This window comes from Acinetobacter sp. YH12126 (assembly GCF_013418745.1).
Taxonomy (GTDB): Bacteria; Pseudomonadota; Gammaproteobacteria; order Pseudomonadales; family Moraxellaceae; genus Acinetobacter; species Acinetobacter amyesii.
In genome coordinates this window covers 115,343-230,685 of record NZ_VPBM01000004.1, presented here as the reverse complement: position 1 = coordinate 230,685, position 115,343 = coordinate 115,343, and the positions used below count along the sequence as shown (strand labels likewise).

The 115,343-nt window shown below is 40.9% G+C and carries 100 protein-coding genes, 8 tRNA genes and 2 pseudogenes (2 of these 110 running past the window's edge); 75 read left to right on the top strand and 35 right to left on the bottom strand.

The window, feature by feature from the left end; all coding sequences use genetic code 11:
• The 11 genes and pseudogenes from FTU62_RS03555 to FTU62_RS17335 form a co-directional block, all read left to right on the top strand.
• Positions 1 to 451 carry the end of a hypothetical protein gene (locus FTU62_RS03555; protein WP_180101842.1) on the top strand. 485 nt of this gene lie to the left of the window's left edge, so 451 of the gene's 936 nt are visible here — the last part of the coding sequence; the start codon falls outside the window, past its left edge; its stop codon occupies positions 449 to 451.
• 133 nt (positions 452 to 584) lie between these two features.
• Positions 585 to 971: a ribonuclease E inhibitor RraB gene (locus FTU62_RS03550; protein WP_111884820.1), complete on the top strand. Its 387-nt coding sequence runs from the start codon at positions 585 to 587 to the stop codon at positions 969 to 971.
• Between the two features lie 330 nt (positions 972 to 1,301).
• Entirely contained in the window at positions 1,302 to 1,748 is a 447-nt protein-coding gene (locus FTU62_RS03545; RefSeq protein WP_078191122.1) for an SRPBCC family protein, read from the top strand.
• Between the two features lie 45 nt (positions 1,749 to 1,793).
• The gene (locus FTU62_RS03540) at positions 1,794 to 2,162 is read left to right on the top strand and encodes a DUF488 domain-containing protein (RefSeq protein WP_111884822.1); all 369 of its coding nucleotides are present in this window, start codon (positions 1,794 to 1,796) and stop codon (positions 2,160 to 2,162) included.
• 157 nt (positions 2,163 to 2,319) lie between these two features.
• Complete coding sequence (locus tag FTU62_RS03535) at positions 2,320 to 2,661, top strand: zinc ribbon domain-containing protein YjdM (protein WP_180034545.1); 342 nt, start codon at positions 2,320 to 2,322, stop codon at positions 2,659 to 2,661.
• A gap of 162 nt (positions 2,662 to 2,823) precedes the next feature.
• Positions 2,824 to 3,186, top strand: coding sequence for a 5-carboxymethyl-2-hydroxymuconate Delta-isomerase (locus tag FTU62_RS03530; protein ID WP_180101841.1), 363 nt, complete (start codon positions 2,824 to 2,826; stop codon positions 3,184 to 3,186).
• A 271-nt stretch (positions 3,187 to 3,457) separates the two neighbouring features.
• Positions 3,458 to 3,742, top strand: a pseudogene (locus tag FTU62_RS03525) (YegP family protein).
• Positions 3,743 to 3,980: 238 nt separating this feature from the next.
• A complete protein-coding gene (locus FTU62_RS03520) occupies positions 3,981 to 4,664 on the top strand; it encodes a DUF2939 domain-containing protein (RefSeq protein ID WP_180101840.1) in 684 nt (227 codons plus the stop codon).
• 25 nt (positions 4,665 to 4,689) lie between these two features.
• Complete coding sequence (locus FTU62_RS03515) at positions 4,690 to 5,136, top strand: nuclear transport factor 2 family protein (protein WP_218948040.1); 447 nt, start codon at positions 4,690 to 4,692, stop codon at positions 5,134 to 5,136.
• 137 nt (positions 5,137 to 5,273) lie between these two features.
• A complete protein-coding gene (locus FTU62_RS03510) occupies positions 5,274 to 7,709 on the top strand; it encodes an AI-2E family transporter (protein ID WP_257223043.1) in 2,436 nt (811 codons plus the stop codon).
• A 90-nt stretch (positions 7,710 to 7,799) separates the two neighbouring features.
• Positions 7,800 to 8,852 (top strand): annotated as a pseudogene (locus FTU62_RS17335) (DUF1176 domain-containing protein).
• A 79-nt stretch (positions 8,853 to 8,931) separates the two neighbouring features.
• Here the strand turns inward: FTU62_RS17335 and FTU62_RS03495 are convergent.
• Complete coding sequence (locus FTU62_RS03495; RefSeq protein ID WP_078192312.1) at positions 8,932 to 9,699, bottom strand: hydroxymethylpyrimidine/phosphomethylpyrimidine kinase; 768 nt, start codon at positions 9,697 to 9,699, stop codon at positions 8,932 to 8,934.
• A 98-nt stretch (positions 9,700 to 9,797) separates the two neighbouring features.
• On the opposite strand from FTU62_RS03495, the gene FTU62_RS03490 reads away from it, so the two are divergent.
• Positions 9,798 to 10,469: an HAD-IA family hydrolase gene (locus FTU62_RS03490; protein ID WP_180101860.1), complete on the top strand. Its 672-nt coding sequence runs from the start codon at positions 9,798 to 9,800 to the stop codon at positions 10,467 to 10,469.
• 28 nt (positions 10,470 to 10,497) lie between these two features.
• Here FTU62_RS03490 and FTU62_RS03485 read toward each other — a convergent pair whose 3' ends face one another.
• Positions 10,498 to 10,650, bottom strand: a complete 153-nt coding sequence (locus FTU62_RS03485) for a hypothetical protein (protein ID WP_180101838.1) — start codon at positions 10,648 to 10,650, stop codon at positions 10,498 to 10,500.
• A gap of 595 nt (positions 10,651 to 11,245) precedes the next feature.
• On the opposite strand from FTU62_RS03485, the gene FTU62_RS03480 reads away from it, so the two are divergent.
• Both FTU62_RS03480 and FTU62_RS17330 read left to right on the top strand, forming a co-directional pair.
• The gene (locus FTU62_RS03480; protein WP_180004737.1) at positions 11,246 to 12,415 is read left to right on the top strand and encodes a low temperature requirement protein A; all 1,170 of its coding nucleotides are present in this window, start codon (positions 11,246 to 11,248) and stop codon (positions 12,413 to 12,415) included.
• A gap of 93 nt (positions 12,416 to 12,508) precedes the next feature.
• Entirely contained in the window at positions 12,509 to 12,922 is a 414-nt protein-coding gene (locus FTU62_RS17330) for a TM2 domain-containing protein (protein ID WP_228144741.1), read from the top strand.
• A 40-nt stretch (positions 12,923 to 12,962) separates the two neighbouring features.
• Here FTU62_RS17330 and FTU62_RS03470 read toward each other — a convergent pair whose 3' ends face one another.
• The 4 genes from FTU62_RS03470 to FTU62_RS03455 form a co-directional block, all read right to left on the bottom strand.
• The gene (locus FTU62_RS03470; RefSeq protein WP_180101837.1) at positions 12,963 to 13,562 is read right to left on the bottom strand and encodes a DUF805 domain-containing protein; all 600 of its coding nucleotides are present in this window, start codon (positions 13,560 to 13,562) and stop codon (positions 12,963 to 12,965) included.
• Positions 13,563 to 13,626: 64 nt separating this feature from the next.
• The gene (locus FTU62_RS03465; RefSeq protein WP_078192309.1) at positions 13,627 to 14,235 is read right to left on the bottom strand and encodes a DUF805 domain-containing protein; all 609 of its coding nucleotides are present in this window, start codon (positions 14,233 to 14,235) and stop codon (positions 13,627 to 13,629) included.
• Positions 14,236 to 14,404: 169 nt separating this feature from the next.
• Complete coding sequence (locus tag FTU62_RS03460; RefSeq protein WP_078191110.1) at positions 14,405 to 15,688, bottom strand: ribonucleotide-diphosphate reductase subunit beta; 1,284 nt, start codon at positions 15,686 to 15,688, stop codon at positions 14,405 to 14,407.
• A 439-nt stretch (positions 15,689 to 16,127) separates the two neighbouring features.
• Positions 16,128 to 18,959, bottom strand: a complete 2,832-nt coding sequence (locus FTU62_RS03455) for a ribonucleoside-diphosphate reductase subunit alpha (protein ID WP_180101836.1) — start codon at positions 18,957 to 18,959, stop codon at positions 16,128 to 16,130.
• Positions 18,960 to 19,547: 588 nt separating this feature from the next.
• On the opposite strand from FTU62_RS03455, the gene bfmR reads away from it, so the two are divergent.
• On the top strand, positions 19,548 to 20,264 hold the full coding sequence (gene bfmR, locus FTU62_RS03450; RefSeq protein ID WP_067764711.1) for a response regulator transcription factor BfmR: 717 nt from the start codon (positions 19,548 to 19,550) through the stop codon (positions 20,262 to 20,264).
• A 44-nt stretch (positions 20,265 to 20,308) separates the two neighbouring features.
• On the top strand, positions 20,309 to 21,970 hold the full coding sequence (bfmS, locus tag FTU62_RS03445) for a sensor histidine kinase BfmS (RefSeq protein WP_078192297.1): 1,662 nt from the start codon (positions 20,309 to 20,311) through the stop codon (positions 21,968 to 21,970).
• A gap of 92 nt (positions 21,971 to 22,062) precedes the next feature.
• Here the strand turns inward: bfmS and FTU62_RS03440 are convergent, their stop codons facing one another.
• The gene (locus FTU62_RS03440; RefSeq protein ID WP_078192296.1) at positions 22,063 to 22,419 is read right to left on the bottom strand and encodes a hypothetical protein; all 357 of its coding nucleotides are present in this window, start codon (positions 22,417 to 22,419) and stop codon (positions 22,063 to 22,065) included.
• Between the two features lie 557 nt (positions 22,420 to 22,976).
• Between FTU62_RS03440 and ndhC the strand changes: the two genes are divergently transcribed.
• The 16 genes from ndhC to FTU62_RS03360 all read left to right on the top strand — a co-directional run bounded on the left by ndhC (position 22,977) and on the right by FTU62_RS03360 (position 40,084).
• Positions 22,977 to 23,525, top strand: a complete 549-nt coding sequence (gene ndhC, locus FTU62_RS03435; RefSeq protein ID WP_078192295.1) for an NADH-quinone oxidoreductase subunit A — start codon at positions 22,977 to 22,979, stop codon at positions 23,523 to 23,525.
• 6 nt (positions 23,526 to 23,531) lie between these two features.
• Positions 23,532 to 24,209 carry an NADH-quinone oxidoreductase subunit B family protein gene (locus FTU62_RS03430; RefSeq protein ID WP_078191105.1) on the top strand — a complete coding sequence of 226 codons (678 nt, stop codon included), beginning with the start codon at positions 23,532 to 23,534 and terminating at the stop codon, positions 24,207 to 24,209.
• An 87-nt stretch (positions 24,210 to 24,296) separates the two neighbouring features.
• A complete protein-coding gene (nuoC, locus tag FTU62_RS03425) occupies positions 24,297 to 26,084 on the top strand; it encodes an NADH-quinone oxidoreductase subunit C/D (protein WP_078191104.1) in 1,788 nt (595 codons plus the stop codon).
• A gap of 14 nt (positions 26,085 to 26,098) precedes the next feature.
• A complete protein-coding gene (gene nuoE / locus FTU62_RS03420; RefSeq protein ID WP_078191103.1) occupies positions 26,099 to 26,608 on the top strand; it encodes an NADH-quinone oxidoreductase subunit NuoE in 510 nt (169 codons plus the stop codon).
• Positions 26,605 to 27,936 carry an NADH-quinone oxidoreductase subunit NuoF gene (gene nuoF / locus FTU62_RS03415; protein ID WP_111884890.1) on the top strand — a complete coding sequence of 444 codons (1,332 nt, stop codon included), beginning with the start codon at positions 26,605 to 26,607 and terminating at the stop codon, positions 27,934 to 27,936. The genes nuoE and nuoF overlap by 4 nt, the downstream gene beginning before the upstream one ends.
• Before the next feature lie 11 nt (positions 27,937 to 27,947).
• A complete protein-coding gene (nuoG, locus tag FTU62_RS03410; protein ID WP_111884891.1) occupies positions 27,948 to 30,626 on the top strand; it encodes an NADH-quinone oxidoreductase subunit NuoG in 2,679 nt (892 codons plus the stop codon).
• Between the two features lie 3 nt (positions 30,627 to 30,629).
• The gene (gene nuoH / locus FTU62_RS03405; RefSeq protein ID WP_078191100.1) at positions 30,630 to 31,646 is read left to right on the top strand and encodes an NADH-quinone oxidoreductase subunit NuoH; all 1,017 of its coding nucleotides are present in this window, start codon (positions 30,630 to 30,632) and stop codon (positions 31,644 to 31,646) included.
• A gap of 18 nt (positions 31,647 to 31,664) precedes the next feature.
• Positions 31,665 to 32,207 carry an NADH-quinone oxidoreductase subunit NuoI gene (gene nuoI / locus FTU62_RS03400; RefSeq protein ID WP_078191099.1) on the top strand — a complete coding sequence of 181 codons (543 nt, stop codon included), beginning with the start codon at positions 31,665 to 31,667 and terminating at the stop codon, positions 32,205 to 32,207.
• A complete protein-coding gene (gene nuoJ, locus FTU62_RS03395; protein ID WP_171262661.1) occupies positions 32,207 to 32,725 on the top strand; it encodes an NADH-quinone oxidoreductase subunit J in 519 nt (172 codons plus the stop codon). Before nuoI ends, nuoJ begins: the two co-directional genes overlap by 1 nt.
• A complete protein-coding gene (gene nuoK, locus FTU62_RS03390) occupies positions 32,725 to 33,033 on the top strand; it encodes an NADH-quinone oxidoreductase subunit NuoK (protein ID WP_067665227.1) in 309 nt (102 codons plus the stop codon). Before nuoJ ends, nuoK begins: the two co-directional genes overlap by 1 nt.
• Positions 33,030 to 34,919 (top strand): NADH-quinone oxidoreductase subunit L, encoded by a 1,890-nt coding sequence (gene nuoL / locus FTU62_RS03385; protein WP_180101835.1) that lies wholly within the window; start codon positions 33,030 to 33,032, stop codon positions 34,917 to 34,919. Before nuoK ends, nuoL begins: the two co-directional genes overlap by 4 nt.
• A gap of 1 nt (position 34,920) precedes the next feature.
• Positions 34,921 to 36,534: an NADH-quinone oxidoreductase subunit M gene (gene nuoM, locus FTU62_RS03380; protein WP_078192291.1), complete on the top strand. Its 1,614-nt coding sequence runs from the start codon at positions 34,921 to 34,923 to the stop codon at positions 36,532 to 36,534.
• A gap of 3 nt (positions 36,535 to 36,537) precedes the next feature.
• Complete coding sequence (gene nuoN / locus FTU62_RS03375; RefSeq protein WP_078191095.1) at positions 36,538 to 38,082, top strand: NADH-quinone oxidoreductase subunit NuoN; 1,545 nt, start codon at positions 36,538 to 36,540, stop codon at positions 38,080 to 38,082.
• A 126-nt stretch (positions 38,083 to 38,208) separates the two neighbouring features.
• Positions 38,209 to 38,844 carry a uracil phosphoribosyltransferase gene (upp, locus tag FTU62_RS03370; protein ID WP_078192289.1) on the top strand — a complete coding sequence of 212 codons (636 nt, stop codon included), beginning with the start codon at positions 38,209 to 38,211 and terminating at the stop codon, positions 38,842 to 38,844.
• 85 nt (positions 38,845 to 38,929) lie between these two features.
• Positions 38,930 to 39,223 (top strand): cold shock domain-containing protein, encoded by a 294-nt coding sequence (locus tag FTU62_RS03365; RefSeq protein WP_078192288.1) that lies wholly within the window; start codon positions 38,930 to 38,932, stop codon positions 39,221 to 39,223.
• 108 nt (positions 39,224 to 39,331) lie between these two features.
• Complete coding sequence (locus FTU62_RS03360) at positions 39,332 to 40,084, top strand: cold shock domain-containing protein (protein ID WP_078192287.1); 753 nt, start codon at positions 39,332 to 39,334, stop codon at positions 40,082 to 40,084.
• 30 nt (positions 40,085 to 40,114) lie between these two features.
• Here FTU62_RS03360 and gigC read toward each other — a convergent pair whose 3' ends face one another.
• Positions 40,115 to 40,999 carry a LysR family transcriptional regulator GigC gene (gigC, locus tag FTU62_RS03355; RefSeq protein WP_078191091.1) on the bottom strand — a complete coding sequence of 295 codons (885 nt, stop codon included), beginning with the start codon at positions 40,997 to 40,999 and terminating at the stop codon, positions 40,115 to 40,117.
• 85 nt (positions 41,000 to 41,084) lie between these two features.
• Between gigC and FTU62_RS03350 the strand changes: the two genes are divergently transcribed.
• Positions 41,085 to 41,846 carry a ferredoxin--NADP reductase gene (locus FTU62_RS03350; protein ID WP_180101834.1) on the top strand — a complete coding sequence of 254 codons (762 nt, stop codon included), beginning with the start codon at positions 41,085 to 41,087 and terminating at the stop codon, positions 41,844 to 41,846.
• A gap of 431 nt (positions 41,847 to 42,277) precedes the next feature.
• Here FTU62_RS03350 and FTU62_RS03345 read toward each other — a convergent pair whose 3' ends face one another.
• The 5 genes from FTU62_RS03345 to FTU62_RS03325 all read right to left on the bottom strand — a co-directional run bounded on the left by FTU62_RS03345 (position 42,278) and on the right by FTU62_RS03325 (position 46,222).
• Positions 42,278 to 43,021, bottom strand: a complete 744-nt coding sequence (locus tag FTU62_RS03345; RefSeq protein ID WP_078191089.1) for an amino acid ABC transporter ATP-binding protein — start codon at positions 43,019 to 43,021, stop codon at positions 42,278 to 42,280.
• The gene (locus FTU62_RS03340) at positions 43,018 to 43,701 is read right to left on the bottom strand and encodes an ABC transporter permease subunit (protein ID WP_078191088.1); all 684 of its coding nucleotides are present in this window, start codon (positions 43,699 to 43,701) and stop codon (positions 43,018 to 43,020) included. The genes FTU62_RS03345 and FTU62_RS03340 overlap by 4 nt, the downstream gene beginning before the upstream one ends.
• On the bottom strand, positions 43,701 to 44,444 hold the full coding sequence (locus tag FTU62_RS03335) for an amino acid ABC transporter permease (RefSeq protein ID WP_180101833.1): 744 nt from the start codon (positions 44,442 to 44,444) through the stop codon (positions 43,701 to 43,703). Before FTU62_RS03335 ends, FTU62_RS03340 begins: the two co-directional genes overlap by 1 nt.
• A 70-nt stretch (positions 44,445 to 44,514) precedes the next feature.
• Positions 44,515 to 45,462 carry a transporter substrate-binding domain-containing protein gene (locus FTU62_RS03330; RefSeq protein WP_180101832.1) on the bottom strand — a complete coding sequence of 316 codons (948 nt, stop codon included), beginning with the start codon at positions 45,460 to 45,462 and terminating at the stop codon, positions 44,515 to 44,517.
• A 337-nt stretch (positions 45,463 to 45,799) separates the two neighbouring features.
• Positions 45,800 to 46,222: a hypothetical protein gene (locus FTU62_RS03325; RefSeq protein WP_078192409.1), complete on the bottom strand. Its 423-nt coding sequence runs from the start codon at positions 46,220 to 46,222 to the stop codon at positions 45,800 to 45,802.
• A 360-nt stretch (positions 46,223 to 46,582) separates the two neighbouring features.
• Here FTU62_RS03325 and FTU62_RS03320 point away from each other — a divergent pair, with 360 nt between their 5' ends.
• From FTU62_RS03320 to FTU62_RS03305, 4 genes are all read left to right on the top strand, one after another.
• A complete protein-coding gene (locus FTU62_RS03320; protein WP_111884899.1) occupies positions 46,583 to 46,861 on the top strand; it encodes a hypothetical protein in 279 nt (92 codons plus the stop codon).
• Between the two features lie 281 nt (positions 46,862 to 47,142).
• Complete coding sequence (locus tag FTU62_RS03315; RefSeq protein WP_180101859.1) at positions 47,143 to 48,921, top strand: mechanosensitive ion channel; 1,779 nt, start codon at positions 47,143 to 47,145, stop codon at positions 48,919 to 48,921.
• Positions 48,922 to 48,991: 70 nt separating this feature from the next.
• The gene (locus FTU62_RS03310) at positions 48,992 to 49,174 is read left to right on the top strand and encodes a hypothetical protein (protein ID WP_180101831.1); all 183 of its coding nucleotides are present in this window, start codon (positions 48,992 to 48,994) and stop codon (positions 49,172 to 49,174) included.
• Positions 49,175 to 49,298: 124 nt separating this feature from the next.
• Positions 49,299 to 49,460: a hypothetical protein gene (locus FTU62_RS03305; protein ID WP_162689753.1), complete on the top strand. Its 162-nt coding sequence runs from the start codon at positions 49,299 to 49,301 to the stop codon at positions 49,458 to 49,460.
• Between the two features lie 92 nt (positions 49,461 to 49,552).
• On the opposite strand, the gene FTU62_RS03300 is transcribed toward FTU62_RS03305, so the two are convergent.
• The 5 genes from FTU62_RS03300 to FTU62_RS03280 form a co-directional block, all read right to left on the bottom strand.
• Positions 49,553 to 50,752, bottom strand: coding sequence for an NAD(P)/FAD-dependent oxidoreductase (locus FTU62_RS03300; RefSeq protein WP_180101830.1), 1,200 nt, complete (start codon positions 50,750 to 50,752; stop codon positions 49,553 to 49,555).
• A 33-nt stretch (positions 50,753 to 50,785) separates the two neighbouring features.
• A complete protein-coding gene (locus tag FTU62_RS03295) occupies positions 50,786 to 51,676 on the bottom strand; it encodes a 1-aminocyclopropane-1-carboxylate deaminase/D-cysteine desulfhydrase (protein WP_180101829.1) in 891 nt (296 codons plus the stop codon).
• Positions 51,677 to 51,806: 130 nt separating this feature from the next.
• The gene (locus tag FTU62_RS03290) at positions 51,807 to 52,925 is read right to left on the bottom strand and encodes an HlyD family secretion protein (RefSeq protein WP_180101828.1); all 1,119 of its coding nucleotides are present in this window, start codon (positions 52,923 to 52,925) and stop codon (positions 51,807 to 51,809) included.
• A gap of 61 nt (positions 52,926 to 52,986) precedes the next feature.
• Positions 52,987 to 54,636 (bottom strand): MFS transporter, encoded by a 1,650-nt coding sequence (locus tag FTU62_RS03285; protein ID WP_180101827.1) that lies wholly within the window; start codon positions 54,634 to 54,636, stop codon positions 52,987 to 52,989.
• Positions 54,637 to 54,642: 6 nt separating this feature from the next.
• On the bottom strand, positions 54,643 to 55,191 hold the full coding sequence (locus tag FTU62_RS03280) for a TetR/AcrR family transcriptional regulator (RefSeq protein ID WP_180101826.1): 549 nt from the start codon (positions 55,189 to 55,191) through the stop codon (positions 54,643 to 54,645).
• A 304-nt stretch (positions 55,192 to 55,495) separates the two neighbouring features.
• On the opposite strand from FTU62_RS03280, the gene FTU62_RS03275 reads away from it, so the two are divergent.
• Positions 55,496 to 55,699 carry an NF038215 family lipoprotein gene (locus tag FTU62_RS03275; RefSeq protein ID WP_180101825.1) on the top strand — a complete coding sequence of 68 codons (204 nt, stop codon included), beginning with the start codon at positions 55,496 to 55,498 and terminating at the stop codon, positions 55,697 to 55,699.
• A 236-nt stretch (positions 55,700 to 55,935) separates the two neighbouring features.
• Here the strand turns inward: FTU62_RS03275 and FTU62_RS03270 are convergent, their stop codons facing one another.
• Positions 55,936 to 56,394, bottom strand: a complete 459-nt coding sequence (locus tag FTU62_RS03270; protein ID WP_180078197.1) for a DIP1984 family protein — start codon at positions 56,392 to 56,394, stop codon at positions 55,936 to 55,938.
• Positions 56,395 to 56,565: 171 nt separating this feature from the next.
• Here FTU62_RS03270 and FTU62_RS03265 point away from each other — a divergent pair, with 171 nt between their 5' ends.
• The gene (locus FTU62_RS03265; protein WP_078192408.1) at positions 56,566 to 57,189 is read left to right on the top strand and encodes a LysE family translocator; all 624 of its coding nucleotides are present in this window, start codon (positions 56,566 to 56,568) and stop codon (positions 57,187 to 57,189) included.
• A 693-nt stretch (positions 57,190 to 57,882) separates the two neighbouring features.
• A complete protein-coding gene (locus FTU62_RS03260) occupies positions 57,883 to 58,647 on the top strand; it encodes a hypothetical protein (protein WP_180101824.1) in 765 nt (254 codons plus the stop codon).
• Positions 58,648 to 58,703: 56 nt separating this feature from the next.
• Here FTU62_RS03260 and metG read toward each other — a convergent pair whose 3' ends face one another.
• Positions 58,704 to 60,761: a methionine--tRNA ligase gene (gene metG, locus FTU62_RS03255; RefSeq protein WP_180101823.1), complete on the bottom strand. Its 2,058-nt coding sequence runs from the start codon at positions 60,759 to 60,761 to the stop codon at positions 58,704 to 58,706.
• Positions 60,762 to 60,933: 172 nt separating this feature from the next.
• Here metG and FTU62_RS03250 point away from each other — a divergent pair, with 172 nt between their 5' ends.
• Entirely contained in the window at positions 60,934 to 61,731 is a 798-nt protein-coding gene (locus FTU62_RS03250; protein ID WP_180101822.1) for a hypothetical protein, read from the top strand.
• Between the two features lie 278 nt (positions 61,732 to 62,009).
• On the top strand, positions 62,010 to 62,408 hold the full coding sequence (locus FTU62_RS03245; protein ID WP_180101821.1) for a hypothetical protein: 399 nt from the start codon (positions 62,010 to 62,012) through the stop codon (positions 62,406 to 62,408).
• Between the two features lie 49 nt (positions 62,409 to 62,457).
• Here the strand turns inward: FTU62_RS03245 and FTU62_RS03240 are convergent, their stop codons facing one another.
• On the bottom strand, positions 62,458 to 62,796 hold the full coding sequence (locus FTU62_RS03240) for a hypothetical protein (RefSeq protein ID WP_180101820.1): 339 nt from the start codon (positions 62,794 to 62,796) through the stop codon (positions 62,458 to 62,460).
• A 347-nt stretch (positions 62,797 to 63,143) separates the two neighbouring features.
• On the opposite strand from FTU62_RS03240, the gene apbC reads away from it, so the two are divergent.
• Complete coding sequence (gene apbC, locus FTU62_RS03235) at positions 63,144 to 64,412, top strand: iron-sulfur cluster carrier protein ApbC (protein ID WP_180101819.1); 1,269 nt, start codon at positions 63,144 to 63,146, stop codon at positions 64,410 to 64,412.
• A 501-nt stretch (positions 64,413 to 64,913) separates the two neighbouring features.
• On the opposite strand, the gene FTU62_RS03230 is transcribed toward apbC, so the two are convergent.
• Genes FTU62_RS03230 through FTU62_RS03220 form a run of 3 tightly spaced genes read right to left on the bottom strand, consistent with a single transcriptional unit; the run spans position 64,914 to position 68,402 of the window.
• On the bottom strand, positions 64,914 to 66,926 hold the full coding sequence (locus FTU62_RS03230) for a TRAP transporter permease (protein ID WP_180101818.1): 2,013 nt from the start codon (positions 66,924 to 66,926) through the stop codon (positions 64,914 to 64,916).
• A complete protein-coding gene (locus FTU62_RS03225) occupies positions 66,923 to 67,417 on the bottom strand; it encodes a DUF1850 domain-containing protein (RefSeq protein WP_233945036.1) in 495 nt (164 codons plus the stop codon). The genes FTU62_RS03230 and FTU62_RS03225 overlap by 4 nt, the downstream gene beginning before the upstream one ends.
• Positions 67,395 to 68,402, bottom strand: a complete 1,008-nt coding sequence (locus tag FTU62_RS03220) for a TAXI family TRAP transporter solute-binding subunit (protein WP_168379308.1) — start codon at positions 68,400 to 68,402, stop codon at positions 67,395 to 67,397. Before FTU62_RS03220 ends, FTU62_RS03225 begins: the two co-directional genes overlap by 23 nt.
• A gap of 437 nt (positions 68,403 to 68,839) precedes the next feature.
• Between FTU62_RS03220 and FTU62_RS03215 the strand changes: the two genes are divergently transcribed.
• From FTU62_RS03215 to FTU62_RS03190, 6 genes are all read left to right on the top strand, one after another.
• Positions 68,840 to 69,433, top strand: coding sequence for a LysE family translocator (locus tag FTU62_RS03215; protein ID WP_078192265.1), 594 nt, complete (start codon positions 68,840 to 68,842; stop codon positions 69,431 to 69,433).
• Positions 69,434 to 69,545: 112 nt separating this feature from the next.
• Positions 69,546 to 70,115, top strand: coding sequence for a dCTP deaminase (dcd, locus tag FTU62_RS03210; RefSeq protein ID WP_005008040.1), 570 nt, complete (start codon positions 69,546 to 69,548; stop codon positions 70,113 to 70,115).
• Between the two features lie 244 nt (positions 70,116 to 70,359).
• Entirely contained in the window at positions 70,360 to 72,420 is a 2,061-nt protein-coding gene (locus FTU62_RS03205) for a hypothetical protein (protein WP_180101817.1), read from the top strand.
• Positions 72,421 to 72,430: 10 nt separating this feature from the next.
• Positions 72,431 to 73,120 (top strand): hypothetical protein, encoded by a 690-nt coding sequence (locus tag FTU62_RS03200; protein ID WP_067764582.1) that lies wholly within the window; start codon positions 72,431 to 72,433, stop codon positions 73,118 to 73,120.
• 30 nt (positions 73,121 to 73,150) lie between these two features.
• On the top strand, positions 73,151 to 75,331 hold the full coding sequence (locus tag FTU62_RS03195; RefSeq protein ID WP_180101816.1) for a DUF6160 family protein: 2,181 nt from the start codon (positions 73,151 to 73,153) through the stop codon (positions 75,329 to 75,331).
• Between the two features lie 50 nt (positions 75,332 to 75,381).
• Positions 75,382 to 76,689 carry a hypothetical protein gene (locus FTU62_RS03190; RefSeq protein ID WP_180009837.1) on the top strand — a complete coding sequence of 436 codons (1,308 nt, stop codon included), beginning with the start codon at positions 75,382 to 75,384 and terminating at the stop codon, positions 76,687 to 76,689.
• Positions 76,690 to 76,753: 64 nt separating this feature from the next.
• Here the strand turns inward: FTU62_RS03190 and FTU62_RS03185 are convergent, their stop codons facing one another.
• From FTU62_RS03185 to FTU62_RS03170, 4 genes are all read right to left on the bottom strand, one after another.
• The gene (locus FTU62_RS03185) at positions 76,754 to 78,469 is read right to left on the bottom strand and encodes a proline--tRNA ligase (protein WP_180009836.1); all 1,716 of its coding nucleotides are present in this window, start codon (positions 78,467 to 78,469) and stop codon (positions 76,754 to 76,756) included.
• 96 nt (positions 78,470 to 78,565) lie between these two features.
• On the bottom strand, positions 78,566 to 81,670 hold the full coding sequence (locus tag FTU62_RS03180; protein WP_180101815.1) for an efflux RND transporter permease subunit: 3,105 nt from the start codon (positions 81,668 to 81,670) through the stop codon (positions 78,566 to 78,568).
• A 23-nt stretch (positions 81,671 to 81,693) separates the two neighbouring features.
• Positions 81,694 to 82,797: an efflux RND transporter periplasmic adaptor subunit gene (locus tag FTU62_RS03175; protein ID WP_180101814.1), complete on the bottom strand. Its 1,104-nt coding sequence runs from the start codon at positions 82,795 to 82,797 to the stop codon at positions 81,694 to 81,696.
• A 46-nt stretch (positions 82,798 to 82,843) separates the two neighbouring features.
• Positions 82,844 to 83,437 (bottom strand): hypothetical protein, encoded by a 594-nt coding sequence (locus tag FTU62_RS03170; protein ID WP_233945418.1) that lies wholly within the window; start codon positions 83,435 to 83,437, stop codon positions 82,844 to 82,846.
• Between the two features lie 343 nt (positions 83,438 to 83,780).
• Here FTU62_RS03170 and pilG point away from each other — a divergent pair, with 343 nt between their 5' ends.
• The 6 genes from pilG (at position 83,781) to FTU62_RS03140 (ending at position 92,373) form a co-directional block, all read left to right on the top strand.
• A complete protein-coding gene (gene pilG / locus FTU62_RS03165) occupies positions 83,781 to 84,164 on the top strand; it encodes a twitching motility response regulator PilG (protein WP_078191060.1) in 384 nt (127 codons plus the stop codon).
• A 29-nt stretch (positions 84,165 to 84,193) separates the two neighbouring features.
• The gene (locus FTU62_RS03160) at positions 84,194 to 84,562 is read left to right on the top strand and encodes a response regulator (protein WP_180083624.1); all 369 of its coding nucleotides are present in this window, start codon (positions 84,194 to 84,196) and stop codon (positions 84,560 to 84,562) included.
• A 6-nt stretch (positions 84,563 to 84,568) separates the two neighbouring features.
• Entirely contained in the window at positions 84,569 to 85,105 is a 537-nt protein-coding gene (locus tag FTU62_RS03155) for a chemotaxis protein CheW (RefSeq protein WP_180101812.1), read from the top strand.
• A gap of 44 nt (positions 85,106 to 85,149) precedes the next feature.
• On the top strand, positions 85,150 to 87,225 hold the full coding sequence (locus tag FTU62_RS03150; protein ID WP_078192256.1) for a methyl-accepting chemotaxis protein: 2,076 nt from the start codon (positions 85,150 to 85,152) through the stop codon (positions 87,223 to 87,225).
• A gap of 162 nt (positions 87,226 to 87,387) precedes the next feature.
• The gene (locus FTU62_RS03145) at positions 87,388 to 91,902 is read left to right on the top strand and encodes an Hpt domain-containing protein (RefSeq protein ID WP_180101811.1); all 4,515 of its coding nucleotides are present in this window, start codon (positions 87,388 to 87,390) and stop codon (positions 91,900 to 91,902) included.
• Positions 91,903 to 91,905: 3 nt separating this feature from the next.
• Positions 91,906 to 92,373 (top strand): hypothetical protein, encoded by a 468-nt coding sequence (locus tag FTU62_RS03140; protein ID WP_078191055.1) that lies wholly within the window; start codon positions 91,906 to 91,908, stop codon positions 92,371 to 92,373.
• A 67-nt stretch (positions 92,374 to 92,440) separates the two neighbouring features.
• Here the strand turns inward: FTU62_RS03140 and dapE are convergent, their stop codons facing one another.
• From dapE to FTU62_RS03125, 3 genes are all read right to left on the bottom strand, one after another.
• The gene (gene dapE / locus FTU62_RS03135) at positions 92,441 to 93,574 is read right to left on the bottom strand and encodes a succinyl-diaminopimelate desuccinylase (RefSeq protein ID WP_180101810.1); all 1,134 of its coding nucleotides are present in this window, start codon (positions 93,572 to 93,574) and stop codon (positions 92,441 to 92,443) included.
• A gap of 122 nt (positions 93,575 to 93,696) precedes the next feature.
• Positions 93,697 to 93,846 (bottom strand): entericidin A/B family lipoprotein, encoded by a 150-nt coding sequence (locus FTU62_RS03130; RefSeq protein ID WP_078191053.1) that lies wholly within the window; start codon positions 93,844 to 93,846, stop codon positions 93,697 to 93,699.
• Between the two features lie 154 nt (positions 93,847 to 94,000).
• Entirely contained in the window at positions 94,001 to 94,864 is an 864-nt protein-coding gene (locus tag FTU62_RS03125) for a DUF1853 family protein (protein ID WP_180101809.1), read from the bottom strand.
• An 88-nt stretch (positions 94,865 to 94,952) separates the two neighbouring features.
• On the opposite strand from FTU62_RS03125, the gene FTU62_RS03120 reads away from it, so the two are divergent.
• The 11 genes from FTU62_RS03120 to FTU62_RS03070 all read left to right on the top strand — a co-directional run bounded on the left by FTU62_RS03120 (position 94,953) and on the right by FTU62_RS03070 (position 97,778).
• Complete coding sequence (locus tag FTU62_RS03120; RefSeq protein WP_180101808.1) at positions 94,953 to 95,387, top strand: YbaN family protein; 435 nt, start codon at positions 94,953 to 94,955, stop codon at positions 95,385 to 95,387.
• Positions 95,380 to 95,874, top strand: coding sequence for a cell wall-recycling L,D-carboxypeptidase ElsL (gene elsL, locus FTU62_RS03115; RefSeq protein WP_180101807.1), 495 nt, complete (start codon positions 95,380 to 95,382; stop codon positions 95,872 to 95,874). Before FTU62_RS03120 ends, elsL begins: the two co-directional genes overlap by 8 nt.
• A 450-nt stretch (positions 95,875 to 96,324) precedes the next feature.
• A tRNA-Val gene (locus FTU62_RS03110) sits at positions 96,325 to 96,400 on the top strand.
• Between the two features lie 29 nt (positions 96,401 to 96,429).
• Positions 96,430 to 96,506 (top strand) — tRNA-Asp (locus tag FTU62_RS03105).
• A 47-nt stretch (positions 96,507 to 96,553) separates the two neighbouring features.
• A tRNA-Asp gene (locus FTU62_RS03100) sits at positions 96,554 to 96,630 on the top strand.
• Positions 96,631 to 96,651: 21 nt separating this feature from the next.
• A tRNA-Val gene (locus FTU62_RS03095) sits at positions 96,652 to 96,727 on the top strand.
• Positions 96,728 to 96,740: 13 nt separating this feature from the next.
• A tRNA-Asp gene (locus FTU62_RS03090) sits at positions 96,741 to 96,817 on the top strand.
• Positions 96,818 to 96,848: 31 nt separating this feature from the next.
• Positions 96,849 to 96,924 (top strand) — tRNA-Val (locus FTU62_RS03085).
• A 44-nt stretch (positions 96,925 to 96,968) separates the two neighbouring features.
• A tRNA-Asp gene (locus FTU62_RS03080) sits at positions 96,969 to 97,045 on the top strand.
• Positions 97,046 to 97,143: 98 nt separating this feature from the next.
• A tRNA-Val gene (locus FTU62_RS03075) sits at positions 97,144 to 97,219 on the top strand.
• A 97-nt stretch (positions 97,220 to 97,316) separates the two neighbouring features.
• Positions 97,317 to 97,778 carry a DUF2750 domain-containing protein gene (locus FTU62_RS03070; RefSeq protein ID WP_180023173.1) on the top strand — a complete coding sequence of 154 codons (462 nt, stop codon included), beginning with the start codon at positions 97,317 to 97,319 and terminating at the stop codon, positions 97,776 to 97,778.
• Positions 97,779 to 97,831: 53 nt separating this feature from the next.
• Here the strand turns inward: FTU62_RS03070 and FTU62_RS03065 are convergent, their stop codons facing one another.
• The 4 genes from FTU62_RS03065 to yccS form a co-directional block, all read right to left on the bottom strand.
• On the bottom strand, positions 97,832 to 98,602 hold the full coding sequence (locus FTU62_RS03065) for a YdcF family protein (RefSeq protein WP_180101806.1): 771 nt from the start codon (positions 98,600 to 98,602) through the stop codon (positions 97,832 to 97,834).
• A gap of 105 nt (positions 98,603 to 98,707) precedes the next feature.
• On the bottom strand, positions 98,708 to 101,410 hold the full coding sequence (locus tag FTU62_RS03060) for a sulfite reductase flavoprotein subunit alpha (protein ID WP_180101805.1): 2,703 nt from the start codon (positions 101,408 to 101,410) through the stop codon (positions 98,708 to 98,710).
• A gap of 189 nt (positions 101,411 to 101,599) precedes the next feature.
• Positions 101,600 to 102,160, bottom strand: a complete 561-nt coding sequence (locus tag FTU62_RS03055; protein WP_078191438.1) for a YcxB family protein — start codon at positions 102,158 to 102,160, stop codon at positions 101,600 to 101,602.
• Positions 102,161 to 102,245: 85 nt separating this feature from the next.
• Positions 102,246 to 104,414: a YccS family putative transporter gene (gene yccS / locus FTU62_RS03050; protein WP_180034501.1), complete on the bottom strand. Its 2,169-nt coding sequence runs from the start codon at positions 104,412 to 104,414 to the stop codon at positions 102,246 to 102,248.
• A 135-nt stretch (positions 104,415 to 104,549) separates the two neighbouring features.
• On the opposite strand from yccS, the gene FTU62_RS03045 reads away from it, so the two are divergent.
• From FTU62_RS03045 to FTU62_RS03005, 9 genes are all read left to right on the top strand, one after another.
• A complete protein-coding gene (locus FTU62_RS03045) occupies positions 104,550 to 105,752 on the top strand; it encodes a multidrug effflux MFS transporter (protein ID WP_180101804.1) in 1,203 nt (400 codons plus the stop codon).
• 643 nt (positions 105,753 to 106,395) lie between these two features.
• A complete protein-coding gene (locus FTU62_RS03040) occupies positions 106,396 to 107,661 on the top strand; it encodes a DcaP family trimeric outer membrane transporter (protein WP_180101803.1) in 1,266 nt (421 codons plus the stop codon).
• A gap of 627 nt (positions 107,662 to 108,288) precedes the next feature.
• Entirely contained in the window at positions 108,289 to 109,530 is a 1,242-nt protein-coding gene (gene gltS / locus FTU62_RS03035; RefSeq protein WP_180101802.1) for a sodium/glutamate symporter, read from the top strand.
• 63 nt (positions 109,531 to 109,593) lie between these two features.
• Entirely contained in the window at positions 109,594 to 111,069 is a 1,476-nt protein-coding gene (locus FTU62_RS03030; RefSeq protein WP_180101801.1) for a sodium:alanine symporter family protein, read from the top strand.
• 242 nt (positions 111,070 to 111,311) lie between these two features.
• Complete coding sequence (locus FTU62_RS03025) at positions 111,312 to 112,304, top strand: patatin-like phospholipase family protein (RefSeq protein ID WP_078192242.1); 993 nt, start codon at positions 111,312 to 111,314, stop codon at positions 112,302 to 112,304.
• A 386-nt stretch (positions 112,305 to 112,690) separates the two neighbouring features.
• Positions 112,691 to 112,867 carry a hypothetical protein gene (locus FTU62_RS03020; RefSeq protein WP_171263721.1) on the top strand — a complete coding sequence of 59 codons (177 nt, stop codon included), beginning with the start codon at positions 112,691 to 112,693 and terminating at the stop codon, positions 112,865 to 112,867.
• Between the two features lie 282 nt (positions 112,868 to 113,149).
• Positions 113,150 to 113,671, top strand: a complete 522-nt coding sequence (locus FTU62_RS03015; RefSeq protein ID WP_078192241.1) for an acyl-CoA thioesterase — start codon at positions 113,150 to 113,152, stop codon at positions 113,669 to 113,671.
• Positions 113,672 to 113,865: 194 nt separating this feature from the next.
• The gene (locus FTU62_RS03010) at positions 113,866 to 114,462 is read left to right on the top strand and encodes a TetR/AcrR family transcriptional regulator (protein ID WP_180101800.1); all 597 of its coding nucleotides are present in this window, start codon (positions 113,866 to 113,868) and stop codon (positions 114,460 to 114,462) included.
• Positions 114,459 to 115,343, top strand: the 5' portion of a protein-coding gene (locus tag FTU62_RS03005) for an MFS transporter (RefSeq protein WP_180101799.1). 321 nt of this gene lie beyond the right edge of the window; the window shows 885 of its 1,206 coding nt (coding positions 1-885); the start codon lies at positions 114,459 to 114,461; the stop codon falls past the right edge of the window. Before FTU62_RS03010 ends, FTU62_RS03005 begins: the two co-directional genes overlap by 4 nt.

Sequence of the window (115,343 nt, the reverse complement as noted above, 5' to 3'; positions counted from 1 at the left end):
TGCTTTGGACAACAAAATACGGGGCTATCAGTCAGCATTCTTTTTACCTTTACAGAGTATTTTAGATCAGCTGATGGATGGCATGAATGAATCTGCGGCAAAGCAAAATTTGACTGCGGTACGTTGCAAAATGATTGATGCAATGGAGCAGCAATCGACTGCAAAATGTAATTATGTTGATGAAGAACGTCGTTTGGCTGCGATGCAATTATTTACATTGGTGTTTAATAGTCGTGCTGATTTGTATTTAGCCCAATTAAATACCAAAAACTTAGGTGAGTTATTGCAGGCTTTGGCGGATGATTTCACCTTGCTCAATGCGCATGGTGTACATTTTAGTCAGGCACGGGTACTCGACAGTTATCTACAATTACGCTTAGAAGAATTGAAAATGGCAGCTTTGGTTTTACATCTTAAAGAAACTCAGGCCCACATGGATGTTGTGGTTTAATTTGAATTGTTATCAGAAAGATCACTTCGGCGGTCTATTTCTGATTAAAGAGATTTAGCTAATGCAAATTGCAACAATTATCCGTTAATCTAAGTCAACAGAATAAAATTCATAAACGATAAGGGAAAGTACAATGACTCGTGATTTTAAACAATTTCCAGATGATGATAATGGCAATGTGCTGTGGCAGATGCAGCAAGATGGTGATGATTTATCTGTGCCGCACGAAATCGAATATTCAATTGCCTTTTCGAACGAAGCGCAGGCTGAACAGTGTGCATTGTATTTATTGAAAGAAGAGCAAAAAATTTCGTTGTTCCAAGATGAAGAATCAGATCGCGTGGAATGGATTATCACGGTCTATGTTTATATGGAGCCTGATTATGAAGATATCGTTGATTTAGAGCAGTGGTTTATTAAAATTGCGGAACAACATTCGGGCGAATATGACGGCTGGGGTTGTATGGCTTATATCTATGAAGATGATGATCTGGATGAAGATGAAGCACAATTGAGCTAAGTCTCACTATTGCATCTTTAGCAACAAGAACCCAGTGATTCAACTGGGTTTTTTATTATTTAAATTTTAAAAAAATTTTGTAAATTTTTTATTTTTCAATATTTTAAGTCCAAATCAATATAAGTGTAGCTCACAAAACATAACACGGCATTGCGTTAAAGTGATGGGATGAATCTGTAGGATTCGCTATAGTATTGAACAGCAATGACCTTTCTCGCACGTCTCAAAGCTGTCTCATTTAGAACGTTTCAATGTGATAAAAATGGACGATAAAGCGAGGGTGAATGCATGTGGATGATTCAGTGAAAACAATGACAAAAGGACATCATCATGAGCAATACTGTTCGTTTACATCGTGTTTTTAGTGCGCCTGTAGAGCGCGTTTATCGTGCCTTTGTGGAGCCAGATGCTTTGGTTAAATGGATGGCACCGCATGGATTTACTGCCCATGTGGAACATTCGGATGTGCGTGTAGGTGGCTCGTACCGCATGTCGTTTCAAAATTTTTCAACGGGAACCACACACGCTTTCCATGGTGATTATCATGAAGTCGTGCCGAATCATTTACTGCGCTATACAGACCAATTTGATATGCCAGAGTTGGCCGGTGAAATCGAAGTCACTGTTGAGTTTAAAGCGGTCTCAGTCGGAACCGAAGTGACGATTGTACAGGCAGGGTTGCCGAGCGTTATTCCACCTGATGCCTGTTATTTGGGTTGGCAGGAGTCTTTACAGTTGCTGGCTTTTTTAGTGAATCCAGCGATCCCCGATGAATAATCTGACGAATGATTGAAAAACTGCAAATAGGCGAAGGAGGGCTTAATGACTGTACACATTAAACGTATTTATGATGAGATAAGCCCAGACGACGGTAAACGCATATTGGTCGATCGCTTGTGGCCGCGTGGTATCAGTAAAGTGAGCGCAGAGCTAGATTTGTGGCCGAAGGCATTGACGCCATCTACAGATTTACGTCGTTGGTATCATCAAGATGAGGCAATGGCTTCTCGATGGGACGAGTTTAAACAGCGCTATTTGCAAGAAATACAGCCACATCAAGCCGAGTTGGAACAACTGCGGGCATGGGAAAAAGAGGAGCCACTAACCTTACTCACAGCGGCTAAACATACGGATAAAAATCATGCGCATATCTTAAAAGCGTTAATATTAAATACCTCATTAGAGATCTAAAATTTAAACCTTCAAGTGCTGTAGCGTTGTGAAATTTACGACCTTCACAAGGTGATTAAACCATACGAAATTTATGGTTTTTAAGTTTATGAAATACATAAAAATGTTATATTAAGTTTTTATGGATTTTTGCGTCCATCTTTTTTTGAGGTCTTTTATGTCTTTACCCAATTGTCCCCAATGTAATTCTGAATATACCTATAATGATGGTGATTTACTGATTTGTCCCGAATGTTCACATGAATGGCGTGAAGGCGAAAGCGCTGCAGATGAACAGGTAGTGATTAAAGATGCCAATGGCAATGTATTGACCGATGGTGACACGGTTACTGTGGTGAAAGACCTTAAAATTAAAGGCTCATCCTCAGTGGTGAAAGTGGGCACCAAAGTTAAAAATATCCGTCTTTTAGCCGATGCAACAGATGGTCATGACATTGATTGTAAAATTGATGGTATTGGGGCTATGAAACTCAAATCTGAATACGTGAAAAAAGTTTAAGTTTCGTTATTGTTCGCTTTAAAGCAATCTTCAATCATCCTAAGCCAAGGCCACACTTGGCTTGGGATGTCTACTTAAACATGAAATAGATAACTAATCCGCTATAGATTTTATTTTTCAGCCTGCATAATAGACGCATTACGGGTTTGAAATGTCTTTACTATGCCGCATATTCATTTGGAATATTCCAATAACCTTGAGCTTGAGGCTCGTCCTTTACTTAAAGCGCTAAACACTGCCTTATTTGAATCGGGTCATGTTAGTGCTATCAATGATATTAAAAGCCGCGCTGTCGCTCAGGAAGAGTTTGTTGTGGGTTTGGATGAACACGCTCAACATGCGTATATGCATGCCAAAGTTTCATTATTGACGGGTAGAACGGTTGAAGTTCAAAAGCAAATTTCATTGTTACTATTGGACGTGTTGAAACAACATGTCACAGCTTCAGCAGTAGAGGTGCAACTTTGTGTAGAAATTTTAGAAATGAATAAAGCGACGTATTCAAAGCAGATCCTCAGTCCTTAAGGCCTTTATTCAATACGTTGAGTAAAGCGCATCTATTCACAAATACATCATGATGAAAGAATGATGAAATCCGACTTCGGTCGGTTTTTTTTGATTGGAATTATTTATTAAAAATCTTTTTTCTAATGATTAAATTACAACCTTTTACCCTGATCAAAAAAGACATTGAAAAATGTGACTGGGTTCATTTATATTCTGTAGATCAGGTTCAATTTCCAATAATAAATCCTGATCGAATAAAACTTAAAAAATGAAAATGACGGGGTAACATATGTCGGGATGGTACGAGATCACTCAGTCTAATGATCAGCAGTTTCGTTTTCTATTAAAAGCATGGAACGGTGAAATCATTTTAACGAGTGAATTATATAAAGTGTAAGCATCATCACAAAATGGGATTGAGTCTGTACAAAACAACAGTGCAGATGATAGTCGCTTTGAACGATTGAATGTTAATAATGGTAAACCATATTTCAATCTGAAAGCGGCAAACCATCATATTATTGGGATCAGCCAATTTTATGCCAGTGAGCAATCGCGCGATAAAGGCATTTAGTCAGTTAAAACCCATGGTGCGAATACCCAAATTAGAGAATTAACAGCTTAAATTTGAAACAACCTGATTAAGACAGCCAAAGCGAGATGAACAAACCTGAAGGCTCGTCAAAATCACAAGATCAAAAGCTATATGGTTCTCAGATAAGCGCTGTTAGGTTGGATGCTATTCAATCTAGATCAGGCTTATTTAACGGTACAAGGAAGTACCACAACTTCACTGGCTAGAGTGGTGAACGATGAATAAGCAGAATCATATTTTGTATTATGGGCTCATTGCGATCTTGATCATCGTCTTGGGTTGGATGATTGCGTCTCCGTATTGTGTAATGTACCAAATACGTCAAGCCTATGAGGACAATCAACCTGAAAAAATTGCTCAATATATCGATTTTGCGGCAGTCAAATCGAGTCTAAAACCACAAGTTGAAGACCTCATTCAACAGAAAACTGGGCTACAGCATTTACCCGAATTCGCTCAGTCGTGGGGTGGGCAGCTCAGCACAGTCATCAGTGCAACGCTGGTCGACAGTCTGGTCAATCCAAACAGTATCATGCTGCTTTTACAAGGCAAAGCATTAAAAGAGTCGATCCAATTACCAGAAATAACCCAACTAACCAATCCGAGCATGATTAGCTCAGGGATTGAACTATTCACTCATGCTGAAAATAAGGTCGCAGAACACCCTCATACATCAACATCATCCAAAAAGGATGCAACTCCAACTACAGTCGCTTTAAAACAAAGCCAGTCCCTTGAACCCAAAGCAAGCTATAGTGCTTGGAATCGATTTGATCTGTATGTACCGCTCCAAGGCCTTAGCGAAGCAACATATACCGTATTTAGTATGCAACGCCGAGGTTGGAGCTGGAAGATCGTTGAAATTCAACTTCCAAACGCCTCACAGAATAATGCTTCATAAAAAATAAAAGAAATAGGTGCCAGAGATGCAAGATAAAATCAAAATAGTCGGTGACCAACAGGCCGCTGACGAAATTCTGCAATTTTTAGCCAATTGGGATGAGGTCATCTGCCAATTGAAAATTGAAAACATTGCTGAATCCTGCGCAGCAGATGTGAACTTTTTTGATGCCAGTTGTGAAATGCGGGGCTTAATGGCATATCAAAAAATGTGGGAATTTTATAGAGAGTATTTTCGTGAAGGTTTAAAGGTGTTTAGGCGGGAACTGGTCATCCATGCAGAACCTGATATTGCCTTTCTGCACTGTTATTCCAAAATTGATGATAAGAGTGGGATACCAACGCCAGGGATCTCGTGGTGTCGTAACACCATTGGGATGAAAAAAACGCAGTCTCTATGGAAGATCGTTCATCAACATATTTCTGTTCCAGTGGATATTGTGACTCATCAAAGTAAAGTAATTATCTTTTAATTCATCTCAAAACACAGTATGAAAACAGAGCCATGTCGCTCTGTTTTTTTCTTTGCAAATCATTACATGAAATGCGTATGCAGTTCTAAAACTTCAGCCTAAATTAAAAAATAATGACCATCGTTCAGGATAAGAAAATGGATCATAAAAATAATAAATTAGCGCAAGATTTTGAATCATCACCATCAGGTCAAAAGCAAGGCTTACAAGACCTGAACGCCTCGAAGCAAATGCCTCCCGCAGATTTACATAAAGTGATTCGAATCACGGCAGGATTCATCATCTGCAGTTTGCTGATTGCAGCCTTATATCTTGGTAAAGATATTTTTATTCCATTGGCACTCGCAATCTTATTGGCTTTTTTAGTTGACCCTTTGGTGATGAAACTCCGAGGTTGGGGACTACCACAGATGCCATCGATATTTATTGTGGTCGGTTTGGCTTTGGCGATTTTGTCCGGCGCGGCCTCTTATTTGGGTTATCAACTGGGGCAATTAAGCCAAGAGTTACCGCAATATCACGGTACGATTCAAAAGAAAATGGATTCTATTCGTCAATTTGCACGCGGTCCAAGTGTTTGGGATGGCGCAAAAACCACCATAGATACTGTTGAAAACTCGATAGATGATGTGGTACCTGAAGAGAAAAATCCTAAAGTTCAGCAAGTTGAAGTAGTGGGGCAACAACAAACCACGGCTGAAGCGGTCATGGCTTGGAGCGAGCGGGTGCTCAATCCTTTGGCAACCGCGGGTATTGTATTTTTGTTTGTGATTCTGATTTTGGTCAATCGGAAAGATTTGCATGACCGTTTCCTTAAGCTGCTGGGCGGCAATTTAAATATCGGAACAGACGCACTAGATGAAGCCGCCAATCGTATCGGTAAATATTTACGTATGCAGCTGATGGTCAATGTGACCTACGGTATTCCGATGGCCTTGGGACTTTGGTTTATTGGGGTGCCGGCAGCAATTATGTGGGGAATGGTGGCGATTGTGATGCGCTTTGTTCCCTATGTCGGCCCAATGATTTCTGCGATTTTCCCCATTGCATTGGCTTTTGCGGTAGATCCCACATGGAATATGGTGCTATGGACAGTGGGTTTAATTTTGCTCTTGGAGTTGGTCAGTAATAATATTATTGAGCCTTGGTTATATGGGGAAAGTACCGGACTTTCAACCTTAGCCATTATTATTGCTGCCATGTTTTGGACGGCTGTGTGGGGGCCGATTGGTTTGATTTTATCGACGCCTTTAACCGCGTGTTTATTGGTGCTTTCGAGCTATGTACCATCCTTAGGTTTTATTAAAACCCTGATCGGTAGTACGCCTGCATTGGCACCGCATGAGCGCTTCTATCAGAGATTAGTCGCTGATGATGTGCAAGATGCCATGGATGTTGCACAGACTTTTATTGCTGAAAAGTTACCGAAGGATGCGACGGATGAAATCAAGGCACGGCGGGTTAATGCGTTTTATGCCAAAGTCGCGATTCCAGCCATACGGATTTTTTCGAGAGGCCACAACACCGAGGCCAGTGCTGAACATCGACTACGTTTACATCAGGGATTAAAACTGTTTAATCATAGTTTTCAACGGGCATATCCAGTGGCACAGCAGGATCAGAAAGCAGCGGTGTTATGTATCGGGGCACGTTGGGAAATTGATGTTCAAGTATCTGCTATGTTGGCGCATAGCCTAAGCTTAAGCGGTATTCCGGCTCAGGCTTTTAGCGACGTATTGATACAAAATCAGCATCAAAGTATAGATGATATCCAAGAGGATATTCAGATCGTATGTATTTCGATTTTCCATACGGCACCAGAAGCTCAAATTCGCCTTTTAAGCCATGTTTTTAAGGCACAGTTTCCAGATAAAAAACTGATTTTTGCACTGTGGAGCTGTGATGAAGTAAAGCAATTAGATGCGATCAAAGAAAATTTCATCGTCGATGCTGTAGTCAATAATATGAATGACTTGTTATTAACCATTGAAGCTTTTCAATTGAAGCAGGGTGAATCTTGGTTGGATGAGCCTGATCCTAGCGTTGAAGCACAGCGCTTAAAAGCATTAGAAGAACTGAATGTTTTGGATGAGCGGAATTTACCGATTTATGAACAATATATTGAAGAAGCCCGACAAGCCTTCGATGTGAAATATGCACAAATTTCTTGGGTCAAGCAAGACTGGGTCTATACTCCAGGTAGCCCTTTGGCTCAGGCTACCGAGCAACCGATGCAGGTGCGCCAGTCGAAGCAAGACTCAATCTGCAGCCATTTGGTATATCAAAATGAACGCTTGATTATTGAAGACTTACAACGTGACCCACGCTTTGCGCATTTACCTGAATTGATGCATAACCGCATTCGCTTTTATGCAGGCGTTGCACTTAGAGACCGTAATGGGGTGGCCTTGGGAAGTTTTTGTGTTTTAGATCGGCAGCCGAATCAAATGACAGATGATGATATGAGTCTTTTAAAAGGCCTAGCGGCAGATTTGATGAATACGCTCAGTGATGAAAATGCGAAGCGAAAAAAATGTGAGGAGATACAGCAACTGAATGATTCAACTCTATAAATTTAAATTATGTAGCAGATCCATTTAAACTGGAGTTTCAATGAAAAGCATTCTAAGATGGCTCTAATATAATTATTTTGAGCCAAAGACATGAACAAAAATAATGTCATCTGGCAACTTCTATTGGGCTACGTTGCTGCATTGGGTTGTAGTGTGAGTTTTGCTCAAATTCAAGGAAATTATTTTTCACATAAGGATTGGGAAATCGCTTGTGATAATACGGGGACATGTCGCGTTGCAGGTTATCAAGCGGAGGGCAATCAGCCCGCTATTTCCTTGTTATTACAACGTGCCGCGGGCGCTCAAGCCCAAGTCAGCGCACGAGTGAAACTCGATCCTGAAACCTTCAATGCGGCAAAAAAACCACTTCAACTTTACATTTTAGGTAAAAATCAGGGAACTGTGTAGCTTGATGCCAAAACTGCGGAAGGTCAGTTAAGTGCAGCTCAAACTCAAAAACTGATTCAAGCCTTACAAGCCAACCAACCAATTGTGTGGAAAGGCAACAACAAAACATGGTTATTGTCTGTGCAGGGCGCTAGTGCGGTTTTGCTCCGTATGGATGATTTTCAAAAGCGCATAGGGACAAATTCGGCATTATTGCGTAAAGCCAATAGCAGTTCGGCCAATGTACTCAAACCGAAAAGTATTCCGAAAGTGTATATTCAAAATTATAGTAAGGGCTTACAAACACGGTATGCCGTCAATGCGCCCACAGCCAAACAATTATTTGGATTGATAAAGAAAAAAACGACAGTAGAAGATTGTCCTCAACTCTTTGATGCAAATTTCTTAGAGGATGATCGAGTCGTGGTGTTTCCAATCAATGGAAAAAATGCCTTGGTCGAAGTGCCATGTTGGCGTGGGGCATATAACAGTGGTAATGGCTATTGGCTGATGGATCGTAACTTAAAGCAAATCAAACAATCCGTGACCTTTTCTGGAAGTGGGTTTAGTGAAGGACAAATTTTCTCCAACCAACGTGGACGAGGCATTGGTGATTGTCAAAGTAAAGGGGAATGGTCGTGGAACGGTCAGCGCTTTATCCAAACTTATATGGCAAAAACCACACAGTGCAAAGGATTTGCTGGCGGTGCATGGGAAATTCCAACCTTAGTATATTGGGTTCAACTCGACTCTTAATTACAAAAAGCCCTGATATACAGGGCTTTTAAATCATATAAAGTAGTTTTTATCGGCTTAACATGAATAACCAACAATACTAAAAACGTTTTGGAATTTTTTGTCCGCCCACAACAGGTGATTCAGCGATTTTCAACACACCAAATAGCCATGTTTCGGCATGATGAACAGCTGCTTTGAGCTCATCACCTAAGGCTAAACGCCCAGCAATAAAACTCGCCAATGAGCAGCCAGAACCGTGATATTCCCCATCTAGTCGTGGACAACGGGTTTCAGAGACTAATTCACCCTGAATGTACAACGAGTTTTGGATATAGTCTGGCGTATTTTCATGGCCACCTTTTACTAATACCGCTTGAGCGCCCATCGCAAAAAGTTTTGCTGTAGCTTTAGATATGTCGTCTTCACCTGTGAGTGCGCGTAATTCTACGGTATTAGGTGTAAGCACAGTGGCAAGCGGAATCAATTCCGCAAAGGCTTTGACCAAAGTTGCTTGATCGCCCAAAGAACCACCACTATTGGCAACTAAAACGGGGTCGAGAACATAATGATATTCGGGATGTTCACGTAAAAACTCAGCGAGAGCCGCGATATTTTCAGTCGTTCCTAGCATTCCTGATTTTACACAGCGAATAGGGAGGTCACCGACGACAGCATGTGCTTGGGCCAGCAATAACTCACGAGAGGTCGCTTCAAACGAATACACTTGTTGTGAGTTTTGAACGGTTAACGCTGTACACGCAATGGCAGCATGTGCACCACTTTGACCAATGGCTTCAATGTCCGCTTGCAGTCCTGCACCACCTGAAGGGTCAAGACCTGAAAAGCACAGTACAGTAGGGCGCACAATGATGTCCTTATTAAACAAAATTTGCGATAGTATAGGCAACTTTGAGCGAACACTCGATAGTATTTTTGCAGAAGTGAATGGATAAGGTAAAAGCTGTGATTAAGAATATATTGATTGATCTCGATGGAACATTAACAGATCCAAAAGTTGGCATTACCACTTCAGCACGCTATGGACTGGCGAAAATTGGACATCCCATTTCGGATGAGACCAATATCGATTGGATCATTGGACCACCTTTGAAAGCCTCTTTGGCCAAAATCCTCAATGTCGATGTGCATAATGTACTTGCAGATCAGGCTTTACTTGGTTATCGCGAGCGCTTTGCAGTGACCGGCTTATTTGAAAATAAAGTCTATCCTGCGGTTGCCGACACTCTAGCAACTTTACAACAGCAAGGTTTTCGCTTGTATGTTGCTACAGCAAAGCCGACGGTCTATGCCCGCCAAATTTTAGAACATTTTGATTTAGCTCAATATTTTACTATGATCTATGGCAGTGAACTAAATGGCGAGCGCACCAACAAAGGCGATTTAATTGAATACATTTTGCAGCAAGAACAGTTGGATGCGAAGGAATGTGTGATGGTGGGAGACCGTGAGTACGATATTTTAGGCGCACGCCGTAATGCTGTGCCGAGTATTGCTGTGAGCTATGGTTATGGTAGCGCAGAAGAAATTCAAACGGCTGCACCGGCTTTGGTGATTGATCGTTTTAACGATTTGATTTCGAGTATTGAGCAATTGCAGCAGCAGAAAGTATCGTAGTTTGATTTACCCTTGCGAATGAAGCTGATTATTTAAAGATAATCAGCAAAATGAGCAAGATCACCCCACAGAAAAACCATTTGAGCAAAGGAGACTCATCATTTTGGATGGTTTCTGCTTCGAGTGCGATGCCATGTTTATAGTAGACAAATACAAAATGTGCATTTGCGCTTAGTGCCATTTCTTGAATGGCTCGTAGCTCGAGCGCGCTGACTTCTTCACTTAAGCGTTCTTTTAACTGAATAAAAATAACCGGCTGTCCAAACTCATACCACTTGAAGTGGATCTGTTGTATGAGTTGGTTGAAGCACTGTTCTGCAACATGATAGTTTCGGACAAAACTTCCGCGTTATATAAACGCCAGAGGGCAGTTTTGTTCAGCTACAATTTGATGATCACGTGTTAAAACTTGCATTTGATCATAATGGATCTGTACCCAAACTGCGTCAGGAAAAGACGCTAATTTTTCTTTTAACATCACTTTTAGATTTCATTATTTTTTTAATTACTAGCAGTATGTCATTAAAATTTAGATAAAAATATAGCTGAGATATAAAAAACACATCGATCTATCGAGTTTTTGTTTTAAACGTCTTTCGCAGTTTTGTCACTTTGAATTTTTACTTCCACGATTGAAATATCTAACGCTTAAGTAGGTTTTTAAAGCCATTATCCCTTTTCTAGAAAACTGTATCTCATCTGATTTATGTAATCGACCTTGTAACTATTTCAGGCTTTTGAAAAAATTCAGACAGAAAACAATAAAGCTGAATGCTATGTCCAAATCATTTTTATTCCCTAGTCAGTGGCTCAAACCTTTGCACCCACGTGATCCACATGAGCATCATCGTGTCGCGACCTCTTTAGAATTGCTTTTTGACTTGATCTTTGTCGTGGCGATCGCAACCGCAGGGCAGCAACTGCATCATGCCATTGTTGAAAATCATTTAGCTCAGGGTTTAACGCTGTATGGCATGGTGTTTTTTGCTTTGTGGTGGGCGTGGATGAACTTTAGTTGGTTTGCCTCAGCATATGATAATGATGATGCGCTCTATCGAATCTTAACTTTTGTACAGATTATTGGTTCTTTGGTCATTGCTGCAGGTATTCCAAGCGCATTTCAAAAGCAGGATTTTGACGTAATTGTGATTGGTTATGCCATTATGCGTCTAGGCTTAGTTACGCAGTGGTTTCGCGTTGCAAAGCATGATCTGTCCCGTCGGAAAACTGCATTACGCTATGCGTTTGGAATCATACTGGTACAAGTCGGGTGGCTGTTCTTTCATTTTTCACCGCTGCATTTCACCGTTTATCTTTTCATTTTGCTCGCAATTGCTGAACTTTCTGTGCCAGTTTTTGCAGAAGCTGCAAGCCGTACACCTTGGCATGCGCATCATATTGCAGAGCGATATTCACTGCTCACCATTATCGTTTTAGGCGAATCTATTGTCGGCTGTTCGATTGCGATGACTGATGCATTAACAAATCAGCGTTTTAGTACTGAACTGATCTTTTTGATGGTAGGCGGCCTGATGATGATGTTCACCATGTGGTGGTCTTATTTTGATACCAGTATTGCAGAGCGTTTAAATAGCCGAAAAATGGCATTTACTTGGGGGTATGGACATTTCTTTGTCTTTATTAGTATCGCGGCGATTGGTGCTAGTTTAGCTGCCGCAGTCGATGTGGTTTCGCATGAGGCACTGATTAGTTCTGAAAAAGAAAGCTACTTTGTAGCGATCAGCCTCGTGATTTATACGACAAGTTTATATTTACTCCATGAATTGCATCATCAAAGTGGTTTTAGAAAACTTTTATATCCTTTAACCGTGGTGATTGTTTTGTGTATTCCGTTGTTTATCACACCCGCAGGTTATGCAATATTTGCGATGGCAGTGGTATATGCACTGCGTTTGATGTTTACAAAATGCTATTTGGCAAGATAAGTTAATGATATGACATTGATCAATAATTCGTTATATTGCTGATGAAAATAACGTCCAAGAATCATCAAATAAAGATAAAACATAGAGGATTATATGAAAGGGCAAATACTCGATTTTTCTGTTCAAAATAATACAGGCATCATCAGCGGAGATGATCAGAATCGTTATCAATTTTCTGGAAGCGATTGGAAAGGACAAACTGTTCCTGCTCGTGGACAATTTGTTGATTTTGAGACAAGTGGAATGGGTTACGCAACCGATATTTACTTAGTCGCTGTGCCGAATGCTTTAGGCACGCAATACGGTCAAAAGAGTCGAATTGTTGCTGCACTCTTAGCATTCTTCCTTGGTGGATTTGGTATCCATAAATTCTATTTGGGTCGTATTGGATGGGGGATTGTGTATCTACTATTCTGTTGGACCTTTATTCCATCCATTGTTGCTTTTATTGAATTTATTATTTATCTATGCACTTCAGATGAAGATTTTGCACGTAAATATGGCTAAATTTTTGTGTTAAAAGATAAGGCGCATTGTGCGCCTTATTTTATTGTTGCAGATCTCTAGCGGGTTGACCCCATTGGTTGTTCTCGGCTTTGGTGTCTGTAGCCCACCATATAATCAGTGGGATGATCCCAATGATTGTGAGCATTAAAAGTTGCCACCAACCCGAACGTCCCGTGTCATGTAGTCGACGTGCGCCAACAGCTAAGCTAGGAATGAGTAAAACGATATTGGTAATATTTTCTAGCCAAGGTTCACTGCCAATTACGAAATCGCAAACAGAGGCAAGTATAGTGACCAATATACAAAATAGCCAAAAGAACCAGAACTCTTTACGTCGAGCACGTCCTTCAAATTCAGCAAACTTTTTCAGTGGTTTGAATGACCACGCGAAAAAGTCATAGTTTTCCTCTTCTTCACTGTAGTTTGTTCGCGTATTGGTGGAAAAACTTTGTTGGCGTAATGCAATATAGACTTGAATCGCTTGCCCACTTTCATCCAAAGCAAAATCAACCTGTTCTTCACGTGTAGGTGGTCTTTGACCTCGCCATTCATGACCAGCAAATTGATAGTGTTTTCCATCTTCAGCACTAATCACCCCAGTATTAGTTTGAATCGAAAAATCTAGTATTTGTCCTTTCATATTTTTCCTGAGTTAATGTGCTGTTGATAGTGTGGCTAGATGAACAGTAGCCACGATTTTTTATTTATTTTGCAGGTTGTCCCCATTGGTTTACTTCAGGTTTGGTTTCCGTTGCAAGCCAAATTAGAACCAGAATTGGTCCAACGAGCGGAATCATTTGTATTAACCAATACCAACCAGATTTATTAATATCATGCAAACGGCGTACTGCAACAGAAAGGGAAGGAATAACCATTGCTAAGATGAAAATACCTGTGAATATTCCTCTGGTTCTAAGCACGGAATCTACAATTAGAGTAATAATCATTGCGATAAGATAGACCAATACAAAAAACCAATATTCTTTACGGCGTGCACGTCCAGTAAAGTTGGCATAATTTTTTAGACATTTGACAAACCAATCAATCATGTTGAATTTTGATTCAGCTTGGTCTTGGTTTGAAATTTTATCGAGTTGCTGTGAAATTTGTTGAATAGGATTACTGCTGCCAAGAGCATTGAATACTTGAACAGCTTGACCTTCTGGACTGATATCGAAATCTACATGATCGCCGCGTTTAGGTGAGTTTTGGCCACGCCATTCTGCACCTGTAAACTCATAACGGTTTTGATCATCTCCACTGATAATGCCTGAATTGGTTTGTACTGAATAATCTAAAATCTGACCTTTCATTCTGTCCTCTTTTATTATGTGATTTTTATTAATTGATGTATTTTTATACCGTTTTATATTAGCAGAATATGAATTAAATTAAATGCATAGATTTGCTTGGGTGAATGAAATTCTTCATAAAAAAAGCGGAACACTTGGTTCCGCTTTTGATATTTCGCTGAAAAATTTATTACCAGCTTAACGCACCACCAGTTTGGTAATCCGTTACGCGAGTTTCAAAGAAGTTCTTCTCTTTACGTAAGTCCATCATTTCTGACATCCACTGGAATGGGTTATTCACACCAGCAAATTGTTCAGGCAAGCCCAATTGGCTCAAACGACGGTTACAGATGAACTTCAAGTATTCTTCCATCATGCCTGCATTCATACCCAATACACCGCGTGGCATCGTGTCACGTGCATATTCGATTTCAAGCATTGTACCTTCAAGAATCATTTGAATGATTTCTTCTTGGAACTCAGCAGTCCATAGGTGAGGGTTCTCGATCTTGATTTGGTTGATCATGTCGATACCAAAGTTCAAGTGCATAGATTCATCACGTAAGATGTATTGGAATTGCTCAGCAACACCATTCATCTTGTTACGACGACCCATAGACAAGATTTGGCTGAAACCACAGTAGAAGAAGATACCTTCAAGTACGCAGTAGAACGCGATCAAGTTGCGAAGCAAGATTTGGTCGTTTTCAGGTGTACCTGTTTTGAACGTAGGATCACTTAAAGATTGTGTATATTTCAGACCCCAAGCTGCTTTACGAGCCACTGAAGGAATTTCACGGTACATGTTGAAGACTTCGCCTTCGTCCATACCTAAAGATTCGATACAGTATTGGTAAGCGTGCGTGTGAATCGCTTCTTCAAATGATTGACGTAAGATGTACTGACGGCATTCAGGGTTGGTAATGTGACGGTAGATTGCAAGAACCAAGTTGTTTGCAACCAATGAATCCGCAGTCGAGAAGAAACCTAAAGAACGCATAACAATGGTACGCTCATCTTCGGTTAAGCCATTTTCAGACTTCCAAAGTGCGATGTCATGGTTCATGTTCACTTCTTGCGGCATCCAGTGGTTTGCACAACCGTCTAGATATTTTTGCCAAGCCCATTCGTATTTGAACGGTACAAGTTGGTTTAAGTCAGCGCGGCAGTTGATCATCGCTTTATCGTCAACTTGAACACGCTGAGCACCCATTTCTAGCTCTTCTAAGCCAGGTGCAACGTCTAGATTTTCTAGAGCGTTAGATGCTCTTGCCAACGGATCGGTTGGATCTGTTGGTCGATTTGTACTGGTTCGAGCGGGTTGTGCAGCTGCCAAATTCGGCGATGAGTGCTGTGCATTAGATACCACTTGCGAATCAGTCGTTTTTTGCGGTTCGACGGGCGCAGGCTGGTGAGCTTGTGCAGCTTGTTTCGGTTCATCATCTTCGAAATCGTCCCAACTTAGGATAGACATAAACAGTTCTCTCTTCGTTGCTTTATATCTTTTATAGACATCCAGCGTCGCTGAGATGTCCTACTATACGCTCAATTTGTGTAAGCAAAATTAAGTTTTGTCGATCACTGCTCTAAAAGTGTTCGGTAGAGTAAATATCCCCACTACTTATTTTGATTACGCGATTTATATGCCTTGAACCAGAAATAGGCGATCGGGACATAAAAAGTCAAAATAAAAGAAACCACCAAAGCAATAAGCCCTAACTGATAGTTATGCGTCATATGTGGCATGGGGGTTTTCCTTTTTTCCTAATTTAATGGCAGAAGTTATGCCCCAAGTGGGGCATAACTGAATTAAACAACAATTTTTAGGGTTAATACTAAGAAGCCTGTTGAAGCTACTAATGCTGCTAACGCGTAAATAAAGTTAGATAAGTCTGCCATTTGTAAAGCTCTCCTTATTGACAAGCTTCACAATCAGGGTTGTCAATTGAACATGCCATTGGCACTGGAGCCGCTTGACCAAAACCTTCTTCTTCAGCAGCAACTTCAGCTTTAGGTTCTTCTTTTGCAACTGCAGTTACAGGTGCTGCAACAGTAGCAGGCTTAACCGCGTTCAATGCACCAGTGTTAATGGTTGATTTCTCAGCAGAAGTCGCACCCAATGCACGTAGGTAATAAGTAGTTTTTAGACCACGTAACCATGCCATTTTGTACGTCATATCAAGTTTCTTACCGTTTGCACCAGAGATGTAAAGGTTAAGAGACTGAGCTTGGTCGATCCATTTTTGACGACGTGATGCAGCATCAACAATCCAACGTGGCTCAACTTCGAACGCAGTCGCGAAGATTGCTTTAAGCTCTTCAGGAATACGTGCAATTTTTTGAACCGAACCTTCGAAGTGTTTCAGGTCGTTCACCATTACAGAATCCCAAAGACCTCGATCTTTTAACGCACGTACTAGGTACGGGTTGATCACAGTGAATTCACCAGAAAGGTTAGATTTCACATACAAGTTTTGGAATGTTGGTTCGATTGATTGCGATACGCCACAAATGTTCGAAATGGTTGCAGTCGGTGCAATCGCCATCACGTTTGAGTTACGCATACCGTCTTTTTGAACTTTAGTACGTAAAGTATCCCAGTCCAAACGTGTTGTACGGTCAACTTCGAACATACGGTCAGGACGAGCTTTTTGTACGATATCTAAAGAGTCAATTGGCAAGATACCTTGATCCCAAAGTGAACCTTTAAATGTCTCGTAAGTACCACGTTCAACTGCCAAGTCGCTAGACGTTTGGATTGCGTAGTAAGAAATCACTTCCATAGATTCGTCAGCGAACTCAACCGCAGCATCAGAACCATAAGCCAATTTCATTTCGTATAAAGCATCTTGGAAGCCCATGATACCCATACCCACTGGACGGTGTTTCAAGTTCGAGTTGCGTGCTTGAGGAACAGCGTAGTAGTTGATGTCAATCACGTTGTCGAGCATACGAACAGCAGTTTTAACTGTACGAGCAAGCTTTTCACGATCTAACACACCGCCTTGAACGTGTTGTACAAGGTTGATTGAGCCTAAGTTACATACTGCGATTTCATCTTCGTTCGTGTTCAGCGTAATTTCTGTACACAAGTTAGAAGAGTGAACTACACCCACGTGTTGTTGTGGTGAACGTAAGTTACATACGTCTTTGAATGTGATCCAAGGGTGACCAGTTTCAAACAACATAGACAACATTTTGCGCCATAAGTCTTTCGCACGGACTTTCTTATGTAGCATGTTGGTTTCTTTCGCAATGCCTTCATAGTAAGCATAGCGTTCAGCAAATTCTGCACCTGTTAGGTCATGCAAATCAGGTGTTTCAGATGGTGTGAACAGAGTCCATTCAGCATCTTCGAATACACGTTGCATAAACAAGTCAGGAACCCAGTTCGCTGTGTTCATGTCGTGTGTACGACGACGGTCATCACCTGTGTTCTTACGAAGTTCTAGGAATTCTTCGATGTCCAAGTGCCAAGTTTCAAGGTATGCACATACTGCACCTTTACGTTTACCACCTTGGTTGACTGCAACAGCAGTATCGTTGGCAACTTTAAGGAACGGTACAACACCTTGTGACTTACCATTTGTACCTTTGATGTACGAGTTAAGCGCACGAACTGGTGTCCAGTCATTACCTAAACCACCCGCCCATTTAGACAACATTGCGTTATCACGCATTGCGCCATAAATGTTGTAAAGGTCATCTGAAATCGTTGTTAAGTAACAGCTAGATAACTGTGGACGTAAAGTACCAGAGTTAAATAGAGTAGGCGTAGACGCCATGTAATCGAAGCTAGACAATAAGTTATAGAATTCGATTGCACGTTCTTCACGGTTTGCTTCGTTCAATGAAAGACCCATTGAAACACGCATGAAGAATAATTGTGGTAATTCGAAACGTACACCATCTGAGTGGATGAAGTAACGGTCAAATAAGGTTTGTAGACCTAAATAAGTAAATTGGTTTGAGCGTTCTGGTTGAATCGCAGCAGCCAATTTTGCAAGGTCAAAGTTAAGTAGTTCTGGAGAAAGAAGATCAAGCTCGATACCTTTCTTCAAGAAAGTTTCTAAAGCGTCGCCTTCATTCGTGTCACTATCTAAACCTAAGAACTCTAACCCTGTAGCAACAAGGTCGTTACGCAATAAACGCGCAGTCACATATGTATAGTTTGGTTCTTGTTCGATACGTGTACGAGTAGCCATCATCATGGTCGTTGAGATGTCTGACTCTTTTACGCCGTTATAAAGGTTTTTTACAGTCTCATCGATAATCGCTCGAACATCGATGCCTTCTAAACCTTCAGCTGCTTTAACAATATTTGCCTCAAGTGCGCCAAGATCAAGCGGTTTAAGCTGACCGTTTGAACCTGTCACTTGTAAAGTAGGGTGGTGGTGAGCACCAGTTTGTTTACGAGCTTCGGCACGTTGTTCGCGGTAAATCACGTAAGAGCGAGCAACTTTTTGCTCACCTGTACGCATAAGCGCAAGTTCAACCTGATCCTGAATTTCTTCAATATGAATGGTACCGCCAGAAGGTAAACGACGGTTAAAGGTATTCAATACCATCTCAGTTAATTGAGAGATACGGTCATGAATACGGCTGGAGTCAGCGCTTTGCTGGCCTTCAACGGCCAAGAACGCTTTACCAATCGCCACAGAGATTTTTTCTGCATCAAAAGGTGCAACGTCACCGGTGCGTTTAATCACCTGAATTTGACCAGGGGTTGAATTCGTTACGCTCATGCTAGCATAGCTCCATTTGTCATCTATTTTTATGTTAGGACCGTTTGAACTGGGCAATTTTTATGCCACAGTGTTTGAGGTTTAAACACAAGACCTAGTGGTTTAAAAATTTATTGAACACAAGATACGGGAAAATTCAGGGTATATCAATATTGACATTTTACTAAATGCTTTGAACTTTTCTGGCAGAAATCCATCTCAAAAAATCCCTATTTTTTATCTTTGTTATATATGCCTTATCCGACAAGGGCATAGCATAGCAAAGTCGAAAAAGAGTGCTTATAGATAACATTGTGGATAACTTCAGAAAGCCTAAAAAGTTGTGAATTAATCAGTCAGTTTTTATTCGATGAAAATGTATCCAAATTTATAATTGTTGGTATTGTGAGCAATAGGTCATGGAAATGATTGGTAAATACGGCTGCAAAAATGTAGCAGGTTAAAATTTATTACAAAATACGATATTGATGTATCAGTTTGGTGAATGCCATCTTGTTTACAATGTAAACGTGTGTATATTGCAAACTATGTTTAAGCGTATCTATCGGATTTCAAATAGGATACGCCCAATCAAATAAGGGGCAATCAATGAGCCAAGAAGAAAAGTTACCTAAAATTTTAATTGTTGAAGACGATGAGCGTCTTGCTCGTTTAACTCAAGAATACTTAATCCGTAACGGACTTGAAGTTGGGGTAGAACCAGACGGAAATCGTGCGATTCGCCGTATTATCGCTGAACAACCAGATATGGTATTACTCGACGTGATGCTTCCGGGTGCAGATGGTTTAACCATTTGTCGTGAAGTTCGTCCACACTACCATCAACCAATTTTAATGTTGACTGCACGTACCGAAGACATGGACCAAGTGTTGGGTCTAGAAATGGGTGCAGATGATTATGTTGCAAAACCTGTTCAACCTCGAGTTTTACTTGCGCGTATTCGTGCATTATTACGTCGTACAGACAAAGCACCAGAAGATGAAGTTGCACAGCGCATCGAATTTGATGATCTTGTAATTGATAATGGTGGTCGTTCTGTCACACTCAATAATGAGTTGGTTGACTTTACCAGTGCAGAATATGACCTTTTATGGCTGTTGGCATCTAATGCGGGTCGCATTCTTTCTCGTGAAGATATTTTTGAGCGTCTGCGTGGTATTGAATACGATGGTCAAGACCGTTCAATTGACGTGCGTATCTCGCGTATTCGTCCAAAAATTGGCGATGATCCAGAAAACCCGAAACGTATTAAGACCGTACGTAGTAAAGGTTATTTATTCGTAAAAGAAACCAACGGCATTTAATGTAAAATACCGTCCCTTAGTTTGGCAAAGTAGGACACTTTTACGTGTTTAAACACAGTATATTTTTGCGCGTTTATGCGGGGCTACTGATTTTAGTCTTTTTAGTCGCTACATTTGGCTATTTGCTGGTGCAAATCATAAACTACCAGCGCGCGCAAGAATATCGTGAATCGCTTACTGACGGTTTGGCTTTCATTATAAGTGAAGGTATTGCACGTCAGCCAAATGAACAACAAAAGTCAGATTGGGTGTCAGATGCATCCGATCTACTTGAGTTGCCTATTTATTATGTAAAAGCTAATCAGGTTGATTTAACCCGAGCGGAAACAAAACGTATAGAAGAGCGTAAAGCTGTAGTGCGTTGGGACGCACAAACCACAGCAGCTTATATTATTATTGGCTTAAAAGATGACCCTGCACATCTACTGTATATAAAAGCTGATAATATTTCAGAACGCCAAATGAAAGCATTGCCTGTATTTATACTGGATTATTTGGTGTATTACCCAGGTCAAGAAAAACAATATCTTGAAAAAATCCAACATCATTTTTCTTATCCAATTTCAATTCAAAATGTTCAAAGTTTACCTTTAGACTCTGAGCAAATCGGCCGACTACGTTTAGATCACAGCATTATTTTGTATCGTGATAGTGCGACGGAGCGCGGCACAACTATTTCGATCGTATCACCAATTCCAAGCTCAACTTCAGAAGTCTTGGTCATGGGGCCGGTACCATTATTTAATTGGATGCCTTTCCAGTTGGCAGCGGGTATTACGCTACTGAGCTTGTTTGTCTTGAGCTTGGGTGTTTATGGTCTATTGGTGCCGATGCAACGTAAGCTGCGTGCTGTAAATTATGCGTTAAATAAAATGAAGGGCGGGGACTTATCTGTACGTCTGCCTGTCGAAAGCACGGATGAGTTTGGTACCTTGGCATCCAGCTATAACTCGATGTCAGATCATATTGAGCGTTTAATTGAAGCACAGCGTGAGTTAATGCGCGCGGTATCGCATGAACTGCGGACACCGGTGGCACGTATTCGCTTTGGTGTTGAAATGATGGCGGATGAAGATGATTATGATTACCGGCAGCAACAAGTTGAACAAATCGACAAAGATATCGAAGCGCTCAACACCTTGATTGATGAAATCATGACTTATGCTAAGCTCGAACAGGGTATGCCATCTTTGGAGTTTGAAGATGTCAGCTTGTTTGAAGTTTTAGATCAGGTCCTGATTGAAACTGAAGCCTTAAAGACTGGGAAAACCTTGGAATTGCAAGCACCACCAATTGGAGTGGTTGTGGAAACCGAGCGTCGCTATTTACACCGTGTTGTACAAAACTTGGTGGGGAATGCAGTGCGATATTGTGATGATAAAGTGCTGATTAGTGGTGGTGTAAATGATGAAGGTATGGCTTATATCTGTGTTGAAGATGATGGCCCCGGTATTCCAGAAGAAGATCGTAAACGTATTTTTGATGCTTTTGCACGTTTAGATGATAGTCGCACACGTGCCTCAGGGGGCTATGGTTTAGGTTTATCGATTGTTAGTCGCATTGCATATTGGTTTGGCGGGACTATTGATATTGATGAAAGTCCAATATTAGGTGGAGCGCGTTTCACCATGACATGGCCTGCAACTCGTTTTAAGAAAAATAAACCGAAGTTAGATATTAAAGAGCCGAGTACCAATGAAAATTAAGTAAGCTTAGATATGTAGTTAAGCTGATTTTAGTGAATGATAAGTATAAAAAGCCATTCAATTTGAATGGCTTTTTGATATCAGTTTTCTACTTATTCCGTAATTGTTGCATCGGGTTCAATAATAGGTTTGCCATTTTTTAATGCGGCAAGAGCATCTGCATTAAAATCGATGAGTAAGGAGTTGTTTTTAGCATCGATAGAATAATTGCTAATAAGTTTTTGATCACCGTTTAAAGTTTCAAGTTTATATTCATCTGCAATATTCATAATCCCGTTAAGGTTGGTTGTTGCAGAAGCTAAATCTTGTCGTAACAACTCATAGATATCACGTAAATCAAAAATGGCATTTTGAGCATCAGGATGCTTATCTAAGTAGCTTTTAATATGGTGAATCACCAATTGTGCAGATAGAAAATAATCAGGTTTATGCGTAAATTCTAAAGTCATTATTGTCTCTCCGTTGTGATTGCTTTTTGTGTTTTAACTACAAATATCACACTCTTTGTGGGTCGTGTCAAAGAATTGCAAAAAAGTCACAAGAAGCTAAAAAAAGCCTTTTTTCTTTGTGCTAATTCAACTTGTTTTTCATTTTAGGGGTAAGATCAAAGCTAATAGATGGAATCAAACAGGCAACCAATTTGAAACAAGATGGAATTTATTTAATAAATGATACGGCCATGAAAATTTAATACATGAGCTAAAAGTTGAAGGATATGTTCATGAAACTGAACAGTCATAATTTTCTGTTAAAATCGCATAAATGTAATAATTAATAAAAAAATAAGATCTAATCTAATTAAACGATTAATCCTAAATTTAAGGGAGTAAACCCAATTTAAATGCTGAAATGATTAAAAAATCATCCTAAAGACGAATATCGATAAGCTAGCAAGAAGCCTCCTCAATCAGGTACAATTGGCGGGATTAATTTTGTGTTTGGTGTATTTGAAGGCCAATACATACATTCTTTGTTAATAAATAGGCCTGCCAGGAGTTATCCCCGCATGAGTGCCATTACTCCATACGATTGGGCAATTATTGCCTTCGTGATCGGCGTTACATTCCTTTGCGTCTTTATGCTGACCGTCCCTTTACTCCTTGGGGGTAAATCATGGGGTCGTGCTAAGCAAGAGCAGTTTGAGTCAGGTGTAGTAGGTGCTGGTGGTGCACGTATTCGCTTGTCTGCGAAATTCTATTTAGTTGCGATCTTCTTCGTGGTGTTCGATATCGAAGCACTTTACCTTTATGCATGGGCATCTTCTGTTCGTGAAACAGGGTGGGTTGGTTTTGCAGCTGCAGCAGTCTTTATTTTAGTTTTACTTGCTGGTTTGGTTTATGAATTGTCTTCTGGTGGTTTGAATTGGTCACCTTCTGACAAGCGTAAAGCGGCGGGAATTAAACCTAAAATTGGTTCGCCAAATATGGATATCGCAGAAATCACACGCTTTAACTCTATTGAAGAGTTGGTTATGGACCCTACAGGTCAAATTCCAGCGCAATCATCTGGTCGTGTGAAATCTAAGTCACCGACTGCATCATCTGACAAGGAGTAAGACGGGATGAAATATACATTAACCCGTGCGAATCCGGATGCTGATCAATATCCACTTCAAGAGCGTCAAATCGTCACCGATCCGCTTGAAGAAGAAGTGAATAAAAATGTGTTCATGACTCGTTTAGAGGATGTTGCACATACAGCAGTAAACTGGGGTCGTAAAAACTCAGTTTGGCCGTTTAACTTTGGTACATCTTGCTGCTACGTAGAGTATGCAACGACTTTAACAGGCGTGCATGACTTGTCACGTTTCGGTGCCGAGGTTATTCGTGCTTCACCACGTCAGGCTGACTTGATGATTGTTGCAGGTACATGCTTCATGAAAATGGCGCCTGTAATTCAACGTTTGTACGAGCAAATGCTTGAGCCTAAATGGGTAATCTCAATGGGCGCATGTGCAAACTCTGGTGGTATGTACGACATTTATTCAGTTGTACAAGGTGTGGATAAAATCATCCCTGTCGATGTGTATATCCCGGGTTGCCCACCACGTCCTGAAGCTTTAATTCAGGCATTGATGTTATTGCAAGACCAGATTCAACTTGAGCGCCGTCCTTTATCGGCCGTGATTGGTGATGATCTTAAGCCAGTGTATAAGCCAAAGATGATGCCAGAACGTGACCGTAAGAACGCACAGCGTATTGCAGTGAAAAACTTACGCTCAATGGATGAAATTAAATAATCACTACGACGAAATATTGATACACCCGGACTGGGTGTAATTGTCGTTTTGATTGACTGAATTTGTATTAAATAGGAAGCCAAGCCAATGGCTGAAACTGACATTGCTATGCCAGAATCAACTCCAGTTGATTCCCGCCCTGCATTTGCAATTGTAGAAGAGCTCAAAACCAAATTTGGTGAGAACTTCTACGTGCAAACGACTTTTGAAGACTTTCCAACAGTCTGGGTTGAGCGCGCACGTGTACAAGAAGTTTTAATGTTCTTGCGTACGGTGTCACGTCCATACGTGATGCTGTTTGACTTGTCTGCGGTTGATGAGCGTTTACGTACACACCGCGATGGTCTGCCTGCATCTGACTTCACTGTGTTCTATCACTTGTTATCGCTTGAGCGTAACAGTGATATTCGTATCAAGGTTGCATTAGCTGAGAATGATGTAAACATTCCAACGGCAACCAACATTTGGCCAAATGCCAACTGGTACGAACGTGAAGCTTACGACATGTTTGGTATCAACTTCGAAGGGCATCCAATGCTCCGTCGTATCTTGTTGCCAACATATTGGGAAGGTCACCCGTTACGTAAAGAATATTCTGCACGTGCGACTGAATACACGCCTTATCGCCAAAACCAAGCGAAACAGGATTACGAACAAGAACATCTTCGTTTCGTACCTGAAGATTGGGGTATGAAGCGTGGGAACGATGATGAAGACTTCATGTTCCTAAACTTGGGTCCTAACCATCCATCTGCGCACGGTGCCTTCCGTGTGATCTTGCAGTTGGACGGTGAAGAAGTGAAAGACTGTGTTCCTGACATCGGCTATCACCACCGTGGTGTGGAAAAAATGGCTGAGCGTCAAACATGGCACTCATTCATCCCGTATACAGACCGTGTTGACTACTTAGGTGGTTGTGCGCAAAACATGCCTTACGTTCTTGGCGTAGAGCAAATGGCAGGGATTACCGTTCCTGATCGTGCACAATGTATCCGTGTCATGATGTCTGAATTGTTCCGTATCAATAACCACTTATTGTTCATTGGTACTGCGATTCAGGATGCCGGCGGTATGACCCCAGTATTCTATATGTTCGCTGACCGTCAAAAAATCTATGACGCGATCGAAGCGATCACGGGTTACCGTATGCACCCAGCATGGTTCCGTATCGGTGGTACAGCGCACGACTTGCCAAACAACTGGCAGCACCTCATTCGCGAAATCCTAGATTGGATGCCGAAGCGTATGAACGAGTACTACACTGCAGCACTTAAAAACTCAGTGTTTATCGGTCGTACCCGTAATGTTGCTCAGTATGATGCTAAATCTGCATTGGCTTGGGGTGTAACGGGTACTGGTCTACGTGCTACAGGTATTGATTTCGACGTTCGTAAATACCGTCCTTATAGCGGCTACGAAAACTACGACTTTGATGTGCCTTTAGAGTACGAAGGCGATGCTTATGCACGTGTTCTTGTTCACTTCCGTGAAATTGAAGAATCGCTGAAAATCATCAAGCAATGTTTAGACAACATGCCTTCTGGTGCATACAAAGCAGACCATCCACTGGCTGTTCCACCACCAAAAGATAAAACTTTACAAGACATCGAAACATTGATTACGCACTTCTTGAGCGTGTCATGGGGTCCTGTAATGCCAGCAGGCGAAAGCTCTGTAATGGCGGAAGTGGTAAAAGGTGCGTCGAACTACTACTTGACTTCAGACAAGTCAACGATGAGTTACCGTACACGTATCCGTACACCAACCTTCACGCACTTACAGCAAATGCCTTCTGTGATTAACGGCAGCTTAATGTCTGACTTAATCATTTATTTAGCGACAATTGACGTCGTAATGGCTGACGTGGATCGCTAAGGGGTAATCGCATTATGATGATTTTGACTGACAAAAAACCACGTGTGAATGTTGAAGGGATTTTAACTGCGGAAGAAATCCACGATATCGAACATCACATTGGTCACTATCCGTACCCACGCGCAGCATGTCTTGATGCTTTGAAGTGTGTACAACGCCGTAATGGCTGGGTAGATGATGCACAGATGAATGCTATTGCGCAATTGCTTAGCATGAGCCTTGCAGACCTAGAAGGTGTTGCAACTTTCTATAACCGTATTTACCGTCAACCAGTTGGTCGCCACGTAATTTTATTATGTGACTCGATTGCTTGTTTCTTGATGGGTGCGGAAACACTTGCTGAAGCATTCCAGCGTGAATTAGGCATTTCATTTGGTCAAACGACTGCAGATGGTCGCTTTACTTTATTGCCAATTTGCTGCCTAGGTAACTGTGACAAAGGTCCGACGTTAATGATTGACGAAGACACTCACGGTCTAGTTGAAGTGACTTCAATTAAACAGTTATTGGAGAAGTATGTATGAATACTGAACCAAAACCAATTTATGGCGACGGTAACCCAGAAACTCACCCATTAACTTGGCGTTTGAGCAAACAGGAACACGTTCGCAGTGCAGATGATTACGAAGCACTTGAAGGTTATGCCGGCTTTAAGAAAGCTGTTGGCATGCAACCGAAAGAAGTGCTTGAAGTGATCAAAGCTGCGACTGTAAAAGGTCGTGGTGGTGCGGGCTTCCCTGCAGGGATCAAATGGTCGCTTATGGCGCCAAATGATAACTCAGGCCCTCGTTACCTCATCTGTAATGCCGATGAAATGGAACCAGGTACCTTTAAAGACCGTCTGTTGATGGAAAAACTTCCTCATCAGTTGATCGAAGGTATGTTGATTGCTGCTTATACATTAGAAGCAACACAGGGTTATATCTTCATCCGTGGTGAATACATCGAAGCGGCTCAATACTTAAATGAAGCATTGGACCAAATTCGTGCCAAAGGTTACTTGGGTGAAAACATCTTAGGTACAGGTTGGAACTTCGAGTTACACGTGCATACTGGTGCGGGTCGTTATATCTGTGGTGAAGAAACTGCATTGATTAACTCGCTTGAAGGTCGCCGTGCGAACCCTCGTACTAAACCGCCATTCCCACAAGTTGCAGGTGCTTGGGGTCGTCCTACAATTGTTAACAACGTAGAGACTTACAACAACTTACCCGCAATTATGCTTCGTGGTCCTGAATGGTATATCGGTTTATCTGAAGGTAAGTCGAAAGATCCAGGTACTAAAATTTATGGCGCTTCAGGCAAAGTAAAATTCCCAGGTCTTTGGGAACTTCCATTTGGTACAACTGCGCGTGAAGTGATTGAAGATCATGCGGGTGGTATGCGTGATGGTTTAAAACTCAAAGCATGGTTACCGGGTGGTGCTTCTACAGACTTCCTTGCTGCTGAACATATTGACCTTCCTATGGATGCTGAAAGCATCATGAAAGCAGGTTCACGTTTAGGTACGTGTTTGCTCATGGTAGTCGATGAAACTCAGTGTATGGTTTCTGCGACACGTAACTTAGAAGAATTCTTTGCGCGTGAATCTTGCGGTTGGTGTACACCATGCCGTGATGGCTTACCTTGGGCGGTTAAAGCGCTTAAAGCCTTGGAAGATGGCACAGGTAAGAAAGAAGATATCGATCACTTACAAGAACTTACTCGTAAGCTTTGGATTGGTAAAACTTTCTGTGCGCATGCTCCAGGTGCGATGGAACCGTTAATGGGCGCACTCAAACATTTCCGTGGCGAGTTTGAAGCTAAAGTCGTAAATGCGGCAGCTCAAACTAGCAACGTAGAACAAGCTTAAGGAATTCGACTATGGCTACAATTCATGTCGATGGAAAATCGTATGAAGTCAACGGCTCAGAGAACTTGCTACAAGCATGTCTTAGCCTTGGCATCGACATCCCATACTTTTGTTGGCATCCATCCTTAGGTTCTGTCGGTTCTTGCCGTCAATGTGCTGTGACTCAATACGCGAATCCTGAAGATACTCGCGGTCGTTTAGTTATGTCATGTATGACGCCTGCATCTGACAATACCTACATCTCGATTGAAGATGACGAAGCAAAGAATTTCCGTGCTTCTGTTGTTGAATTCTTGATGACCAACCACCCACACGACTGTCCAGTGTGTGAAGAGGGTGGTCACTGTCATTTACAAGATATGACTGTAATGACTCAGCATGACCGTCGTCGTTACCGCTTCACAAAACGTACGCATTACAACCAAGAGCTAGGCTCTTTCATTTCTCATGAAATGAACCGTTGTATTGCGTGCTACCGTTGTGTGCGTTACTACAAAGATTATGCAGGTGGTACGGACTTTGGTGTGTATGCAAACGCTTCGCGTGTTTACTTTGGTCGTCCAGAATCAGGTACTTTAGAATCTGAATTCTCTGGTAACTTGACTGAAGTTTGCCCAACAGGTGTATTCACAGATAAAACACACTCTGAACGCTATAACCGTAAATGGGACATGCAGTATGCGCCAAGCGTATGCCAAGGCTGTTCTTCAGGTTGTAACATCTCTCCGGGTGAACGTTATGGCGAACTACGTCGTGTAGAAAATCGCTTTAACGGTGACGTGAACCAATACTTCCTTTGTGATAAAGGTCGTTTCGGTACAGGTTATGTGAACCGTGAAGATCGTCCACGTCAACCACAATTCCGCTCTGGTGCAAATGTGACTACAGTTTCTGTAGACCAAGCATTGGATACCGTAATTGAAAATATCCAAGGCAAAAAAGTATTGGGTATCGGTTCACCACGTGCGTCACTTGAATCAAACTTCGCGCTTCGCGAACTTGTAGGTCAAGACAACTTCTCAACAGGTATGTCTCAAAAAGAGCAAAAACTTGTTGAGCTTGCAGCTTCTATCATGCAAACCGAAGGTGTTTATAACCCTGGTATGCGTGAAATTGAAAGCTACGATGCTGTGTTGATTTTGGGTGAAGATCTGACTCAAACTGCACCACGTATGGCTCTATCTGTTCGCCAAGCTGCGAAAAATAAAGCTAAAGAAATGGCTGCAGAGCGCCGTACGCAAGAGTGGTTGGCTGAACCTGTACAACGTATTGCTCAAGATGCCAAATCTCCGATTTACATCCTTGCTGCCACTCAAACACGTTTAGCTGATGTTGCTACCGGTGAAGTTGTTGCATCACCTAACGACATTGCACGTTTAGGTTTTGCGGTCGCTGCTGCTGTGAAAGGTGAAGTGATCTTAGGTTTGGATGACGATGCAAAAGCATTTGCACAAACGATTGCTGACACTTTAAAAGCTGCGAAAAAACCATTAATCATCTCTGGTACTAGCTTACAAGACGCATCAATCATGGAAGCTGCTGCACAAGTTGCACAGAACCTTGGTAATGCGGGCTTAACATTGACTGTTCCTGAAGTGAACTCAATGGGCTTAGCGATCTTTGGTGGTCAAAGCTTAGAACAAGCATTTGCACAAGATTACGATACCGTGATCGTGGTGGAAAATGACCTTTATCGTCGTTTACCAGCCGCTCAGGTGAATGCTGCACTTTCTGGTAAAGAAGTGATTGTACTTGATCATTCTGAAACTGAAACTGTGAAAAAAGCCAACATCGTACTTTCTGCTGCTTCATTTGCTGAAGGTGACGGTACTGTGGTCTCTCAAGAAGGCCGTGCACAACGTTTCTACCAAGTGTATGACCCAAGCTACTACAAACCAGAACTTGCGATCAAAGAATCTTGGCGCTGGTTACATGCCATTGAAACTGGCGTGAAAGGCAAAGCGATTTCTTGGACAGTTCTTGATGACGTGATTGAGTCAGTAGCGAAAAACGTTCCTGCACTTGAAGCAATTCAAGACGTAGCACCAGATGCTGGCTTCCGTGTACATGGTCTGAAAGTGGCACGTGAACCACGTCGTTACTCAGGTCGTACTGCGATGCGCGCACCACTTTCTATTCATGAACCAAAACAACCAGTCGATAAAGACTCTGCGTTGACGTTCTCTATGGAAGGTTATGTAGGTAACCAAACTCCAGCTTCACTTGTACCATTTGCTTGGTCTGCAGGTTGGAACTCTCCACAAGCTTGGAACAAATTCCAAGACAACGTGGGTGGTCACTTAAAAGGTGGTGATGCAGGCGTTCGTTTATTCGATCGTTTAGCGAAACGTCCAGCACGTACTTTCGTTGCACCTGCACCTGTTGCGGTTAATGGTGAGAGCTTCCGTCTTGTGCCGATGCATCACATCTTCGCTTCTGGTGAATTTACAGTGAAAACTCCTGCGATGGAATCACGTATTCCTGAAGCAATGTTTGCTGTGGGTGAACAAGATGCAGCACGCTTAAATGTTCAAGATGGTCAACGTATCGCTGTGAAAGCAGGGGATGCTGAAATCGTCCTTCCAGTTCAAGTGATTGAATACTTACCTACAGGTTATATCGGTTACCCAGTGGGTCTAGCACCTACAGTATCGCTTGCAGAACCTGTTTCAGTCGCGGTAGGAGTGTAATTCATGGAACAAGAATTAATCCGTCAAACGCCGCTGTGGGCTGAAAATTGGCCAATCGCCTATTCAGTTCTTCAAGCAATTGTGATCTTACTGGTTGTGGTATTGATCGCTGCGTTGATGTCTTTTATTGAACGTCGTTTACTCGGCTTGTGGCAAGACCGTTACGGTCCGAACCGTGTAGGTCCGGGCGGTATGTTCCAGATTGTTGCCGACATGCTGAAAATCATGTTCAAAGAAGACTGGACACCAAAATTTGCTGACAAATTGACTTTCCGTATGGCTCCAGCAGTTGCGATGGCAACTGCTGTGCTATCGTTCATGGTTATTCCTGTTTCACCTTATTTAGGTGTTTCAGACATGAGCATCGGTCTATTGTTCTTTATGGCAATGGCTGGTATTGCGGTATACGCAGTATTGTTCGGTGGTTGGTCATCAAATAACAAATACGCATTACTTGGTGGTTTACGTTCTGCTGCTCAAACCATTTCTTATGAAGTGTTCTTGGGTATTTCACTGATGGGTGTGGTTGCGATTGCAGGCTCATTCAACATGCGTGAAATTGTTGAAGCTCAACGTGATGTTTGGTTTGTTATTCCTCAGTTCTTAGGTTTCTTAATCTTTGTGGTTGCGGGTGTTGCGGTAACTCACCGTCATCCATTTGACCAACCAGAAGCAGAACAAGAATTGGCGGAAGGTTACCATGTCGAATACGGCGGTATGAAATGGGGTATGTTCTTCGTTGCGGAATACGTCAACGTCGTACTGATCTCTGCATTAATCGTGACTTTATTCTTCGGTGGTTGGTTAGCGCCTTTCAACCTAGATATTCCATTCATTCCAGCTGCGTTCTGGTTCATTATTAAAACAGCATTCTTTGTCATGATGTTTGTCTTGGCTCGTGGTTCTTTAATGCGTCCACGTTATGACCAAGTCATGAACTTTGGTTGGAAAATTTGCTTGCCATTGGCGTTGGTTAACCTTCTGGTAACTGGTGCTGTGATTCTAATGAATCAGGCCTAAGACAGCAGGGAGAATAAAATGTTTAAATTTCTAGCTGGATTTGGGTCAATTGTACGTTCGTTGTGGATGGTATTCTCACACGCGACACGTAAACGTGACACTATTTTATATCCAGAGGTTAAAGCGGAAGACATCGTACCACCACGTTTCCGTGGTCGTATCGTGTTAACGCGTGACCCTGATGGTGAAGAGCGCTGCGTTGCATGTAACCTTTGTGCGGTTGCATGTCCAGTCGGCTGTATTTCACTACAAAAAGCTGAAAAAGAAGATGGTCGTTGGTATCCGGAGTTTTTCCGTATCAACTTCTCACGTTGTATTTTCTGCGGTATGTGTGAAGAAGCATGTCCTACGACTGCGATTCAAATGACACCTGACTTTGAGTTAGGTGAGTATGTTCGTCAGGACTTAGTATATGAGAAAGAAAACCTTCTTATCTCAGGTCCTGGTAAATACCCAGACTATAACTTCTACCGCGTAACAGGTATGGCTGTTGCTGGTAAAGATAAAGGTCAGGCTCAACGCGAAAGCACACCAGTTGATGTACGGAGTCTATTACCATGATGTGGCCATTTTATTTGATGGCGCTTGTGGCCATCGTCTCTACCGTTCGTGTTGTAACTAACACGAACCCAGTACACGCTTTATTAAGCTTGATTATCTCTTTACTTGCAGTTGCAGGTATCTTCATGATCGTGGGTGCGCCGTTTGCCGGTGCCCTCGAAATTATCGTTTACGCTGGCGCAATCATGGTGCTATTCGTATTCGTCGTGATGATGCTGAATCTTGGTCAAAATACAGTTGAACAAGAAAGCAAATGGCTGACTTCTTCAGCGTGGGCATATCCTGCGTTGATGAGCTTCCTGATGGGTCTAATCCTTGTTTGGATGTTGAAGTCAGACTACACAACTGCTGGCACTGTCATGGGTGCTCAAGTTGTCGGTCCGAAAGAAGTGGGTACTTCACTCTTTACTCAGTACTTATTGCTGGTTGAAGTTGCTGCGATGTTATTGCTTGGCGCACTTGTCGCTGCATTCCATCTTGGCAAACGTGAGCCAGGTGCAGAAGAGGACAAAGAATAATGGGCAACATCCCTTTAGAACATGGTTTGATCGTTGCAACCATTCTTTTTGCACTGGGTTTTTACGGTGTGATGGTTCGACGCAACCTACTATTTATTTTAATGAGCCTTGAAATCATGATGAACGCTGCTGCTTTAGCGTTCGTATTGGCAGGAAGCGCATGGGCACAGCCAGACGGTCAAGTGATGTTTATCTTGATCTTAACGCTTGCTGCAGCAGAGGCTTGTATCGGTCTTGCGATCGTCCTTCAGTTCTATCATCGCTTCCATCATCTGGATGTGGATGCTGCTAGTGAGATGCGCGGATGAGTTATTTATATTTAACAGTACTTTTCCCGCTAATTGGTTTTATCCTGTTGGCGGCAGGTCGTAAAAACCTTCCTGAATCAGTTGCTGCAATTATTGGTGCAGGTTCAGTTGGTCTTTCAGCTTTATTTGCATTAATTGCCAGTATCGACTTTGTTAATAATGGTTCAGTTGCAACAACTCAGCATCTTTGGACTTGGTTCAGTGCAGGTAACTTAGCACCGGGCTTCACGCTTCATTTAGATGGCTTATCATTATTGATGATGGGTATGATCACAGGTGTGGGTTTCTTAATTCACATATTTGCAACATGGTACATGCGTGGCGAAGAAGACTTTGCACGTTTCTTCTCATACTTCAACCTATTCGTGGCAAGCATGCTGCTTTTAGTGTTGGGTGACAACTTAGCGTTGTTATTCTTGGGTTGGGAAGGCGTAGGTCTATGTTCATACCTATTGATTGGTTACTACTACCAAACACCTGCAAACGGTTTTGCTGCAATTAAAGCATTCACTGTGACACGTGTGGGTGACGTATTCTTACTGATCGCGTTGTTCTTGATCTACCAACAATTCGGCACTTTAAACATTGCAGAAGTTGTAGCTGCTGCACCAACAGTTTTGGCTCAGAGTTCTTCAATTGCGATTTGGACTGCATTGATGTTGTTCTTGGGTGCTGCAGGTAAATCTGCTCAGATCCCATTACAAACATGGTTAGCAGATGCGATGGCTGGTCCTACACCAGTATCTGCATTGATCCACGCAGCAACAATGGTAACGGCGGGTGTTTACCTATGTAGCCGTATGTTCAGCGTGTTTGAACAAGCGCCAGAAGTGATGATGTTCATCTCAATCACGGGTGCGGTAACATTGTTGGTTGCGGGCTTTGCTGCATTGGTACAAACAGACATCAAACGTATTCTTGCTTACTCTACTATGAGTCAGTTGGGTTATATGTTTATGGCTGTAGGTGCTGAAGCTTACCAAGCAGGTCTATTCCACATGCTGACTCACGCATTCTTCAAGGCATTATTATTCTTGTCTTCTGGTGCAGTGATTTTGGCTTACCATCATGAACAAAACATCTTCAAGATGGGTGGTCTATTCCACAAAAACAAATTCTTGTTTGCTTGTTTCGCGATTGGTGGCGGTGCATTGGCTGCGATTCCATTCATCACGATCGGCTTCTTCTCGAAAGATGCGATTCTTGGTGCGGTATGGGTGAAAGGTCAAGCGATTGCAGTTTATGACTGCTTGTACTGGACTGGTGTAGCAGGTGCGTTCTTAACTTCAATTTATACATTCCGTCTTATTTGGGTTGTATTCTTTGGTAAAGAAAACACGCCTTACCATGAAATCAAAGGTGTTACTTACTGGGGGCCATTGGCGATTCTTGCAGTGCTTTCAACTGGTTTAGCTTATGTATTAAAAGCACCAGTAACGAATATTTTAAATGCTGCACAAATCCCAGCGTTTAATATTCCAGAAGCGCTAGAACATGGTATGCATAGCGCTGAATACACAGCTGTTGGTATTGCACTTGCAGGTCTTGTAGTCGGTGTTGTTTTATTTGCATTTGCTTATGGTGCAGTGAAATCGTTCGCGAAAACTTCACTGGGCGCGGGTCTTGCAAATATCTGTCGTAATGCACTTGGTTTCGATGCTTTGTATAACATTGTTTTCGTTAAGCCTTATTTGCTACTGGCTAAAATCTTTGGTCGTGATCCAATTGACGGCTTATGGCTTGTATTGCCTGCACTTGTTAAAGGCGGTAATAGCTTTACAAGTTCACGTCAAACAGGTTCATTGCGTGAATACGCATCTAGTATGGCATTCGGTACGTTTGCATTACTATTGATCCTGGTCGTGATTCAGGTCGTGGGGAAATAAAATGGAAACTCCAAACAATTTAATTCTACCCGCTCTGATCCTTATTCCGTTCATTGCAGGTTTTGTATGCTGGCTTGTCGATAAACTCGACAAGCACTTACCACGCTATATTGCCTTAATTGGTATGCTATTAACGTTGGTGTTAACCGTCGTTTTATGGCAAAGCGGTACTTATAACTACGAGTTGGGTACACAAGCTCCACAGTGGGCTGCTCAATTTAACCTACCGTGGATTACCACTTTAGGGATTAACATTCACCTTGCGGTGGATGGTCTTTCACTGCTTATGGTAGGTTTAACTGCATTACTGGGTGTACTTGCGGTCGGCTGTTCATGGGGTGAGATTCAAAAGAACGTTGGTTTCTTCCACTTAAACCTACTGTGGTCTTTAGGTGGTGTGATCGGTGTATTCTTAGCGATTGACATGTTCCTATTCTTCTTCTTCTGGGAGATGATGCTGGTACCAATCTACTTCTTGATCGCACTTTGGGGTCATAAAGGGGCAGAAGGTAAGTCACGCGTTTACGCTGCAACTAAATTCTTTATCTATACTCAGGTTGCGGGTCTGATCATGTTGATCGGTATCTTGGGTCTAGTGGTTGTTGGCTTCCAACTTCACGGTCAAATCAGCTTTAACTATGACTTCTTGATGAGTGTTGCACACACTGTTGAGGCAAAAGCTCCAGCACTTGCGTATGCATTCATGATCTGTATGTTTATTGGTTTTGCGGTAAAACTTCCAGTTTTCCCATTACACGGCTGGTTACCAGATGCACATGCGCAAGCACCTACAGCGGGTTCTGTCGACCTTGCAGGTATCTTGATTAAAACCGCGGCTTATGGTCTTTTACGTTTCGTTATTCCATTCTTCCCAGTAGCATCTGCTCAGTTTGCTGACATCGCGATCATTCTTGGTCTAATCGGTATTTTCTACGGTGCATGGTGTGCATTCCAACAAACAGACATGAAACGTCTGCTTGCGTACACATCTATTTCGCACATGGGCTTCGTACTTCTTGCCTTGTATGCAGGTAACATCCTGACATTCCAAGGCTTGATGATTATGATGCTTGCTCACGGTCTATCTTCTGCTGCATTGTTCATTATGTGTGGTCAAGTTTACGAACGTCTGCATACACGTGACATGCGTTTGATGGGTGGTATCCGTGGTCAGTTCCAATACCTTTCATTCTTCTTAATGTTCTTTGTTGCGGCACTTGTAGGTATTCCAGGTCTAGGTAACTTCATCGGTGAATTCCTGATCTTGATGGGTTCTTATGACAAGTTCCCTGTGTACACAATCCTTGCTGCAGTAAGCTTAGTATTTGCCGGTCTTTACGGTTTAATCCTGATCCACAAAGCGTTGTTTGGTACACCAAACGAAGAACAAAAACAGCATTACGCAAATCCGTTGAAAGACTTAAATGCGCGTGAAGTTGTGATTCTTTTAATCTGTGCTCTTGGTCTAGTATGGCTTGGTCTATTTCCACAAAGCTTCCTTGATATTTCAAATTCAAGCATGGCGTGGATTGCGAATAGCTATATCCCAGTTCAAGAAGTCGTTGATGTTGTGCAGCAGATTGCTGTACAACCTGAAAATGTGGAGATGCAATAAGCCATGGACTTCACAATGTCATTTTCTGAGCTTATGCCATTAGCTCCTGTGATGATCGTGGCTTTAACTGCGATCGTCGTGATGTTGCTAATTGCAATCAAGCGTAACCACAATTTAGTTGCAACGACTTCCGTTATCGGTCTGAACCTTGCAGCCTTTTATATTATTTTTGTTTTCGTTGCAGGGCAGTATGCACCTGCAAATGTAATGAATTTGTTCATCGTAGATCCATTTACGATGTTGTACCAATTCGTGATTTTGATTGCAGCACTTGCTTGCTGCACATTGTCACATGCGTATATCGAAACCTATAAAGATAACCGTGAAGAACTTTATATCTTGATGCTGTGCTCTGTAACAGGTGCATTGTTAATGGTTGCAAGTTCTCACTATGCGTCATTCTTTATCAGCCTTGAGTTAATGTCGATTCCTGTATACGGCCTATTGGCTTATACACACCAACGTTCACAGTCGCTTGAAGCGGGTGTGAAATATTTGGTGCTTTCAGCAACCGCTTCTGCGATGTTGTTGATGGGTATGGCTTATGTATATGCGTATACAGGTACAATGGCATTCGTTGCTGAACCAGGCAAAATGTTCACAACATTCAGCCAACCGGGTGTAGTCCTTGGTCTTGCACTAATTGTCTTTGCTGTTGCATTTAAATTGTCTCTTGCGCCATTCCACAAATGGACACCAGACGTGTATGCAGGTGCGCCAGCGCCAATCGCGACATTCTTAGCGACTGTGGCTAAAGTGGCAATGATCGGTCTATTCGTTCGTTACTTCTTGGCTTCTGGCTTAATCCTTTCTGACAGCTTCATTACAATCGTGACCATCATTGCAGTATTGTCTATCCTTGCGGGTAACTTACTAGCAGTACGTCAAGTGAACTTGAAACGTATCCTTGCATACTCTTCAATCGCTCACTTTGGTTACTTACTTGTTGCTATTGTCAGTGCACGTAATACTGACTTTGTTCAAGTACAAGGCTTTGCAACATTCAGCAGCGTCAACGTTTATGTGATTACTTATGTATTAACAACGATTGGTGCGTTCGGTGTTGTGACACTGATGTCTAGCCCTTACAACAACAAAGACGAAGCAGGTAGCCTTGCTGAGTACCGTGGTTTGTTCTGGCGTCGTCCAGTGTTGACTGCAACACTGACTGTCATGATGTTATCTCTTGCAGGTATTCCATTAACAGCGGGCTTTATTGGTAAGTTCCTTGTGATCAAAACAGCGGTTGCTGGTGGTTCATGGTTCTTAGCTGCGATGGTGATCCTTGGTTCAGGTATCGGTTTGTACTACTACCTACGTGTGATGATTGTGATGTACATGACTCCACCAGAAAACCCACGTATCGACGCTGTCGATCATTGGGGTCAAAAAGTGGGTGGTATTATGGTGCTTGGCGCAGCTGCACTTGTGTTGTTGATCGGTGTATATCCAGATCCAATCATTGCAGTATCTCAAGTGGCATACTTTGCGATCTCACCTGAATTACAACAGTTCATTTTTAGCTTAATTCAAAGTGGTTTTAACTAATGAATTAAGCAATTAATTTGCTTATTACAAAAAAGCCTCCTGTAAAGGGGGCTTTTTTATTTTTATCATTTGTTAAATAGCTTTATAATGGTTGAAATTTTATCTTAACCTTTTAGGTGTTCTCCCGTGGCTATCCATGAAATCCGTCATCCGCTTATTCGACATAAACTCGGCTTACTTCGTCGTGCAGATATTAGTACTAAAAACTTCCGTGAGCTTGCTCAAGAAGTGACTATGCTTCTGACTTATGAAGCAACGAAAGATTTACCGATGGTCGATCATGAAATTGATGGTTGGAATGGTAAAGTAACTGTAGATCGTATTGCCGGTAAAAAAATAACAGTCGTACCGATTTTACGTGCAGGTATTGGTATGTTGGATGGTTTCTTAAACCTGATTCCAAGTGCGAAAGTATCTGTATTGGGTTTAGAGCGTGATGAAGAAACTTTAGAAGCGCGTACTTACTACAAAAAATTAGTACCAGACGTACAAAACCGTTTAGCGATGATTATTGACCCAATGCTTGCAACAGGTTCATCGCTCGTTGCTGCTATTGACGTTCTAAAAGCCAGTGGTTGTAAAGATATTCGTGTCATGGTGCTTGTTGCCGCTCCAGAAGGCATTAAACGTGTGAATGAAGCTCACCCAGATGTGATCATTTACACAGCATCTGTAGACCAAGGTTTAAATGAAAACGGTTATATCGTTCCAGGTCTTGGCGATGCAGGCGATAAAATTTTCGGTTCAGTTCAAAAAGACTAATTTTTGCATCATGAACAGAAAAGGGGCTTTTATAGCCTCTTTTTTATATACTAAAGACATTGGAATAAATGGAATAGGGTACTTTATGAAGTCCGAACAATATAAAGGTAAAGTGAAGCAGTACAATCCTGAAAAGGGCTTTGGCTTTCTTTCATGTGAAGAAGGTGATGTATTTTTCCATATCTCTGACTTTCCCGCAGATGGTGTCGAGCCAAAACGTAATGATCGTGTGAAATTTAATGTGGTGAAAAATGGTGATCGTTATAAAGCCATAAACATTGAGCGTGAAGAAGACAAATCTGCAAAAGCTAAAAAATCTAAAGTAGTGGCAAATAACCAGTCAATTACTTCAGCTTTGCTTTCGAATTTGCGTAAATAATGTGATTGTAAGATTTCATGGAAATCTTTGAAATTGAAAAAGAGGTCTATAGGGCCTCTTTTTTTATTATCATAAGAGTATTAAAAGAAAAGATGAGAGACAATTTTTATGTTTAAAGAGGGGAAAATCAAAAGCTATAACGTTGAGCGCGGCTTTGGATTTATACAACAAGATCAAGCACAGGATTTATTTTTTCATATTCGTGATTTTCCTAGCCGACACATCGAACCACGTGTTGGAGAAAATCTCAAATACAGGATTGAAGCAGATCAAGGTAAATTTAAAGCGGTAAATATCATCCGTTTAGATTTGAAAAAAGAGCAGTCCACTCATGAACAGATAAATTCGTCATTTGAATCAAGGTCGGATCGAGTGAATGACCAAGCTACTCCTCACGATACAGCCAAAGGCACAGTTTGGGGCAGTAAAATCTTCAGCATGATTGGACTCATTGTAATTGTAGTATTAGCTGTGGCAATCTATGGGAAATATCAGCAGTACCAAGAACAGAAGCAGCTACATTTACAACAGCTCATGCAAGAAAATGAAAACATCGTAAAAGAACAACGTAAAGCTCAGGGGGATTTACCCGATCGGGTGCTGTCTGAGCAAGGTGAAAAAAACCTATACGGCACAGCTTCAACGCAGGCTCAGTCTGTTGTTCAATACGCTGCGCAGGCACCTTCTTCAAGTGATACGCCAAGGGCGGCAGAGAAAGCACAGTTTAGTTGTGATGGGCGTACGCATTGTAGTCAGATGAAATCTTATGAAGAAGCGGTCTATTTTCTTCAACATTGTCCAGGCACAAAAATGGACGGAAACAACGACGGAATACCTTGCGAACGACAATTTAATAAATAAAAAAAAGCGCCATTAGGCGCTTTTTTTTATTTAGACAGATTTTTCACAAAATTGCATAAAGGCTTTGAGACCCGGTCCTTGGTATTTCTGACGATGTACCAACATGAATAATGGACGGGCAAGTTGCCAAAACGGCGTATCTAAAACCACCAATTGACCTTTTTCACGTAAAGGCTCAATTGCCAGTTTAGAAATACATGACATACCAAGACCACCTGCCACGATTTTTAGAATGGCTTCGTTATGACCCAAGGTTAAACGTATATTGGCATCTGGCAGGTCTTTTAAAATTGCGTTGTCAAATACTTCACGTGTGCCTGAACCTTCTTCACGTAAGATCCATTCCACGTTATCAAAGTCAGCTGCAGTGAGTGCACGATCCAACTTCGCTAAAGGGTGCTCTGGTGAACAGCACACGGCAAGTTCATCGTCACGCCAGTGAATACATTGCAACTGTGGCAGATGGCATGAACCTTCAATTAAGGCCAAATCCAACTGAAATTGGTTTACCGCTTCAATCATTTGGCGGGTATTGCCGACTTGAAGTTGTAAATGTGCTTGAGGCTGAATTTGTAAGAAATCTGCCATGAGGTCTGGCATCAAGTAGTCACTGATGGTTAGGGTCGCACCTAAACGCAGATCAATACTTTGTAGTTCGCCTTTGGCTGCTTGTTCAAAAGCTTCGCAGCGCCCTAAAATTTCCAAAGCTTGTGGCAATAAAAAACGACCCAAGTCATTCAATTGCAAGCGTTTACCAAGTCGGTCAAACAGTGGAGCACCGAGACCATCTTCGAGGTCTGCCAATGCCATACTTGCTGCACTTTGAGTAAGTTTGACAGCATCACTGGCTTTGGTAACGGTACCTTCTTGAGCGACTGCTACAAAAACAGCCAACTGGCGTAAAGTCATGCGCATGAATCAGGCCTTAACATTTAAAAAATATTAATAAATTATGCTGTCATGCTAACATGAGCACAGTCTGTCACGCCACGTTCAAATCATGTCAATTGAAAAATTTAGCTTAGAAAAGGTTTTATCTGTACACCGTTGGACCAATACTTTGTTCAGTTTTACCATGACACGCCCTGCACATTTTAAATTCACCGCTGGTCAGTTCGCACGAATTGGTTTGAAAGTGGGCGATGAATTGGTGGTTCGTGCCTATTCTGTGGTGTCGTCACCTTTTGATGAAACTTTAGAATTTTTCTCTATCGTCGTTCCAGATGGTGCGTTTACTTCAAATTTGCAGCATCTACAAGTGGGTGATGAGCTGTATTTAGAAAAAATACCATATGGCTTCCTTACCTTGGCGCGTTATCAGTTGCCATTGCCGAAGGACTTATGGCTGTTGGGGACAGGAACGGGTCTTGCACCGTTTTTATCAATGTTACAAGACTTTGAAACGTGGTCTAAATACGAAAAAATTAATCTAGTCTACAGTGTGCGCACCGTATCAGAACTGGCTTATGTTGAGCGGATAAAAGAAATCGCCGAGAACTTTGGTGAAGGGCATACGGGCTTCAAATTTATTCCTATTGTGACACGTGATCCAAATGCACCGTTGCATGACCGTTTACCAGTTTTAATTGAAAATGGCGAGTTAGAACAGGCGGCAGGCTTAGCGTTTAATGTTGATACGACGCATGTCATGCTGTGTGGTAATCCACAAATGGTTGATGACACCAAGGCGGCCTTAAAAGCGCGTGGTTTGACCATGAACCGTCGTGGTGAAGGCAATATTGCTGTAGAAAATTATTGGTAATCTGCCATGAAAAAAAGCTCATCGATGGATGAGCTTTTTTATTTTCGGAAATTAAATAACTGATGTTATGCATGCAAAAGTAATTTTGCATTTTTAAAATGATTTTTAAGTCAATTCGATGGAGTCTTACATCAAGGGAATGAATAAAGTGATTAGCCTTCGGCTGGAGGTACTCTTACGAAGCACGCTTCTCATTAGGCAAAATGAGAAGCGTGCTTCGCAAGGAAACCATCTTGCGGTGCAATGCACCTCACCGACAAAACTCGTTCACTAGCATCTAATTATCTAAAGTATCGCAAAAACATTTTTGATTAGAAGAAGTCCTATCTCAAAACACTTGCGGATGACGTTACCGCGTATCGTACTTTTATTTGAATCAAATTACGCTTCTGATGTTACTTCGTAACATCAGTTAAATAAACGTTTTGATGTTAATGCAGAATTTTATTTAAGAACTGCTGCGCTCGTTCACCACGAGGGGCATTAAAGAAATCATCTTTACTGCAGTCTTCCACAATTTTTCCTTGATCCATAAAGATCACACGGTCCGCAACCTGACGCGCGAAACCCATCTCATGGGTTACACACATCATGGTCATACCTTCTTTGGCAAGACCCACCATCACATCAAGCACTTCGTTAATCATCTCTGGATCAAGTGCCGAAGTCGGTTCATCAAACAGCATAGCAATCGGGTCCATACTGAGCGCACGTGCAATTGCAACACGTTGTTGTTGTCCACCTGATAACTGTGCAGGGAATTTAGCGGCATGCGCACTCAAACCCACACGATCTAAATAAGCCAAGCCTTTTTTCTTGGCTTCGGCTTCTGATCGGCCCAAGACTTTGACCTGCGCAATGGTCAGGTTTTCGGTAATGGATAAATGTGGAAACAGTTCAAAGTGCTGGAACACCATACCGACACGACTACGCAATTTATTTAAATCGGTTTTTGGGTCATTAATGGAAATTCCGTCGACCAAAATCGTACCGGCTTGAAAAGGCTCAAGTCCATTAACGGTTTTAATGAGCGTCGATTTACCTGAACCTGAAGGTCCACACACGACAACCACTTCACCTTGTTTAATTTGAGTCGTGCAATCGGTAAGCACTTGAAAATCTTTATACCATTTACTGACATTTTGGAGGTCAATCATCGTTTTTTGATCGGTCATACACTTAACCTCCGTTGTAATTTTTTAACTGCATAGGTAGCGATCATACTAATAGTGAAATACACCAAACCGGCAAACAGAATGTATTGAGTTAACAATGACATGAGGTCGCCTCGAACATAGTTGGTGCGGAAAAAGTCTAACAGTCCGATGGCATAAACCATGGTTGAATCTTGGAACAGAATGATGGTTTGCTGTAAGAGTAGTGGCGTCATTTTGCGAAAGGATTGCGGCAAAATAATTAGGCGCATCGCTTGGCTATAGCTCATACCGAGAGCATAAGCTGCAGAAGTTTGACCTTTAGGAATTGATTGAATCCCTGCACGGACAATCTCTGAAAAGTAAGCCGCTTCAAATAGCATGAAGGCCACGATACTCGAAACGAGGGCAGTATCAATCGTTAGATAGTTACCGGTGATCCCTGTGTAGATAAAGGGTACTGCAAAGTAGAACCACATCAGCACCAAGAGCAAAGGAATAGAACGAAAGAGGTTCACATAGCCTTTAGCAAAAATATTAAAAGCCTTAATCGAGGACAGGCGCATCAACGCCAACAATGTCCCAATAAAGACACCACCAATGGTTGCCGTGATCACCACTTTGAGTGTGATGCTGAAACCATGCCATAGCGCAGGGCCAGACGCTTGGAGGTCTTGAATAAAAGAACTGAGCCATTCCATTATTTATCTCCTGCAATTAAGCCAGGAACGCGTAGGCGTTTTTCCAGAAAATTCATGAAACCAATTAAACAGATGTTGATCACGATGAAAATAATGGTGACGTAGGTATAAATTTCGATGGTGTTTTGCGTGTATTCACTGATGGTTTTCATCTGTGAAATGACTTCTGCAACACCGACTAAAGAGGCGACTGAGGTGTTTTTGACACAGTTGGTCAACTCAGAGCTGAGAGGTGGCAAAATCGTGCGGAATGACTGCGGTAAGATCACATAGCGGTAAAGTTGAGCCGTGCTAAATCCCATAGCATAACCTGCATTGGTTTGCCCCAAAGGAAGCGCTTCAATACCTGTCCTGACTTGCTCACAGACCCGTGCAGCTGTAAATAAACCCAAACCGACACTTGCAGAAATTAAGGCGGTCGTGTTTGCCCCAAGGTCATTCATCCACCAGCTTTTAATCGCAGCAGGGAGGAAGTTGGGTACAACATAGAACCATATAAACAGTTGAATCAATAAGGGTACATTTCTGAAAATAGTCACGTAGGCAGTACCTATACCACGTGCTACAGGACTCGGTAGGGTACGCATAATACCCAAGATGCTGCCGAGTACCATCGCAATGCTCCATGCCACCAAAGCGATGACAAACAGCCAGCCGATCCCAATTAAAATCCAATTCAGGTAGGTTGAATCACCTACACCTGTAGATTGGAACAGCACACCCCAATTCCAGCTATAATTCATAGGAACTCCCTATAATGAGCTTAAGCCAAAATCCGTTTGGCTTAAGCATCTTTAGAATGTTTAGGGAAAGTTATTCGTCACGGTCATGTGGATTGTTAATCAATGATTTTAATTGATCAGACATCGGGAAATTCAAATTGATATTTTTTGGTGGAATTGGCGTTTGGAACCATTTTTTATACATGTCATTGATTTCACCAGAGCTATAGGTCGCTTTGATTGCATCATCAACCACTTGTTTAAAACCAGTATCGCCTTTACGCAGCATACAACCATAGATTTCATGAATCGGCGCTGTACCCACGATTTCCCATTTATTTGGATCTTTGGCTTTCGATTTTTCACCCGCCAGCAAAATATCATCCATCATAAATGCCGCTGCACGACCATTTTGTAGCATGAGGAAAGACTCAGCATGGTCTTTGGCAGAAATGACTTCACCAATACCTAATTCTTTTTCATGTTGACGAATATAACGCTCAGATGTCGTTCCTGCCGTGGTGACTAACTTTTTGCCTTTTAGGTCAGCAAAGTCTTTAATCCCAGAGTCTTTTGCTGTAAGTAAGCGTGAACCGACCTCAAAGAAACCTGTTGAGAAATCTACTTGTTGTTGGCGTTCTTTATTGTTTGTGGTTGAACCACACTCTAAGTCGACTGTGCCATTAGAAACCAATGGAATACGGTTTTGGCTGGTCACTAAGTTATAACGGACTTTTAAATCGGGAAGATTTAATTGCTTTTTAACCGCCTCAACTACTTTTAATTGAAGATCGTGTGCATAACCTACAGGTTGGTTTGGATTATCTGCAATATATGAAAATGGAATCGATGAATCGCGATAGCCTAATACAATCGTGCCGGATTTTTTGATCTTATCTAAAGTCCCTGAGTCAGAAACAGCAGCTTCACTTCCTGCAGGTTTATCCGTTGTAGGTGCTTTATTGTCACTACATGCGCTAAGACCTAAAGTGAGCGCACTTGCACAGAACAAAGTTGCTAAATGTTTTTTTGACGTCATCGTTAAAACTCCTTTTACCCTGATTTAATATCCACTTTTTATGATCTTGTTTCTCGTTAGATTTTATTGCTTTGTTTTTAAGAATGTTTCAACAATAAAAAAGAGATCATTTTCTACATCTTAGGTGATATATCGAGCAAGGCTCAAGCAAAATTTATTGCCGAATTGTTACTAAGAAATGGGATAAGTTATGAACATTTTTTATAAGAAGGTTTGCTATAAGCCATTAAATATAAAATAATTTAATTTTATTGTGAAATAAATAATTAAAATAAAAGGGCATAAAAAAACCTCCAAATGGAGGTTTTCGGGATTAAACTTTAGTTTAATCTCCGTATTAATGCACAAACATATCCATAAATTCACGAATTTCTTGAATCGCTGTGTCTACGTCAGCAGTCAACCAAGTCGGTTCAAAAAAGCCAGCATAATGCTCCAGTCGATCTTGGGGGACAACTAAGCGAATCGGACATTCTTCTTCGAGCAAGCGCCAAGGAATAATAGGCACTTCATTATCTAAAAAAGCCGCAATATTTCGAATATCAATCACCATCGCATTGATGCATTCAGGGAATGGCATCACTGAAAACTCTTCAGTACGTCGGCGAAAATATTCCAAATCACCCCATTTCAACACATAACTCGGCTTACTAAATTCAATAATGCCAATAAGATGCTGATCACGAGTGTAATGAAGGGAACATTGATGAGTGACGTCAGTGTCAAGATCAAGCGTTACACCTTGTTGATGGTACGCCATAGATTTGATAACAGGTGAAAAATAAGGTGCATGATTATAGCTCATTTCATTCATCAAAAGCAGATAATTCCACCGGGCTCAAAAAAGCATTTATTTTGTAAGAGGTCATACAATAAAAAATGCTTTAGATTTAAATATTGCACTTAAATCTTTGCCCGATATTTGCGCCCTTATATATTGATTTATATTTGAAAATAACTCATCTAGCTCCAAAGGAAAGTATATTTATTAAACTTATCATTCGAGATTTATCATTCAAGTTACACGTTTTCACTGATTGTAATTGTTCTTCACACAATACAGGATATTGTATTGCTAGTATAAAAATTCAACTATGAACAACAAAATAGCGAGGGGAATATGACACACGATTTTAATAAACCACCCCATACCACCAGTACGGAAGAAACAACACAAAAAAAACGTATCCCTGTGTACATACTGATCTTAGTGGGTATCTTTTTAATCGCATTATTATTTTATATGTTTGCAGATATGAAACCTTCTGCTTCGGATGCACCGCCTGATCATCCTGCACCCAATGCACAAACTGCGACAGCCAATGATACGACTAGCGGTACAGCGGGGGATGAAGCTGTTGCTAATGATTCAAATACTGCAACTGCGACAGATCGTTGATAATAATTGATGATAAACATGAGTCAGAGTTACATGAGTGCAAGATCTGAACCTTAAGTATCTCTTCAGAGTGACACAAATAAAGCCTTGGTTGTCCCAAGGCTTTTTTACATTCAATTGTGAGCTTTTGTTGGAGTTATGCATACTTTGGTTGATTAAAAAATACACAAAAACTAAGGTGGAAAAGAAAGCTTAAGTTCAAAGCACTAATGCTGTGTGATACGCGGCATACGTAAAAATGCACATAACAACAGATCATGTATAACAATGAGGGCGAACGTATGAATGATTATCTGGGTGGTCCGCGTGGCCGTTTTGATGCCATGTATTATTGGGAACAGTTTCACCCCATTTTAAGTGCAGTAGCAATTCTCCTGATAGGTTGGGTCATTGCTTTATTGGTTGCTGCTGGCGTCAAAAAAGTTCTGCAAAAATTAGGTACAAATCAAAAACTTTCAAGTGCAACTGGGCACCGTTCCAATGTTGAAAATATAGTCTCCAGAGTTGTGTTCTGGATTATTTTGATCATTGCCGTCATTGGTGCACTCAATGTGCTGAATTTGACCAGTGTCAGCGGCCCATTCAGTAATATGATTCAGCAGTTCTTGTTATTTATTCCACAGCTTTTGGCTGCGGTAGCTGTAGGTTTTATTGGTTGGATCGTGGCAAGTTTGGTCAAAGTCGGTTCAAAGAAACTGCTGGATAAAACCCAACTCGATGAAAAACTCAGTTCTGAGGTTGGCGTCAGCCCAATCAGTCAAAATATCAGTGAAATAGTGTATTGGCTAATCTTGTTACTTTTCCTACCGATTGTTTTATCGATCTTGGGTTTGAACGGTCTCTTGTTCCCAATCCAAAATATGGTTACTGAAGTTGTTTCTTATCTTCCCAATATCTTTATTGCTGGTGTCATCGTCTTTGTGGGTTATATCTTGGCGAAGATTGTACGAGGCATCGTGGAAGGCTTGGTGAACAGTTTAAGTCTGCAGCAGCAAGTCGAAAAAGTGGGCATGTTTAAAAACGCAAAACTTGCTCAAGTTTTGGGTAATTTTGTCTTTGCTATAGTCATTATCACTGCATTAATTGTGGCTTTCGAAGCACTTGGTATCGAGGCGATTTCTCAGCCTGCAACAGCCATGTTACATGAGATCATGTATGCGATACCGAACATCATTGCCGCAGGTTTAATCTTAATCTTGGCCTATGTGGTGTCACGCTTTGTAGCGCGTCTAGTTGTGGATGTGATCTCGGGTACAGGTGTTGATACTGTGCCAGAAAAATTAGACATTCAACGCTTTTTGGGCAAAACCAAAGTGTCGGATGTTGTCGGTTGCCTCATTGTATTTTTCACCATGTTATTTGCGGTATCTGAAGCTGCTAACCGTTTAGGCTTTGAGCAAATCAGTGCCCTTATTGCTATGTTTATCCAGTTCGGTGCAAGTATTTTACTTGGTGCTGTAATCTTGGTGGTGGGTTTCTGGCTTGCCAATATTGTGGCAAATGTGGTGCAACGAGGGGAATATAACAATTCACGTTGGTTAGGTAATTTGGTCCGTGTGCTGATTATGGGCTTGGTTGTAGCCATGGGCTTGCGTGCCATGGGTATTGCTGACTCGATCGTGAATTTGGCCTTTGGTTTAACCCTCGGTGCGGTTGCAGTTGCTTTCGCTTTGGCCTTTGGTTTAGGTGGTCGCAATCCGGCGGAACGATTGTTATCAGATCTTATCGATAAAGCGAAACGCGAAGCCAATGAACCGAATCCAGTACAGGAGCAGGCAAAGGCGAAAACCACCTTTAATACGCCTACATCGTCTGCAGCGAGTCCAACACCATCAACATCTGTGATGACTTCTGAAGTGAAAACAGATGATGGCTATCCAAACATTCAGCAAGCTGCTCCGGGCGTCAGTGAAAAAGAAACTGCTACACCAGATCGGTTGGATGTAAACCCAAGTGATCAACCACAAAATAATCCATTTGGATCGACAGGCGAGGCTGAAAAACAGGTCGATGCACCTTCGGCACCTTTAACCCCGCCAAAACCAGATGATCCAAATTAAACTATTCTGTCTTTAAAAAAATCGGCCACGTTTATGTGGTCGATTTTAATGCTTTATAAGGAATATTTGTATGGCAAAAGCACCGAATAAATTTTTAGCCCCAGTGATTATTGCAGGGATCACAGTTGGTTTTTTGGCGAGTGCACGACGCTTTATTTTTGCAAAATCAAAACGCACTGATTTGGAGCAGAAAGAACAATCACCGCTAAACAGTGAAAATAAAGATACCAATCAGTCCAAAAATAATGATTGAAATTTACCCGAAAATTGGTATTTTAAGTAATAGTGATATATGGAATATTACTTAAAATATAAAAACTTAGGATTCATATTGCTGTCATGAATGACACTTATGATCTGTGCAAAGGAATGGCAAAATGGGGGTAATTTCAATGCTCAATACTTTAGTATCGACACTCAAACAAACCGCAAGCGTGCAACCACAACATATTTCAGTTGCCGTTGAAAAAATGGATCTGACAATTCAACGAACTTCGACGTCGTCAGTATCATTATTTAAAACCGACTATCTTGAATAAGTTAGATCGGGCATAAAAAAGGGCTGAATGAATCAGCCCTTTTTTATGCAGAGTTCATCTGTACGTTATGTTTATTTAATTCTAAGTCGAGATCAGACGTATTCAGAAGCCGCATGTGCAGAAGCCCATGCCCATTGGAAGTTGTATCCACCTAAATGCCCCGTTACATCGAGCACTTCACCAATAAAGTACAAGCCTTTCTGTTTTTTACTTTCCATGGTTTTTGATGAGACTTCAGTGGTATCCACACCACCCAATGTAACTTCAGCAGTACGGTAACCTTCAGTGCCTGATGGTTTTACTTCAAAGCTTTCCAGACGGCTTGCAATGAGTTCTAGTTTTTCATCACTGATATTGCCAATGGCTAATTCAGCTTGTTCAGGCCAAATCAGATTTTGTAATTCTATAACTACACTTTTCGGTAAGTGTTCATTGAACAATGTGCGCAGTAACACTTTTGGTTGACTAGATTTCTTAGATTTGAGGAAATCTAAAACATCTAAAGCTGGAAGGAAATTGATATTAAAACGTTGACCGACATCCCAGTAGTTTGAAAGTTGTAAAGAGCTTGGACCACTTAAACCACGGTGAGTAAAGAGTAAAGCCTCAGTAAAACTATTTAACTCATTCGATAACGTCGCTTCAACAGCATTGCCGCTCAAGCGTGTGGTGACTTCTTTAAAACTATCGGAGAAAGTGAAGGGTACTAAGCCTGCACGAGTGGGGTAGACAGAATGTCCAAATTGTTTAGCAATCTCATAGCCAATTCCTGAACCACCTAACGTTGGAATGGACAGACCACCACTGGCAATAACCACCGATTCTGCTTCAAAAAAGCCTAGATTGGTTGCCACTTGAAAGCCTTGTTCAGGTAAGGCATTGACTGCTTTTACTTCACAGTTGGTTTTAATATCCACCAAGCCCGTTTTGTCACATTCTGCCAATAGCATGGCGAGAATTTCTTTTGCACCATTTTGGGTAAATAATTGCCCATGTTTGCGCTCTTCGTACTCAATGCCATATTCGCAGACCATACCAATGAAGTCCCAGTTGGTATAGCGAGTTAATGCCGAAATAACAAAGTGCGGATTATGTGAAATATAATTTTCTGGTTCGACATACAAATTGGTGAAATTGCATTTACCACCGCCAGACATCAGGATCTTTTTGCCAACTTTATTGGCTTTTTCAGCCACCAAAACTTTGCGTCCACGCTGCGCCGCTTTATATGCCGTCATTAAGCCTGATGCACCAGCACCTAAAACAAGGACATCATATTGATTTTGCGACATGGTAAGTTTCCGCGTGGAAGAAAGGACGCAGGATTATACGCTTTTTAGTGCTTCGGTTGAACCTTTCAAGCGACCTTGTAGGCCACCAGTATGGATCACTAAAACACGCTGATGGTTTTTAATCTGACCCCGCTCAATCATGCTGAAAATACCTCGCAGCATTTTAGCCGTATAAACCTGTTCTAATGGGATCGCATAGCGTTGTTCAAAGTCCTGCATAAACTGTAATAGTTCCGGCGTTATTTTGGCATAGCCGCCACAGCAAAATTCATCACTGATGTTCCAATTGGTTTTCTGTGTCAACTGAGCAACATCGTCGCAAAGAAAATTTCCTTTGAGCGCAGAAAAACCAAGTACATGTTGATGTTCAGCACTGGCTTCAATCAAGCCCGTTATGGTTCCACCTGTACCGACGGCACAGCAGATGAGATCAAAATTTTGTTGATTTTCATGGCTTAAGATTTCCGTACAGCCACGGATAGCCAATGCATTGGTTCCACCTTCAGGAATGACATAATGTTCGGGATATTGCTGTTGTAATTGCGCTAAAGCGTCAACTTGTTTCATTTCCCGATACTGTTGGCGTGTGACAAAACTGAGCTGCATACCAAACTGTTCGGCGGTGGCTAAAGTAGGATTTCGGGATTGATGTTGTAATTCTTCTCCACGAATGATGCCTAGACTACCGAATCCAAATAAATGTGCAGCATATGCTGTGGCTGCAATGTGATTTGAATAAGCACCACCAAAGCTAAGCACCTGTTTAAAGCCTAATTTCTGCGCCTCAATAAAATTATATTTGAGTTTATAAAATTTATTGCCTGATATTTGTGGGTGTACCAAGTCCAAACGCTTAATACACAAATCAACCCCTTGATATTGAATAGTCTGCTCAGGAATGGCGTGGGCGATAGATTCAAACATGTTGGTAATCGTTATCTTGGTGGTTAGAGTTCAAATAGGTAGGCATTGTAAAACGGGAGGTGCAGAAGATAAAATCCTTTGCATCTTGGCCAGTTCAACTCTGCTTATAGCACTTCACTGTCGATATCTGCTAACTAGCAACATCAACGGAGGTGACGACAGACATACCGGGTCTTAAGTTTTCTAAACCTTGTTGATTAGGATCAATCGCAATTTTTACGGCAATGCGTTGCACGACTTTGGTGAAATTTCCTGTGGCATTGTCAGGTTTCAATACACTAAATTCAGAACCAGCCGCAGGGGAGATTTGCTCGACTTTGCCGTAAAATTTTTGATGTTTCATGCCATCGACGCTGAACCACGCTTTTTGACCAATATGCATATCTGCAATTTGCGTTTCTTTAAAGTTGGCAGTCACCCAGCGCTGCTGTGGAATTAAATACATCAGTTGAGAGCCTGCCGCAACATATTGACCAATCCGTGGGCTGACTTCGCCAAGTTGACCATCCATAGGTGCCACAATCGTGCTGTAGTCTTTAGTGGTCACTGCCTGATCAAATTGTGCTTTGGCACTATTCACTTGCGCTTTAAGCCCTGTCGCTGCAACTTGTGCAGTTTTGAATGATTCTTTGGCAACTAGTAAATTGGCTTCTGCTTGATGAAGTTGGGCCAAACTATTTTTAGCGTCTGCAATCGCTTTATCTTGTTCTGATTTCGATGCAGCGCCAGTATTGCCGAGTTGTTGGTAGCGCGTCATTTGTGCAAGAGCTAATTCATAGGCCGCACGTGATTGGTCCACTTTCGCTTCGGCTGCCGTAATATCTGCTCTGCGTTGTTCAATGGCCTGGCTTTGATTGGCAAGTGAGTTCTGTGCTTGTTCCACCCCAGATTCAGCCTGTGTGACTTTTTGATCATAGGTCGTTGCATCGATATGCATAAGCACTTGACCTTTTTTCACATGATCAAAATCCGTCACCAAAACATCTTTCACATAACCATTAATTTGTGATGAAAGCACCGTGGTTTTACCTTTGACATAGCTATTTTCAGTCGACTCGATACTGTCATGAAATGGACCAATCCGCCACGCCCATAAGATCAGCGCAATCCCCAACAAGAGGATGATCAACATAAAAATCAAGGTACGCTGCGGCGTAGAAATAAGCTTGCTCGATGGCGCAGGCATAGCGGTTGCTGTTTGTGGTTGCTGCGGTGCTGCTTGCTCAGTGGGTTTATGGTCTTCAGTCATGTTGTTCTCAATATCAATTAGGTCATTTGGCTGTGGCTTATGTTGTGTAAATCGAAGAAATCTAACTACTATCCGAGCGTTGCTGTTGGCGTAATTGATATTTATTTTTGCCCATCAGCAATAAACCCCAAAGCAACAATAAAACGGCGAATATGCCATTTAAAAAAATCACATCGTTATAGGCTCGAACTTGGGCTTCTCGAGTGATGGTTTGATTAAGGCTACGTATGGCTTGTTGTTGGTCTAAATTTGAGTCTAAAGAATATTGATGCGCACTTTGCGCCAATTGTTGTAGGCGCTGTTCGACTATAGGTGAGGTTTGCGATAAATCATTATAAATCTGTGCCTGATAGGTTTGGGTACGCATTTGCTGATAGGTCGAAAAGAATGATGAGCCGACGAGACCCCCAAAGGTCTGTGTCGCAGAAAACAGCACGATAAACGTCACCATGTGCGATGGGCCTTTTTGCAAAGCACTGACTATGCCTGTAAGCAAAAGAGGGCCAATAAACATGCCACTGGCAAAGCCCACCAAAAACTGACTCCAATAAAAATCATGCGGTCGTACATCACTGGTCAAGTGATAATCCAGCGCACAGGCAAAGAGCACGAGACCTGCTGCACCAAGCAGATGAAGCACAATTTTTTCTTTGGAAAAGGTCAGGGCACTAAACACTGTACCTAAGACAATCCCGATCAGCACGACGGTATAAAAGGAAACAAATTGGTCGGGTCCCATGCCCATGGTTTTCAAAAAATTCACGGCTGCATAGCTTTGTTCTGACATGAGAAAGCGAATGGCAAAGGCACCAATAATAAAACTCACGGTAGACGATGTTCCGAGCCAGCGTGTGACAATCAGTGGATTGACCCGAAAATGTTCATAGGTCAGACCAACAACTAAAAGAATCAAAGCGGCGATGAGTAAATAGGCCAACCATTCAGCCTCAAACCACCAAAGAATCGGGCCTTGAGTTAGCACGATACATAGCAAAGCAAAGCCGGGTGCCAATAATGCAAAGGTGAATAAATCTTGCTTTTCAAACACTTCGATACGTAGGCTTCGTGGCAGTTTTAGAGAGACCACCATCGCCAAACAACATAAGGCTAAACCTAATTCAAAGGTATAGAAAATAGACCAATCATTTACATCGACCAGATAGGGCGACATGATCCATGCCAGCGGTATCCCCAACTGCTGAAAGCCTAAAGCTAGATAAAGCCCACGACCGAAATGAGCACGTTTAAAGGCTTGCATGATGTAATACATCCCAAGCGAACTGAGTGGAGCTGCAAGTAAGCCGCTGATCACCCGTGCAAAAATTGCCATTTCATAGGTATGAACGAATAAATGCAGCACCATCACCGCGATAAATAATACCAAGCCAATTTCTGAAAATAGCCTAAGTCCATATTGTTGGCGGGCTTTAAATAAGATTAGGTTGGAGCTGACATTGGCCATAACAAATGCTGCAGGAATCCATGCCGCTTCTGAAGGCGTTAAGCCATATTCACCTTGTAGAAGGGGAAGATTTGCCGTGATAAATCCATTACTTAAACTCCCCGAGATCGCAACAAATAAACCGATAAAGAAGTATAAAAAACGCTTATAGGTGGGATGTGCAATGGCAGCGGGAGAGCCGGGCAGGGTTGGTTTTTCTTCGGGTGTCCAATCCGGAGCAGGTTCCAATAAACGCGGAGATTTGGACATGACGTATTACCCGCATATACCATGCAGTAAAAACTCCACGGCACGTTTGGCGAGTTTTTCTTGATCTGCTTCGGTATGGCCTTGCAAAGCTGCACGCAAAATGGAGGTGACCATGGCATAGTCCGCCGGTTTAAAGTCTGCTCGGCAGCGACCATTTTGAATGGCCTGATCAATCATCGGTTGCAATATGGCATCACGTCGTTGGTATATTTCAACTATGGCGGGATCATCCCGATCGATCACACGCCAATATTCCATTAAAGCCGTGAGATAGGGAATATTATAAATATGGTCTTGAATGAGGCGAATAAATCCATCATCGAACTGTGCATAATTAAGCGCACGCTGTTCAAGTCGGTTCAAGGCAGCTTGCATTAAGGCGAGTACCAATTCACGACGGTCATTAAAATTACGATAAAACGTCGCACGTCCAACTTGAGCCTGATCCATTATGAGTTGTAGAGGAGCATTGATTCCGTGAATACGGAATACCTCAATCGCAGCTTCTAAAAGCACTTCTCGGTTTTGTGCAGCGAGTTGTTGACGTGTGGACATTATTCTTTTGACATCATTGTAAATTTATCTAGCTATTAAACGGACAAAAGTGTCCGAAGTAAAATCGTATTCGATAGCAGTTTTGTAACTGGTTTACTATGTAGTTTTAATAAAGTTAATAAGTTTATTATTTTAAAAGGAAATATTTTTCTATTGGCATCTATTTTCATCCGCATTCGTAAGACCGTTGAGACATAATTCCTGACAATTGACCCTAAATCGGCAGATAAATAAGGTGAATATCTGCACAAAAATGCTATGCTGATTTTATAAGCAAGATAATTATAAAAATGGAGGGCATCCAATGAGCAAATTAAGTCGGGCTGTGCTGCCTATGCTGTGCCTGTGCAGTTTTTGGATGGTTGGCTGTGATACGACAGACGAATTGCATCGTCCTCAAAATGAACATCGCACCATGATCATTGGCGGTGTCCCTGTGAATGACCATGACTATAAATTACCGCTTGAAGATGTTGCACTCAATGAAGCCGCTGCGGATGACGACTAGCAGATAGATCCGTCAAAAATAGGGTGGACATACTGTCAGTACACGGTAGTGAGACGTGACATGTAAAGAGTCACAGATGCAGTGTGCTACGTCAGATGTGTGAACATTTTGAAGTAGACGTCTTACTTCTGCAGTTTAGTTTGTTGGATTAAAGCCTTACAAACATTTAAAAAGGCTCTGTACTCGCCCAGTATGCCCGAACTGGAATGAACCGTGGTTCAAATGCTTAAATCAGGTCAATCTATCAGGTCTATTTGCCAATTGGATGCCTGAATTTCTAAGTTATTTTGTCTAAGTTGCTGACTAATGCTATCGGCCTGTTTCTGTAAATCTGCCACTGCAATGGTTTTAATCCAACGGATTTCACTCGAGCTATAACGACCATTTTCACGGCGTGAGCTGTCAATCGCTTGTTGCAAGATACGATGCTGCTGGGTCAATAAATCACGTTCATTGAGCACTGAAAGCATGCAGCGTCCTGAACCGGTTTTAGCTTGTGCATTGGTGGCGTGAATCTTTTCAATTAAACCATAAAGTTCTGTATTTACTGCAAATGCTTCTTGAATTAAAGCATTTGGTTCTTCGCTAGGTACATCACCTTCTTGAATGAGCACGTTGTTATTGATTCGTTGTTGCAGCGAGGCCAATTTAGTTTGTAAGTCACTGCGTAAAAGTAGGGCTTCGGCTAATTTCATTGTCTTGATATTAATTTGTACTTTTAGCGATCATGCGATGGATTAATGCAGTATTCAAGTTATTTATAGTGAAAAATTTGGTCAATTAAAATAAACACTGCAAATTATAGGGAGAAATTCAGAGATTCTGTCTGTAAAATTGCCACGAATTTAAGTGAAAACGGTGTGACAGTGGAATCATTTTGGATATTAGGCTCGATTGCGGCAGCACTATTACTTGGTGCAATGAGCCCAGGGCCAACGTCAATTTATGTGGCGAAGAATTCCATTGCGATTTCACGTAAACACGGTTTATTTACCGCACTTGGTACAGGTTTGGGCGCTGCAATATTTGGGCTTTTAGCGGTATTGGGTTTGCAGGCATTTTTATTGGCTGTACCTTCTGCATATTTGGCTTTAAAAATTTGTGGTGGTTTATACCTGCTTTGGATGGCATTTAAAATTATAAAACATGCCAAAGAACCGATTGAAGCTGGTGATGCCAGCAGCTCGCAAATGTCACTCCGTCGTGCATTTACTACTGGTTTAATTACCCAGTTGTCGAATCCGAAAATTGCAATTGTGTTAGCCAGTATTTTTACGGCACTTTTACCGAAAGACATTCCGACTTATTTTTACTTTGTACTGCCAGTTTTGTGTTTCTTTATCGATGCAGGGTGGTGCTCATTGGTCGCTGTGGCTTTGTCAGCAGAAAAACCACGTAAAGTCTATTTGAAGTTTAAAGCGGGTTTTGATCGGGCAGCTGGGGCAGTGATGACAGTGCTGGGTTTAAAGTTGATTTTTGGGATGAAGTAAAAATAATAGATAAAGGGCCTTCATTGATGAAGGCTTTTTTATGTCGATGAGAACGTACTCAAAATTTTAAAGCGAGAATGGTATTTATCACTTAACCACAGGTTTATTAGTTGCCAATACCAAAAGTATGTTGTTAAAGAGTTGCTGTAATGGAAAATTGCCTTTAGAAAAATTGGCAACACATCATTTTAAATTTGCTGAGTTTGAAAAAGCGTATGATGTGTTTAAGCATACGGCTGATGAAAATGATGATTGAAGTGGTTTGATGTTTTAATCAATGCTTTGATTTTGTAATGAAGACTCCCTCTCCCTATGGCAGAGGGTTGGGGTGAGGGTGTTCTGATATTTAGGTACATTTGCTTTACTTTTGTCAGGGCAAAAGTAACAAAACCCCTTTGTTCGTAAGAGGTTACTTCCGTGTGCTCCTAACGAATGGGCGAAATCCATGTCGCAAGGCATTTGATTAAGTATCTTTAAGTTTTTTAAAATAACTTTGGTTCTATAAAAAGGAGTACGTTGATAATAAAAATTTACTAAAATAAGAGTAGTTTTGTTTTTAGTTAATTAAATTGAGTAAGTGAGGCTCAGTTTAGTTATAGAACGACGTATTAAGACGTGTTCTTGCCTAAAGTGCATTCAAATTATTCTTCGTACAATTACAATAAATTAATAAAAATATTAAGGTGTCGAATAATGTTAATTCAGGTGCAACAAAAAATTGAGGGAATATTTCAGCAGTTAAATAGAAGTCAAAAATTCTATTTGATAGGGTGTGTGTTAGCTTTAAATACATTTTTTTGGTATCTGATGCCAACGAATGATTTTTTCAAAATTAGTTTGTTTCTTCTAAGTGTATGTTGGGCTGGAGGTATAACATCTGACTTTTTATACTGTTATCATAAAGCATGGGGAACAATATTAGGTAAAGTTATTCTTGTTGCTATATATGCATTATTAACAAACATTACATATGGTTTTGCAGATCAACTTGTTAATCACATTGTCGGATATGAATCTAATGGATTGAATAGAGTCACGAGTTTTGTGGCTATAATGATAATTCCTATAGTTTTTATTTTAGTTACATTCATCGTATTTCTACTTCTTATATTTCTAAGTCAATTTTATATGATGTACGTAATTTGGGCTAAAGAAAGAGATGATTTAAAAGAAAGCTATTCTGGATGGAGCTGTGCAGCTAGATTTTTAATATATCCTTTTATCTTTATGCTTTTATTTACCTTTGGAGATAAATATAAAGATAAATATTCAAACTTTATTTCTGAAATGGCCCAATCATATATTTATGCTTTTGAAGCAAAGAAGTTTTCAAGATGCATCACTCCAAAAGATAGTAAAGTAATAGCAGTTTCAAGTGATGAAATTATACTTGTGACTAAAAAAGATGATAACTATAGCTTTGTACCTATGCTTTGTGATCCAATCTTGAAGAAATAATATTTATAAAAAAGCCCCTACAACGTAGAGGCTTTTTCTTATCTTAATCTTAAAAGTTAAGACACTTTATCACCAGCTTTAGCACCAGTTTCAGGTGAAATCACCCAAACACCATCGCCATTACCCGCAGCTAAAACCATACCGTTAGAAATACCAAAACGCATCTTACGTGGTGCAAGGTTCGCAACCATTACCACCAATTTGCCTTTAAGGTCTTCAGGTTGGTAGAACTCACGAATACCGCTAAATACGTTACGTGGCTCAGCTTCACCGACATTTAACGTCAATTGAAGTAGTTTATCCGAACCTTCAACGTGAGCAGCTTCTAAAACTTCCGCTACACGTAAGTCAATTTTCATAAAGTCTTCAATGCCGATGATTTCAGCTTCGCCAACTTTAGGTTCAGGTTTCTTCTCTTTGGCTTTCTCTTTTTTCTTTTCCGCTTTTGGTGCTTCCGCAGGGGCAGCTAAAGAGTCTTTAGACGCATCAACCATAGCAGCAACCGCTTTCGGGTCCACACGTTGCATCAATGGTTGGAATTGAGCAATTTCATGATCCACTAAAATCGTTTTGCCTGAAGCAAAGTCGAAAGACTCAAGCTTCAAGAAGTCTTGAACTTGAGCAGCCAAAGTTGGAAGAACTGGAGCAAGGTAAACTGCCAATTGACGGAATAGGTTAATACCTACTGAACACACGTCATGTACTTGTTGTTCTTCACCTTCAATTTTCGCAAGTGCCCAAGGCTTTTTCTCGTCGATATATTGGTTGGCTTTGTCAGCAAGCGCCATGATTTCACGGATTGCAGCAGAGAATTCACGTGCTTCATATTGAGCAGCGATTGAAGCGCCTGCATCAATAAAGCTTTGTACCAATTCAGGTTCAGCACACGTTGCAGAAAGGTTGTTATCAAACTTGGTGTTTATGAACTTGGCACAACGGCTTGCGATATTGACCACTTTACCAACAAGGTCGGAGTTTACTTTCTGAACGAAATCATCAAGATTTAAGTCAGAATCTTCAACTTTGTCAGAAAGCTTCGACGCGAAGTAGTAACGTAAGTATTCAGGGTTTAAATGCTCAAGATACGTTTCCGCTTTAATGAAGGTACCGCGAGATTTAGACATCTTCTGACCGTTTACAGTCAAGAAACCGTTGACGAATAAGCTTGTTGGGGTGCGGTAGTTTGCACCTTCAAGCATTGCAGGCCAGAACAACGCGTGGAAGTAAACGATGTCTTTACCAATGAAGTGATAGACTTCATTTTTCGAATCTTTTTTCCAGTAATCGTCAAAGCTTAAATCTGGACGTTTAGTCTTGATGTAGTTTTCAAAGCTCGACATATAGCCGATTGGCGCATCTACCCAAACGTAGAAATATTTGTTTGGCGCATCTGGAATTTCAAAACCAAAGTAAGGTGCATCACGAGAAATATCCCAATCCGATAAACCTGCTTCAAACCATTCATCAAGTTTATTGGCAATTGACACAGGCAGACGGCCTTCGTCTCTTGTCCATTTTTGCAGGTATTCACCAAAGTTTGGCAGTTTAAAGAAGTAGTGATCTGAAGATTTTTCTACAGGTGTCGCACCGCTCAAAGTCGATTTTGGATTGAGTAACTCAGTTGCGTTGTAGGTTGTACCGCACACTTCACATGAGTCGCCGTATTGGTCTTCCGCTTTACATTTCGGGCATGTACCTTTAATGAAACGGTCAGACAAGAACATTGTTTTTTCAGGGTCAAACAATTGCGTCACAGGGCGTACTGCAATGTTGCCCGCTTCACGGTTTTTGATATAAATCTCAGAAGCACGTGCTTGGTTTTCAGGGCTATTAGTTGAGTCGTAATGGTCAAAGTCAACTCTAAAGCCAGCAAAGTCACGTTCATGTTCTTTTTGCACATTGGCAATTTGCTGTTCAGGCGAAATACCATTGGCTTCCGCACGTAGCATAATCGCTGTGCCGTGAGCATCATCCGCACATACATAAGTCACGTTATGACCCATTGCACGCATGGCACGAACCCAAATATCAGCTTGGATATAACCGAGTAAATGACCCATATGAATTGGGCCATTCGCGTATGGAAGGGCGTTAGTAACTAAAATATTACGCACGGATATGACTCTCTCATTCGTATTTATGCAATGGGCTGTAATTTTACATGAGATAGCCAGTACTTGCACAAGGGAATAGGTGAAATCTTTGCAAAAGTAAAAAAATCTATATTGCTGACACAATTACAGTGATAATAGGGCATATCTGTGATGCCTTTAGAGTGACAAGCCCATGTACGACGACGATTATGATGACGACCAGCCTGTGACCCGTATTCCGCAAAATCAACAGCGTAATAAACAACTCGGTCAGCACATTGTCAAAGAAGCACAACAATACCTTGAGCAGATTTCGGCAGATGAACATGCATTACTGATTCAGACTTTACGTGATTTGGCTACAACTGAACCTTACTTCGATGTATTGGCCGATGAGCTTGATCAACCTGTAGAAATGAAAGTGGCAAATGACGCCTTAAACTTGTTGTACTTTTGGCAATTGCTGCATCAACATGAAGATCAAAAACAGTTTCATTTACTCGATGCGATTAACACCGAGTTTTTTCAGACAGAAATGTTGAAAGCCTTTGATGCCTTAGAGATTGGTGAAAATAAAGCGCAACGTCGTTTGGTTCTACTTGAAGCTTTTAAACTGTATAAGCTGAATTTCCATGCCGGTTGTATCCCTGTCTTGTATGCACAGTTAGAAGGCATTTTAACTGATGTACTGATTCAAACGGGCTTTTTAAAGCAGAGCGGTACCAAGTTTATCGATGTATATAAAATTGTACCCGGTCTAAAAGGCAGTGAAATTAAGAGTCTTTGGCATAAAGCAAAAATTGCCAATGAACTGAATCATTATTTTGCCGAATTGGCAGCCTATCAAATGGATAGCAGCTCTACTGTAGCCATGACCCGCCATAATATTTTGCATGGGACCGACGTCGCGCATTTTAATCAGGGACGGAGTTTCATCCTATTTATTTGGCTGTTTTCCGCAGTAAGCTTTATGAGCACGGTCAGCAAATAATCTTTTTATGTAGCGGTAAAGTGCGTCATTAGGGGCTTTACCGTTATTCCTTTTGCTTAATTTAGATTGATGAATATCAATACAATAAAAATAGCCTTTATATTTTTCAATGATTTAATACATTTAAACTCGGATCAATTTTAACTCCTAACCTTATGCCAAAAAGCATAAATGCAACGTCATGTAGCTCAATTGTTTCTAAATGCATATTTTTAAGGTCATCCCGTCAAAGCACGTTATAACTATTGTTAGACAATAACAGAGAAGAGGCGAGAACGATGACAACTGAAAATAAAATTGATCAATTGAAAGATAAAGCGTCAGAATTGGGTGATGATCTAAAGCTCAAAGCCAAAGAAGCTCAGCTTGAAGGTGAAAAAGCCCTCGATGGTGCAAAGCATAAAGCTGAAGAGTTAAAACTCGAAGGCGAAAAAGCCTTAAATGACGCCAAACATGAACATGCAGAACAGCATGCTGAAACCAAAGACCGTCTAGAGCAGTTAAAAGCAGAAGCGAGTCATAAATTTGATGAAGCCAAAGTCAAAGCTTCCGAACTTAAACATGAGGCTGTCGAAAAATTTGATGAACTCAAAGTGCAGGCGACAGAGAAATTTGACGAGTTAAAAAAGAAAGCCACTGACACACTGAATAAGTTTAAAAAAGATGATCAAGCTTAATTGGGGCTGATCAAAAAGGCCGTTCTATCAAGAGCGGCTTTTTTAGGATTCATTGTTTTAATCCATCTAAATTTTCAGTCTTAATATTTTTGACTTGATCATCGACTACGGTAATCACGTAGCGCATATTAGCAATTTCATAGGTGTAATCTACCGCTAGTTTTGCAGGCAGATTTTTCTCTTGCAGCGGATAAGACAGCATTTTCATCGGAGAAGCTTGCATACGCGAGCGCATGAGATCGATGCTATCACCAATCGCTACAGTTTGTCGGTCAGGTGTTTGAATGGCTTCAGTCGCAATTTCTGCATAGGCTGCTGAAGTCAGGAGCATCAAGGCACATAAAGTCGTTTTATAAATATTCTTCTTATAGATAGTCTTCGGATACATCGTCATCCCCATTTTAAAAACTAAAAAGCACAAAATGTGCCTTTAGATTGCACATCCATCGCTATGATTATTCTGTTGAAACGACTGAAATATAAACTGAAATTACGCTGAAAATGTATGGTTGATATGTAATCAATTCAAATTTAAAGGCTTTGGTTTAGCCGCAAAAATCAGTTGCAGGTGCATTTTTAAGCGTCACACGTTAGAAAAATTGTTTGAAAGCTGACTAAATTACTCAACTTTATAAGTTTATAGGGATAAGTCATTCATCTCCCTCTTACTCTGGGGCAGATGAACAGGTAAACTATCGCTATTATCTTTTGATTTTCCTGTTTGGAGACAACATAATGTCGTGGCTTTCTTCTCTAAAATCTGTGTTTTCACCCTCCCAAGAGGTGAAAGAAGAGGAAATCCAACAGGTTTTACAAAACTATGTACTTCCCAATTCAAATAATGCTTTAAAAGACCGTATTACACAGGTAAATGTGCAAGGTCAGATCTTGCAGATCACGATTAATACCTTTCCTTCAGAAGCCGATGACTTACAAAAAATCCATGATGATTTGGCCGATGCATTGGAAAAATGTGGCATCACAGAATTAAATATGCACGTGATTCAGCAAAAGACTGGACATACATCGGGTGGTTGCGGTCATCACCATGCAGAAGGCGAAAGCTGTTCTAGCCAAGAAAAAGCTGAAAGTTCAGCAGCAAAAAGCCAGTTACCTCCAGTTGTGGATGCGTCTGCGAAAACACCCGAAGCACCTGCCGAAGTTGATCCGAATAACCCACCGATTCAAAAAGCCGCTCCACAACAGCGTGATGTACCGAAACACCCACGCATTCAAAATGTCATTTTGGTGTCATCTGGTAAAGGTGGTGTGGGTAAGTCAACCACGACAGTTAACTTAGCTTTGGCATTACAGAAATTGGGGCTAAAAGTTGGCGTTTTAGATGCGGATATCTATGGTCCAAGTATTCCAACGATGCTCGGTAACGCTGGCCGTACGCCGATGATTGAAGCTGAGCAATTTGTTCCTATCGAAGCATATGGTATGGCTGTACTTTCAATTGGTCACTTAACTGGAGATAACAATACGCCAGTGGCTTGGCGTGGGCCGAAAGCGACAGGGGCGTTAATGCAGCTCTTTAACCAAACGTTGTGGCCTGATCTGGATGTATTGGTCATTGATATGCCGCCAGGCACAGGTGATATTCAGTTGACGCTTGCACAGCGTATACCAGTGACAGGTGCTGTGATTGTGACGACACCACAGAACGTTGCATTAATGGATGCGACCAAAGGCATTGAGTTGTTTAACCGTGTACACATCCCAGTGATGGGTGTGGTTGAAAATATGTCGACCCATATTTGTTCGAACTGTGGGCATGAAGAGCAAATCTTTGGTACAGGTGGTGGCGACCAACTTTCAGCCCAATACGACATTCCGCTCTTAGGTCGTTTACCGCTGAATGTACAAATTCGTGAAAATGCCGATGCAGGGAAACCATCTGTGATAGCAGGTGATGATGCTGCTGAAAGCTACATGGCGATTGCACAAAAAGTTGCAGATGCATTACCTCAGGCTGAAAAAGATAAAAACCGTATTTTCTAAGGGTGAACTGAAATTTAAGTTGATCGTATTAAAATCTGGCCTCGTGCCAGATTTTTTATAACGTGGTATTGGGAGTGTTTGAAAATTATGAGTACTGAACTTTAGACATTCAACGATGTCTATGAATTACACATCTAAAAAACGATTTGCACAATTTCTTATTTTTCCTGCGATTATAAGCCGTATGCCAAGGATAAAATTCTTGAGGCATATCAAAGGATGTCGCGTTTGTACTTAGTTTTTACAAAATAGCTTTCACGATATTTCTATTATTTTGGCTAGGATCAATTCTTTGAACGGCAGTAACTGTACAAACGCATTGTGTCTTAGATTTTTTGCCAAATGTCCTCTGTTACAAAGGGCTTAGCATTGAAAAAATATAGAGGAACAAATAATTTTAAATATTATTTGAAGTCATTAAAACCCACCCATCAAATGAGGGTACGCCTTAGTCTAAGAAATTAAAAAGCCCGGTAATTACCGGGCTTTTTAATTGGTTTTTTAGGAGGAAAGAGACGGGTTTGCTTTACGTTTAGCAGTGATAATATTCACCGTAATTGCGATGATGACCATGATAATGCCTACAATATCTGTAATGGTTTCTGGAATAATCATACACAGCGCACCCACACCTAAAAAAATACGCCAGAACCAGTTGAGATAAGTCTTGAAATAACCTTCAACTGCGGAGCCTAAAGCGAGAATTCCTATCACTGAAGTGACAGTAATACTCACTATAGTTGTCCATGCAGGAAAGGCAAATTCTCGAGCATTGACTGCAACATTGGTGGTATCAATCATCAGTATGGCAGGGTTATAAACGAATAAAAATGGAACAATAAAACCAGCAAGAGATAGTTTTAAGGCCTGAAACCCAGTGCGCATTGGATCACCGCCTGCAATTCCTGCGCCCGCAAAGGCGGCAAGGGCAACTGGTGGGGTGATGTTTGCAAATAAACCAAAATAGAACACAAACATATGCGCGACTAATACAGGGATATCAAAGTTTGCGAGTGCTGGTGCTGCCATGGTGGCAGTAATGATATAGGCCGGAATAGATGGAAGCCCCATGCCTAAAATCATCGATGCAATCATGGTTAAAAATAAAGTGAGAAAGAGACTACCTGCACCTAAACTCATAATTGAAGAAGTCATTACTGAACCAAAACTTGTCAGACTTACTACGCCGATAATAATACCAACGACAGCACAAGCAGCCATCACAGATAATGATTGTTTGGCTCCATCAACGAGCGCATCTAAAATATCTTTTACACCCATTCGTGTTGATTTTCTTAAAGCTGCTACAAAGATGGTCAGGACGATGGTGTAGACAGCAGCATAGCTCACAGGAATATTTTGAAATAAGAAAAAGACCAGTGCCAAAATTGGAATAAGTAAATGTCCACGCTCTTTTAGAACTTCTTTTACTTTTGGTAAATCAGCTTTAGGTACGCCTTTCAGATCATCTTTACCCGCACGGAAATGAACTTGAGCCATGACGCCAAGGTAATACAATAAAGCAGGTAATAAGGCGGCTAGTGCAATTGTGCCATAACTCACGCCAGTTGTTTCGGCCATAATGAAGGCACTCGCACCCATGACTGGTGGCAAAATTTGTCCACCAACGGATGCACTGGCTTCAACGGCACCAGCAAAATTCTTGTGATAACCAATCTTTTTCATCAATGGAATAGTAAATGAGCCTGTACCAACAACATTGGCAACAGCAGTGCCATTAATACTGCCCATAAATCCACTTGAAATTACAGCAACTTTGGCAGGCCCACCTTGTTTATGTCCAGCCAGCGCCATGGCAAGATCATTGAATAATTTCCCCATACCTGATTTTGCAAGAAAAGCACCAAAAAGGATAAATAAGAAAATAAAGGTGACGGATGCACCAATTGCCGAAGAATATAAGCCTTCGGTTTTTAAATACATATGTCCGAAAATGTCGCTGATTGTATAAGGGCGAGTAAGTAATCGATCTGGCATCCAATCAAAGTGACTGATAAATGTATAGGTCAGGAAAATTAAACTTAAAATGGGCAACATCCACCCCATGACCCGGCGAGTTGCTTCTATGACTAATACCACACTCATAATTGCAAACGCGATATCTAAGGTATTTGGAATACCACCTCGAGTGGTCATAATAGATTGATATTCTTTCCATAAATATAAAAAACTGAAGATGGAAAGCAAAGCCAAGAACCAATCGAGAAGTGAAATATGCTGTCGGGAGCTTGTTTGACGAGCTGGATAGAGTAAAAAAATGAGTGCTAGGCCAATAGCGACATGGGCTGCACGCTGTATTAACTCAGGTAAAGGATTAAACGTAATAAATAAATGAAATAATGAATAAAAGATCGCTACAAATGCAACAAAGTAGGTAACAGATTTGCTCATATTGATTCGAGTAACAGATTCCCGATCAAATTTTTCTAATATGGCTTGTTGTTGTTTCTCATCGAGTTGTTCTAATACAACTTTATCTTCTTTGGAATTCATAGGCATTCTCCAATCCACCAAGACTTCCATTTGGGTTGATATTGAACCGAGATGTTGACCAAACTATAGTCTGGGTAACTTTGAAAAATAGACCAAATTTTTTGGTCAGCGAGGATCGTGCCTTGCATATTTCTAGAAATCACCCAGTTGATTTCATCTATATTTTGATTGACCCGCATTCTAATCACACCATTTTTTTGAAACTCAATGGGATAATTTGAGGGTGTACCTGCACCAAATGAAATCAAATCGGTGTGGTGCAGTAAAAACTTATTCTTTTGACGCTGATATTGTTCAGACCAAGCCGTCTTTTCTACTGAATGCTTCCACTGTAAATCAAATTGATCAGTTGAAATTTTGCATATATCAGTTTCAACTCTAACCTGCGTATACAGTGTTGGATAGCTAGCATAGATTAAGAAGAACAATATAAAAAATGCAGTATAAACTGCATTTTTTTGAAGCTTATTATTTTTTAGCCACTTCATCATAGTAGCGTTTCGCGCCTGGATGTAGAGGCGCTACAAGGCCTTGTTGAGCACCTTCAAGCGTGATTTCTGTTGCTGCTTGGTGTGAAGTTGCCAATTGAGGCAAACTGTCAAAGAAAGTTTTTGTTAGTTTGTAGACATCATCATCCGATATATCTGTGCGAACAACTAATGCATTTTTAATTGCGGCAGTTTGAATGTCCGCAGTATTGCCATATGTGCCTTTTGGAATAATCATCGGTAAGAAATAACTTTGATCTTTAGCTATTTCTTTGACTTTATCTGCATTGATTGAAACTAACTGTAGATCAAAGCTTTGTTGAAGTTCCATGAGTGATGAATTTGGAATGCCACTAGTCAGGAATGCTGCATCAAGCTTGCCACCTTTTAAAGCATCAGCGGCTTCAGCATAGCCTAAATAATCAACTTTAATATCTTTATAGGTGATTCCAAAACCATTCAACAGTGTACGTGCATTTACTTCTACACCTGAATTTTGTGCACCTACAGCGATACGTTTACCTTTCAAATCTTCGATATTTTTGATCCCTGATTTTTTAGAGGTTACGATTTGTACGTAGTTGGGATAAAGCGCTGCGACTTGGCTGACATTCTCAACTTTACCATTTGCGAAACTTCCTGTTCCGTTCAGTGCTTCTGTTAAGCTGTCACTCATAACAAATGCCATTTCAACTTTATTCTGTTTCAGAAGGTTTAAGTTTTCGACGGATGCACCTGTAGTTTGAGTCTTAGAATTTACACCAAAGGTTTTGTTATAAATTTCTGCAAGACTTGTCCCAATCACATTGTAAGGTCCTGATGCCCCACCAGTTGCAATGGTTACGAACTTGGTTTGAAGTTTGTCAGATGTAGCAGTTTCTGCGCTTTTTCCTTCCGTGGTATTTTTTGAAGTAGATTGATCATTTGAGCAAGCAGTAATACATGCCAAAGTAACCGAGAGTAACGTGAGTTTTGTCCATTGGTTCATAGAAACGTCCTTTTACACATAAATTTTGAATATTGATTTGATGAGCTTTAATTTTAATTTCCACTACTCAATTGAACATAACTTAATCAATTATTTTTGAAAAGTATTTTTTTTTGATTTTTTAGTCTCCAATAAATAATGGTTATGCGTAAGAATGGCATGGAGCTATATCGTTTATTTTAATAATATTTTTTTACGTGTAAAAACTGTAGGGTATACATGGAATCATGTGAAATTTCTATTAATAAATATAAGTTCAAGATATTTCTTTGAATTGTAAGGTGCTCTGAATGACTGTTCAGCTAAGGTTTTGTTTTTCTATTTAAGTTACTGAATTTATAATTAAATAAGGAGTTTTTTATAAGCGTTTCTATTTTTTATTTTGCTAATACGAAACAACTGAATTAATCTTCGCGGATTAAGTTTGAGGTCAAAGTATGATTTCATGGTTTTTTATTGGTCTAGTTATCAGTATTTTGTTAACGCCAGGACCAACCAATACCTTACTCGCATCTTCGGGTATTCAAGTTGGGCTACGTAAATCATTCCGACTCATTCCAGCGGAAGCCTTTGGTTATCTTATTTCGATTAGCCTATGGGGTTTTCTCATTGGTAAAATTTCCGTACATCTGCCTTTACTACCGACCATTTTAAAACTGTTTAGTGCTGGTTATATTCTATTTTTGGCTATGCGATTATGGCGTACAGCAACTGTTGCTGAAAATTTTAATCAAAAGGGCATTCGTGCACGCGAACTCTTTGTTGCGACTTTATTAAACCCCAAAGCATTATTATTTGCATCTGCGATTTTCCCTGCGTTGGCTTGGCAAAATGCGCAGTATTATGTAGCTCACATGCTGATCTTTCTGTTGTTGATTGTTCCTATTGCATTCTTTTGGACCTTTCTTGGTTCCGTTTTGGCATCGAATAAAATTAGTTGGCTCAATCAAGCCAATCTACAACGAACAGCATCGCTAGTCTTGGTCAGTTTTTCGATTCCACTGAGTTATTCTGCGATTTTAAAACTCTAAATTGATTTGAAAATGACTAAATCCGCTTAGTTCGGTAAAGCTTATTTTCATTAAGTCGGATTTCAGTTAAAGTACCACGCAATAATTGATTTAAGTTTTTGGATAGAGATAAATGGCTATTAAGTCTGATCGTTGGATTCGCGAAATGAGCGAAAAACACGGCATGATTGAACCGTATGCAGAAAACCAAGTCCGTTATGATGAAAATGGCGAAAAGCTTATTTCGTATGGCGTGTCTAGCTATGGTTATGACGTGCGTTGTGCTCGTGAATTTAAAGTCTTTACCAATGTTCATTCAGCAATTGTTGACCCTAAAAACTTTGACGATAAAAGCTTTATTGATATCGAATCAGACGTTTGTATCATTCCGCCGAACTCGTTTGCACTAGCACGGACAGTCGAATATTTCCGTATTCCACGTAATGTGTTAACCGTTTGTTTAGGTAAATCAACCTATGCGCGCTGCGGTATTATTGTCAATGTGACGCCTCTTGAACCAGAGTGGGAAGGTCACGTGACTTTAGAATTTTCGAATACAACCAACTTACCTGCACGTATTTACGCGGGTGAAGGTGTCGCACAAATGTTGTTTTTCGAATCAGACGAAGTGTGTGAAACCTCTTATAAAGACCGTGGCGGTAAATACCAAGGTCAAACTGGTGTGACATTACCGAAAGCTTAATCCTTCGGATTTAGTTAAATAAAGCGGGCGAATTAGCCCGCTTTTTTGTTGGGTCATTCATCGGAAAATAGACCATTCGGTGGGGAAGTTTTTGCAATTGAGTAATTATTCAGCATAATAAAAAGTTAAGTGACTGGTCTATCACAAGTCTTCATTTAAGGAATAAATGGACAATAACATCAAAGCCAGTTCTCAGGAATAAATATAAGAGAGATGCAGAGCATCTGATAAAAGGAAGGTCGAGATGACTCAATTCACCCAGGCTAAGTTATTCCGCCAGAGTTGCTTAGCAGCCGCAGTCAGCATTTTTGCTGCACCATCTGTTTATGCGCTTCAAGATTTATCAGATGAAGCACTTTCAGCCACAACGGGTGAAGGTGTTGCACTCACTTTAGAGAATTTCAAAATGGTCTTTCAAGGGCCAAATGACCGTTCTACGGCTTCTAGTTATGCGTCTGGTATGGTTGATCCTGGGAAAAACGATACAGGTTTTATTCGGATTATTCCTACAGGTGAAAACTATGAACAATTAGGGCAGCGTGCTTACGATAAAATCTACAAAGCAGCTTATGTTGATGCTTATCAGCAAGGCCGAGTTACGGGCTATAACGGTGTTTATGACTCAACTTTTATAAGTTCTAAAAGCACTTATGAGACCAATAATGCTACACGAGTAACCAATGAAACCATCGCAACATATTCAACAGAATATCGTGGCCGATTAGTACAGTCTTATCTTGAATCACCAACGATGAAGGCATATTACGATCAGCGTTATGCAGATTATTATAATGGTTCATCGGCTGGCTTACCTTTTGAAAACGATGGCACAACGAAAGAATCAATTACTCCAGGACTAAAAGAAAAGTCACAAACTGCTGCTTTAAAAAATACCTATGAAATGATTGAGTTACTATACGGTAACAATAGTACGGGTAATTTGCCGACCACTTCGACTTTTTATAAAAATTATGTCTCAGGAAAAATTACACGTTCAAATATTATAGATACAACAAAAAATGCTCAGTTGAATGCCAAAGCTGCAGAAACCCTCAATCAGTTGGCAACGGACTATGCCAAGCTTGAAGCTCAAAAGGCAAGCGATGCAGCATTAGCAACCGTGAAGAAAAATGCTGAAATTACAGCAAAACAAATTGCTTCGACTGCGACCGTATCGAGTCTCAGATCGAAAGCAGATGTCTTTATATATGGTTTAGCCTTATCAAACAGTAAAGATAAAAATGGCAAAAGTTCATTAGCAACACGCTATACCGATCAAGGGTTTAATTGGGGGACCGCTGAAAATCCGTGGCTTTTCCATGCGGGAAATCAAGATGTTGAACAATTTGCGAAAGATAATAAGGGGAATGTTGGTTACTTAGCGATTGAGGCACCATTAAAGAAAATTGCGGCAGATGATGCATCTAACAACATCAAGCTTGGTTTGTGGATGGATGTATTTTCACGGTCTTTGAATTCAAGCAATGTCGTCGATCCGATTACCGGTGCGCCGACCAGTGGCTTAGATAAAGATTATCGATTACGGACTCAAATTGTTGCGAATGGTTTGAGTTTTAATGGTTCACAAGTTCGCATTTTTCAAACACTAAAATCAACAAATACCAACTATAACCAAACTTTAGGTTTAGCCAGTTTAATTCGTATTAATACCAATGATCGTGCTGAGTCACTGAGTATCAATGATGGTGATTTGGATGCTCGCGGTATGCGTATCAGTACAGCTGCACGCTCCGAACTGGATGATGGTACTGCAGCGACACCAGCGATGGATCGATCTGCAGCTCCAATCTTTCATGAAACTGAAGGTCTATATTTATATAGCCCAAATATCAATTTAGTTTTAGGAAATATGTATCAGCCCTTTATTGTGGGTTCAGAAGGTCGAAATATTATACTGGAAGTAACTCGTATTCCAAATGTACCTTCTATTTACAGTAAAATTTATACCTACTATACGGATATCCCGGGTAATACCACGGGTACATCGGGTTTAACCGCTGCTGACTTTAAAGGTTCAACCTGTAACGTCTATAGTTGTGGTACGGAGTTAAAAGCAAACTCTTCAGATGCGACAGCACTATATCAAGGGCGTAATGCAACACACAGTAGTATTGCAATCGGTACAGTAGAGCGCTTGCCTGGTAATCTGCTGAATGCAAAAAGTACGGATGCTGCGACAGGTGTGGTCTTTAAAGGTGTCAATGGACAAAGCACGAATTTAGGATCTGTTGCCATAGATGGCGTATTGATTCAGCACTTAAAAATAAGAACAACAGGGCTGTAGGAGAAATTAAATGTATAAAATTTTATGCGCTGTTGTTTGTGCTGCACTGACACAAACTCATGCAGGCTTAGTGTCTATGGATAATACCGAACTCACTGCTGCAACCGGTCAAGGCGGTGCTGATCTCAGTTGGACACTTTCATTAAACCATCAATACGCCAATGATATGTCGAAAAACAACATTTCTATCATGGATGCGAATGGAAAAACGACTCAAGCTTTTTATGGATATCAATGTTCATCCAATGAGTTTTGTCGCTTAGCACTTGCACCCAATAATCATGTGGATGCAAATGGTAATAAGAAATGGTTGGTGTTTAAACAGTTTCAAGGAACGTTACAGATCGATCAATTTTCACTAGATGGTGTGACGATTATCAATCGTGAAGGTAATCCACAAACGGCTATGCAGTTGACATTTTATGATGACAAGCCATTAAAAATCAGGAATTTAGGATTTGCTACGTTGGCGGTGGAAACAGGGACGACAGGTAAGGAAGGTTATGAAAATACCAGTACTTATACAACCTATACCGAAAAGAAAGCTGATGGAACAACTTCAACTTTAGCAGTGCCTGATTTTGATCGTGGTTCAGAACAAGGATTTATGGGTGTTAATGTGCATGGCAACATGCACATGAGTGGAAAGTTAAACATCTTCAGTTTTAACTGCACTGGAAATGGTGCAGGTCGCTGTTAATCAGCTGTGACTGAATATAAGGATATAGTGATGAAAAAAATAACAACTTTAACGGCACTCGCAACCAGTATTTTACTTGCTCAATACGCCTATGCTTTTGAAGCGATGACCGATGAAAGCTTGGGTGCAGTTACTGGCCAAGATGGTATTTCGATTACCCATGAAGTTTCTAGAGTCAAAGTTGATCAGTTAAATTGGGTTGACCCAACTGACCAAAATAAGATGAAAATGGGTTTGCACAATGTACAAATAGATGGCGTTGGGCAAAGCACCATTACATCAAAATTAGATTTTGATGTTGGGACTACGGATGCTGGTGTAGGCATGCGTATTGCCGCAAGTGTCAGCCCATTTACTGCTGTTGCGCAAAATATTATGCTGCTGTGTCAAGGCGCAACGTGCCAAACGCCTACGCAAAATTTAGGTTCACTTGCGATTGCAACATCTTCACCTTTAAAAGTATTACTTGAAACCAGCAATGGTCTATTTAACCGTAATGATACGGCGTATATGGAATTTCAATTGCAAAATGCCAGTATTAGTCATGGTATGAATGGACATAGCGTAACCTTAAAGGACTTTAACTTTAACTTTGCTGGTTCAGGTTATATGTATGTCGCAGCTGATGAAGGCATTGTTCTCACCACAAAATCCACAGGAAGCAAAGACCATACGGTCAATTTAGGGCGGGTAAAGGACATTTCAGATGTGCATAGTTCACGTAGCGATGCCACAAACCCCGGCGTTAATATCGATTTACGATACGGCACCGATGGTGGTGCGCAGCGCAATTTAATTCGTATGGGAGCATCGGGTGCTGTCACTAATGCACGAGTTGCCTTAAATGCCAATCAAGACGGAATCAAAGATTTTGGTCTAGCAACGAAGGCTTCTGGATATGAGTCCGTTGGTTCAGGTGGTTTACATTTAGGTGTGCGCGCGGATTTCACTTCAAAGGATGATCCTAGCCTTGTTGCAGGTCAAGCACCGACAACCTTAGAAATTGGCCATACGGGTATTGGTAGTTATGCCATTGAATTTTCTAATTTAACGTCTTTAGTTGCTGATAAAAATGCCTATATTGATTTTGGCGATATTTATATCAATACCATTCAAGCAAAAAGCCTTGATTTTCTGGTAAATGATAAATTAAAAGCAACATTAGGTTTAACCAATAATGTTTTAACCCAGAATCTGTCAAATCAAACGGCGGGCGGAAATTTTGCACTAGTGGCGATTCGTGGTATGGATTTTCAGTCCATCGCGCGTACCGCACGATTTATTTCGGATAACTCAATTGCTGCAATTGCAAGTAATGACAACAGTTGGGGGATTGGTATCCCGATTTATAATATGAATGCCAACGTTGCATTATCAGAGAAAAAATACAGTTATAAAAATGCGGCTGAAAAATCAGGTATTGGCTATAACCTTGTAATGAGCACAGATGGTTATGGTGTTGATAAAAAAACAGGAACACCAAGTACAACTTCTATTATTTTGATTGATGGTAAAAAAGGTATTAATGGTCAAGAAGTCAATTATTATGCTGGCTTAAGAAACATCAATGCACTTATTCAATCTGATGGTGTGATTGGCTATGAAAATGATGGCATCTATGTACGTGCAGATAATTTATTGATTGCAGCTAATGCCGAGTTAGCGATTGGTCAACTTCCGGGTTCAACCTATAACTGTGCGACTACAGCTTCTGCCAAATGTGGGACTACAGTACCTTTAGATAATTTCTCTAAACGTGATGATGTGTTGACGAATATTGCGTTTAAACTTGATGGTAAAGGTGAGCTATTTATAGTACCGGGCCTAAATGACAGTGCAGAAAATAATTATTTATCTTTTCGTGGCAGCTTTGAATTTAAAGCATTAACAGATGCTGAAAAGAAAGATCAAAAAGTTATGGGAAGCTATTTAAGTTTGATGAATGAAGATGTAAATGCCAGCGGTGTCGTTTCAGCTTCAAGTATCAATATTAATAAAATGCAGGGCGATCTAGGTTTTGATGCTCGAATTAAAATGAAACAAGATTCGGTAGAGTTTGATAATCAGGTGAAATTTAATCCAACCAATAATATGTCTAAAGCGTTTCGTGCAGAAGTATCGATGTTAACAAATGGCAATATGCAAAAGATGGCGGATATAGCCCTAACCGGTGGAACAATGCGAAGCACCATGGGGATTACTCCACGCTAATAATATTAAATCAATAACAAATAAATAAAATAACGAACAGGGAATTTGTTATGAAAAAGAAGTTAATCAGAGGTTTGATCTTCTCGACATTTGCGATGAGTAGCTTATCTCATGCAATGATGGCTTTAGATGATGAAAGCTTATCAAAAGTTGATGGTCAAGCATTACTCTCCATGGAATATACGCAGGGGTATAATTCTGTGGATGAGAGTGGACAAGCCGTAGACCAATCCAATGTCGGCTTTTATAAGCTTGGTTTAGAAGCTGAAATGGAGCTCAATGCCAATATTAAAAAGCTCCAATTGGGTTGTGGTGGTGCAAATGGCTCAGGTGCTTGTGATATTGATATCGATCATATTTCATTGAGTGGATTGCCTGTAAATAGCAATTATACGTCTGATGAACGTGCGGCAACTTCTGCTTTGTTGACCAATCCTTTTATCGAAATTGCAATTAAAGATCCCAAATCAGCTGCAACTCGTGAAGTGATGGGCTTTCGTCTGAGCGCTGAAAAAATTTCTGGGTTAATGACATTAGGTACAGAAAATAGTAATACACCCAATGGTATCAACACCTTTAGTGGGTATATGAAAACCAAAGCGTCTGCGGGTGTTGCAACAACTGCCGAGCGTGTGATGGACTATGCTTCTACGCAGCAATACATTGAAGGGGCAGTTAAGGGGACATTATTTGGTGCTGAAGTTGATCTACCGCTTCACTACAAATCAGATAATTATTCTTTTAATTTAAAATCAACCACAGCACCTTTTACAATTCCAGCCACTGTCGTGAGCGGGAATAGAATTAAGGATAATATTGCGGTATTAAAAGGCACAGGTACAGTTGATCGTCTAGATTTTAGTGGTCCATTAGAAGCTCAGATCTCTCTACTTGGGTTAAATATTAATTTGAATAAAGACGTAACAGGCTATCTTACTGGACTACAAACCGATATTACGGTAAATCAAAGTTTAGGTTTGATCCATGCACTTTATCTAAATAACCCTGCTTCGTTATCCTTACAAGCTCAAAAAATACTCTGGCCTGGTGCTGCAGTTGCAGCAGAAAGAGGTTGGTGGTTGGCGATGGAAGATGAGGTCGATTTGGGGAGTATTACACCTTCAGATAAAGTGGCGATTACGGATGAAGTGTTGAAACAAACGATCGCTGGAATTAACCATGACTTAAGTACCAATGTTCGTAATTGTGGAGATTTAATCTTTGGTTGTGTTGCAGGTTCGGCTTTAGATGTTAAAGAAATTAAAAACCCGTCATTAATTGATTTCCCATTAAACAATTTAAAACTTTCTGGACAGGAGTTTCGTTCTAACTGCTTCGGCGGGCTGAAATTCTGTTAAGGCTTAAAGTATTTAATATAAAAAAATCCCGCACTTAGCGGGATTTTTTTATATTTAGCGCAAATTATTTTGCAATTTTCGCTAAAAGGTCTTCTTTACTGAGGTTGCTTGATTCTTCATCACGGCGACCTTTGTACTCAAATGTACCAGCATCCAAACCTTTCTCACCAATAACGATACGGTGTGGAATACCTGTTAACTCGATATCAGAGAATTTAACACCAGGACGCTCATTACGATCATCAAGAAGAACATCATAACCAGCAGCAGTTAATTCTGCATACAGTGCTTCAGCTGCTTCCATTGTACGTGGTGACTTATGTGCATTCATTGGCACGATAGCAACTTCGAAAGGAGCAATTGCAGACGGCCAAATAATACCTTTGTCATCGAAGTTTTGTTCAATCGCAGAAGCAACAACACGAGTTACACCAATACCGTAGCAACCCATAGTCACAACGAGAGGTTTGCCATCTTCACCTAAAACTTTGCAGCCAAGCGCTTCAGAGTATTTTTGACCCAACTGGAAGATATGACCAACTTCGATACCACGTTTAATCAAGATTGTACCTCGACCATCTGGAGAAGGGTCACCTTCAACAACATTACGCAGGTCATAAACTTCGGTGTATTGTGCATCACGTTCCCAGTTTACACCTACAGCATGTTTATCAACTTGGTTTGCACCAGCAACAAAGTCTGAAAGTACAGACGCTGCACGGTCAACAATAACGGTAATGCCTTTTTGGGTTAAGCCTTGAGGGCCACAGAAACCAGCAGTTAAGCCTAAGTCAGCTAATTGTGCTTCAGTTGCAAAAGTTAATGGAGCAGCAATTAATGGGTGTTTTTCTGCTTTAATTTCATTCAGTTCATGGTCGCCACGTAGGAATAAGGCAACCACTGGCGCAGCTTTACCTTCTTCAGCAACACCTTGAACCAACAATGCTTTTACAGATTGAGCAGGTTTTGATTTAAGGAATTCAGAAACATCAGCTATGGTTTTTTGATTTGGTGTATCAATAATTTCAAGTGCTTTAGTCGGAGCAGCACGTTCACCAACTAGTACGGCTTCAGCCATTTCTACGTTAGCAGCATAATCTGACTCTGTAGAGAATGCGATGTCATCTTCACCGCTAGAAGCAAGTACGTGGAATTCATGAGAACCCGAACCACCAATTGAACCTGTATCCGCTTGAACTGGACGGAAATTTAAACCTAAACGCGTGAAAATCTTGCAGTAAGCTGCATACATGTTGTCATAGGTTTCTTGTAAAGAGGCTTGGTCAACATGGAAAGAATAGGCATCTTTCATGATGAATTCACGTGAACGCATCACACCGAAACGAGGGCGGATTTCGTCACGGAATTTGGTTTGTACTTGGTAGAAGTTTGCAGGCAATTGCTTATAGCTTTTCAACTCATTGCGAGCAAGATCTGTAATCACTTCTTCATGTGTAGGGCCAAGTACAAAGTCATTGTTATGACGGTCTTTAAAACGTAAAAGTTCTGGACCATATTGTACGAAACGACCTGATTCTTCCCATAAAGATGCAGGTTGAGTGACAGGCATCAGGACTTGAAGTGAACCAGCACGATCCATCTCTTCGCGGATAATCGCTTCAACTTTATTTAATACGCGAACGCCCATCGGCAGCCAAGTGTATAAACCTGAAGCCAATTTACGAATCATCCCGGCACGAAGCATAAGCTGATGTGAAATAACTTCAGCATCGTTTGGGGTTTCTCTTAACGTTGCAAATAAAAAGCGACTCGCGCGCATGGAAACTGTCCTAAAAAATTAAGCGTTAAAGTGGAGAGTATACAATAAAAAATGAGGTGAACATTTTCCAAAGTCACCTCATTTTAGATTTTGTCATTATGACATGATTTTTTTGGCCTGACGTGCAAGGAAGTTTCGGAAATCATCCAAATAGGTAAAAATCACTGGAACAACCACGAGTGTCAGTAAGGTAGAGGTAATCACACCACCAATCACGGCATGTGCCATTGGCGCGCTTTGTTCACCGCCTTCACCCAGACCAAGTGCAAGCGGAACCATACCCATCACCATTGCGCTGGTGGTCATTAAAATGGGGCGTAAACGGGTTTTACCTGCTTCAATAATTGCGTCATAACGATCTACACCATGATCCATGGCTTTTTTAATAAAGTCGATGAGTAGAATTGCGTTCTTTGTCACCAAGCCCATGAGCATAATAATCCCGATAATGGAAAAGAGGTTCATGGTTGAATTAAATAAGAATAGGGCCAAGAACACCCCAATCAATGATAAGGGCAATGACGCCATAATGGCTGCAGGGTGAATGAAGCTATTAAATTGTGAACCCAAAACAATATAAATAAACACAATAGAGAGCGTAATCGCTGTCATTGCATAACCCGCTGATTCAGCCATATCTTTATTGGCACCTTGCGTGACAAAACTATAACCCGGTGGCAAGTCGAAGTTTTTCTCTATCTCATTGATTTCGGCACCAATATCACCCGCAGGACGTCCTGCTGTGTTGGCTTCAACCATTACTTCACGTGCCAGATCACGACGGTTAATTTGTGAAGCACCGAGTGTTTCTTCAAAGCTAGCCACACTTGCCAATGGAACCAAGATAGGTAAGCCTGTGGCATCGGTTTTTTGCGATGTGATGTACATGCTTTGAATGTCTGTTGGTAGTCGACGCTGATCTTCAGTGAGACGTAAATTTACATCATAGGTTTCGCCTTTATCATCCTTCCACGTTGTTACATTATCCCCCGCAAGAAGAGGGCGTAACACATTGGCGATCTGATTGACGGATAAACCTAAATCACTGGCTAAAACGCGATTGATATGTACACCTAGCGTCGGTTTAGGTTCTTTAAGCGAGCTTTCTAAGTCGACAATACCTTCGACTTTGGCAACTTCAACCAAGAATCGATCTGAAATGCGTTGTAACTCATCCAAGTCGGGGCCTTTAATCGAGATCATGACCGGCTTTTGACCGCCCGAAACTGTTTCATCAGCTGAGGCAATCGAGGTAATAGTAATTCCTGCCACATGTTTTAAACGTGTACGGAATTCATTGTTGAGATCCGTTAAGGTTTGACTACGCTCCGTACGTGGTGAAACGGTGACACGAATGCTGGCATGGTTTTTGCCGCGGTCAGTAGCACTATTAATGGCACCATAAGTGGCTTTGACTTCTGGATGCTGGCGAATGATACGATCTACTTGCTTAAGCTTCGCCTGTGAATATTCAAGGGTTGCATCAACGGGTGTTTCAAATTTGATCCGAATTTCACCTTTGTCTGGTACCGGTACAAATTCGGTTCCGATCAGTTTGGATAAACCCAATGCACCAAATAATGATGCAACGGCGATTAAAAGGGTAATGAGCCTAAATTTTAAAGCAAGCTTGAGTAATTTTTCATAATGATGGCTTAGGTTGTCGAGCTTGCCCGAAATCCAGTTAAAAAAACGTTTAATTTTACCCGGCTTTTTATTTGGATCGTGGCGCTCTGCCCAGTGAGCAGACAACATCGGGTCAAGGGTGAAACTCACAAACATTGAAATCAGTACAGCGGTACTGACGGTTACACCAAATTGATAGAAGAAACGCCCAATAATACCGCCCATAAATGCCACAGGTAAAAATACCGCGACAATGGTCAATGTTGTGGCCAATACGGCTAAACCAATTTCTTTCGTGCCGTCGAGTGCAGCGGTGACATGGTCTTTGCCCATATCAGCATGGCGGACAATATTTTCGCGTACTACAATGGCATCATCAATCAGGAGACCGATACTCAGTGAGAGAGCTAGTAGGGTCATCATATTGATGGTAAAACCAAAAATCCAAACAAAAGTGAGGGTACCTAGTAGTGAAATCGGTAGAGTTAAACCTGTAATGGCTGTCGAACGAAATGAGCCGAGAAATAACAATACAATGAGTACCGCAAGTACTGCACCTTCAATAATCGTACGTGCCACGTCTTTAATGCTGCCACGAATACCTTTTGAAGAATCAACCACAATTTCTGCGGTCGTGCCTTTCGGCAATTGCTTTTGGATTTTACTTAAGGTTTTACGGGTATTATCAACCACCTCAATCACATTAGAGTCCGAACTTCTCAGAATGTCGACAGCGACGGCTGTTTTACCATTCAGATAAGCACTCGACTCCATTTCAGCTTGGCTATCTTCTATTTCGGCAATTTGTTTGAGATAAATCGGCGCGCCATTTTTATTGGCAACCACTAAATCACCGAATGAGTTTGGGTGAATAACCCGAGATTTAATTTCGACCACCAATTCTGAGTTCTTTTGTTTTAAAGTCCCCCCCGGAACTTCAATATTTTCAGATTTTAGGGTGTTTATAACTTGGTCTATCCCAATCCCGAAACTTTGTAATTTTTGCGGATTTACTTGAATACGAATTTGACGCTGTGCATCACCCAATAAATTGACCGTACCGACACCGGGAACTGTTCTGAGTTGTGGCACAATCCGTTGATTGAGATAGGAACTCAAATCACGTAAAGACATGTCCTTCGATTCAAAAACAATCGACATAATCGCACTGGCAGTAGGGTCGTAGCGCTCTACAATCGGGTCATCAATTTCATCACGAAATTGTGCAGTTACTGGTGCAATTTTATCTCGAATATCTTGTGCAGCTACAGAGGACGAGACATCTAGATTAAATTCGACAATGACCGTGGATAAACCTTCACTGGACTGTGAAATGACTTGCTTAAGGCCTGAAATGGTATTGATCTGATCTTCAAGTTTCTTGGTGATTTCAGATTCGACAGACTCAGGAGAAGCACCCGGATAGTTGGTGTAGACAACAACAAAAGGGAAGTCGACATCAGGAAACTCTTCAACACCCATACGTTGCCAAGAAGCGAGTCCTAGCACCATCAGACAGAACATCATCATGATGGTGAAAACAGGATATTTCACACTAATTCGGGTTAACCACATAACAACTGTCCTGCCTTATTCTTTTAATTTTGGCTGATACTTACATCTTGTTTGATATCTGAATCATTAAATTTAATTCGGCTGATCAGATCGCTATTTTGTAAGCCCTGAACAATCGCGGTGTTATTGCTATAACTCTGATTCAAAATTTGTACTGGTACTTTGGTAATTTTATTTTGACGAATGACCCAGACATAAGGTTGGTCTTTTAGACTTTGGATGGTATCGAGTGGAATTTTTTGGCCTGAAATATTATCCGTGCCTAAGATGTGACCTTCGACAAAAGCACCAATACTTAATGAAGTAATAGTTTCATTTGGGGCTGCAAAAAATTCAATTTGACGACTGGCTTGATCGGCAATCGGTGAAATCCGGCTGATTTGTGCTGTGAGTAAATTGCTATTACCTTGGATGCTATATTCAATCTTTTGTCCAATTTTCAGTGCAGCTTGCTGATCACTTGGTAATTTGGCTTGAATTTCTAATTGGTCTGGATTGACAATTTCAAAAAGGGTTTGTCCGGCAGCAACCGTTTGTCCCGGTTCAACATCACGTTTGGTTATCACGCCTTGGATAGGGCTATAAATGGTACCATCTTGATTGGCTTTTCGCGCAATATCGACATTAGCTTGTTGGGCACGAACATTTTCCATTTGAGCTTGGTAATCGACACGACTTTGTTCAAACTCTACTTTGGAAATAAAGCCTTGATTCAGCAAACGCTGTTTACGTTCCATCATCAGTTTGGCTTGATTGGCTTGAGCTTGCGTTGATGCAAGGTTTGCTTGAGATTGAGCAAGACGTGCGGCATTGTCTTGATTATTTAAACGCACCAACACTTGGCCTTTGCTGACACGTTGTCCGACTTCTGCATTAACATTGGTTGCAGTCGCAGTGACTTGGGCTTGAATACTGCTCTGATTGACCGCCCGAATGGTACCTGTAAATGCTGTTTTTGAAATGGCGTTGCCTTGTTCGATCGTGACCAGATCTTGTTGAATCAATTCAATCTTATTTTCTGGTTTAACACTTTGCTGCGGATCTTCTTTTTGACATGCAGCCAAAGTCAGGCTTATGCAAAGCAGGCTAAGCTTTAAAAATGGGGATGATTGCTGTGCAGAGTGCATAATGGTCCTTATATCAGCGGTCTACAAAAGCAATTGAATAACAAGTTTATTCCATCGCTTTTAAACGCGTAATAATTCTGTCGTATTCAGCTTCTGTATTTCGATAGCGAGTTTGTAACGATTGAATGTATTCTTTTTTCGCTACCATATTTTTTTGATTATTATCCAACATTGTTTTTAATTTTGCCGGAACGGTTTCACCTTTTCGAAAATGTTCACGTTCTTGGCGAACAAATAATACACGATCATTTTGTAATTGTTTTAATTGTTCTTGTTCAAACACGATCTGTTTACGTATACCAGTCAGTGCATCACGCTTTTTAATGGCTGCAGTTCGGCTATTGGTATAGGCTTTTTTAAGTTTGATATCTGACGCTTGCTGACGTGCTTGGGCAGCACGCTGAGGAGCTTGTCTAATGTCAGCTTCAGCATTGTAGGGGCGGTTACGTTTAATCACTTGCATATTTTGATCAAGTGCTTCATAACCATAGCGGATGTGATTTGGTGTCACATTGGTACTGATGTTTGCTACGCCTTTACTGTCATAGTAGCGATACCAAGTCGCCTTTTGGGGTTGCTGTGTATTGGTTGGTGCAGCAAATAAAAGCGGGGTATAAGCTAGTAAACAAGTCGTCAGGATGACTTTTTTTGAGAAATGTTTAAGGCTAATCAAGTGAATTTTTTTTGTAAGCGGACTCAACCTTGTACTCCCCAGTTTAAAGTTGACTAAATTACTTATTTTAAAGTAATAATCTTGCTATAATATGCTTAATTAAGACAATTAAATACTATTCCAAGTTAAAAAAAAATCGTTGGTCATCGGAAAGTGTGAAGCAGTTAATAAAAACAAGAAATCTTGTGTGTTTGCGCAGAAAATGTTCATTGAAAACGCAAGTAAAGATATGTTAAAAATGTTCACAACTTGTAAATAATAATGCTGCTAACTTAATTGTTTGTACATCCTCAATGGGTAGGGTCAATAAATGGACGATAAATTCCAAAATCTAAAAGTCATGGTAATTGATGATTCAAAAACCATTCGTCGTACGGCCGAAACGCTGCTTCAGCGTGAAGGATGTGAAGTAGTCACTGCTGTAGATGGTTTTGAAGCACTTTCAAAAATTGCAGATGCGAATCCAGATATCGTATTTGTCGATATTATGATGCCACGTCTTGATGGCTATCAAACTTGTGCCCTGATTAAAAACTCTCAAAATTATCAAAATATTCCTGTGATTATGCTTTCAAGTAAAGATGGTTTATTTGATCAGGCGAAGGGTCGTGTTGTAGGTTCTGATGAATACTTGACTAAGCCATTCAGTAAAGATGAATTGCTGAATGCAATCCGTAATCACGTTACAGCATAATTAGATTTTTTATTTTTTGGGGAAAAAGTATGGCACGTATCCTAATCGTTGATGATTCACCAACAGAAACATTCCGTTTTAAAGAAATTTTAAGTAAACACGGTTTTGAAGTGATTGAAGCTTCAAATGGGGCAGATGGGGTGACAATGGCTCAAGCTGAGTTACCTGATTTGGTCTTAATGGATGTGGTAATGCCGGGTGTGAATGGATTCCAAGCAACACGTCAAATTGCACGTGGTGCGACCACCAAACATATCCCGATTGTCATTGTAAGTACCAAAGATCAGGCAACTGACCGTGTTTGGGGTAAACGCCAAGGTGCTTCTGATTATCTGACTAAACCTGTAGACGAAAAACAATTAATTGATGTGATTAAGCAACACCTCAATGCAGGATAAAGCTCTATGGCAGCAAATGGATTTATCGAATTACTTCGAATAGCAAAACGAGGAAACAAAAACTACGTTTCCACTGAAAATGAAGTAAACCGATGGTCAGGCATTGCTTTTGAGATGATGGGGCAATATTACGTTGCTCCTTTAGGTGAAGTAGCTGAAGTGATCTACCCACCAAAATATACGCCAGTTCCCAATACCCAACCTTGGGTGATGGGATTAGCCAATATTCGGGGACGCTTACTTTCTTTGTCTGACCTAGCACAATATATAACCGGTCATCGAAGTAGTTTTTCACCCACTCAAAAAGTTTTATGTATTAGTCATAATGACCATTATGTCGGTTTGGTAGTCGATCAAGTTTTGGGTATTCAACACTTTAATAAGAAAAGTTATTTTTCTAAAGATAATGAGTTGGATCGAAATTTGCAGGAATATTGTCAGGGGTATTTCCACCAGCATAACGAGCAGTGGAATGTATTTCTCTTCAGTCGTTTACTGCAAAATCCAAAATACATGAACGCATCTATAAAATTTATAAATTAATTGTCGCGCACGAACGAAAGAAGGCGTAATCGGGGAGAAGCTGAATGGGCTTTAAACTTAAAAAGAAAAATACGGGTGAAAGCACCAGTGGTCGTAAAGGCGGTAATGCTTTTCTGGCAAAACTGCAATCACAGACAGATCAATTATCTCGAGTTTTTGGTGATAGTGAAAAATCCAAACCATTTATTTATGGTGCGATTGGTTCATTAGTACTGGCAACGATTATTTTATTATACCTATTCTATAGCGTTCCTCGCGGTAACCAATTAACGCAAAGTTTGGGTGAACTCCGTCTTCTTTCGCAAACAATTTCGCGTCAAGCAACTGAGGCAACTGCATCAGGTACTGAAGATGCAATGAAAAAATTAATTGCCTCTCAAGATTCGTTCAAAGAAAACTTAGAAACTGTAAAAGACATTCATGCAAATACAGATGCGCTGAAATCTGTAGATACGCAGTGGGCTGAAGTTTCAAAAAGTATTGACTTGATTACTTCGCAACAAAAAATCATTAATAAATTATATGACACGAACATCGCGATTGGTGAAACCATTCCGGGGATTCAGGCGGAATATAACTTGATGGTCGACCAAATGGCACGTCAAGACATGCCTTCGAACCAGGTGGTGATTGCGAAAAACCAAGTATTCATTGCAGAACGTATTTTACGTTCGATCAGTTCGGTGCTTTCCGGTTCTGATAGTTCACGTGAGTCTGCAGATGACTTCAGTGCCGATACTGAAACCTTTGGTTTGTACTTAAATGCCCAATTGGATGGTAGTACAGAGCTTGGTGTACAACGTATTGAAAGCCCTGAATTACGTGAGTCACTTGAAGGCATTAAAGCTGAATATGACGATGTATTAAAATCAGCGGCTGCGACAATTTTGAAAAACTCAACGCAAATTGTGAACGTACGTAAAGCATCTTCACAAATTTTTGCTGAGTCAGACAAATTGTTGGACAACTTAAATCAATTGTCTTCTAGCACAGGCTTGAAAACCATTTTACCTGCGGTACTGTTGATTCTTGCTTTAACAGCCTTCTTGATCTGTGTGTTCAAACTTCTTTCTTTACGTGGTCAATCGGATAAATTCCGTGTAACCCGTCTTCAAGAAGAATATGACCGTAACCAGAACGCGATTTTACGTTTACTCGATGAAATTGCCGATCTTGCAGACGGTGACTTACGTTCGTATGCGACGGTATCTGAAGACTTTACGGGTGCGATTGCCGACTCGATTAACTTCGCAATCGACCAATTACGTGACCTTGTATCGCGTATTACAGAAACTTCTCAAGAAGTTGCGCAATATACGGCGAATACGCAGGGTATTACCAACCAGCTTGCAGAAGCATCTGAACATCAGGCGCAAGAAATTGCTGGTGCATCAGCCGCAATTAACGAAATGGCAATGTCGATTGACCAAGTATCTTCGAACGCTGAAGAATCAGCTGTTGTAGCAGAACGTTCTGTACAAATTGCTGCAAACGGTGCAGATGTCGTAAACCGTTCAATTGAAGGTATGGACACGATTCGTGAACAGATTCAGGAAACTTCAAAACGTATTAAACGTTTGGGTGAGTCTTCTCAAGAGATTGGTAACATTGTCGCACTGATTAACGATATTGCCGACCAAACAAACATCTTGGCATTAAACGCAGCAATTCAGGCGTCGATGGCGGGTGAAGCAGGTCGTGGTTTCGCCGTGGTAGCGGATGAGGTACAGCGTCTTGCGGAACGTTCAGCGTCTGCAACCAAACAGATTGAAGGCTTGGTAAAAACCATTCAAACGGATACCAACGAAGCCGTAATTTCAATGGAACAAACGACTTCGGAAGTTGTACGTGGTGCGAACTTGTCTAAGGATGCCGGCGTAGCACTGGATGAAATTCAGTCTGTATCGGGTAACTTGGCGAAACTGATTGCAAACATTTCGGATGCTGCAAAACTTCAGTCTGCTTCAGCAGGTCATATTGCGACAACGATGAACGTTGTACAAGAAATTACCTCGCAAACCACCAGTGCAACATTTGATACTGCACGTTCGGTATCTGAATTGGCGAACATGGCTGAATCATTACGTGAATCTGTATCTGACTTTAAACTCCCAGAGTAAGTCAGGCGCAAACCTGGAGTACCTTAGCTGCGGCTAGGGTACTCCACCGATTACAGATAACACATCGATAAGGTGAACTTAACGTCACAGTTAAGTCTTAGGTGATGGTTACAATTAAGTTTGAGCAACCTTCTTGGTGGCAAAACATAAGAAGCCTTAGCTATGAAAGAAATATTAAAAAATTTAGTTGAAACAACTACGCTTCCTGAAGATAGTTATCTTGATCAAGATGCAGAAATTTTAGAGATTTTTGTTGAAGAAATAGAAGAAATCTTTGAAGAACTGGCGGGTTTATTTACAACTTGGTTGGAAAATCCACAAGATAAAGACACTTTAACGACGATTCGTCGTCATTTCCATACTCTGAAAGGTTCAGGTCGTATGGTCGGGGCAAAATCGGCGGGTGAAACTGCATGGGCAGTTGAAGATACACTGAATCGTGTCATTGCGGGTTCAGTACAGTTAACGCCGACAGTTCAAAAGTTTACACAAACAGTTTTAAATGTTTATCAATATAAGCTCTATCCACGGTTTAAAAATGTTGCCGAATTGGATGTAGACTTACGACCATTGGTTTTAATGGGGCAACAATTACAACAAAATATCAGCCTTGAGCCTGCACTCGAAGAATTATTAAAACTGGCAGATCAATTAAAATCTGAAGATGGTGTCACTGGTTTAGAACTGACTGATGTTGAAGCTACAGCACCTGTAGAAGTGCTTGAAAACACGATTGATGCGGTTGTTGAATCAGAACCTGCTCCTGAACAAGTGGATGCAGATGCATCACTAGTCGAAGAGACAGTGAGCATTTTTATTGAAGAAGCTGAAGAACATCTACAAACGATTGATCAGTTCCTTCAATCTGATGACAGTAAATCACAAGATTATAATGGTTTGATTCGCGCGCTACACACCTTGCGTGGTAGTTCGTCGATGGCGCAAATCGAAGAGATTTTTGAAGCCAGTTCAAAAGTTGAAAATTTATTCAAAACCTTATTGCAAGACGAAATCGTATCGAGCTCGAAAGAAACTGCTTTATTGATTCAATATGCTGAATTTGTTCGTGATTATTTACACTTGCTGCGTTCAGGAGATAAGGCAAATCTTGCATCTATTTATGAAACCTTCAAAGCTGCTTGGGATGATTATGGTTTTGCTAGCCAAGATCAATTGGCGCCTGAAGATAATCCACAAGGTTTGGTTTCTAAACTAATCGAATTAAATATTGATCAGTTATTGGATGCTGAATTTGAGTTTGATAAACGTGCCCTTGCTGAATTCCCAGACTATATTCAACAGCTCAGTCAACAAGCTTTAGAGTTGATCGAACATACGGATAATCGTGCGTCTGTTGGAATCCATGATTTCACAACTCAACTGCGTGCAGCGTATCAGTCTTTAGTTGAAAAGCCTAAATTACTCCATGCTGATTATGGCTATGAGTTATTTGCGCAAGCACATCAAGAGTTCATTCACTTATTTGACACTTTAGCTGCGGGTCAGCGTGTAGTGTTAAGTGAAGAGGTTCAGCGTTTCTTAAATGAGCTGACTGCATTTGTACAACAAGACATTGAAGCAGTTGCAGCGACGACAACACCAGAAGCCCATGTAGTTGCTGAACCTGTTGCCACAGTAGAAGATAAAGCCGCTGTTGCAAATACAACAGCAGTAGACTTTGCTCAATTAAGTCAGCGTATTCAACTTGATCATCAACAGATGCAAGCGGCGGATGCGAATAATGACTTTGATGAAGATCTTTTAGGGATCTTTATTGAAGAGGCTGAAGAATTATTGGTGGGGATTGACCAAGACCTTAGTACTTGGACGCACGATCAAACCAATACTTCAGCTTTGAATAATTTAATGCGCTATTTGCATACCCTAAAAGGTGGTGCAAATATGATTGCCGCGTCTCATGTGGGTTTAATTTCGCATGAATTGGAATCGATTTATGAGCGCATTATTCGTCAGCAAATTTCGATTACGCCTGCGTTAATTCAAATTATTCGTTTAGTGCAAGATGATATTTCAGATCGTATTCAAACCATTCGTGACCAAGGGATCGACTACCCTGCGAATAATGTGATCGATATTCTAAGGAATATTCAGTCAATTGTGGCAGGAGAGCGTTCAGAACCTGTTGCATTGGCTTCGGCTCCTATTTCAGCTGAAACTCTACAAGCTACAGTAGAGCCAGATGTGTCGGTGTCAGAGCCGATGGACGCTGCTGAAGACACTGCAGAAGCAGTGGTTGAAGCTCAAACGACTGCTCACACTGAGTCCGCTGTTGAACATCTTGAACATGCGGTTGCTGAACATGTTGAGCATCCAGATGATGATCTACGTTCGGTCATGGAAGAAACCTTCCTTGAAGAGTCTGAGGAAATTCTTGAACAAGCCGTTCAATTATTAAATCAATGGACTGAACAACGTAGTGACCGTAACGTATTGCTTCAATTACAACGTGCTGCCCACAGTATTAAGGGTGGTGCGCGTATGGTTGAAAATGAACCTGTTGCCGCAATTGCGTATCAACTTGAGACGACGTTTGAGCATTTTGCGGTTCATCATTTCAACTCAAATGCATATGACGGCTTACTCAAAACGACGTTGGCATGGTTAAAAAAAGCAATCTTCAACCATGACTATAGTAATTTTGACAGCATCAAATTGAGCTTAGAATCCATTCAGTATGTGGATGTTACGGTTCAATTGCCAAACCGTGTTGCAGAATTAGAACAAGGTATTGTCAGTAAAGGCTTTGAATTTATTCAAGGTGATGGTGTTGAACCGCCATCGATGTTGGGTGAGTGGACTGAAGCCAATTCTTCTGATAACAGTAATGAGATGATTCGTATCTCGGCTGATCTCGTCGAGAAGATGATTGACTTATCAGGCGAGAACTCGATTAACCGTTCACGTATTGAAATGGACTTAGGTCAGCTAGGCAATACCTTGAATGAAATGGAGTTAGCAATTAAGCGACTTGCTGACCAGTTACGTCGAATGGATGGTGAGCTTGAGTCACAAATTATTGCCAAACATGGTTCTGAAAATTCACGCTATTCGGATTTTGACCCATTGGAGATGGACCAATATTCATCGATTAACCAATTGTCAAAATCTCTAGCCGAATCTGCGTCGGATTTGGTTGACTTCAAGAGTACTTTGGCAGAAAAAATCCGTGATGCGGAAGGTCTGTTATTACAACAATCACGTATTCAGTCAGAAATTCAAGAGAGTCTAATGCGTACCCGTTTGGTACCATTTGATCGTTTATTACCACGTTTACAACGTATTGTGCGTCAAACTTCTTCGACTTTGAACCGTCCTGCGGAATTGATTGTTCAAAATACTGAAGGTGAATTAGACCGCACGATCTTAGAGCGTTTGGTGACACCATTTGAACATATGCTGCGTAATGCGGTCGACCATGGTTTAGAAGATACTGCTGACCGTTTGGCTTTGAAAAAGCCAGAAGTAGGTAGCATCGTCTTGAACATTAGTCGTCAGGGTACTGATGTACTGGTGTCTTTCAGTGATGATGGTAAAGGGATTGATGAAACCAAAATTAAAGACAAAGCCTTAAAACTTGGTTTAATCAAAGCGGATCAGTTCCTCGATAAACAAGAAATCTTGCAATTGATCTTCCATCCAGGTTTCTCAACGGCACAAGCGGTAACGCAAATTTCGGGTCGTGGTGTTGGTCTGGATGTGGTGCAAAGTGAAATTAAAGCTTTGGGGGGTCATGTTTCCGTTGAGTCTGAGTTAGGTAAAGGGACGACCTTTACCATTCGTGTACCAACCACAGTAGCGGTCAGCGATGCCTTGATGGTGAAAGCGGGCGATCAGCAATATGCGATTTCATTAGCGCAAATTGAACGTATTGTCCGTATTGCACCTACGGCACTCGAAACTTACTTCAATAGTAAGGATGACGTGTTTAAAATTGACAACACCAATTACAAACTACGTTATCTATCAGAGTTTGTGGGTAATCAGCCAATTCCACGTTTAAATAATGTCGGCCATTCATTGCCTGTACTACTAATTAAAGGCAACAGTGGTCAAACCATTGCTTTATTGGTCGATCAGCTGGTGGGTTCACGTTCTCAAATCGTGGTGAAACCAATTGGTCAACAATTTACCAGTGTGGCCGCGATTGCAGGTGCCACAATTCTTGGTGATGGTCATGTATGTTTGATTTTGGATGGACAAAATATTGCACGTCAGATTCAAACTACGCAGCGTGTTAAACATTCAGCTGAACAGCGTGATTTGGGCCGTCAAGCCAATGCGCGTCGTTTAGTGATGATTGTCGATGACTCGGTAACTGTACGTAAAGTGACTTCACGCTTACTTGAACGTCAGGGTTATGACATCGTGACTGCAAAAGATGGTGTAGATGCAATTGAACAGCTTGAAAATGTCCGTCCAGACCTGATGCTACTTGATATTGAGATGCCACGTATGGATGGTTTCGAAGTGACAAACTTAGTTCGTCACCATGACATTCACCGTGACCTGCCAATCATTATGATTACATCACGTACAGGTGAAAAACATCGTGAGCGTGCATTTAGCTTAGGTGTGACTCACTATATGGGTAAACCATTCCAAGAAGCTGAATTGCTTGCCAATATTGAAGCTTTAATTGCAGAAAAGCAGGGGTAATCTATGAGCCAAAATACTGTTTCTCAAGTTGTCAGCGATAAAATTGATCAACAGGAACTGCAACATCTCATTACGGTTTCTACCGGTTTTATAGATGCGTATATCATTGATTGTCATGGTAAAGAGCCAATGTTGTTGCCACAAAATATTGTGCTTTCAGCGCTCGATAGTGCAACCAAGGTTCCTTTTGTTGAATGGCATGAATTGAAATTGCCTGTTTTCTCGGTCAATGATCCTGCAAAAAATCAGGGCGTGGCTTTGGTGATTGAAGGCGATGATGTTGGACAGCGTTTTGCACTGATGTGTAATGAAATGCCGAAAACCATTCGTCTGCGTATTTCTGAAGTGGTTGATGAAGAAAAAGCTGTGAAAGACGCCAATATTTTCCAATATGTACGCATGGCCGATCAGGTATTTCATATTCCAAATTTAGCCAATATTCAAAACAGCATTGGGCTTCAAGCGGCTTAATATTTGCAAAACGCGATATAAAAAAAGGAACTCAATGGAGTTCCTTTTTTGACTATGCAGGGAATATTTAAGCCAACAGGTTTTCTAAAATCTTTTCGTAAATTTCAGAAAGTGGCTCCAATTCTTCCACATTGACATGTTCATTGATTTGGTGAATCGTGGCATTTAAAACACCCAGTTCAAGCACCTGCGCACCTGTAGGCGCAATGAATCGACCATCAGAAGTACCACCACTGGTCGAAAGTTCAGTTTCAGTCCCAGTAACTTCTCGAATGGCATCACGTGCGGCATTCACTAACTCACCTACAGGGGTTAGGAATGGCAAACCAGATAACGTCCATGAGATGTCATATTCAACGCCATGACGATCTAAAATCTCCAAGGTACGTGCTTTGAGTTCATCTGCCGTTACTTCAGTTGAATAACGGAAGTTAAACAGTAGATTCATCGTGCCCGGAACAACGTTGGTTGCACCTGTACCGGCATTGATATTGGAAATTTGGAACGACGTTGCAGGGAAGTATTCGTTGCCATTGTCCCACACGGTATCGCAAAGCTCGGCCAATGCTTTTGAAGCAGTATGGATTGGATTGATTGCTAGATGTGGGTAAGCAACGTGCCCTTGTTTACCCTTAACTGTTAAATTGGCATTTAGCGAACCACGACGACCATTTTTAACAATATCACCGAGTGTGTTGGTGCTAGATGGTTCACCTACCAAACACCACGTCATTTTTTCATTACGCGCTTCTAAAGTTTCAACAACTTTGACTGTCCCGTTGATCGAAGGACCTTCTTCGTCAGAGGTAATGAGAAATGCAATAGAACCTTTATGATTTGGATGCTTCGCAACAAAACGTTCTGAAGCCACAACCATAGCTGCCAACGCAGTTTTCATATCTGCGCTGCCACGACCATACAGTTTACCGTCGCGAATTTCAGGAAGAAATGGGTCAGAACCCCATGCATCCAAGTTACCTGTAGGTACTACATCAGTATGACCTGCAAAGCAAAATACTGGTGCTTCAGTCCCTTTACGTGCCCAAAGATTATCTACATCATCAAAACGCATATTTTCAATGTTAAAGCCAATCTTGGCTAAACGTTCCGCCATAATGTTCTGGCAGGTATGGTCAATCGGTGTCACCGACGGTTGGCGAAGTAGTTCTAGGCTGAGATCAAGAGTTGCTGTTGAGGTCATGCTAAATACAGAAGTCAAAAATGTCGCAATATAATAGGCGAATCGACAAGCGAAGGGAAATTTAGACGTGAAAAAACCCTATTTAAAAAATAGGGCTCTTTTATAAATTCTTGGGAAAGAAATTAATTGCGGCGAATTTCTTCCGAAGTTTTCTCAGCAGTATTGGTTACAGCATCTCCAGCTTTAGATACGTCTTTACCAACACCTTTTACTGTATTACAACCTGTCAGTACGAAAGCAACCATAAGTGATGCAGCTAAAATTTTTTTCATTGAATGTAATCTCCATTATGAAAGAATAATTTTTAGAAGACTAAATTATTCTGTTGTGAGATTTAGATTAAAAAATAGCCGTATCAAACAGTAGGTGGTTTTTACGGTGGTTGAGTAAATAAATGTAAATTTCTACTAAATGGTGCATTGGGGCTTAAATCGTTTGCGGCAAGATCAAGCGTGGCTGTCTATACATATAATAGCTTTCATCACTGTCTTTTTTATATAAACCATCTGTCCACCAATGTGCAGTTTTATTTGTCGGTTGCTGCTGCACGCAAATCCATTCATGTCGTTGTAGGCGATAGTAACCTTGACTTTTTGAGGGAATGACATGTCCCCATTGACCTATTCTACGCGCAGGATTGACCCAGTTTGGCAATGTGCTGGTACGCTGAATAGGTAAATATAATTGGCCCTTTAAAACGCAATAGCGTTGTTGAATCTGCTGCCCAAGTGCTTCATCAAATTGGAATTGTTTTTGGGTAAAATGATTAAGCTTTCGAGCCAAAGTATCACTACGATTTAAGCCATACCAATAGGGTAATTGAAAATCGCGCTCTGCTAGATAGTATTTTAAAGCCACTTCCCAATGTTCAACTTCACCACTTTCAGTATTTTTTAAAACAAAGTCGAGTTCACCTACTGTACGAGGGCCGTCAATTTTTTGAATGCTATGTCCGAGTAACTGGTAGGGATGGTATGGGTGATCGAGAAGCCAAAACCATATAAACATTTCGAAACGTAAACCAAGGCGAGTACTTTTTAATTTTTGTAAAAATTCTACTAATGCACTTGGGTGTTGTTCGAGTTGTTTTAAACGGGGAAGGTAGGCTTCAAAATATTTATGCCAAAGCTCGTTTGGATGAAAATGAAAGGGATAACGGATTTCGAGTTCATTGGGAATTTGCTGCAGAATATTTGGGCTAGCAATACAGAAAGCCAATTGGCGAACTAAGGGCTGTTTAAATTGCAACCATGGCTCAAAATAAGACGACGTTGTCGGGGTTACAGCCATATTGAAACCTTTCGAATAATGCAGAATAACAACGGATAATTGTTAAAAACATCTTATACTACCTGAATTGAAAGTTCAGGGTAGCGGTATGAAGACGTTGTTTTGGCGAAGCTTAGTGGTTGTCTTTGTCATTTTAGGCTTTATAGGGGCTTTATTGCCGGGAATGCCCACGACAGTCTTCTTAATATTAGCGGCATGGGCAGCTTCAAAAGGCTGGCCACAAATGGATGCTTGGTTATTGAATCATCCTAAATATGGGCCAACCTTACGCGCTTGGCGCGAAAATGGCACAGTCCCACGCAAAGCAAAATGGTTTGCATCGATCATGATGTTTGTGAGTGGTCTGATTATGCTTTTTACTTCTGCACCGATTGCCGTCAAGATTTTCACTGACTTAACCATGTTGATTGTTGGCATTTGGTTATGGACACGACCAGAGCCAAATAAGATTAGGACTATTGAAACATCGCCGCAGACTAAACAAGAAGATAAAGATAAGCAGAAAGAGCAAAAGCATGTCTAAATATACCCAAGATCAAGCAGATATCCTGATTAACTTGAAAGATCAAACATTAACTTTGCCGAAGCTAAATAAGTTTTACCCCATTTCATCGGGTAAAAATGGCATTGGTGAACAGGAAAATAGTGGTAAGACCCCACGAGGTTGGCATCAAGTCGCTGAAAAGTTTGGTGGACAACAACCTCAAAATGCAGTTTTTAAAGCACGTCAGTGGACCGGAGAGGTTTACGACGAGCAACTTGCTGCATCACACCCTGATCGGGATTGGATTTTATCTCGAATATTATGGCTCAGTGGTTTAGAACCCGGCTTTAATGCAGGTGAGGGCTGTGATACTTATCAACGTTATATTTATATTCATGGCACACCAGATCGCGAGCCTATGGGGATACCGATGTCACATGGTTGTATTCGCATGCGAAACAGCGATGTTGTAGAACTTTATCAATTGATTCCATTAAATGCGCTGGTTTACATCACTGAACATTGAACACGTCGTTAAAAGTACAAGCCATGAAAACCGAAGTTCATGGCATCAAAACAAAGATTTGAAAAATTAAAGTGAGTTTGAAAGGCGTTTTTTTGTCAGGACTAATGCTCGCAAACTAACAGAAAATCGTGTTTGAATGTATTTTGTACACTGTGGTGTTTTAGAATGTAGTGTATGTGATGAATTAATCGTCGGTTCGCTGAATGATTAGTTATGAGTCCACGCGAAAAACTGTTTTTTATGTGAATGATGCAGAATATAAGTCATATTTTTAGTAATAAATTTACAGGTTTATAGCTAAAAAATGTTCAAAAATACTGATTTTTCCGCAATATAACTTATTTTTTAATCACTCAAACAGAAAAAGTGGAAAAGAGTTAGAAAAGCGTTTGACAGACCGTGAGGATTCTCTATAATGCACCTCATCAAACGATGAACATGTTTTGAAAAGGGCGCTTAGCTCAGTTGGTAGAGCGTCTGCCTTACAAGCAGAATGTCGGCGGTTCGATCCCGTCAGCGCCCACCAAACCTTTTCAGTGTTAAGATATTTAGAGTGCAGCGGTAGTTCAGTTGGTTAGAATACCGGCCTGTCACGCCGGGGGTCGCGGGTTCGAGTCCCGTCCGCTGCGCCACTTTAAATCTTAATTCGTTTGAACCACAATAGCGACATTGTGTAAGTGCAGCGGTAGTTCAGTTGGTTAGAATACCGGCCTGTCACGCCGGGGGTCGCGGGTTCGAGTCCCGTCCGCTGCGCCATTTACATGATAGACCTTTTGAGGGCGCTTAGCTCAGTTGGTAGAGCGTCTGCCTTACAAGCAGAATGTCGGCGGTTCGATCCCGTCAGCGCCCACCATATTTTTTGCGATGCAGCGGTAGTTCAGTTGGTTAGAATACCGGCCTGTCACGCCGGGGGTCGCGGGTTCGAGTCCCGTCCGCTGCGCCATTACAAAGAATATAATTGTTGTACCCTTTAAGGGCGCTTAGCTCAGTTGGTAGAGCGTCTGCCTTACAAGCAGAATGTCGGCGGTTCGATCCCGTCAGCGCCCACCATATCTTTTAAGATATAGGTTGTGTTTCGAAAGAAACTACGTGATGCAGCGGTAGTTCAGTTGGTTAGAATACCGGCCTGTCACGCCGGGGGTCGCGGGTTCGAGTCCCGTCCGCTGCGCCATTTATCTTAAAAATCTCTGTTCAAGAGAATGCCTTTAGAAAAATCTTTGATTTTTCTCTTGCGCTCAGACAAAGCTTCGCTTTGTTACTCTTCGCTCAGGGCGCTTAGCTCAGTTGGTAGAGCGTCTGCCTTACAAGCAGAATGTCGGCGGTTCGATCCCGTCAGCGCCCACCATATTCTTTTATAGAATCTTCTTTCCCCAAAAGCTTGCCTAAATTTTCTGATTTACATAGAATCCGCTCTATAATAATTTTAATATTGTATGTGATCTATGAGAAATCCATATCAGCGCAAGGCAGCGTCTAAAACTCAAACTACAAATTACAATCCTCAAGAAACCTATAAACAATTTATTGAAAATATGGTCGCTCAAGGTGGCGTGATTGCGTTATATCAAGATGGTTGGGCACTTTGTGCGACACCTACAGGTCAGCGTTCCTTCGCCATTTGGCAAAATCGTGGTTTGGCACGTTTATTAATTAAAGACAATTGGTCCAATTATGAAATTCAGGAAATTTCATTAAAAGACTTTATCGAAAAAGTCATTCCGTTTTTACGCAGCGAGAGCACTACGGTATCTTTAGATTTGACCCCAGAAGGGCAAAATATTTTGGTTGCGCCTGAAAAGATGCTGTTAGATATTAAAAATTATTTATATCAAGTCTATCAACAGCGCCCAGAAATCTTTGAAAACCTTAAAATTCCTTTGCCACGTAACATTCGTTTAAATTAATGGTTTATTCACAGCATAAAAAGCCCTTGTTTACTGATCAAACAAGGGCTTTTTTAATATTCATTGAGTACAAAACCGCTCAAAAAGGCAAAATATTCACGTAACCAAGAGTTGTAGCGGATGTACAGCGGTGTAGGCGCTGCAATGGTATACACCTGTGTATAGCCTAACTTTTGTGCAATTGCTTTTGCACGTGGAAGGTGAAAGTCACTACTGGCAATTGCAATGGGGGCATCAAGCGAAATTTGATGTTGTTTTAAAATCATTTTACTGTTGATCAGGTTGAGCTCTGTACTGGTACTTTTGCTTTCTTCATATAGACGTGCCGCTGAAATGTCATAGTGTTGAAGTAAATAGCGCTTCATGACAGAGGATTCGGTCATTTTTTCATTAAAGCCTAAACCACCCGTCATGATCATAATAGTATTGGGTTGTTGCAAGGCATACGGTGCTGCGGCATCGAGACGCGCCTTTAAGGTCGGAGAGGGTTGACCATTTTCAATACCACTACCCAAAACGATGATGGCTTGGACGGAAGTAAATGGCTTGGATTGCTGGCTATTGAAGTGTAAATACGCAAAAAACAGTAAAAGGCTCAATAGCCAAAGCCAAAACAACCACCATGTAGCACGCCAGAGCCTTTTGAGTTTAGGGTATTGATCTAAAATATTGTGGATTTGCGTCGAAAATAGTCCGGATAAAAGAAAAATACACCCAATGACTAAGGGTAAAAGGATGCCTAAATGAATTTTATCTAATGTAAGCAACCAAATGGCATCTACACAGAGCAGCAAACCTACACAAAGCAGTAGTATTCTTTTCATGCAAAAAATTAAAGCAGTATCCGTATTTGGCCCAAGTATAGCGTGAAAAAAACCAGACACGAGGTCTGGTTTTGAGTTCGGACTATTTATTGGAAAACATCTTACTTAGTAAACATCACGACGGTAACGCCCAGCTTGACGCAGTTCAGCAACAACATCTTCACCTAGTATATCAATCAATGCGTGGTCAACGTCCGTTGCCATACCATTGATACTACCGCAGACGTAAATCACGGCACCTTGTTCTACCCATGATTTTAATAAGGTCGATTGGTCACGTAGCTCATGATGCACATAGCGTTTCTCCATTTGATCACGAGAGAAGGTGAGGTCTATGCGTTGTACTAAGCCTGTGTTTTGCCATGCTTCAATGATGTCTTGATAAAAGAAATCATGTGCGCGTTGGCGCTCACCAAAAATCAGCCAGTTTTGCGTATAGTCTTGACGAACTCGTGTATGTAACAGGCTGAGTAAACCAGCAATACCTGTACCGTTACCAATACAAATCACAGGACGATTATCTGCAATCAGATGGAATGATTCATTGGTACGAATACGCAGTTGTAGTGTGCTATTGATCGCAGCATGTTGTGTTAACCAACCAGAGCCTAAACCAAGCTCACCATCCGCATTGGATTGCTGACGCACCACTAAGCGTAATACTTGCTGACTTGGAATACTGGCAATCGAGTATTCACGAGTTGGAAGCGGTGGAAGCTGTTCAAGCAAATGATCAAGGTTGGCAAATGGTTCGACATCCGTATTTAGGTTACGATCCCATAATGCATCTTCAATGCGTTGCTGAGTAGAATCAACCACTTGCTGACTCTGAATCTGGTACTTTTGCATGAAGTTTGCAATACGTTCAGCACTATTACCCGGCTGAATCTCTGCAATATCACCCGCTTGCCAGTTGGCTTCATGTTGCGGTTTTAACTCAATATTAAATGCAGGTGCACCTAAACTGTTCGGGTTGAGTAGATCACGTTTGGTCAATGTCCATGCATCAAAAGTTTTTTCAATTTGCATGTGCTGAAGTTCAAGTTTAGTCGCTTTGGCTAAAGCACTATTCCATGCTTGAATGGCTTGGGTGTCGCCATTATTGACTTCAATCGTGTTAAACAGGGGCTTCGCAGCATTACTCTGCATCCAACGATGAATCGCATGACCAAAGCTACAGAAAGTATCAGGATATTCTTTAGAACCTAAAGCTAATACGGCAAACTGAACATGACTCAAATCGAGGCCTTGTGCCATCAGTTTACGTTCAAAGCTTGAAGCAAGGTCAGGTGCTTCCCCAGTGCCATAGGTACTTGCAACAAATAAAACCTGAGCGGCTTGCGTTAAGTCATCTGCTGAAAGTTGCTGAACAGCTTTCACTGTGACAGGCTGACGAGCCTCTTGTAAGCTTGTTGCTGTACGCCATGCCAATTGTTCAGACTGACCTGTTTGTGATGCATAGCAAATTAACCAAGGCTGTGCATTTGGGTCGATGGTAACTGGTGCTAAGCTTTGACGGGCTTGCTGTGTCAGTTTTTTCTGTTTACGACGTTTGAGATAGAGCATCCATCCTGTGACAAAGAACAGCGGCATCATGAGGGATGCAATAACCACAAAGAACTGATAAATCGGTCCGAAGAAACTACCGCGATGTACAGGCAACATGCTGGTCATGATTTTTTCATTTAGCTTTTTATCTTCGTATAACTCGATATTGGTGAGAGCAGACGTTTTGTAGTTATAAGTCGCTTTGTTGCGAGCACGTTCATGTTGAGGGACGGCATCCACAAAGTTAATTTCTAATTCACCATTGGCTTTTTTCGGAATATTAAAAGTGACACTTGAGTATTCACGACCAATATTTTGATTAAAGCCATTCCAACTTTGCGTAAGGGTAATATTCACTTGTTCTGGTTTTAGACCACGTTTTTCTCCGCGACCTTCAGCACCATGTTTATTTTCTTGAGCGCCGTGTTCAGAGGGACTCGACGTTGTAGGGTTTCTTTCAGAACGTGCTTGGTGTTCGCCATGAGTTTGTTTTGCCTCAGTGGCTTGTTTTTCACCACCTTGCTTTGCACCCGCCTGTTCAGCAGGTTGTCCATTCGGTTTTGGACCTTCTTGTAACTGGGGCTGTGGACGTTCAACGCCCATGACTTTAAACATGCCATTACGCCACCAGTCATAAGACCAGTACAGGCCTGTACATGCCAACATGAGATAGAAAATAATCACCCATGTGCCGACGACAGCATGTAGATCCCATAGGAAATTACGACCTTTAAGCTTTGGTTTTACTGCAAGCCATTGTTTAACAGAATGTCTTTTGGGCCAACGCAGATATAAACCACTCAATACAAAATAAATCAGCATGAGTGTACATGCGCCGGTAATTTGTTTACCAACAGGGCCAACAGTTAAATTACGGTGTAGCTGCTGTACAAACTGGAAGAATTTTTGACCTTTGATTTCAGGTAAAACTTCGGCTGTATAGGGGTTAACCATCATGTTATAGCCACGACGAGCACCTTCTTTGACAATATTCACGGTACTTGAGGCGGTAGCATCTGAGGCAATAGAGATGCTGTTAATTTTCATGTCAGGATCAGACTGACTAAAGTGCTGATAAAGCTCAGCAGGGGTTAGTTTAGGTTGCTGTTGAGCCTGAACCACATAACTGTCCTGATTGATTGCTTTAAGTATTTGCTGTTCATAGGAATAAATGGCACCTGTAACCCCCATGAGCGAGAGTATTAAGCCGGCACTAATCCCCAAGAACCAGTGAATCTGGAAAAGGGTTTTCTTAAACATGATGGATTTAATATTGATAAAAGGTTGCTGAATTGCGACGAATTATAAACGATGATGTAGTAGAGAATGTGGAAAAAGTAAGTAATATTCATTCTCATTATTGTAATTATCAATAATTATTCAAAAATTAAACAGATAAAAAAACCTCCAAAAAGCGGAGGTTTTTTTATACATAAATGTCTGTTTAGCTTAAATTGCTTTAGCAGGGCCTACAGTTTCATTTAAATGTTTACGAATGGTCGAAAATGGAAACTTCTTGCTATCCATACGTTTAGGCAAGATGTATGCGCCGTCTTGACCCTTTACTTTAAAGTTCAAAAGGATGAAGTCTTTGGTGTCATACCATTCATGAATGTCTTTCCAACCGACAGTCATCGTCCCCATGTTTGCACCCATACGTTGCTGCATAGAGATCCCATGCGGCTGAACACCCATACGGATGCCTTTAATTTCTTGTACAGGGACTTCGTTCAGTTTGCGTTTCGCATACCATTCGATACCGAATTTACGCACAAGGAAGTAAATCACGACACAGACAATAGCTACCCAGCAAAATACTGTTGAATAGTTCTTAATAAAGATGAGGCCCAAGAGTGCCAGTGCAAGAATTGCACCCATAATTAGCCATGCTTTTTTGCCAATTTTGAAGTTACTGCGAGACAGAACAAGTTGAGCATAACGTTGTTCTTCTTCAGAAATTTCATAAGCCACTGGCTCTAGCGTGTAGGCGTATAAATTTTTTGCGGTCATAGTGAAAGTAACAGATTTAAAACTGTAAAAAGTTTAGCATTATTTATACCAATTCAGTGAGTATATTGTTCCAAAATCATCCAAATTATAGCGAAGCCAGTTCAGTCGATGCCTGATCATGCTCATGACTGAGATTTTGTTTCAATTGGCTAAATTGGTTCAACACGTTAAACATCAAAGAAAGCTGTTGTAGCACAATTAAGGCTTTCTGATCTTCCTCACTGTTTTGTGACAAACGCTGACGGATTTCTTGCAACATATTTTGCGCAGATAAGTCTGGAACTTCGTCACGTAGCAATGCACCTTGAATGTCATCCGCAGCTTTATCCAATAAGGCTAAGACCTGTTGGTCTTGAATTTTTTCACGATGCGCACCTAAGGCCGCGATATAACTAATAAAGGTATGATTGAGGCACAAAAACTCAAAGGCTAAAGCTTTTTGAGTCGGATCGGTATCGGGTTCGGTGGCTAAGGTGGAAATCAGTGAAGCTACTTCTGCATCGGTATTATGGGCTGCACGACGGACCACACGATAATTCAACCCGTTATTACGACCAGATTTGTATTGTTCAACCACTTCGGCCAAATAATCACACTGCGCTTGAATAGAACGGCTGATGGTCCGAGGCAGGCGACGGAATTTCCAATCTGGGAAAATGAAACTCACACCAAACCATGCCAAGGCACAACCAATGAGCGTATCAATCATACGCGGCATAGCTGCAGCAAAACCCATGCCATCTAAGTTAAAGTTGATCAGCGCCAAAATGGTAATAAATGCAGTGGCTTGTGCATATTGCTTACTACGTAATTCAAAAAACAGCACGCCACTTAAAATGAGTAGCAGTAACTGACCTTCGACAGAAGGAACAAAATATAAAATCGCATAACCTAAAATAATTCCGACCAAGGTGCCAATGATACGTAAATAGAGGCGGCGCTTGGTGGCGTTAAAGTTTGGCTGGCTGACAAACAGGGCAGTCAATAAAATCCAATAGCCATAACTGATATTGGTCACTTGGACAAAAATATAACCAATAAATAAGACAGTCGATAAACGCACAGCATGACGGAACAGCACCGATTCAGGGCTCAAATGTTGTTTGAATCGAATGACGATGTCGTCCCAACCTTTTAAATCATCATCTTTTAAACGATTTTCAATCAGGGCTTGTCGGTCAATATAACGCTCGGTTTCGACATTACGTAATTGCGCATCGATGCCTTTTAGGTTTTGGTATAAAGCAAATAAAGAGTTGATCCAGACCTCATCGTATTTTTGCTCTTCACGCAGCTTTTCGAGTGACAGTTTTAGATTGTGGAACGCATGTTTAAAACGTTGATTATGATGATAGGGTTTTCGCTGTAAGATGCTGATACTTAAATCTTTACAGGCTTTGCCTTGAATCGAAAGCACACGTTGAAAGCGAAATAAAATATCACTATGTTCAAAAATACGGGTCAATTTTTGATAATCAATATGCGCGGAATCGGCACGTTCATGAATGTCTTGCGCGACAAAATAATATTGCAGGCTACGACGCGTATCTTTTTGTCCACGGTCGCCTTTTAAACGCGTTAATAAGGCCGTTTTCATATCGTTGAAAATGCCAATTAATTTGCCATTTTCTAGCGATAGCTCAATCAAACTTTGCTGATAACTTTCTGGTGTCATATCGACATCAAACAAGTTAGATTTTGCAAATAAGAAGTCACCTAGAGACGAATAGCTTTGGGCCAATTTGTCCTGAACTTGACGCACAGGAAACAGCAGAAAGCTCAAAGTCGAAAGCAGTCCGTACCACATCGCACCGATGACCAATAAACCTGCTTGTGTATACCAATTTTCAAAAAGTTCAACCCCAAGCATGGAATACACGGAGATCACCAAACAGCCATAAGAAATGGTGGCGTAGCGACGACCCAATGAACCCAAAAGAATCCAACCGATACAAGACACAATCAGGCCCAATGCAAATAAGATCGGATGCGGGAACAACAGATAAATGGATACCGCAGTAACAAAGAACCCGATATAGGTATAAATTTGATTGAGCACACGGACTGAAAAGCGGTCATCGATATCACTCAGACCTGCGGCCACCACACCCAAAGTGAGGGGAATGGTCATTAATTGCTGATCTAAAAAATATGGGACAAAGGCTGTTCCTGCGAAGGCAATGACCATGCGCAAGTTATACATAAAGGTCGTGTTATAGGTTGCTTGTTTCAGTCGTGCGAGCCAGGCGTTCAAAATTTTTCCTTTGCTAAAGCGATGGGGCAGTAAGCAATGTGTATCGTGTGAATTTTCACATTGAAGCCAAGAAATAATACTATGTGCAGTGTAAACTTGTCTGCAAAACTTGCTTGCGATAAATGAATTATTCTTATGAAAAGCGTCGAATCACAAAAGGAATTTTCTCAACGCTGGATCGTCTTGTTGGCATTGCTGACTGCTTTAGGGCCACTTTCAATCGATATGTATTTGCCGGCTTTACCTCAAATGGCCGACGATTTTGGTGTCACAACCCAACAAGTGGCCAATAGTCTTCCAGCGTATTTCTTGGGTTTGGCGATTGGGCAGTTAATTTATGGGCCAGTCAGCGACCGTATTGGGCGTAAAACACCGCTATATTTCGGTTTGGTTTTATATATTTGTGCCGGTTTTCTGTGTGTCTTTGCCAATAGTGAATGGAGTTTGATCGCTGCTCGTGTTTTGCAAGCGTTGGGTGGCTGTGTCGGTGTAGTGATTGCCCGTGCTGCAATTCGTGATCGCTTAAGTATGCAAGCTTCTGCTCAAGCCTTTGCCAGCATGATGATCGTGACAACAATTGCACCAATCATTGCACCTACTTTAGGCGCGTGGGTGTTACAGGTGTTTGAATGGCAATACATCTTTGCGGTATTAGTGCTTGTCGGTATTTTTTGTCTTTTCTGCGTACATTTTTTCTTTCAAGAAACCCTACCTGTTGAGCGGCGCTTAAAATTAAGTTTGAAACAAGTCTTAGGCTTATATAGTGCCATTTTGCAGGATGCAAGTTTCCGCAAACCGATGCTCACAGGCTGTTTTTCTGGCGCGATTTTATTTTGTTATATCAGTGGCTCATCTGCCATTTTAATGGATGGTTATGGTCTGAGCCAACAGCAATTTGCTTATGTATTTGGTGCGAATGCTTTAGGGATTATGGTGTTTTCGACCCTCAATAAGAAACTTGCAAATCGACTGGATGTTCGCCATCGATTGCACTTGGGTAATGCACTTCAATTGTGTGGTGTGCTGATCTTATTGGCGGCAGGATTATTTAATCTTCCCTCTATCATTGTTGTAATGTTGGGCATGTTCTTATGTGTTGCATCAATTGGCTTCACTGGGCCAAATGCCATGGCTTTGGCGATGTCTGAACAAGGCTCACGAGCTGGCACAGCCAGTGCAATCATGGGAAGTATGCAATTTGCCTGTGGTCTATTGGCTGGAGTGTTTTTGAACTTTTTAGTATGGTCAGCGCTGATCAATATGGCCCTGATTATGTTGCTGTTTGTGGTTATTGCAATGTTCACCATGCGTAGTTTAAAAGCTTCAGCCATGGGGTGAACTGAATGAGGGTGATGACGTTTAGCTGCTTTTGTTTATACGTCAGTCATCAATGTACGTGTATTATTGATCAAATATTCACGTCATTCATTATAAATGTTCATCATCCATAACTATGAATGATTGTGCTATTTTCCCATTGTGAGGTCAGTTTCTATTTTCTCGAAACTTATATCTAAGAAATCATCCACTTGAAAATAATTAATGAAACTGCGCATCATTGTTGTCCTAATCTAACGAAATAGAATAATTGTTAAATAAGTATTATTTGCATTAAATACATTACATTATGCTGGATAAATACATTGTGAATGTCTCTATCGGTAATATGTCGGATTTTATCATTTTTATTGCATATCTACAGGGTATGGATTTTTACCTTTAAGGTATGAATATTGAGATTTTTTGCCATCTGAATCGGCTAAGTCCGAATTTTAACTAAATATTTCAGTCTATTTTCAGTGATGGATTCAGCGGTTTTGCTTTTTGCTTTCAAGTATTTCGTTATTGGGGGCTGCAAGTTGGGGCTTTAATGCGACTAAAGCACGGATATGCAGCTTTAAATTTGTCCGCTCAAATAGCTGAATAACAAAGCACCCGGATTTAGGGTATACAACAATGACAGGACAATAGAGAGCTTAGGATGAAAACTCAAACTGTATTCCACCCAATGAAAACCCTTGTTGTTGCCATGAGTTTGGCAACGGTCTCAATGACTCATGCAGGCAGCAATACTTCTGAAATTGAACAATTACGTGCAGAAGTTGCAGAACTGAAAAGTTTGATTAAAGCGCAGCAGCAAGTTCAACAACAGCAACAAACAGAGATTCAGCAAGTTAAAGCGCGTCCTGTTGCACCGCCACCAGCTACCCCAGCTGCAAGCTTAAAATCTAAAACAGGTGCAGATGTAAGTCTTTACGGTTTTGTTCGTGGTGATGCGAACTATATTATTGAAGGTGCGGATAACGACTTTAACAACGTACATACGTCTAAAGAAGAAGCACGAGATAAACTTCGCGCAACTGCAAAAACCACACGTTTTGGTTTAGATTTTACAGCACCCGTCGGTGGTGATGATAAAGTGGGCGGTAAAATCGAGGTCGATTTCAATGGAAGTGGCGAAACTATTCGTCTACGTCATGGTTATTTAACCTTTAACAACTGGTTATTTGGTCAGACCACATCAAACTTCTTGTCTAGCCATGCACCAGAAATGATTGATTTTGCTACTAACGTGGGCGGTGGTACAACTCGTTTGCCACAAGTGCGTTACAACGTAAAACTTGCACCGCAAACACAATTATTTGTAGCTGCTGAAGAAGGTGATAGTAAGGCAACAGCTGCGGGTGATCTTTCTTACCGCGTACCAAATATCACTGCAAAATTGACCCAGGGCTTTGCTGATGGCAAAGGTACAGCATCTGCACGTGCATTAGTCGAAAATTATAAATCGAAAGCTGCAGATGATACTGAAACAGGTTTTGGTATTGCAGCTGGCGCAAGCTATGCAGTAACTGATCAGTTGAAATTGAACGGTGACGTTTCATATGCTGAAGGTAACAGCAACTACTTATATGGCGCAAACAGTGCTTATTCTGTAGTTGACGGCAATATTGAACAAAATAAGTTTACTGCGGTGCAAGTAGGCGCCACTTATAAGTTCAATGAAAAACTACGTTCAACTTTAGCGTACGGCGCATTGTTTGCTGATGATGGCAGTGCATATGCAAATGATGAGGATAACGAGAACGCAAACGAAGAAGTTCAACAAGCGTGGATTAACTTTATCTATGCACCAGTTAAGCCAGTTGAATTAGGTGTTGAATATATCAACGGTAAGCGTAAAGCATTTGATGGTAACTCGTACAATGATAACCGTGTAGGCTTAATGGCTAAATATAGCTTCTAAGCTCAAACTACTGATCTAATCAATCAAAAAAGCCTGACTCAGTTCAGGCTTTTTTGTTGAAACAGGAGATTTTTCAACGCAAATTAACCCATAGCACTAAGCAGATGGAATCACTAAATCGCCTGAGTCATGATGTCGTACTGGTTAAAGCATTCATTTAATCACGTCCTACATGGCATCATGTTCAAATCTTTAATATTTTATATAGATAAAAAATGCGAATACATTTTAGTAAAAACAAACAGATATAACTTTAAATTATAGCAAATAAAACTTTTTGTAATTAAAATTAATGAAATTTCTCTGTTCTCCACGCATAATGTGCGACTTTTCTAATCAGCATTTGATTTTATGTATTTCATCTATGATGTGAATATTGTAGTAAGTGTTGGTTTAGTAAGCATGAACTGCTTTTATGGATTTGTTTTGTCGAATTGAGTTTTCACTTCTTTTAACTCAGGCATACATATTTGAATCAGATGATGAATATTTATGATTGGCAATGAATAGCTGGTAGCCTGATTTATTAGTTAAATTTACAAATTGGAATTGTATTTTAATTAATAAACGCTACTAATTTCTATTAATTGGACTAATAAATATTCTAACCATTTTGGACAAATTATTATGGAATTTAGCTTTAACGCATTTTATACCTTAATTGCGGCGGTGTTCGTTCTTTTATTAGGACGTTTTCTGGTAAATAAAATCAGTTTTTTGAGGCGTTACAATATTCCTGAGCCCGTAGCTGGTGGTTTGGTTGCTGCAATAATTTCATTGGTTGTACATAGCATTTGGGGTTATAGCATTACTACGAGTAGTGAATTACAAACCAGTTTTATGCTGATTTTCTTCGCATCCATTGGTTTAAGCGCAAACTTTGCCAAATTGAAAGAAGGAGGAATTGGTCTTGTTATTTTTCTGGTAGCCGTTGCTTCTTTCATTGTTGTGCAGGATGTCGTTGGTATCAGTCTTGCCACTTTATTGGGTATTGATCCACTGATTGGTTTGATTGCAGGTTCAATTACGTTGACAGGTGGTCATGGTACAGCTGGTGCATGGGGTGAAATTCTTGAAGTTGAACACGGTATACAAGGTGCATTAGCTTTAGGTATGGCAAGTGCAACTTTTGGTTTAATCATTGGTGGTATTATTGGTGGCCCATTAGCTAAGTTGCTAATTAATCGTTATCGCCTAGCAACTCCGCGCACGAATGAGCAAATTGAGCGTAGTGATAACACACCACTAGCTGATATTAATTCAACAGAATATGTACCTTTTGAATATCCACATCGTGTTCGTTTAATTACCGCAGATAATGCAATTACGACTTTGGGCTTATTTGCTGGCTGTTTAGCATTTGCTGATTTTATGACGGCTTTCAGTAAAGGTACGATGTTTGAATTACCGACATTTGTATGGGCTTTAGCTGGTGGTGTCATTTTACGTAATGTATTAGAAGGTATTTTCCGCGTACAAATATTTGATCGTGCAATTGATGTATTTGGTAATGCTTCATTATCACTGTACTTAGCAATGGCACTATTATCGTTGAAACTATGGCAGCTATCAGATCTTGCAGGACCATTAGTTGTGATTTTGGGAGCCCAAACATTAACAATGGCACTATATGCTGCGTTTATCACTTTCCGTGTAATGGGCAAAAATTATGATGCTGCGGTTTTAGCGGCGGGTCATTGTGGTTTTGGTATGGGGGCAACACCTACCGCAGTTGCAAATATGCAAGCCATTACCAATATGTATGGTCCATCTCATAAGGCTTTCCTAATCGTTCCTTTATGTGGCGCATTTTTTGTTGATTTGATTAACGCAACAGTTATTCAATTAATTCTTAAATTCTTTGCTTAATTTAGAAAGGCTCTTCAGAAAAGAGCTTTTCATACTTTTGACCATTTAAAACTAGGGTTGAATATGAATGAACAATTAAATGAAACCCTGTTGGGGTGGATTAAAGTTTTTAATGACCCACTTTGGGATTTCCTTGTTGTCTTCTTGGTTGCTGTTGGTATTTTTTATACTGTAGTAACAGGTGCAGTCCAGATTCGCCTATTCATTCACAGTATGAAAGTGATGAAATCTAGCCGAAAGGAAGGTGATGATGATCATGGTATTACACCATTTCAGGCTTTTGTAACTGGTCTAGCAAGTCGTGTCGGTGTGGGTAATGTGGCCGGTGTTGCAATTGCAATCGCTATTGGTGGGCCTGGTGCAGTCTTTTGGATGTGGATGACGGCATTTTTAGGGATGAGTTCTGCATTTGTTGAATCTTCTTTGGCTCAACTTTTTAAAGTACGGGATACGCAAAATCAGCAATTCCGCGGTGGACCAGCTTATTACATTACCCAAGGCTTAAACCAAAAATGGTTGGGTGTAGTATTTGCGATTGCGCTGATTTCAACCTATGGCTTTGTGTTTAATGCAGTACAAGCCAATGCCATTACGGGTGCAACTTCACATGCTTGGGGTTGGGATAAAGCCAATCTAGTATTGAGTTTGGGCAGTTTTAGTTTTGAAATTTCATGGGTAGGGTTATTCCTTGTCTTTATAACAGCGCTGATTATTTTTGGTGGTATTAAGCGTATTGCAAAAGTGGCAGAACGTTTTGTTCCATTTATGGCATTACTTTATTTGGCAGTCGCGCTCTATATCGCTTTTGCTAACTTTGCGATCTTGCCTGATATCTTCCAGTTAATATTCAGCAAAGCATTTGAGTTTGATGCTGCGGCTGGTGGTTTCTTCGGTGCTATGGTTTCTATGGCGATGATGCAAGGCATTAAGCGTGGATTATTCTCAAACGAAGCGGGTATGGGTTCTGCTCCGAATGCTGCGGCAGCATCAGATGTTAAACACCCGGTCAATCAAGGCCTAGTTCAGATGCTCGGTGTCTTTGTCGATACATTTGTAGTGTGTACCTGTACGGCGATCATTATTTTGGCATCTGGCTTGTATGAAAATGCAGGCTTTGAGGGTGTTGCTTTGACGCAAATGGCGCTTGAAAGCCAGATTGGCGCATGGGGAGATGACTTCCTTGCCATAATCTTGTTCTTATTCGCTTATTCTTCAGTAATCGGTAACTATGCTTATGCTGAAGGTAATGTGCAGTTTATCAATAACAATCCTAAGGTCATGTTTATATTCCGCGTAGTCGTCCTCATGATGGTGTACTTTGGCTCAATCATGAGTGTGCCACTGATTTGGAACTTAGCGGATCTCTTCATGGGCGTGATGGCGAGTATTAACCTCTTTGCGATTTTATTGCTGACGCCATTCTTATTGATGCTGATGAAAGACTACACCTCACAGTTAAAACGGGGTGTAAAAGAGCCAGTATTTAAAATGGATGAACATCCAAAATATAAGGATCGCGTTAATTCCGATATTTGGTAAAGTCAAAAATTAACTTTAAAAAGCTCCGTTATCGGGGCTTTTTTTGCTAGATAAGGGCTTGAATCCTGATGTGGAAATTCTGCTAAACATTGAAACTTTGACAGCCAATGACTTTCTAGGTTGTATGTCAATATAATGTGCATCGGTCAGAGGCATTAACGAATAATAACAGTGACGTGAATGTGGACTGATTAGACTACTTTTTCTCTTCAAATCTCGAGTTGCATTTGGAATATCTCTCAATGAAAAGCATAACTGTTTTGATGACTGCATTCGCAATCAGCCTTGTGGGTTGTCAAAGTGTAGGCTCAAAAAAGGTCAGCGCTGAAATATCCACACAAATTCGAACTTATACAGCAGCACCTGCTCAAGTGGCGAATAACCGCATTGACTTTAAAAAAGTGAAAAAGCAGGAAAAGCGTCCGATTGTTGCGTTGGTTTTAGGGAGTGGTGGGGCACGTGGTTATGCACACATAGGCGCCATTCAGATACTTGAACAGCAGGGAATACACCCAGATTTTATTGTTGGAACCAGTGCGGGTAGCATTGTGGGTTCAATCTATGCTTCAGGTAAAAGTGCCAATGAGTTAAGAGATATCGCCTTAAATATGAAAGCCAATGATGTTCGAGAAATACGTTTGGACAAAAAAGGGTTTTTTGACGGTAAAAAAGTTGAAGATTATATTAATGAGCAAGTTGATGACGTGCCTTTAGAGTTGCTAAAAACCCCAATGTATGTGGTGGCAACCGAGTTAAAGGATGGCAAAAAAGTCGTGTTCAACTATGGTAATACGGGACAGGCCGTTCGTGCTTCGGTGTCGATTCCGAGCATGTTTATTCCAACGATTATTGAAGACACTGAATATGTCGATGGTGGCTTGGTCAGTCCAGTTCCTGTGGACGTTGCACGCGATTTAGGGGCAGATATTATTATTGCGGTGGATATTTTGGCACGACCAATTCATACCGAAACGTCGAATGTTTGGGGCTTGTTTAACCAAAATATCAATATTATGCAAAATCGTTTAGCTCAAGAAGAGCTCAAGCGAGCAGACATTGTGATTCAACCTGATTTACGTGAAAAAGCACATATATTTGATGTGAAAGGGCGTGAAGCGACGATGCTTGCAGGTGAAGAGGCGACCTTAGAAAAACTTGGAGAGATTTCTCGGGTTTATGCTGAACATCAATATAGCAAGGGACATCATATTCCTTATTTAGCAGCCAAAGACTAGGCTGATACGATTCGCAAATTTAAACGCATCCTGTTCACCTCTCAGGGTGCATTTTTATTTCAGCAAAGCATTTTAATTTTTGCTCTCAGCTTTTCCCATGCTCAATAGTATCTAGTAATCATTAATATCTTGGATGTTGATTGGTTTTAGGTCTTAATCAAAAGATTTGCCAAATATAAAAATCGTAATAATAAGAAAATATACAGTTAATTATTTGAAATTAATTAAGAAAATCATATTAATTGGTTTTACGTAGATTTTAAGAGTATATACCTATATTAGCGTTTTTATTCATGTGCTTACGTTTACCAATACTGTTGAAGTGTTTAGAATATCATCAGGTTATTAATACTTAAAACCAATAAATATTTTAAAGGTGGCTGTAGATGAAAACGCTTGATGTAGGACAAAAAGTAAAGCTTGCGATGATGGAAGATAACGTATTTATTGTCACTCATGTACATGTAGATAATTCTTACACGCTAGAAAGTACCAATGATGGTGGACAAAAAACCAGCTATGACAACGTATCTTTCGAGATGTTAAAAGTCTTAGAAGATTAAGTTTAATGCCGTGCTATGTTGAATCGATGAACAACGCGTTTTAATGTATATGTTTTAAATATAAAACACAGCATAGCTTGGATTAAAAAAAACTGATAGATAGCGCGATAAATACTTGTTTATCGGGTGTATATCGTTATCGATATATATTTTACTGAATGATGGTATGATCACTATAAATAATAATGATGGTTTTTTTGCCGATTTGAACATTTAATTTTGATTAAAATCTATATAATAATCACATTAATCATTGTTATATCACGAGTCTAGAGAAACAAGATGTCCCCATTAGATCAAATTGCGAATGCACTAGACGACCAGTCAGAATTATCGATGTCAGTTTTAATGACTCCTGACATGGCGAATTTTTCGGGTAATGTGCATGGTGGAACGATTCTAAAATTGTTAGACCAAGTCGCGTATGCTTGTGCAAGTCGCTATTCTGGTAGCTACGTGGTGACACTATCAGTCGATAAAGTAAATTTTAAAGAACCAATTCACGTGGGTGAGTTAGTGACTTTCCTTGCAAGTGTGAACCATGTTGGTCGTACTTCAATGGAAATTGGTATTCGTGTTGAAGCGCAGAACATTCAAAAACGTACAGTACGTCATACCAATAGTTGCTATTTCACAATGGTCGCTGTTGATGATCAAGGTAAGCCGAAACAAATTCCAGCATTGAATCTAGATAATGACTGGAAACGTTGTCGTTTCGAAGCTGCGGAACAACGTAAAGTGGCACGTTTACAGGAAAATCATCATCCTTCTTGCAGTATTTATAAAAAGTCGACACAAAGCTAATCACTTTGGTGGCTGAATATTTGAAAAGATCGCTTAGGCGATCTTTTTTATTCTGAAATTCTTTTGGATAGTGCAATAGGGATTTGAATTCCGAGTGTGCGACTAAAGTTTATCCTTCAAAGCTCAGTTAAAGATAGTCATTCAGTCCAATACTGTTTAATATAAAACGATACGTAGCGTTTCGTTTTTAAATTATGAGTGAAACTGAAAAAACTTCTCGGCGTAAGCAATGTATCTTACAAGCGGTCACAGATGCTTTAGCGGAAAGTGATTATCGAAGCATGACCATTGAAGATATTGCGGCTCGTGCAGGCGTGGGAAAATCGACGATTTACCGTTGGTGGAAGCATAAGTCCGATCTGGTTTTCGATGCTTTTAAAGCGCACACCGCGTCGGTGTTTGAACTCGATTTATCACAAAGTTTAGAGTTCAATCTAAATCAACAATTGCTCAAACTATCACGGGCTTTAAATCAGCACGTGGGTCGAGCATTGCTGGTTGTATTGGCGGAGCATCGTGAAGCAGCGGGTGAGTTTTTTAAACAGTATTTGTTACCTCGACGAGAAGCGACACGTGAGCTGATCCAATTGGCCATTCAACGAGGCGAAATTCGCGCGGATTATCCTTTCGAACTCATATTGGACATGTTGTATGGCCCGATTCATTATCAGATCATTTTCTTTAATACCCAGCCAGATGAAGACTATATCAAGCGACTGGTGCAGTTGGCGCTAAACCCGATTTTTACGCAGTCCCAAGCCACGCGTAGCAGCGAGACAATGACCTCATGACTACTCAACATCAGGCATCGCTATGGAACAAGTCTTTCGTTTTTTGTCTGTGTAATAACTTGTTTTTATTTAGCTATTACTTTGCGCTGCTGACCATATTGCCCATTTATATTATGAAAGAATTGGGTGGTTCGATTCAGCAAGCGGGTATGGCTTTAACGCTGTTTTTGGTGTCATCCATTGCGATTCGTCCCTTTTCCGGCATGATCATTGAGCGTTTTGGTAAAGCCAATTCTGTACGTATTTCAGGCTTTATCTTTGTCGTTTTTGCGCTGAGTTATTTGTGGATTGACAGCATGTGGTCGTTGTTGGTCATTCGTTTTTTACATGGTTTTTGGTTCAGTATATTAACCACGGTCAATGTTCCCATCGTAAATGATTACATCCCAGATCATCGAAAGGGCGAAGGCATGGGCTACTTTGTCATGTCGACCAACTTAGGCGTGGTGATCGGGCCATTTTTAGCGCTGAGTATGATTCAATTCAGCAGTTTTAGTACCTTATTTGCTGTATTAGCCTTATTGGTTGCAGTGGGCTATATTTTTACGTGGTTGGTTCAAATACAAGAACACGTACAGCATAAATCAAGTGATCAAGCGAGCCAATCCGCAGCCATCCAATGGCGTGATGTGATAGAAACACGGGTACTTGCCATCAGTTTTGTGGCATTGCTGACCGCATTTGCATATTCGAGTGTGATGAGTTTTATCACCGCTTATGCAGAGTTGAAGCATTTACTCGCTTATACCAGTATCTTTTTTATTGTCTTTGCCGTATCGATGTTGATCGTCCGTCCTTGGGTTGGCAAAGTTTATGATCGCAAAGGCCCGAGCGCAGTCATCTATCCATCCTTTATTTGCTTTGCCATTGGTTTGATGGTT

What these genes read in the sequence shown, in the direction of transcription:
- FTU62_RS03550 (WP_111884820.1), top strand. Translation starts at nt 585, where the DNA reads ATGACTCGTGATTTTAAACAATTTCCAGATGATGATAATGGCAATGTG.
- FTU62_RS03545 (WP_078191122.1), top strand. Translation starts at nt 1,302, where the DNA reads ATGAGCAATACTGTTCGTTTACATCGTGTTTTTAGTGCGCCTGTAGAG.
- FTU62_RS03540 (WP_111884822.1), top strand. Translation starts at nt 1,794, where the DNA reads ATGACTGTACACATTAAACGTATTTATGATGAGATAAGCCCAGACGAC.
- FTU62_RS03535 (WP_180034545.1), top strand. Translation starts at nt 2,320, where the DNA reads ATGTCTTTACCCAATTGTCCCCAATGTAATTCTGAATATACCTATAAT.
- FTU62_RS03530 (WP_180101841.1), top strand. Translation starts at nt 2,824, where the DNA reads ATGCCGCATATTCATTTGGAATATTCCAATAACCTTGAGCTTGAGGCT.
- FTU62_RS03520 (WP_180101840.1), top strand. Translation starts at nt 3,981, where the DNA reads ATGAATAAGCAGAATCATATTTTGTATTATGGGCTCATTGCGATCTTG.
- FTU62_RS03515 (WP_218948040.1), top strand. Translation starts at nt 4,690, where the DNA reads ATGCAAGATAAAATCAAAATAGTCGGTGACCAACAGGCCGCTGACGAA.
- FTU62_RS03510 (WP_257223043.1), top strand. Translation starts at nt 5,274, where the DNA reads ATGGATCATAAAAATAATAAATTAGCGCAAGATTTTGAATCATCACCA.
- FTU62_RS03485 (WP_180101838.1), bottom strand. Translation starts at nt 10,650, where the DNA reads ATGGCACTAAGCGCAAATGCACATTTTGTATTTGTCTACTATAAACAT.
- FTU62_RS03480 (WP_180004737.1), top strand. Translation starts at nt 11,246, where the DNA reads ATGTCCAAATCATTTTTATTCCCTAGTCAGTGGCTCAAACCTTTGCAC.
- FTU62_RS17330 (WP_228144741.1), top strand. Translation starts at nt 12,509, where the DNA reads ATGAAAGGGCAAATACTCGATTTTTCTGTTCAAAATAATACAGGCATC.
- FTU62_RS03470 (WP_180101837.1), bottom strand. Translation starts at nt 13,562, where the DNA reads ATGAAAGGACAAATACTAGATTTTTCGATTCAAACTAATACTGGGGTG.
- FTU62_RS03465 (WP_078192309.1), bottom strand. Translation starts at nt 14,235, where the DNA reads ATGAAAGGTCAGATTTTAGATTATTCAGTACAAACCAATTCAGGCATT.
- FTU62_RS03460 (WP_078191110.1), bottom strand. Translation starts at nt 15,688, where the DNA reads ATGTCTATCCTAAGTTGGGACGATTTCGAAGATGATGAACCGAAACAA.
- FTU62_RS03455 (WP_180101836.1), bottom strand. Translation starts at nt 18,959, where the DNA reads ATGAGCGTAACGAATTCAACCCCTGGTCAAATTCAGGTGATTAAACGC.
- bfmR (WP_067764711.1), top strand. Translation starts at nt 19,548, where the DNA reads ATGAGCCAAGAAGAAAAGTTACCTAAAATTTTAATTGTTGAAGACGAT.
- FTU62_RS03440 (WP_078192296.1), bottom strand. Translation starts at nt 22,419, where the DNA reads ATGACTTTAGAATTTACGCATAAACCTGATTATTTTCTATCTGCACAA.
- ndhC (WP_078192295.1), top strand. Translation starts at nt 22,977, where the DNA reads ATGAGTGCCATTACTCCATACGATTGGGCAATTATTGCCTTCGTGATC.
- FTU62_RS03430 (WP_078191105.1), top strand. Translation starts at nt 23,532, where the DNA reads ATGAAATATACATTAACCCGTGCGAATCCGGATGCTGATCAATATCCA.
- nuoC (WP_078191104.1), top strand. Translation starts at nt 24,297, where the DNA reads ATGGCTGAAACTGACATTGCTATGCCAGAATCAACTCCAGTTGATTCC.
- nuoE (WP_078191103.1), top strand. Translation starts at nt 26,099, where the DNA reads ATGATGATTTTGACTGACAAAAAACCACGTGTGAATGTTGAAGGGATT.
- nuoF (WP_111884890.1), top strand. Translation starts at nt 26,605, where the DNA reads ATGAATACTGAACCAAAACCAATTTATGGCGACGGTAACCCAGAAACT.
- nuoG (WP_111884891.1), top strand. Translation starts at nt 27,948, where the DNA reads ATGGCTACAATTCATGTCGATGGAAAATCGTATGAAGTCAACGGCTCA.
- nuoH (WP_078191100.1), top strand. Translation starts at nt 30,630, where the DNA reads ATGGAACAAGAATTAATCCGTCAAACGCCGCTGTGGGCTGAAAATTGG.
- nuoI (WP_078191099.1), top strand. Translation starts at nt 31,665, where the DNA reads ATGTTTAAATTTCTAGCTGGATTTGGGTCAATTGTACGTTCGTTGTGG.
- nuoJ (WP_171262661.1), top strand. Translation starts at nt 32,207, where the DNA reads ATGTGGCCATTTTATTTGATGGCGCTTGTGGCCATCGTCTCTACCGTT.
- nuoK (WP_067665227.1), top strand. Translation starts at nt 32,725, where the DNA reads ATGGGCAACATCCCTTTAGAACATGGTTTGATCGTTGCAACCATTCTT.
- nuoL (WP_180101835.1), top strand. Translation starts at nt 33,030, where the DNA reads ATGAGTTATTTATATTTAACAGTACTTTTCCCGCTAATTGGTTTTATC.
- nuoM (WP_078192291.1), top strand. Translation starts at nt 34,921, where the DNA reads ATGGAAACTCCAAACAATTTAATTCTACCCGCTCTGATCCTTATTCCG.
- nuoN (WP_078191095.1), top strand. Translation starts at nt 36,538, where the DNA reads ATGGACTTCACAATGTCATTTTCTGAGCTTATGCCATTAGCTCCTGTG.
- FTU62_RS03365 (WP_078192288.1), top strand. Translation starts at nt 38,930, where the DNA reads ATGAAGTCCGAACAATATAAAGGTAAAGTGAAGCAGTACAATCCTGAA.
- FTU62_RS03360 (WP_078192287.1), top strand. Translation starts at nt 39,332, where the DNA reads ATGTTTAAAGAGGGGAAAATCAAAAGCTATAACGTTGAGCGCGGCTTT.
- gigC (WP_078191091.1), bottom strand. Translation starts at nt 40,999, where the DNA reads ATGCGCATGACTTTACGCCAGTTGGCTGTTTTTGTAGCAGTCGCTCAA.
- FTU62_RS03350 (WP_180101834.1), top strand. Translation starts at nt 41,085, where the DNA reads ATGTCAATTGAAAAATTTAGCTTAGAAAAGGTTTTATCTGTACACCGT.
- FTU62_RS03345 (WP_078191089.1), bottom strand. Translation starts at nt 43,021, where the DNA reads ATGACCGATCAAAAAACGATGATTGACCTCCAAAATGTCAGTAAATGG.
- FTU62_RS03340 (WP_078191088.1), bottom strand. Translation starts at nt 43,701, where the DNA reads ATGGAATGGCTCAGTTCTTTTATTCAAGACCTCCAAGCGTCTGGCCCT.
- FTU62_RS03335 (WP_180101833.1), bottom strand. Translation starts at nt 44,444, where the DNA reads ATGAATTATAGCTGGAATTGGGGTGTGCTGTTCCAATCTACAGGTGTA.
- FTU62_RS03330 (WP_180101832.1), bottom strand. Translation starts at nt 45,462, where the DNA reads ATGACGTCAAAAAAACATTTAGCAACTTTGTTCTGTGCAAGTGCGCTC.
- FTU62_RS03325 (WP_078192409.1), bottom strand. Translation starts at nt 46,222, where the DNA reads ATGGCGTACCATCAACAAGGTGTAACGCTTGATCTTGACACTGACGTC.
- FTU62_RS03320 (WP_111884899.1), top strand. Translation starts at nt 46,583, where the DNA reads ATGACACACGATTTTAATAAACCACCCCATACCACCAGTACGGAAGAA.
- FTU62_RS03315 (WP_180101859.1), top strand. Translation starts at nt 47,143, where the DNA reads ATGAATGATTATCTGGGTGGTCCGCGTGGCCGTTTTGATGCCATGTAT.
- FTU62_RS03310 (WP_180101831.1), top strand. Translation starts at nt 48,992, where the DNA reads ATGGCAAAAGCACCGAATAAATTTTTAGCCCCAGTGATTATTGCAGGG.
- FTU62_RS03305 (WP_162689753.1), top strand. Translation starts at nt 49,299, where the DNA reads ATGGGGGTAATTTCAATGCTCAATACTTTAGTATCGACACTCAAACAA.
- FTU62_RS03300 (WP_180101830.1), bottom strand. Translation starts at nt 50,752, where the DNA reads ATGTCGCAAAATCAATATGATGTCCTTGTTTTAGGTGCTGGTGCATCA.
- FTU62_RS03295 (WP_180101829.1), bottom strand. Translation starts at nt 51,676, where the DNA reads ATGTTTGAATCTATCGCCCACGCCATTCCTGAGCAGACTATTCAATAT.
- FTU62_RS03290 (WP_180101828.1), bottom strand. Translation starts at nt 52,925, where the DNA reads ATGACTGAAGACCATAAACCCACTGAGCAAGCAGCACCGCAGCAACCA.
- FTU62_RS03285 (WP_180101827.1), bottom strand. Translation starts at nt 54,636, where the DNA reads ATGTCCAAATCTCCGCGTTTATTGGAACCTGCTCCGGATTGGACACCC.
- FTU62_RS03280 (WP_180101826.1), bottom strand. Translation starts at nt 55,191, where the DNA reads ATGTCCACACGTCAACAACTCGCTGCACAAAACCGAGAAGTGCTTTTA.
- FTU62_RS03275 (WP_180101825.1), top strand. Translation starts at nt 55,496, where the DNA reads ATGAGCAAATTAAGTCGGGCTGTGCTGCCTATGCTGTGCCTGTGCAGT.
- FTU62_RS03270 (WP_180078197.1), bottom strand. Translation starts at nt 56,394, where the DNA reads ATGAAATTAGCCGAAGCCCTACTTTTACGCAGTGACTTACAAACTAAA.
- FTU62_RS03260 (WP_180101824.1), top strand. Translation starts at nt 57,883, where the DNA reads ATGTTAATTCAGGTGCAACAAAAAATTGAGGGAATATTTCAGCAGTTA.
- FTU62_RS03250 (WP_180101822.1), top strand. Translation starts at nt 60,934, where the DNA reads ATGTACGACGACGATTATGATGACGACCAGCCTGTGACCCGTATTCCG.
- FTU62_RS03245 (WP_180101821.1), top strand. Translation starts at nt 62,010, where the DNA reads ATGACAACTGAAAATAAAATTGATCAATTGAAAGATAAAGCGTCAGAA.
- FTU62_RS03240 (WP_180101820.1), bottom strand. Translation starts at nt 62,796, where the DNA reads ATGTATCCGAAGACTATCTATAAGAAGAATATTTATAAAACGACTTTA.
- apbC (WP_180101819.1), top strand. Translation starts at nt 63,144, where the DNA reads ATGTCGTGGCTTTCTTCTCTAAAATCTGTGTTTTCACCCTCCCAAGAG.
- FTU62_RS03230 (WP_180101818.1), bottom strand. Translation starts at nt 66,926, where the DNA reads ATGAATTCCAAAGAAGATAAAGTTGTATTAGAACAACTCGATGAGAAA.
- FTU62_RS03225 (WP_233945036.1), bottom strand. Translation starts at nt 67,417, where the DNA reads ATGATGAAGTGGCTAAAAAATAATAAGCTTCAAAAAAATGCAGTTTAT.
- FTU62_RS03220 (WP_168379308.1), bottom strand. Translation starts at nt 68,402, where the DNA reads ATGAACCAATGGACAAAACTCACGTTACTCTCGGTTACTTTGGCATGT.
- FTU62_RS03215 (WP_078192265.1), top strand. Translation starts at nt 68,840, where the DNA reads ATGATTTCATGGTTTTTTATTGGTCTAGTTATCAGTATTTTGTTAACG.
- dcd (WP_005008040.1), top strand. Translation starts at nt 69,546, where the DNA reads ATGGCTATTAAGTCTGATCGTTGGATTCGCGAAATGAGCGAAAAACAC.
- FTU62_RS03205 (WP_180101817.1), top strand. Translation starts at nt 70,360, where the DNA reads ATGACTCAATTCACCCAGGCTAAGTTATTCCGCCAGAGTTGCTTAGCA.
- FTU62_RS03200 (WP_067764582.1), top strand. Translation starts at nt 72,431, where the DNA reads ATGTATAAAATTTTATGCGCTGTTGTTTGTGCTGCACTGACACAAACT.
- FTU62_RS03195 (WP_180101816.1), top strand. Translation starts at nt 73,151, where the DNA reads ATGAAAAAAATAACAACTTTAACGGCACTCGCAACCAGTATTTTACTT.
- FTU62_RS03190 (WP_180009837.1), top strand. Translation starts at nt 75,382, where the DNA reads ATGAAAAAGAAGTTAATCAGAGGTTTGATCTTCTCGACATTTGCGATG.
- FTU62_RS03185 (WP_180009836.1), bottom strand. Translation starts at nt 78,469, where the DNA reads ATGCGCGCGAGTCGCTTTTTATTTGCAACGTTAAGAGAAACCCCAAAC.
- FTU62_RS03180 (WP_180101815.1), bottom strand. Translation starts at nt 81,670, where the DNA reads ATGTGGTTAACCCGAATTAGTGTGAAATATCCTGTTTTCACCATCATG.
- FTU62_RS03175 (WP_180101814.1), bottom strand. Translation starts at nt 82,797, where the DNA reads ATGCACTCTGCACAGCAATCATCCCCATTTTTAAAGCTTAGCCTGCTT.
- pilG (WP_078191060.1), top strand. Translation starts at nt 83,781, where the DNA reads ATGGACGATAAATTCCAAAATCTAAAAGTCATGGTAATTGATGATTCA.
- FTU62_RS03160 (WP_180083624.1), top strand. Translation starts at nt 84,194, where the DNA reads ATGGCACGTATCCTAATCGTTGATGATTCACCAACAGAAACATTCCGT.
- FTU62_RS03155 (WP_180101812.1), top strand. Translation starts at nt 84,569, where the DNA reads ATGGCAGCAAATGGATTTATCGAATTACTTCGAATAGCAAAACGAGGA.
- FTU62_RS03150 (WP_078192256.1), top strand. Translation starts at nt 85,150, where the DNA reads ATGGGCTTTAAACTTAAAAAGAAAAATACGGGTGAAAGCACCAGTGGT.
- FTU62_RS03145 (WP_180101811.1), top strand. Translation starts at nt 87,388, where the DNA reads ATGAAAGAAATATTAAAAAATTTAGTTGAAACAACTACGCTTCCTGAA.
- FTU62_RS03140 (WP_078191055.1), top strand. Translation starts at nt 91,906, where the DNA reads ATGAGCCAAAATACTGTTTCTCAAGTTGTCAGCGATAAAATTGATCAA.
- dapE (WP_180101810.1), bottom strand. Translation starts at nt 93,574, where the DNA reads ATGACCTCAACAGCAACTCTTGATCTCAGCCTAGAACTACTTCGCCAA.
- FTU62_RS03130 (WP_078191053.1), bottom strand. Translation starts at nt 93,846, where the DNA reads ATGAAAAAAATTTTAGCTGCATCACTTATGGTTGCTTTCGTACTGACA.
- FTU62_RS03125 (WP_180101809.1), bottom strand. Translation starts at nt 94,864, where the DNA reads ATGGCTGTAACCCCGACAACGTCGTCTTATTTTGAGCCATGGTTGCAA.
- FTU62_RS03120 (WP_180101808.1), top strand. Translation starts at nt 94,953, where the DNA reads ATGAAGACGTTGTTTTGGCGAAGCTTAGTGGTTGTCTTTGTCATTTTA.
- elsL (WP_180101807.1), top strand. Translation starts at nt 95,380, where the DNA reads ATGTCTAAATATACCCAAGATCAAGCAGATATCCTGATTAACTTGAAA.
- FTU62_RS03070 (WP_180023173.1), top strand. Translation starts at nt 97,317, where the DNA reads ATGAGAAATCCATATCAGCGCAAGGCAGCGTCTAAAACTCAAACTACA.
- FTU62_RS03065 (WP_180101806.1), bottom strand. Translation starts at nt 98,602, where the DNA reads ATGAAAAGAATACTACTGCTTTGTGTAGGTTTGCTGCTCTGTGTAGAT.
- FTU62_RS03060 (WP_180101805.1), bottom strand. Translation starts at nt 101,410, where the DNA reads ATGTTTAAGAAAACCCTTTTCCAGATTCACTGGTTCTTGGGGATTAGT.
- FTU62_RS03055 (WP_078191438.1), bottom strand. Translation starts at nt 102,160, where the DNA reads ATGACCGCAAAAAATTTATACGCCTACACGCTAGAGCCAGTGGCTTAT.
- FTU62_RS03045 (WP_180101804.1), top strand. Translation starts at nt 104,550, where the DNA reads ATGAAAAGCGTCGAATCACAAAAGGAATTTTCTCAACGCTGGATCGTC.
- FTU62_RS03040 (WP_180101803.1), top strand. Translation starts at nt 106,396, where the DNA reads ATGAAAACTCAAACTGTATTCCACCCAATGAAAACCCTTGTTGTTGCC.
- gltS (WP_180101802.1), top strand. Translation starts at nt 108,289, where the DNA reads ATGGAATTTAGCTTTAACGCATTTTATACCTTAATTGCGGCGGTGTTC.
- FTU62_RS03030 (WP_180101801.1), top strand. Translation starts at nt 109,594, where the DNA reads ATGAATGAACAATTAAATGAAACCCTGTTGGGGTGGATTAAAGTTTTT.
- FTU62_RS03025 (WP_078192242.1), top strand. Translation starts at nt 111,312, where the DNA reads ATGAAAAGCATAACTGTTTTGATGACTGCATTCGCAATCAGCCTTGTG.
- FTU62_RS03020 (WP_171263721.1), top strand. Translation starts at nt 112,691, where the DNA reads ATGAAAACGCTTGATGTAGGACAAAAAGTAAAGCTTGCGATGATGGAA.
- FTU62_RS03015 (WP_078192241.1), top strand. Translation starts at nt 113,150, where the DNA reads ATGTCCCCATTAGATCAAATTGCGAATGCACTAGACGACCAGTCAGAA.
- FTU62_RS03010 (WP_180101800.1), top strand. Translation starts at nt 113,866, where the DNA reads ATGAGTGAAACTGAAAAAACTTCTCGGCGTAAGCAATGTATCTTACAA.